We start from the raw sequence: 115,343 nt of genomic DNA, 5'->3' as shown, positions 1-115,343 counted from the left end.
GCAATGGACGGCACCATCGAGAAAGTCGCCGAGCTGTTCGCCGAGAAGCACCACACCCTGTTCCTCGGTCGTGGCGCGCAATTCCCTGTAGCAATGGAAGGCGCACTCAAGCTCAAAGAAATCTCCTACATCCACGCCGAAGCCTATCCGGCTGGTGAACTCAAACACGGCCCGCTGGCGCTGGTCGATGCAGACATGCCGGTCGTTACTGTCGCGCCGAACAACGAGCTGCTGGAAAAACTCAAATCCAACCTGCAGGAAGTACGCGCCCGCGGCGGCGAACTGATCGTGTTCGCGGATGAGCTGGCTGGGCTCAAGAACGGCGAAGGCACTCACGTCATCGCCATGCCGCACATCATCGACGCCCTGGCACCGATTCTGTACACCATTCCGTTGCAGCTGCTTTCGTATTATGTGGCTGTGTTGAAAGGGACGGATGTTGACCAGCCGAGGAACCTGGCGAAGTCGGTGACGGTGGAGTGAGTTATCCACAGGGGGGAAGTGGTGATCTTAAATAAATAAGTCAGTCTCGGAATAAATAAGTCAGTCTCGCTTGGAGCCTATAGGGGCTCCAAGCGACGTGACATCCCTTGCCGCTCTCGTGCTTTGACACTCCCTGGTGCGCCACCTTGCTGCTGACCATCCAACCGCAGGAGTCCTTACGTTCCTTTCTGGAAAGGCATTTCTTTGTCGATTCACGCTCACCTGAGTCGATTGAGTTCAAGAAGATCTCTAGGTACTACATGCGAGGAGAATCGATTGGGTTAATCGCGGATATACTTGGAAGGCCTGATACCTACGAGTTCAACCGGCTGCTCCACGATCACACAAGTTACTCGCAAGTGGCAGTATTTCCTGATGCCAGCCAGAGCAGCTATACCCGAGAAGAGTATAAGGGATCTTCTACAAGATTTGAAACTGAAAGCCAGCTGGCCGGAATTTGCATCGACTGTGCGAAAGAGGATATTAACTCACTTGGCTTCCCATACTGGAGACGAGATCACAGATACGTAAAAGTCTGCGCTAAACACAATACAGTCCTGCTTAGAAAATGCCCTGTATGCGGTCATGACTTTAATCGTCACAGCTCAGGATATGGCCATGAGCTTTTATGGAAAGGATGTAAAGGACGCTATTTCCATGAATATGAATCTGAGAAAAACCATGACGAAGAAAAGCTTATATTTGCGAGAATATTCGCGGAGATTGGACGGTCGGAAGTCGCCGTTAACCTTGAATGTGTGCTAGCGCATCTTGCAGATGAGGCCAAAATATTTTGGAGCTCTGGGAAGATTTCTGAAAAATATCTTACCTATATCTCTTGGAGGTTAGATGTCTCTAGAAGAATCTCAGATACGGACAGAAATTATCGTCCTGATATTATGTACAGCGACGACATAATAGACACAATAGCAATTGTGCACGGTAGCTTCGCAGGTCTGATAGATAGCTTGCTTAGGAAAGGTGTATTAGTCCGAAGCGTTAATGATCTAATGCGTGTCGAGTATACGGATCGTTCAAGATATTAATCATCCTTCTTATCATCAAAGAACTCGCTAAAACCACTCCCCAAGTCATCTATTGTCGGTTTCCCTAAAGGCTTGCGCTTGGGCTGCTTGAGGGGGGCAGCCTTCACGTCAGCATCCAGCTTCAAGCTTTTGTGCGTTTCGCGTTCCTCTGCTGTAAGCGCACCTTTAAAAGCAGTTTGAGCGACACGGTTATCGCGCTCTTTCCTTACGAACTGCACTATATTCGACCGAGTGGGTGATCCGAATGGGCAAAGAAGGTCGTCTCGCTTGGTCTTCTGTTTGATTGCGATGCGTTCCAGCTCCTCAACGTCAGTTCTGTAAGTATAATACGCACTTGAGGTGTAAGCTTTATGGATATCTCCTAACTCAATCCACGTGCGATTAGCCAGGCGAGCTTGAATATATGCTTGTATAATAAGGTGGATGGCTGCACGTTTAATGCCATAACTACCACGATAGATTTCATGTGAAAAATCTAAGCGATCGGCATGAATACGACCACCACTCGCTGCGATGCATTCATCTATGAAATCGGCCCAGATTTTTGAATCTGGCGCGTCCGGCCACATGATTCTTGGATGTGCTACCAACCGCTGTGTGTCTTCCTGATTACGCTTAAGCAGCTTATGCCCTAGGCTAAAGTTTGATACGAATACCATAGGCAAGCCGAGACCGGACATGGTTAGCAGTATGTCGGTTGTTAGGGCTACACCTTTTCCTGGCGTTAAATGCTGCATTTCCTCAAGCACCGCCAGTGAGATACCACGCTTGTTTGCTTGCTGCTGTGCCCTAAGTTGGAGGCTTGCTGCGTTCTCACGGGTCGACGCCTCAATGCCGAGAAAGTCGGTGAGGAGTTGCTTACCAGATGACTTGCCCTTAGCGCTGGCGTACCAGTGTGACTCTGCTGTCAGAGGGGTCATGCAGTGATCTATCTGGAACTCAGTCGGGCCGGGCATTACACGAAGAAGCGCTTCGATGGTCGCCGACTTACCTACACCGGCTAAACCAGTCAGGCAGATCGGGAATGTTTCAGTTGGACTTGGGTAATACATTCCTTTGACAAACGCTTGTTCCGATGTTGAACGCAGCGCCGAGTGTGCCGCTGCTTTACCTACCAACTCTGCAATTAGTTCAAGGCTGAATTGATTGGGTAGGAAAATCTGCCGTAGCGTCATTTCTAAAAAGTGCGCGGCTAACATAGGAGTCAGCTGATCAATGTCGCCGACTGGTACAGGACGAATCGTTACCTTCCTTCGAATGTACTCAATGTCAATCAGACCGTCGAATCTTGTTCGCATTATGTCGATCATGATTTATCACCTATCAGTCTTCTCTGATCATCCAAGTCCCGCTGCGCTTCAGCACTTTTTGCAGGTCGTCCCAGCTTTCTCACACCGGCATGCCAGGATTTTCCTGTCTCTTTTTCAAATTCTTCATAGTGGTGCTGATCGATGGCTACCTTTTCGCTTCGGCGTTTTGCTTGAGCTTGGAGCCGCGACTGGTTAATGAACTGGAGATCTTCCAGGGAGACATCCCCACTTCCTGCTCTCGTGCTTGCGGTGTAGACGAAACTTAGCTCGTAGAGCCTGCCTTCAACCTCGACCCATATATGACGTACGCACATAGTCATGCTGTAAGCTGTAACTTGAATCGTCCTACCGGGCCCTACGCGATCAAATATTCCAGTAGCTGTTAACTCTTTTGAGTTATATTTTCGCCCAAAAAAATGTACTCCGCTTTGCTTGATTACCGCAGTCATGGGCGTCAAGAACTCTCTAACTGCTTGGTCGAAAGACATTTTGATGCCATGGTTTCGACCTACAGCATCGTGATACTTCCAGACGTTCAGCGGGGTTGGTGAAAAACCTTCCAGCCACATATCTCCATCCATCCGATCGCTAGCATCAGAATTCTCATTGTCCTTAATTGCTCGACGGATTTCTCTACGAGCCATCTCAACAAGATTGAGGCCGCTATGAACGTATACCGCCGCATCGTTTAGTTGCTTGTCCCTTGGATGTGAGGATTCAACGGTAGCTTTTGATTGACCAGAGTGCGTAGGTGTAACCTCCAAACGGCCCAGCCAATCCTGGGCTTCAAACACATTCATGTGCGCTGCGGGGCCTCTGTCGAAGATCATCTGGCTGGATAGTCCTTTACAGGGCCATTCTTCCGGCTTTATAGAAATACCAAAGAGCTCGCAGTATTTGACTTTATCCACTGCCAAACAGAATAACGCCATCCGGTACGCTTCCATGCTTTCTCTGCCTCTCGCGAAACCTACGGCTGCAATTGCTCCTGACAGTCCGCACGCAACTCGTACCACGCAAAATGAATCCAGCGGTGCTCCTTCGATGATTCCCGATATTTTTTCGCTTGGATAATAACCGTCAAATTCCAGCCGCTGGTTTAGGTTGCCGATCATCTCCGCAAAAGTTCCGACGTCGCCAGATTTTGCACGGGCAGCACTTGGTCCTTGCATTTCTTTTGCAAGTGGAGCTGGCTCTGTTTGTTTTTTGACCCAGTACCAGAACTGAGTAAAGCTTGGAAACGGCTCACCTGTGGGATGGTAGAACTCTTTTCCCGTTGAGCCTTCACGAACACGGCAACCAAATGTTTTTCTCAGTGAAGCTCCATAGATCTCGTCTCTGGTTTTGTCCACCCGTTTATGTTTTAGGAAGCCATCCAGAATCTTCACTTTCATGTCAGGTGTTACAGGGTGACCATGATTCTTACCGTAAGCTGAAGGACGACCCATCTTTTTATGGTTGTTCTCACTCCTGCTCGACTTTCCGCACCGGTCAAAGCGGGGCAACAACGCCCATTTCGTCTGCCCGAACACCAGATATGTGAAGAACAACAGTCTTGTCCGTGCAGGATGCTGCCTTGGCTTCGCAGCTCTGGCGTGAGCATTGATGATTGCCTCAGGGTCCTCCGAGGACAGTATTTCCGCCCTTTTGGGGATCAGTTCCGCAATACTCATGAGGCGCTGATCCACCATTTCTTCGTACGACAGTTTCGCGCTAAAACGCCGGCTTTCACGCCATTTGGTTTCGATCCCTGCCGCAGCCGTCAGCCAGGGCGGATGATCGTGGCTACCTTTCTCCACGATCTCACCGTCTACTAGTGCCGCTTCGAAGCGCACGCGGGTCATCGTAAGCAGCTTGGCGGAGGACCCTTTTTCGTCAAACTCAACCATGCGGACACGGTTGCAGTCCCCGTCGCTGATGAGAAAGTAGTAGTCATGTCCTTTGACAAGCTCACCGCAGCCCTCTGGCGCAGTGAGCCGAGATCCCGCCATCATAGGGCGGCTTCCGAGAAAAAACCGCGATAGTGGTCAATGACCTCGCACTGTGCCTGTCCAAGTGGCTGATCAATTTGTATATATTGAAACAGGTCTACAGGCAGCGCCCGATTCCAAATATCTTGATATATCCGTGCAATAAATTGATCTCGATGACCCCACTTATTGGCATACGCAATCGCAGCAGGCGCTAACGGGCGACCGGTATAAAAATCTTCTTTCAATTCAGCGCTAAAGTCGTCTAGCAAACGAGTTTCGAGGCTCAGAGGGCGATCATGTAAGCCAAACATTTGATCGAGGTTGGCTGCGACAATGGGATCTATATCTTCGAGAGAGAGATTAACTGTTCTAATGCCCGCACTCGAATAATATGTTTCTTCTAGGCGGAGCCGTAAATCAGCAAGTTCTCTGTCTTTCCTCCGCGCTTCCAAGGATTTCAATTTGGAGCGCCTTTTTTCCATGAAATCGTATTTGGACAGCTTGATGTTCCAGTTGAGAGCGTAGGGTACTGAATCAGGCCCGCTAAGGTAGAGGAGCAGGTCCCCAAGGTAGGGATAGGCGGACCATTGCCGTTCCCCATTGGATGACTCGACCACCACCTTGGCATGGTTTATCCCAATTTCCTGGGCTGCGGCGAGCGTGCCAACCAGTGGGCTGAGGTTCAAGCCGGTGGCGAGCGGGTGGCCGTGCAATGGATGCACATGTGGCAGCGGTTGAAGCATTTTCTGTTCATGGATTTCAAAGACAGCTGGATTGAACAACGCCAGTTGCGTGAAGACCCGTTCAGGAATGGAGAGCAGGTGAAGTGTGCGGCCTAGCTTGCGGCTGTTCAGACGGCAGATTCTTGAGGTCTTAGGGGCTTCACCCGGCACGGCAAAAATGGCGGGCACATAATCATCACCCCAACGGAAATTTCCCTGGCGTTCCTTGATTCGCTTCAGCGTTCTTTCGGAAATCATTGCTGTCCATACCCATCCACTTGGTCTTCCAGAGGTGGACATGCTGAGTACATGCATACGGTTGGCGCATGCATACGACCAGGTGCGGTTGCGACACCCGGATTTACGTTTCTAGGGACGAGAGGAGTCGGCAGGGCTTGACGCCCCGCGCATGCGGATAGACAATGGCCGTGTCAGGGCTCGAATCTTGACACGGGGGTCTGGGGTAAAACTCAGACCCTTGTCTATTCTGGCTCCCCAAAAAAGCTAACCAGAATCCTTCATATGTCCTACCTCATTATCTTTAGATTTGGACTATTCTAACTTATACCCAACATTTGCTTTAGATTCGTAGCAAAGTTTGGAAAATAAGCATACCCCGATATTTATGGTTTTTTAGATCGTTTTGCAGTTACGCCTAGTGCGATTGCCACGCATGGTAACGCCACGAATGCGATCTTGACAACCACTAAAGTTTTCCTTTGAGCGCACACAAGATTCCGGTCCTTCTCATAGATTCTTGAAGTTCCGAGATTTTCTCCCGATAGCGTGAAAAGATGGCTTCACCTGCGGCTTATTGGATAACATGAAAGTTATCCACATCGGCTGGGTATTGCTGAATATCTGACTTTCCTCTTATTCCCAAAAAAACTATCCACAATTGCCTTCGGGCTACAATGAGTTATCCACAGCGCCAAATTCCTCCCCACGTCTCAAGCTCTACAGAGAGGTGACCATGGATGCGTCCTGTTCGGGTGCTTGCCCCGCTTGGCTACCAGGAGAGACCTTTTTCAGTCTTTGCAGTCGCCTTCACTTAATGTCCGGGCACCAACGGCCAGCCTCGACTGCGGAGGAGCTATTCAACCTGCCGGAGCGGAGCATCAAGCATGACTTCCCGTGTGGCCTGGATGCCTTCGAGCGGAACACCGCTGGCCGCTGGGGAGCAGCTATCCCCATCATCGAGTACCACACAATTTTCCCTTACTTCTCTCCTTTTCAGTCAGCCAGTGCGGTCACGGAGGCGCTTGCTCAGATCAGAAGCTCATCACTCGGGCCATTGAAGTATCGGCTGGGCCTCGTTTGTGGAGGTTTCGGGGCGGATCACCCCCTGCGAGCGTGTAGGTCTTGCATGGATCGGGATATGGCTTCGAACGGCGTCTCGTATTGGCACCTGTGTCATCAATACCCTGGCGTGGTGGTTTGCCCTGAGCACGGCGAAGTGCTGTACGAGTGCATCCAAAACCGTCGTTGGTGTGGACGCTTCACTTGGACAATGCCTTGTACCGGCACTTTGCGCGATTCGGATTATGGTGTGATCACCTCACTGGAACAGAAGCGCCTTGTCCAAGTGGCCTCCGCGTGCCGTGACTTGGGGTCTATAGGCCTCGCCAAGCACCTTGATCCGGTAGTGGTCGCTCAGCTCTACCGGAAGTCGCTACCGGCAGAAAATGCGGCACAGAGCTTATTGGCGCATATCGGTGCGTTGCGAAGGTTTCGTCCGTATGGAGAGCTACCATCCACGGAGTCCGCTACGACCAGCTTCATCAGGCAAATGGTGCGATCGCCACGCCGGCACATTCATCCCCTCAAACACCTCATGATGATTACCTGGCTATTCGGCGAGGTTTCGTCCTTTGTTGAATGCCACGATGTTGCTTGCGCCCAGCAGAATGCGTTCTCGGCACAGCCGGCGTTATCTCCAATGCCTGAAGTGTCGGTATCACCGGCCAGCAGGAAGGGCCACCCTAGACCGAAGCGACTTAAGCCTGAAATCAGAGCAGGTTTGTTAAGCCGACTGGCTGCGGGAACGGCAAAGGATGAGATTTGCCGGCAGTTCCAAGTCACCATCTCCACGGTAAACAAGCTGCTCCGAGCAGAGCCAGACGTCCAAGCTTCCTGGGCAACTCGACGGATGACTCTCGATCAGGCTGATCATCGCTTACGATGGGCTGAGCTTCAGGCGCGGTTTCCATCGCATTCTCTCACTGAGCTTCGCCGCGAATGCCATGTAGTGGTCTAATGGTTCCGGACACTCATTTAGGCGAGAATATCGCCAGATAGAGGTGTCTGATGACCAAACAACGCCGTACCTTTTCCGTTGAATTCAAACGCGAGGCCGCAGGCCTCGTGCTCGATCAAGGCTATAGCCATATCGAAGCCTCCCGCTCGCTTGGGGTGGTCGAATCTGCGCTGCGTCGCTGGGTCAACCAGCTTCAACAAGAGCGCAACGGTGTCACTCCACAGAGCAAAGCCCTCACGCCCGAGCAGCAAAAAATCCAGGAGCTCGAAGCCCGGATCGCCCGTCTTGAGCGGGAGAAATCCATTTTAAAAAAGGCCACCGCGCTCTTGATGTCGGAAGAGCACGAGCGCATGCGCTGATTGATCAGCTCAGTGTCCATGAGCCAATCGAATTGCTGTGCGAAGTGTTCGAGGTACCTCGCTCGTGCTACTACAACCATTGCCTGCGGCGTCGGTCTCCAGACGCCGAGCGGGTTCGTTTACTTAGCCGAGTCAATGAGCTGTTCGGGCAAAGTCGAGGCGCTGCCGGCAGCCGCAGTATCGTGTCGATGATGCAGGCGGATGGCGAGCAAATCGGTCGGTTCAAGGTGCGTAGCTTGATGCGGGAGCTGGGATTAATCAGCAAGCAACCAGGCTCGCATGCTTATAAAAAAGCAACAGTGGAGCGGCCTGACATTCCGAACATTTTGAATCGGGAGTTCGATGTACCCGCGCCCAATCAGGTCTGGTGTGGCGACATCACCTACATCTGGGCGCAAGGAAAATGGCATTACCTGGCGGTGGTTATGGATCTTTACGCGCGTCGGGTGGTGGGCTGGGCGTTTTCGAACAAACCGGATACGGACTTGGTGATCAAGGCGCTGGACATGGCTTATGAGCAACGCGGCAAGCCTCAGGGCCTGCTGTTTCATTCCGACCAGGGCGTCCAATACGGGAGCCGACAGTTTCGCCAGCGGCTTTGGCGATACCGCATACGCCAGAGCATGAGCCGCCGGGGTAATTGCTACGACAACTCGCCGATGGAGCGTGTGTTCCGCAGCTTGAAAACTGAGTGGATACCGACCGTGGGCTACATGACGGTCCAAGAGGCTCAGCGGGATATCAGTCATTACCTGATGCATCGTTACAACTGGATTCGGCCACACCAGTTCAATGATGGAATGGCGCCCGCTCAGTACGAGAAAAACCTTAACGTCGTGTCCGGGATCAGTTGACCACTACAACTACTACCGAGCCGAGCATGCCGAAGATCGGCACCAGCAGAGACAGTGGCGCCACGGTGGAGACCGGATAGGTTTTGAGCAGCGAGTTCCAGATCCAGTAAGCGAACAGCGTGTTGGGATAGACCTGAAACAGGATCGACAACGCGGCAGTCGTATTCACCTGACTGACAAACGCGGTGTAGCCGGCGCTGCCGTTCACCGCGTAATCGAGGGCGAACAGCGGAATCGGTGCAAACGCGCTGGACCAGACCAGAAAGCCGAAGACATCCTTGGTGCTGGCCTTCTTGTTGATGATGTTGGCAACGCTCCAGGACGCCGCGCCCACCAGCACCAGCAACACGCCGGTGAGGCTCACCGAACCGTCACTGATCTTGATGATGCACAACAGCCCCGCGAGGGCGATCAACATGCCCAGCACCTGAAAGCGGGTCAGCGCTTCCTTGAACACCCAACCGCCGAGCAGGATGGTGAAGAACGCGCTGAACTGCAGCACCAAGGACGCGATGCCCGCCGACAGCCCTGCCTTGATACCCAGGTTGACCACGCCCCACAGACCAATGCCGAACACCAGGCCATAGCCGATGATTTAGCGCCACGGCACGTCGGGTTTACGGATGAAGAAAATCGCCGGTAATGCACAGAGACTGAAGCGTATACCCGCCAGGATGAGCGGATCGACGGTGGCCAGTCCCAGTTTGATCACCGAGAAATTCACACCCCAGATTGCCGTTATCAATACAGCCAACACTACGTGCAGTGGTTTCATGGATTATTTGCCTTGGTGAAGGAGGTCGTCCGCGACGCGGCAGCCCAGCGGGATGATGTTCTTGCCACCGGCTTCCCGCTGTTTCACACCATCCGTTAACTGACGATCGCGAGAAGTTTATTAAGGGTTGAACGTTATGTGGACGTCAGTTCCAGGTAGGTCCAGTACAGCAGGGCAACTGCGCTGATGGCGGCACCCAAACTACAAACGGCGACCCAGCCAAAGTGTGCGTATGTATAAGTCGCAGCGATGGCACCCAGACCACTGCCTACCGAGTAGAAACACATGTAGGCACCCACCAGTCGGCTTTGCGCATCGGGGCGTGCGGCAAAGATCAGACTCTGATTGGTGACATGGACGGCTTGCACGGCGAAATCCAGTAACACCACACCCACCACCATGGCGAGTAATGAGTGTTCAACGAACGCCGTCGGCAGCCAGGACAAGGTCAACAGTGCCAGCGCGATGCCCGTGGTGCGATTGCCGAGCCCTTGGTCGGCGAGCCGTCCGGCCCGTGCCGCTGCCAGCGCACCGGCCACACCGGCGAGTCCGAACAAACCAATCTGGGTGTGTGACAGCGACAACGGGGGGCGCTGAGCGGCAGTACCATCGACGTCCACAACACACTGAATGCGGCGAAGATCAGCAGGGCGAAGGTGCCCCGGACACGCAATGTGCGTTCGGTCAGGTACAACTGGAACACCGATCGCAGCAGTTGCCAGTAGCCGCCTTTCGCCGGTGGCGTGGTGGAGGCAGGCATGGCGCGCATCAGCACCAGTGCCATGCCGATCATCAGGGCGGCCGAGACAAAATAAACGCCGCGCCAGCCGGCCAGATCAGCCACTGCACCGGAGACGAAGCGGGCCAGCAGAATTCCCAGCACCACGCCACTGGTCACGGTGCCGACGGCTTCGCCACGTTGCTCGGGACTCGCCAGCGAAGCGGCGTAGGCAACCACCACCTGCACCACGACTGCCATCAGGCCAACGAGCACCATCGAGCCGAGCAACATGCCCCAATCCTGCGACAGACCCACTGCGCAAAGGGCCAGAGCTGACAGCAGCATTTGTGTAAGGATAAGTTTCTTGCGATTGAGCAAATCACCCAGCGGAACGATGAACAACAATCCGACGGCATAACCTGCTTGTGTCGCGGTCACTACGACACCAATCGTGCCCGGCGAAACCGACAGGCTGGCAGCCATCGATTCCAGCAAAGGCTGGGCGAAGTAGACGTTTGCGACCGCCATGGCGCAGGTAATTGCAAAAAGAAAAGTTTGATAGCGACTAAGCTTGGGGGTGTCCCGGGGTTGGGGAGCTTGCGTGTACCCACCGCTGGATTTTTCGGCTTCGATTTCCATCTTTACCGGGGCACGAGACTTGAACGGCATCGCTCCATCCTTGGAATATGTGGTTGCAAAAGAAAACCTTGTGTGAACTTTTAACAAACGAGGTTGTTAAATGCAACCACATGTGTAAAACATTTTCGTCTGACGTTAGAACTTTTTACATTTCCTGCTACCTTGCCTCCAGGAGCCCCATGGCCAAACAGCAATTATTGGCGCAGAGCGAATGCCCTGTCGCACGCACGCTTGAAGCAATCGGAGATCGCTGGGTTTTAATGATCATCCGCGACGCGTTCGACGACGTTCGCCGCTTCAGTGAATTTCAGAAACGTCTTGGTCTCGCCAAGAACATCCTCACGGTCAAGCTCAAAATGCTCGTGGAGTTGGGCGTATTCGACATTCAGCCGGCCTCCGACGGCAGTGCCTACAAAGAATATGTGCTGACTGATATGGGCCGCGCGGTGTTCCCCATCGTCGTCAGCATGCGCCAGTGGGGGGAGCGCTACTTGTTCAACGCAGGGGAGAGCTACTCGGTGCTGCTCGACAATGAATTGTCGGAGCCAGTAGAAACCATCGCCGTACGTTCCAAGGCGGGCAAGGTGCTGACTCCGGCCGATTGTCATCGTCGGGTCGTCAAGCGCTGGGGTTGACGCGAGTCGATAGCAACCGATCGCTGATCAAGTTGCTCTGTGATGATGTTGGCGGTTACAAAGCCAGCTTCGAACTGACGTTACCGAAACCGCAAGCCCTTCATAACGATTCCCTGACCACAAGCGGGCAATCTACCGGCTGGGCGCCCGAGACTTCGAGGCCATCGATCAAGTACCGGGCGGCATTGCGACCGATCTCGTAATACGGCAGTTGCACGGTGGTCAGCGCAGGGATGAACAGTTCGGAGATGCCGATCATATTGTCATAGCCCAGCACGGCGACATCACCGGGGATTTTCAGGCCACGGCCCAGCAGCAGTTGGTAGGCACAAAAGGCTATGCGGTCATTGCCGCAGATCAGAATATCGAACTGCGGACGGCCATCAATCATGTGCCGTTCGAGGATGGCTGCGGTTTCCCCATAGGCATCATCCTCAGAGAGGTCGTACTGCAAGAGTTCGCCTGTAGCCAGGCCGAATGCATGGCAGGCCCGCTGCATACCCGCTTGGCGAATTTTCCAGGCCAGGCTCTTTTTTGGCAGATTGATAAACAACGGACGTCGGTAGCCCTGGCTGAACGCATGTTGCAAGGCGCGGTACTGCCCTGTTTCGTCGTCCGGCACATAACTGACGAGGCTGCTGTCATCGGCTACGCAGTTGGCGAGCACCAGCGGTTTGCTTTTCAAGCGCTGGGGAATAGCCACTTCGCGCAACCCCATGGCGCTGAAGATCAACCCGTCAGGTCGGTGGGACAGCATCAGGTCCACGTTCTGGTCGGTGGGCGGGTTGCTTAGCAGGTTGAGGATAAATACGTTCCAGCCTGCCTGCTGTGCGGTCTGCTCGATGGACAGCAGCAGCTCTACCGCAAACGGCGTTGTCGCGGTGTCCAGCGCAAACACTCCGATGGTTCGTGTCTGCAAGTTGTCGCCGCGAATCCTGCGCGCTGACAGGCTGGGTACGAATTGAAGCTCGTCAATCGCGCTACGGACTCGCTGATACGTCTCGGGGCTCAGTTTTTCCGGATTATTGAGCGCCCGGGATACCGTCATCAGGGACACACCGGCCAATCGTGCAACGTCTTTAACTGAGGTCATGCAAGGCGGGGCCTGTCAGGTTGACTGATAATTATCATGCTACAGAGGCCTGATTTTTTTCGCGACTTCAATGATTTACCTGTAAGCATCCCGAAGAGAGTTCCCAGGCGTTGGCAATGCACACCCGGCCTCCGGTTCCGTTGGCAATAAGCTTGACCCCCAGGCTGTCGGTCTGTGGATAAAGGCGACTACTGAAGCTGAAGCTGCCGTTTTGGTCAAACACCTCAATGGACGAGCGATCCAGGAAGACTCGCAGCTCAAGCCGGTCCTGTTGTGGGTTTATTGCTACGCTGCGTTGACCGCTGACGTGGGTGCCCGATTGATCGCGGTCCAGTATCAAACGTTTTAGCGACGCATCGTAGTAAAGCAGAGTTTGCTCCTTGCCATCTGAACTGCAACGCAACGCCACTCCCAGGTGACCTTCGGTGCAGTCGAGCAGGTCCAGGTGCACGTGGATTTCGAGCAGATCGCCGTGTACGTCAGTCAGCCACTGAGTGCCCGCTTCGCTCCACCAGGGAGTGCCTGGCAATGACGCATTGCGCAGCGCTGTCAGTTCGCGTGCGGGGTGCCCGCAAAGGCGATCGTCGCGCAATTCGAGTTCGCGTGGCAGGCCGAGCATTCCGCGCCAGTGATGGGTTGCTGTGGGGGTCGGGCTTTCCCACATATCGAGCCACGCCCACACCAGACGTCTGCCATCGGCAGCCACGAGGGTCTGCGCAGCATAAAAGTCATGGCCGTTATCCAGTTCGATAAAAGGCCCGCCGTTGAACTGCCATTGGCTGTCGATTTGGCCCACTCGGTAGCCGGTATGAAACTTGTTCAGTCGCTCGTAGCCGTGGGCTGGCATGCCTTGGGGGGAGTAAAGCAGTACATCGCGTCCATCTAGGCGAAACAGGTCAGGGCATTCCCACATATAACCATCGCCTTCGTTGCCGCTGGATACATAGCTCACGAATTCCCACGCGTGCAGGTCCACAGACCGATACAACGGCAGCAACGGCCTGTCGCCCAGACGCGCACCGGCAATCAGGTACCAGTGGTCATCCTGCTGCCAGACCTTCGGATCACGGAAATGAATGATCGTGTCTTGCGGCGGGCTGTCGATGACGGCACCGTGTTTGACGAAGTTGATGCCGTCGAGACTGGTGGCCAGGCACTGCACCTGACGGATCAAAAGCTCGTCGCCTACCTCACCCAGCCAGGTGTGCCCGGTGTAGATCAGTGCCAGGGTGTCGCCACACACCACTGCGCTGCCGGAAAAACAACCGTCCCGGTCGAAGTCATCACCGGGTGCCAGGGCAATGGGCAGGTGCTGCCAATGGACCAGATCAGCACTCTTGGCGTGGCCCCAGTACATTGGTCCCCATTTCGCGTCGAAGGGGTGGTGCTGATAAAACACATGGTATTCGCCGCGAAAGTACACCACCCCGTTAGGGTCGTTCATCCAGCCCGCAGGCGGGGCCAGGTGATAACCGGGTCGATAGTCGTGGATCACCTGCGCCAGGCTATCCTTCAACGCATGGTGCGCGCGCTCCAGTGTGTTGGACATTGGATCGTTCATGGCATTCACAGAAAAACTCATAGGGAACCCGCTTGTACGAAGTGCGGCGTGGTGTCGTGTGTCAGGTGTTGGTCGGCGTCAGAGTGGCGTTTCAAGGCCAGGCCATCGGCGTCGAACACGTGCAGATTTTCGGTATCGAACTGCAGCGCGACCCGGTCGTCCACCTGCCATCCGGCTTTTGCCTCGCAACGGCAGATCAAGGGTTCGTTCTCGTCTGTAGCCAGATGCACATAGACCTCGCTACCCAGGTATTCGACACTGGTCACGGTGACGCCAGTGCCACTGTTCGCTGCACTTAGAGATATGTGTTCTGGACGGACACCCAGGGTCAATTGCGCGTCGTCGGCCAGGTTCGAGCTGTCGAAGGGCAGGGATGTCATGCCCAGTGCCGGGATATCGATCAGGCTGTTGCGGCTTGGTGCGTGCAAGCGGACTGGCAGAAAATTCATTCTTGGCGAGCCCAGAAAACCGGCGACGAAGAGGCTGGCAGGGCGCTCGTAGAGTTCGCGTGGTGAGCCGACCTGTTCGACCTGACCGCCGTTGAGCACGACAATCTTGTCAGCCAGGGTCATGGCCTCTACCTGATCGTGAGTGACGTAGATCATGGTCGAGCCCAGCCGTTTGTGGAGCCGGGCGATTTCGTTGCGCATCTGCACCCGCAACGAGGCATCGAGGTTGGAGAGTGGTTCATCGAACAACAAAATGTCCGGTTCCCGCGCCATGGCCCTGCCCATTGCAACACGCTGGCGCTGCCCACCGGACAGCTCCCTGGGCTTGCGTTGCAGCAGTTTTTCCAGTTGCAGGATCTGTGCGGTTTTCAGCACGCGTTCGCGCAGGCTGCCTTTTTCAGTCTTGGCCAGCTTGAGACCGAAACCGATGTTGTCGTAGACGCTCATGTGCGGGTACAGAGCGTAAGACTGAAAGACCATGCCGACGCCACGCTCGCGCGGTTCCAGGTCATTGACCCGGCGTTCGTCGATCAGCAGGTCGCCACCACAGATCGAATCCAGCCCGGCGATCAAGCGCAGCAGCGTCGACTTTCCGCAGCCCGAAGGGCCAACGAACACAACGAACTCACCCGCAGCGATTTCCAGGCTAACATCGCGCAGAATGCGCGTGCCGCCCAATTGCTTGTTGATGTTGGCTAGCTTCAATTTCATCACGATGCTGTTCCTTGTCAGTTGTGTGCATCAACCTTTCAACGCGCCGGCAGTGAGGCCGGAAACGATGCGGCGCTGGAAGATCAGCACCAGAATCACCAGTGGGACGGTCACCAGCACCGACGCCGCCATCAAGAGGCCCCAGGGCAATTCGTGGGAGCTGCCACCCGAAATCAGGGCGATGGCGACCGGGACCGTTCGTTGCGCGTCTGTCAGGGTGAAGGTCAGGGCAAACAGGAACTCGTTCCACGCGGCAATAAAAGCCAGCAGGCCGGTCGTGACCAATGCGGGCCACAGCAGCGGCAACAACACGCGGGTCAGCGTGACCCAGGGCGATGCGCCATCCATGATTGCCGCTTCTTCCAGCTCATGCGGCAGTTGCCCCATGAACGTGGTCAGCACCCAGACGGTGAAGGGCAGGGTAAAAATCGTGTAGCTCAGGATCAGTGCCCATGAGGTGTTATAGAGACCCAGCGCACGGATGACTTCAAACAGCCCCGAGAGCACCGCGACCTGAGGAAACATCGAGACGCCGAGCACCATCATCAGCACCGTGCCGCGGCCTCGGAACTTGACCCTGCCCAGGGCGTAGGACGCCGTCAGGCCCAGGAACAGCGCCAGCGCTACCACACTCAGCGCAACCACCAGCGAGTTGGCGATGGCCTGCAGGAATGACGCCTGACTGAGGACCGCTGCGTAATTGGAGAAGTCGGCTTCGGTGATCCAGTAGCTCACTTCAAACAAGGCACTGGACGGCTTCAGCGATGTCACGATGGCGTAGTAGAAAGGGAATATGGCGTAGAGCAGCAAGATCCCGATCAGGCACCAGAAACCCACACGTAGCAGGGCTTTCTTCAGTTGGCGCAGGTTCATGAACGCACCTCCAGTTGGCGACGGCCGAGGTACAGATAAAGCATGGCAATCACTGCCACGACCAGAAACAGCAGGGTGGAGGCGGCGCTGCCGTAGCCGACGTCCTGGAACTCCACCAGGTGTTGGCGGGCATAGACCGACATGCTCATGGTGCTCGAAGAGTTGGAGGTCAGGACGTAGATGACGTCGAAGACCCGCAACGAATCGAGGATGCGAAAGATCGCGGCGACCAACAAGGCGGGCATCAGCAACGGCAAGGTGACTCGCCAGAACACCCGCACCGGATGAATGCCGTCGACCCTGGCGGCTTCGTAGCAATCGCTTGGCAGCATCTGCAGTGCCGCGAGCATAAGCAGGGTGACAAAGGGCACGGTCTTCCAGACGTCGACGATGATCACTGCCCACATCGACAGGTCCGCATCTGCCGTCCAGGCCAGCGGCGCGTCGATCAGGCACAGGCTCAGCATCATATGGTTGATGATGCCGAACTGGTCATTGAGCATCCATGACCAGATCTTCGCCGAGACGATAGTCGGAATCGCCCAAGGGATCAGAATCAACGCACGGACCAGCGCGCGGCCAGTGAATTTGACGTTCAACAGCAACGCCACCAACAGGCCCAGGACCATTTCCAGCCCTACCGACACCAAGGTGAAATGCAAGGTGTTGCGCACTGCGTTCCACCATTGCGGATCGACCAGAACGCCTGACCAGAGGGTGCCGTCGTAGAGCAGATAATTGCTCAGGCCAATGAATGAGCCGCCTTCAGTGTCCGACAGGTCGGCGTCGGTAAGGCTGAACCAGAATGTGCGAAGTAACGGCCAGGCCGCCACCAGCGTCAGGCACACCAGCATCGGCGTCAGAAACAGCCAGGCGGCACGTAACCTGCGACGCTGTACGGGCGTTTCCCGGGTAATCAGGACGTCGTCACCGGGAAAGTCGATAGAAGAGGACGGCATGTTGATCTCCTTACGTGTGGCTTACCAGTTCCGACGTTTGATGCGCGTCAGGTCGCGTTCCAGGTCGAGCAGTGCCTGATCGACCGGCAAATCGCCCGCCAGCACGCTGTGCACCCGATCAAAGAACGCGTTGGAGACGCGCGGATAGCCGCTGGCGGTGATGGCGGCAGGGCGCATAACTCCATTGCTGAGGATGCCGTGCAACTGGGTGTAGTAAGGCATCGCCGCGAGCAACTCGGGGTCGGTATAAAGTGACTCGATAACCGGGTTGTAAGCGCCTGCCAAGGCACGCTGTTTTTGCTGCTGGGCGTTGGTCAGGTAGGCAACCAGTTCTGCCGCCAGTTTGGGGTTGCGGCTGTAGCGCGAAACCGCCAGGCCCCAGCCTCCGAGCGTTGAAGCGTGGGTGCCGTTCGCGCCGCCACGGGGCAGGGGCGCGACGCCGACCTTGTCTTTTATCGCGCTGTCCTTGCTTTGCACCAAGGCCCAGACGTAAGGCCAGTTGCGCATGAACAGCGCATTTCCCGACTGGAATACGCCACGGCCTTCTTCCTCGGTGTAGTTAAGTACGCCGGGCGGGGAGATCTCGCCGATCCAGCTTTTTGCCAGGGTCAGCGCGACTCGTGAGGCCTGGCTGTTGACCACGATGTCTCCGCGCGGGTTGACCAGTCCGCCGTCCGGCTGGCTGCTGATCCATTCCAGGGCGTTGCACGTCAGGCCTTCATAGGCGCGCCCCTGGAACACGTAGCCCCACATAGTGGCATTCCCCGCATCGCGTTCGGCTTTTTGCACTTTTTTGGCGGTAGCGGTCATGTCCTCCCAGGTCTGGGGGACCGGCTGCTGGTACTTGTCGAGCAGATCCTTGCGGTAATACAGCAGCCCCGAGTCGGTAAACCAGGGCATCGACACCAGCCGGCCGTCGACGGTGGCGTTGTCCACCTGTTCCTGGAAATAGCCTTGTGTCGCATTTGCCGGAAGCAGTTCGCGCAGATCCGTCAGGTGTTTGGCGAGCATCCCCGGCCACACCATGTCGATTTGAATGATGTCGATGTCGGTGGACTTGGCGCTGAGGATCTGCTGGTAGAACGACAGGCGTTCGGTTGCCGAGTTAGGCGTGGAAACCACTTGAACGTTGTTGCCGGTCTGTTTTGACCAGCTATCGACTGCCTCCTTGCACAGTTGCAATTCAGCGCCGACGGCCCCGCACGAGATCGTCAGATCGGCTGCGTTCGACAGCGCAGAAAACCCGGCAGACAGGGTGAGCAGCGCGGCGGGAAGAAGAGATTTCAGCTGTTTCATAGAGGCCTCTTTATTTTTGTTTTTATAAAAGTTAACGTTAACATCATCAATGTAACAGCGTATTTTCGATGTGGCACCCTTTTTTCTCCGATTTGCACAATTTTGTGTTGAAGAAAAAAGGCTCGGCCAACGTCACGAAAACAATAAAAACAAAACAGGAAGTCCACATGCAGAACGCATCAAGATGGCTACTCGCAGGGGTACTCGGCACCTCGGCAACCGTCTCTCAGGCCGCGACTCTGGAAGAGCGGATGGCCGCATTCGAAGCCCGTGCCAGCGCTGCGGAAAAACGTGCAGCCGCAGCCGAACAGCAAACTCAGGCACTTGCCAGGGAACTGCAGCAAATCAAACTCGCCAACCCCGCTTTGCAGCCTGCCGCCCCGGCTGTGGCGTCCAGTCCAGCACCCGCCCTGGATGATCGCGTGGCAAAACTCGAAGCTCGCCAGCAAAGTATGGACAAGCCAGGCAGTGCCGGGCACCTCACCGACGGGTTCAGCTTCAAGGGTTATGCTCGCTCTGGTCTATTGATCAACGACGGTTTGGGCGGCGGTCGCGGCGGCCCTTATACGACCCCGGCCGGTTCAGTCGGTGGAGCGGTCGGGCGGCTGGGTAACGAAGACGACACCTACATGCGCTTCGATCTGTCGAAAGAAATCTACGCGCAGAACGGCACGCGTTCCAAATTCACGGTCTCCATCGCCGATGGCGTTGAAAGCTATAACGACTGGACGGCCACCGAAAGCAGCCTGAACGTGCGTCAGGTATTTACCGAACTCGACCATATCGCCGCCTTCAAGGGGAATTCGGTGTTCGAGAACGCCACACTGTGGGCCGGCAAGCGATTCGACAGGGATAATTTCGATATCCACTGGCTGGACTCGGACGTGGTCTTCCTGGCCGGTACCGGTGGCGGTATCTACGATGTGCAGATGACCAAGGACTGGCGCTCGAACTATTCCTTGATTGGACGTAACTACGGAGATTTCAGTGAGGGCGGCGTCGATGCCGATGTGGAAAGCTACATCCTGACCTCCAACCAATTCTTCGACAATGGTCAGTGGCAATGGATGTTCAACGCCATTGGCGCAAAGAAAAACGACGTCGGTACGCGCACCAATCAAGCGGGTTTTGCCCCCGCAGATTCAGGCCTGCACACCATGTTGGCCAATCACCAGAAAGACTTTTTCGGCAGGGAAGGCTTCTTCAAGACGGCGTTGCTCTATGGGCAGGGCCTGGGGGCTCAGGTCAAGGACATTGGCGCGGATGGCGAACTGATCGACGACGCCCGCGCTGTGCGTCTGGCGATGTATGGCGAGACGCCTATTGCGCCGGGGTGGCGCATCGGTCCCAGCTTGCTGGCCGAGCAGAGCAAAGACCGCTACGTCAAAGGCGACGATTACCGCTGGCTCACGCTGAACATGCGCCTGGCCAACGAGATCAACAGTAACTTCGAGATGGCCTACGAGCTGAGTTGGCAAACCATGGATCTTGACCCCAAAGGCTACCTGCAACGCAATGCAGTCGACGGCAACTTCTGGAAATTCACGGTTGCGCCGACCTTCAAGCCGGACATGGGTGACCTGCTAACGCGTCCCGAATTGCGAGTGTTCGCAAGCCTGATGAACTGGTCTTCGGATCTGGACCGATACAGCACGAGCGGCAACTTCGGCAAAACCGACTTCAACTCCGGTGGTGTCTGGCAGTTCGGCATTCAGATGGAAACCTGGTTTTAGTGAGGTATTTCAGAAGTGCCAGTGAACAGTCAGGCTCAGTGCGATGCTGCGTGAGTGTCATGAGAAATTACCCGTCTACCTATCGAGTGGTTCCTTCAACCGCGCTTCATCATGAAAATAAAAAACAGCCCTCCCAACAATGCCGTCGCAATACCTATAGGCAGATCCTCTGGCGCGATAAGCGTGCGGGAGACGACATCCACCCAGATCATCAATAAAGCACCCAGAAGCGTGGCGACGGGCAACAGTCGTCGATGTTCCGAGCCCACCAGACGTCTGGCGATGTGCGGCACCATCAGGCCGACGAAACCTATGGAGCCGCACAGCGCAACCAGCACGCCGGTCATCAGTGAGGCGATCAGGAAAACCAGCAGGCGCACATTGCGTACTTGCAGACCAAGGCTTGTGGCGGTCTGATCGCCGCCCATCAATGCGTTCAGGGAACGACCCAGCCCTTGCAAAAGAACCCAGCCAGACAGAACCGTGATCAGTGGCACAACGAGCAGCTCCCAGCGCGCCAGCCCCAGCCCGCCGAGCATCCAGAACAGCACTGAGGAGCTGGCGCGGTGATCGCCCAGAAACAACGACAGGTTAGCGATCGCCATCATTACAAAGGACACGGCCACGCCGCCGAGCAGCAGGCGTTGGCTGTCCAGGCGGCCTTTGTGGCTGGCCAGCCACAGCACCAGGCACAGGCTGACCAGCGAGCCGACAAACGCAGCCAGTGGCAATGTCAGCGTGCCAAGCACTTCTCCTACATGCATGACCACGATAACCGCGCCGAGTGTCGCGCCCGAGGTCGCGCCCAGCAGGTGAGGGTCGGCCAGCGGGTTGCGCGTCGCTGCTTGCAGGACGCTGCCGATCAGAGCCAGTCCCGCTCCTGCCAGTACGCCCAGTAATACACGGGGCGTGCGTATCAGCCAGACGATGGTTTCCTGTCCCGCGGTCCAGAGGGGTGGGTTTTCGCTCGCGCCGAACAGCTTGAACATCAGGATATCCATCACCCGGTTCAACGGCACAGGGGCCGCGCCGAAGGTGATGCACACCAGGCATGAGAGCAGCAGCACGAGCGTCAGAGTGATCAGCAAACCCGTGTACCGGCGAGGACGCTCGGTCAGCGACTGCGCCAGGGTCATCGCGTCACGTCATGAAATGCCGCTGCAAGCGTCTCGATGGCCGCGACGTTGTCGATGCCTGGCGTCACCGCCACGTAGGGCAGCACGACATAGCGCCGGTTGCGGATCGCGTCGATGGATTGCAGCGCCGGGTTGCTTTCAAGGAAGTGCTGTTTCTGCGCGGCGCTGACTTCGCCGTAGTCGACGATCACGATAACCTCGGGGTTGCTTTGCACAACCGACTCCCAGTTGACGTGAGTCCAGCTGGCCGCGACGTCGCCCATGACATTCTGCCCGCCTGCGGCGCTGATCAGTGCCTGGGGTATTGCCAGCCGCCCGGCGGTCATGGGCCGGTCTTCACCGCTGTCATACAGGAAAACCCTGGGCGACGATTTGCCTGCCACGCTTGCCTGAACCTCGCTCACGCTGCGGCGCATTTGCGCAACCAGCGCCTCTGCGCGGGCCTGCACGTCGAATATCCGGCCCAGGTTCAGCAAGTCGTTGTAGACATCCGCAAGTGTGGCTTCAGCGCGCGGCATTATCTGCGCGCAGGACTCGGTCAGTTCATAGGCCTGAATACCCAATGGGGCCAGGCTCTGCGGCGTGACGTCGCCACCCACCCGCATGCCATAGTTCCAGCCGGCAAAATAGAAGTCGGCGTTGGCATTGAGCAGTGTTTCCAGAGAGGGGTATTTGCTGGCCAGCTCGGGCAGGTTGCCAAGGTCGCGCAGCAGGGCCTGATCAGGTTTGTTCCAGCCGGTGATGCCGCTGTAGCCGACCATGTGTGATTGCAAGCCCAAGGCAACCATCATTTTGGTGAGGTTTACATCGTTGCTGACTGCACGCTGCGGCGCAGCCGTGAAGGTCACCGAGCGGTCGCAGCTTTGCACGGTGACGGGGTAGGCGCTGGGTTGCGCTTGCACCATCGGGCTGCACAACAAGGTAATCAAAGCCAGGCGGGTGAGCAGGGTGTTCATTTCAGGGTATCCAGGTAATGCGCGGGTAATCACGCAGAGGGTGGCTGTCGACCAGCGCCTTGGCGCCGAATACGTGGAGCAGCATTTCCGGGGTCAGCACCTCCTGGGGCGTGCCTTGCGCAATGAGCCTGCCGTGATGAATGACACACAGGCGATCACAGAATGCCGCCGCCAGGTTCAGGTCATGGATACTGGCCAGCGTCGCCACGCCGAGCTGCTTGACCAGCCCCAGCAGTTCCAGTTGATGGCGCGGGTCCAGGTGATTGGTCGGCTCGTCCAGCACCATCAACCGAGGTTCTTGCACCAGTGCCCGCGCCAGCAGGCAACGCTGTTTCTCGCCGCCGGACAATGTGTCGAACCGATGCTGTTCATAGCCCGCCAGCCCTACGGCGTTCAAAGCGCTCTGCACAATCGCGCGGTCGTGGGCGCTGTCCGCAGCGAAGAAGCCCTGATGAGGCGCGCGGCCCATGCTCGTCACGTCCAGTAGCGTCAGGCCGAATGCATCGGGGAATTCCTGAGCGACCACTGCAACGTGCCGGGCGCACCAGCGCGGGCTGCGGGACCAGATATCGTGAGCGCTGATCGCAACCTTGCCACTGTGCGGACGACTGTAGCGGAATGCGCAGCGCAGCAGGCTGGTCTTGCCGCTACCATTGGGACCGATCAGGCCGACAAACTCGCCGGCAGCGATCTGCAGGTCGATATCTTTCAGGGCGAAGTGTTCGTGCGCGCAGACCGACGCCTGTTCCGGCGCCCACGCGATACGCTCTAGCGCAAGCATCAGAAACTCAGGCCCGCAGTCACGTACAGCGAGCGGGGTTCACCCAGAATCCATTGCTCGCCTTCGTTGTACTGACTCGCTGCGTATTGCCGATCAAACAGATTGCGCGCCTGCAAGCCGAGCGTGGTATTGCGCAGTGCTTTCCATGACAGGCTGGCGTCCGCCACGGTGTAGGCGGGCAGTTCGCGGGTGTTGGCGATATCGGCGTATCGGCTGTCGACGTAGCGCAGCCCGGCGCCGATCTGTACAGCGCTGCCGAGCTGTTTGTCGAGCCACAGGTTGGCCGTGCGCATTGGCACATCGACGGGTGTATTGCCGTCACGCGAGACGGCCACGCCCGATACGCTCTGATCAAATTGGTCATAGCGCGCACGAACGAAGGCCGCGTTGGCGGTCAGGGCCCAGTCCTGCGGCAGTTGCAGCTTCATGCTGGCCTCAAGCCCGTCGGAAGACTGCTGGCCTACCTGTTGGGTGAGGTCAGGATTGCCGGCATCGGTAGTGAGCAGCTTTTTCTTGACGATATGGTAAGCCGCCAGCGTCCACTCCAGGCGCTGGTCCCATAGGGCCTGTTTGAAACCCACCTCCGATTGCCTGGCGGTGGCGAGGTCGAATTGTTGCTGCGTGGGGTTGAGCGAGACAAGGCTGCCAACGCCATCGGTGCTGGTCGAGTATTGAGCGTAGACAGAACTTTCAGGCGTCAGCGCGTAAACCAGTCCGATTTTCCAGTTGTTGCCGATCAGGTCCTTTTCTGTGCGGCTGTCATCACGCAGGGCGTTGCGTTCGATATCCACGTAGTCACGGCGCACGCCTGTGATCACCGAGAGTTGGTCGCTCAGTTGCGTGCGGTTTTCCCCGAAGACCGACAGTTGTCGGGTCGTGCTTTTGAACAGCTCCGAATAGGGCGACGCACTCTGAAAATTGCCCGGTGCCGGATGTTCGATATCAATGGGGTCTCCCGCGGGATTCACATCGTTGTAGGGCGAATTGTTGGTCAGCTTGAAACGGATACGGTTGACGTCCATTCCCAGCACACTCTGGCTATCCAGCCCGCCCAGGCTGTGTTTGAAGGTGAACGTCTGCCGATCTCCCACCTGCTCCTGATTGTGCTTGATGCTGAAATAGCCGCTGCGCGACAGCTGCTGAGTAGCAGCGTCCCAGTTGTAGTTTTCGGCGTTCTGCCAGCGTCGGTGCGAGGTCAGGTAGTAAAGCTCGTTGGATGAGGTGAGCCGGTCGGAGATCTGCCAGTCGGTGGTCAGCCGCGTCCATTGGTCGTCGTAATGTTGCTTGTCGTTCTCGATGTTGTAGTTCTTGTCTCGCAAGCCTTCGTGATAACGGCCATTGATCATCGGCACGCCGAAGTAGTTCATCGGGCGCTGATTGCCGCCGTCATGGGCGAGGGTGAACGTCAGGTCTTCGCTGGCCTGCCAGCGCAGGGCACCACTGAAGAACGTGCTTTGCGAGTCGCCGTCATCGATCCAGCCGTTGCTGCGCAGCTGATTGAGGTTCAAACGGTAACTCAATTGATCGGTTAACGAGCCGCCGCTGTCCAGCGCGGTCTGCTGGCTATCGTACGAACCGTAGCCAAGGCGCAGGTGGTTTTCGATATCGCCTTCAAAAGGTTTCTTGGGAATGACATTGATCACTGCCCCGGTAGCGCCTTCGCCATAGAGCACGGAGGCCGGGCCGCGGAGCACTTCAATGCGGTCGATTGCCCAGGTATCGACCGGCATGGTGACGGTGCCCATGGCGCTGTACATGCGGCTGCCGTCATACAATTGCATCACCGAGCCCTGACCTGTGAAACCACGCGCGGACAACGCCGTGCCTCCGTCGCCGGGTGTACCGATCGCCGTGATACCGGGGCTGCGGGCCACGGCCTGCTGCACATTTTCGTCACCGCGACTGCGCACCTCGTCCCCATTCAGCGAGCTGGTGCTGGCCGGGGTCTGCAAGGCCGTCAATGACAGGCGAGAACCGGCATGGGTAACTGAATCTAGATGCTCTCCATCTTGCGACTGGGCCGTAGCCTTAATCGTGGATGGGGCAAGCTCGACCTGTTCGGAAGCGTTTGCGTAACCTGCGCTGCTGGCCAGCAGGCAGAGGGTTGTGACTACACGGCGGGACTGGAAAAGAGGGCTGATCATGGATTGAAGGGTCGCTTTGGATGACTGCGCTTGATGATTTGTTAGTGTTATAACATAACATTTTGGCAGCGATATACACGTCTGTTTTTCTCCAAGGATGTGAGAAGACCTACGCTTATCACTGGTTAATCAAGAAAAACGAGCATAGTCGCTCGAAGTCAGGATTTTCTTTGCTGAGTAAGAAAAACCTGGACGCGTAGACTGACAAAGGATTTTCCCATGCATCTGGCTGGATATGCCCGGCATCAGGAATCGCTAAAGCTCGCGGGCTTCCGTCTGCATCGACCGGCAAGGGTTCAGCCTGTCACGAGGATTGAGCAAACCGGCGAAACCCTGGCCGTGCCTCCAGGCGTTGCGCCCGATCCGGAGGATCTGCTGGGTCATTTACTGTCTCCAAAAACCGCCGCGAGCATTACGTATATTCAGTGCAGGAAGAGGTGTTTGATTACATCGAAAAAATCACGAACGCCATGCTCGCTGAGCAGCATGCGGCAAAGAAATATGCTGGGATTACTGATCAATAACGACTCAATAAATCGCCCAGCACCCTGGCGTCAGCAACTCGACGAGATTTTCATCGGGGTCGCGGAAGTAAATGCTTGATCCGCCCTGGGGCCATTCAGTCCGGCCTTCGATGGCCACTTTGGCCTGAGCAAGGCGATCAGACCATGGTTGCATCTGGTCGGCGTTGATAGCGAAGCACACATGAATTCGCCCTTGCGCATCATGAGGCGGTATTTCTCCGCCGCTCAGATACTGCGTCTGCAGTGAAGCTCCGCATTTGAACAGCAGCAAGGTACTTACACCGCCCACATTGAATGCCACCAATGTCGGGCTTTCAAACATGACCTCCAGTTCAAGGGTGTCGGAATAAAAGTCCCTGGCCTTGGCGAGGTTCTCTACATAGAGCGCCGTTTCGATAATTTTGTTGAGTCGTAGCATGTGGTGTCATCCCTTCCGTTTTGCGACAAGTCTTCCCTGATCAACGGCTTCTCGTTGATCAAGGGCGTGTGGCAAGTTTTACCGGGAGGCCGACGGGCTGACCAATGCTCGGTTCTTATGTGCGTTATAAGCCTGAACTATTATATTAAAGGACACCGAAGTGGGCCTGCGGGGCATTTCTATGCCCGCCTTGTCACCACCAGCTCCACCGCTGCAATGCGGTCCACGTCTTCGTAACCCTCTTCAAGCAACTCTTCGCCAAACACATCCGGGTCCAGTTCGCGATAGGTCCATGCCAGCGCCGCATGATCGATATCGTCGCGTACGGCCTCGAAGAACGGGTCGTGCTCGCCCACCATGGCCACGCCGGTATAGAGCACCAACGAGCCGCCCGGGGTAAGGCGATCCAGTGATTCACGCAGGATGCGCACTGACAGGTCCGCGCCCAATGCGTCACCACCGTGGCGGTAGGCGCGGCGTTTGGCGTCTTTCATATACGGCGGGTTGGCAACGATGAGGTCGAAGTTGCCCGTCAGACCCGAGAGGATGTCGCTGTGGCAGCATTGCATGTTTTCCAGTCCGGCCACCCTGGCGTTGATCTGAGCGAAATGCAGGGCCTTGGGGTTGATGTCGACGGCGTAGACCTGCGCCTGCGGGCGCGCAACTGCGATCAGCAGGGCACCAGCGCCGGTGCCACAGCCGATGTCGACAGCACGGCTGATCGAGTGTGAAGTGCCTTGCAGATGACGATTGATGGAGTGCGCAAAGCGATAGGTATCCGGACCGAAAAACACCGAGTCTTCATCGCCGGTAGGAAACGCGGAATGCACCAGCAACAAGTCATTCAGGCTTGAAAATCTCACCCGGCTCTTCAAGCCGTCTTCGCTGCGTTGAAGAATACCGGCTTCCAAAAGCCCTTGAGCCTCTGCAACCGGAAGCATGGATTCCGGTATCGTACGGCTCCAGCCGAAGACATCCCGCAGTGACGCGGCAATGCGGTTTTCCGAGCGTTGATTGACGTATTGATGAGTCAACGGCGTGGGCGTGATGAAACGATAGCCACTGGTTTTGAGGCGCTGGGCGAGCGCAATCAGCGCGGCGCTGTCGGGCAGTGATTGAGTCATGGGTGGGCTCCTGTCACTCGCTCGGCCATGCTGCTGACAAACAGGCGAGTGGCATGCAGCCCGGCGGCTGTCGCGTGCCTTGCCGGGGACATGCTTTCGATCAACGTGGACATCTTCTCGGACGCTGCTGCCGACTCGAGTTTCATGTGCAGCTCGCGCACATCCGGGTCAGCATCCGCCGATGCAGGCACGGCAAGAACCGGCGATGGCTGAGCACCGCCTTGCAGATTGCGGAAACGGGATCGAAATGCTTCCGGCAGCCGCTTGCCGACAGGCTGCTGAGCGCTGCCATCCGACAGCCAGTCGCCAGCGATCCAGTCGTGCACCAATTGCTTTTCGTAGCCATTGAACACGCCGAACATCGGTGCACCGACCCCTTCAAACAGTTTCCAGAAGCGGCTATTGAGAGGGTCTTCGTGACGCTTGATCCAGCCCCTGTTTTGCAGCACGGCAAGAAACTCCGGGATCTGGTCGGGCTCGGCAAGCCACTCGTTGACCGTCTTGCCGTCCAGACGGCAATAGTCAGAATGCATGTGCTGACCAAAGGTCCGCTTGCGCTCCAGCATGGCGATCACTTCCTGCTCCAGATCGAACGACTGGATGACCTGGGTAGAGCCCATGCCCAACTCGTTCAGCCTGTAGCCATTGGCGACACGGCGATAAAATTCGTCGCGTTCCTGGCCCACAGGCAACAGCTCAAGAACGCTCTGCGCAGCCTTGCGTGCGTGGCCGGTGCTGGCGTTATCGATCGTCACATGCAGCGTGAAGTAATAAGGGTCGATGCCCAGCTCATTCAGTTCGAACGATGTGATGAGCAAATGCAGCGGCAGCTGTTCATAGCCCAGGTTGTAACCAATCACCTCGGGAAGGTACTGCTCGCTCAGTTGCCCCAATGACAGCTGAATGGCGCCTTGCAGATAGGCGTCATCTGCCAGTGGGGCGCTGGTGTCGCAGTCCAGGTCGGCCAGCAACTTGCGATAAAGGGAGACATGATTCTGCGCCTGTTCGCCGTCGCCCAGTTCTTCCAGGTAAGTACGAATCAGACCGTGAAAACGGTAGTCTGCCCAATGCGGCAGCAAGCCATACAGCCATGCACCGTCAACCAGCTTGGTCGGCGCGACCTGCTGAATGAAATACATCGCGTGAGCCTTGGTCTTGAAGAATCGCCTGGGCTGCCCGGCGCGACGTTGTTCAAGGTAGAGCGCATAGTGATCCGCTACGGCACCTACGTTCTGCTCCATCCAGTGTTCCAGCGCTTCAGGCTGAGCCGGAAGGTCGCAGTTTTCCCGCTCGGCCTGGGCCAGGCAGTGATTCAGAAACATGACCGCATCGTGTTGATATTCTGGAGCACGTTCACTCATCCATGATTGATAGACGGTTTTTGAACAGGCTTCTTCAACGACGGTTTTGACGACGGCATTGCCAGTCATCACTTGAAGAGACGTCATGAAAATCGTACCTCGGCAGTTGAAAATCACGATTGACGCGGTCACGCGAGACTTTCTGTTTTCTATGCAGCGTAGATAAGTGAGTATCGTGATACGGGGAAATTCAGCGTATTTTGCCGAGGGCCGATAGGTGGCAGATGTGGTTATTCCATGAGCACGAATGCCTCGCGGAAAAAATGTATTCTCGTTCTGTGTGCACATCAGGAACAGGCGATCATGGACAACTCACATGGCGTACAGAACCTTGTCTGGCAAACCAGCCAAGTGTCCTCGACAGACCGTGAGCAGCATTTGAAGCAAACGCCGAAAACAGTCTGGCTGACCGGATTCAGCGGCTCCGGAAAGTCCACCATAGCGTTTGCACTGGAGCGAGCGTTGATGGACCTTGGCAGGCTTGCGTATACCCTGGATGGCGACAACATACGTCAGGGTTTGTGCCGGGATCTGGGGTTTGCTGCGGCAGATCGTTCGGAGAACATCAGGCGCATCGCTGAAGTCGCCCGGTTGATGAATGACGCAGGCCTGATCGTTATCTCGTCGTTCATTTCGCCCTATGAGGCCGACCGGGAAGCCGCTCGCTCGATCATTGGCCACGAACGCTTCATCGAAGTGTTTATCAGCACACCGCTTGAAACCTGCATTCAGCGTGACCCTAAAGGGCTTTATCGCCGGGCGTTGGCAGGCGAGTTGAAAGACTTTACCGGCATCAGCGCCCCTTACGAACCGCCTGCTGGCGCCGCCCTTTGTCTCGATACCAGTCAATTATCAATGGATGACTGTCTTGAGCGAGTCTTACGACTGCTCAGTCTGAATACATAAGCTGGCTGGCTCACCTGCTGGGTTCAGGATCATCGACATCGGCCTTTTGCTGCAAGCGGTCGGACAGGCTGAACACAGGTTTTGGGCGTGGGTCAAAACGTCTATATCGTCGATAACGATGACGTATTCAGCCCAAACAAGGATGATCGAAAATGAACAATTATTTTCGCATGAGCGCCATTGCCATCGTGCTTTCGCTAGGCTCTCAAGTGGCTACCGCTGCGCAGGACGCTGATGACTTTGTAAAAGATGCTTCTGCAGCAGGGATCGCAGAAGTTCTGGTTGGCAAGCTTGTACAGGATGAGAAGGGTGTGTCTGCCGACGTGAAGAAGTTTGCTCAGCAAATGGTCACAGACCACACGGCTGCTAACGATAAGCTGGCAGCGATTGCCAAAAGCAAGAACCTTGAACTGTCCGAGGACCCCATACTGATGGACAAAGCCGAGGCCGCCATTCTGGAAATGCACAAGAAGTCGTTTGATCAAGCGTATGCCAATAATCAGGTCATTGCGCATGAGCAGGCGACCAAACTGTACAAGGAAGAGGCCGAGAACGGTGATGACCCCGAGCTCAAGGCGTTTGCCAAAGCCACGTTGCCAACACTTGAGCAGCATCTTGAACATGCGAAAAAACTTTCTGCTGCGCATGGCGACGACGCTGCCAAAAAGTGATGTAACAGTAAAAACGTGATGGGATATTGCGCATGATGACATCTTCCTGGCGAGAGGTAATGTCATGCGGCTATTGAGACGTCACTGAATGATATGACTTTCGGCGCTACAAACATCTGAGCGTTCGTGAATGAACAAATCTTCTATGGTCATACGAGTCATGGTTATACCCTTTTCAGTAACCGAGTGACTTATCCACAGGCAAGGCTGGTGTCCAGCCTGCCCGGGGACTCGCCTTATAGAACGTGTGCCATTGATGACCGAATGTGATCAGCGTTCTGGCAGGTTGTTATCAAGCAAGGTTCCAACCCCAAAGACCTTCATAGCCATCACCACCTGAAGACCCCGACGTGCGAGCAGCGCCTGAGCCTCGAAAGCACGAAGCCCTTTTACAAACACCGCGTCGGTCAACGCAGTATCCAACTCGCCCTGAGACGGGAAAGGTTTGCGGGAGCGAAGTTTTTTCATGATTCCGTTCTCCTGAACAAGACAGGCTTAAACCCGTTTCAAACATTTTTGCCCTGTACAAAACCAGAACCCAGATCCGCACCGGTAATAGGGTTGGCAGTCGGATCGGACTGGGTCCGCTCCTTCATCATTTCCAGCACTTCTGCATCCTTGGCATCCAGTGTGACGGAAGCAGTGCCATCACCGCCATCGACAGCCGGTTGTGGCGATTCCACATACTCCCAGACACCGCCCTGGTTCCACGGACCGCGTACATTGGGTTCACCGGACATGTTGAAGTACTTGTTGGTGAATTCCGGCATGCCTGGCAGCTTGCCCTGCGGGAAGTTGGGCTGGATGGCGTGCAGGGCTTTTTCGAAAGACAACTGATGAGCGATTTCACGTGTCATCAGAAAGCCCAGTGCCTCTTTCACGCCCGGGTCATCTGTCACGTTCATCAAACGCTCGTAAACAATCTTCGCTCTGGATTCCGCAGCGATGTTGGAGCGGAAGTCAGCCGTTGGCTCGCCAATGGTATCGATGTAGGCCGCCGTAAAAGGCACACCGGCAGAGTTGGTCAACGGCGCACCGGCCCCGTACAGCAGGCTGGTGATATGGGAGTCGTTGCCATTGCCGTTGATGGAGCGGTAAAGCTCGCCTTCTTCTTCGATGCCTTCAGCCAATTGACCTTTGGCGCCTTTGTTGAGCATGACAATAATCGAGCCGACTATTTCCAGGTGGCTCAACTCTTCGGTGGCGATGTCCATCAGCAGGTCTTTACGGCCTGGATCCTCCTCGCTCAACCCTTGAGTGAAATAACGTCCGGCTGCTGCCAGCTCGCCTTGGGCACCGCCGAACTGTTCCAGCAGAAGATTGGCCAGTCCAGGGTTTGGTCTAGCTACCCGCACGGTATATTGAAGCCGCTTGTTATGAATAAACATGTCGTATCCTCAGGCGTGATCTTTGGGAAGCGTCAACCCACCTGGATGGGTTTTATTCAACGCACTCACTGGATATGAGAAAGCGGGGATGTAGACGTTGCGTATAACTTTAGTGAACGGGATGAACGGCCTGAAAATCCGGGTTCAATAGAATTTTCTTATTCGCTGAATGTTTGAAAAACAACACACTCTTAGTTCAGAGGCCCCGCAGGCAATGCTCAGAGCGTAAGCCGTCTGTGTTGGCGAAAAATTCAAAAAAGACGGGTTATAAACAAAGTCTATTAGTTGTCATAGCCTTGCGGCCATCCCTACCGGCATGAGTGAGGATGGCTATATGATATCGCTTACATTATGGCATTAATATTTTGAATTTTTCGAAAACCCTGCGATCTGTTTTGCGAGTCGACAAAGCAGGAGCACCACAATGGCTGATGAAAAACACTACCGTATCGATTACCTGCTGCATGGCAGTTACAAGACGTTCTATATAAGAGCGGTTGTCATGGACAATAAAGAAGCCTGGCACTGGGCGTCGGTGGATGCAGGATTCGGTGCGATCCCCAAGTACCGTTCCGACCCGGTACCAAAGCTGAGCAAGCCTCAAGCTGAAAAGCTCGGGTTGTCGAACGTGGAGTGGACGAGGGCTTGAAAGGTCCTCGTTCAAAACGCTATGAAGCTCACCGTCGTGCGTCACGATGCCGCACGACGGTGTACGCGCTGAAAAATCTGTGGTCGGCAGATCTGCCGGATGGACACCCGTTTCCCGCCATACGGAGCTGAATTCACCTCATTTGGATCAGCGTTCATCGCAAGCTCCGCACCTCACACTCCGCTTCCGCTCCCCGCCGCAAATCCCCGCAACCTCACGTTCTACGTGGCCCTGCCGATAGCCCGGTATCAGATTATGGCCTCATTGAACTTCCCCGATAGGGCACAGCTCTGAAGTGATGTCACTATGCCTCTATCTGAATGGATGATTCCCTTCGAGGTGGTACCACTGACCTTGCACCTGCCGTGATGCAAAGAAATAAAGGAGCTTTTTCAGCCGGATCGGGCACCCTAATTAAAATAGAGACCACTATGAACATCCTTTCGCCTGGTATTTACCTTACCAATCGCCTGCGCTTCCCTGCCAAGTTTGCCGTTTTAGCCATCATCATCGTCATCCCGCTGATCGTTCTTGGTCTTCGGGTTTTCAACAGTCTGAATGCGAGCATCGACACCGTTGCCCAGGAACGTATCGGTCGTGAATACCTGCATGTCATGACACCCGTTCTGCGACTCTCCATGCTGCAGCGTGCAGCAACCAACCGTTTGCTCGCCGGTGATGCCTCCGCTGCCCAGGATCTGGCCAGCAACCGCACTCAGCTTGAAACAGCATTTAATAACCTCGCTGACATGGATGCCCGTCAAGGACGTCTGCTGGAGACCGAGAGTCGCGTGCAGCGTCTTCGCGAAGGTGCGCGCTCCCTGATGGAAAGTCTCAAGCCTGGTCTTTCGCAAGATGAGGTGTTTGCACAGTGGAATGAGCAGCTGGCCCAGACACTCAACTTTATCTATTACGTCTCGGCTACCTCGGGCATGGTACTGGACGAAGATTATGCCTCGCTGTTTCTGATCGACCTGAGCACCATTCGCATGCCCAGAGAAATCAACGTGGCCGGTCAGATCCGGGGTATCACCGCCGGTTTGAGTACTGGTCAGGGGCTAAGCGTACCGATGCGCGGCTCGCTTGAAAGCCTGTTGAAGATCGAACTGCAATTTCGCGCGGAGCTGGAGCAAAGCATTCGACTGCTCAAGCGTCGTGCTCCAGAGCTTGCTGCCCGCATTGGCGACCCTATCGCTTCGGCCACCTCGACGATGGACGGCTTTCGCAATGACCTGCAAGCGTACGTCAAAGGTACGGAATTCTCGGTGCCGCAGGGGCAGGCGCTGAGCGCGCGCGGTAACGCTGTGGTCGCCGGGCTTTATAAGGCCCAGGACGAAATCCAGAGTGCGCTTCAAGGTGAACTGGATACGCGTTACGACGCGCTCTTGCTGCAACGCGAAGTCGTGATTGCCATGTGCGTAATCATGGGCTTGCTGTTGCTCTATGCGTTCTTCAGCATCTACCGTGCCCTGCGCCTGACCATTGATGGTCTGCTGGGCGTCACCCGTCGCCTGGCCGACGGTGATCTGAGCGCCCGTGTACAGGTGAGCAGCAAGGACGAAGTGGCTGACATCGCCAACGGTCTGAACCTGATGGCCGAAGCATTCGCCAGCTCCATTTCGCACATGGACCGCACGTCATACGAACTGTCTGACGTAGCTGCCCGACTGGGCACCTCCATCGGTCTGGCCAAGCAGTCGATGAACGCGCAACAGGCTGAAACCGAGCAAGTGGCGACGGCCATCAACGAGATGACCACAAGCGTGGCCGACGTAGCGCAGAACACCGAAGGTGCTGCGCTGGCTGCTGATGAAGCGAACACTGCCTCGCGTAACGGGCTGCGCATCATGCATCAGGCCCACTCGACCATTCAGGCTCTGGCTGAAGAAGTGGAAGTCAGCGCCCAGAAAGTCCATGCGCTGGCCCTGCACAGTCAGTCGATTGGTGGCGTTATTCAGGTCATCAGTACGATTGCCGATCAGACCAACTTGCTGGCCCTGAATGCTGCCATCGAAGCGGCCCGGGCTGGCGAGCAAGGCCGTGGGTTTGCTGTGGTGGCTGATGAAGTCCGCACACTGGCTTCGCGAACTCAGGCGTCGACCGAAGAAATCCGCAACATCATCCAGCAACTGCAAAGTGCCACCGATGTTGCCGTGCAGCAGATGCAGGCCGGCCAGCAAAAGGCTCAAGCGTGCATCAGTGCCGCCAGCGATGCTTCTGGCAGCCTGTCGAGCATCAGCCAGGGCGTCGAGCGTATCGTCGAGATGAACACTCAGATCGCCAGCGCCGCGGTGCAGCAGCATGCGGTTTCCGAAGACATCAACCGTAATGTCATGGAGATCCGCAACAGCTCCGGGACCTTGATGCTGGGTATCGACAACAATGCGGTCACTGCCGAAGAACTGGCGCGAGTTGCCACCGACATGCGCAATGTCGTGGCGCGTTTCAAGCTGACTGCCTGACCGGATCGGGGGCTTGCAGCCCCCCGATTCTCCTCTCGAATCGGCGTTCGAACGCTGATTGCCTTTTTTTGATCAAGTTTTGCTCTTCTGCAGCCGATAGCTCTGGCGCGCGGGTTTGCTGTCCATAAAAAAAAATCTTCAGCTCTTTCGTCGCGCACAAAAAGCATTTTCAGGAGATTTTATGAACAGCAGCTTTGCGAATATCAGCGTCAACATGAAGTTGGCATTGGGCTTTGGGACGGTTCTTTTTTTCACTGCCATTCTCGCCCTGGTCGGCTGGACCAGCCTCGATAAACTCATCAATCGCACCGACAGAATCGGCGACATCACTGAGTTGAGTGACAACTTGACCAATCTGCGGGTCGCGCGCCTGCAATATATGCTGACTGACGGCGATGAAACCGCCGCACAAAACATGCAGAGCAAGCTGGATGTCTTCAAGGCGCAGCAGCAATCACTGCTCATCAGCTTCAACAACCCGCTCAACCTCAAGCCTCTGCGCGAACTGGCCGATGTCACCCGTGACTATGAAGCCTCGTTGAACAGCATGCGCGCTGCGTTTCAGGCTGGCGCCAAAGTGCGTAACGAGATGACCGCCAATGCCATGGTTGCCATGCGGGCTGTCGACTCGTTGAACGATGCCGTCACGCAGATCGATCCGGCGGACCCGGCGCGTTTTGATCAGGCCCAACTGGCGACTGCGGCCAGGCAAGACCTGATTCTGGTTCGCTATGAAGTACGTGGTTATACCAGCAACCCCAATGACAAGACCGAGACAGCAGCTTTTCAGCAACTGGATACGGCGATCAGTCATCTGGACAGGCTCAAAACCACTTTTGGCGCTGCCAACCGCGAACAGATTGCCCAGTTTGAAAGCGCTCTTCGTAGCTACCGCAGCTCGGTCGAGGCTTTCAAGGCCACCACTCAGACTGCTGCGAGCGTGCGTAAGGACCTGACTTCCCAAGGGGCTGCCATCGTCAAACTGGGCGAAGAGCTGTATGGCATTCAGATGCAGATGGGCAAGGATGACACTGCTCAGGCGCGTAATCTGCAGATCGGTTGCGTGCTGTTGGTCATGTTGCTTGGCATTCTTGCGGCCATCGTCATTACCCGGCAGATCACCCGGCCGCTGCGCGACACGCTGGCGATTGTCGAGCGCATCGCTGCTGGCGACCTGACTCATACCGAAGCCGTCACCCGACGTGACGAACTGGGCGTGTTGCAGCAGGGCATCCAGCGCATGGGCACCACCCTGCGCGAGCTGATTTCCGGTATTCGTGACGGCGTCACGCAGATTGCCAGCGCTGCCGAAGAGCTGTCGGCGGTTACCGAGCAGACCAGCGCCGGGGTCAACAGCCAGAAGGTCGAGACCGATCAGGTGGCGACCGCGATGCATGAAATGTCGGCCACCGTGCACGAAGTGGCACGCAATGCCGAGCAGGCGTCCGTTGCTGCCTCCGATGCCGACAAGCAGGCCCGTGAGGGTGACAAGGTCGTCGGCGAAGCCATCCAGCAGATCGAGCGACTGGCCGCCGAGGTGGTTCGCTCATCCGATGCAATGAACGTGCTGGAGCAGGAAAGCGACAAGATCGGCAAGGTTATGGATGTAATCAAGGCGGTTGCCGAGCAGACCAACCTGTTGGCACTCAACGCAGCCATTGAGGCCGCGCGTGCCGGGGAAGCCGGTCGCGGTTTTGCCGTGGTGGCCGACGAGGTCCGCGGCCTGGCGCAACGGACCCAGCAGTCCACCGAGGAGATCGAGGGCCTGGTGGCTGCATTGCAGAATGGCACGCGTCAGGTGTCGGGCATCATGCTTGGCAGCCGCACACTGACTGACAGCAGTGTCGAGTTGACGCGCAGGGCCGGTACGTCACTGGAAAGCATCACCCGGACCGTGTCGAATATTCAGGCGATGAACCAGCAGATCGCAGCCGCCGCCGAGCAACAAAGCTCGGTGGCCGACGAGATCAGCCGCAGCATCGTCAACGTTCGCGACGTATCGGAGCAGACCGCCGAAGCCAGCGAAGAAACCGCAGCCTCCAGCGTCGAACTGGCGCGTCTGGGAGGCCAGTTGCAAACGATGGTCAGCCACTTCCGCGTCTGAATCAGCGCACTGTTGTGCCCGTGCGGCGCGGGGCGCGTGAGGTGTTCTTTCGGACACCTCTCGTTCCCTGCGCTCCAGCTAAGAAGTCATAAAGAGGACGCAGAGCGTCCAGAACGGCATGCGACACAGAGCGTCGCACGATAGCTTGCGTTCTCACAGACACCTATCGTTCCTCACGCTCCAGCGTAGGAATGCCTTGGGTGACGCTCTGCGTCACAAATCTGCGCCGCGCCGACTGTTCACGATCGGGCGCAGAACATTCAGAACGGCATACCCGTTAGTCCTGCAAATATACGTTGGTATATATAACTCATACTCACAGATAAACATGACCTACTTTTGCAGGTTTTAACAGTTGTTCAAAACTCGATAAGCTTTACTCACTGTCCGGCAACTATTAACTCACGGCCTTTTTCTGTTATCGCCGACCGCCTGTTTGTTTATCACGCTGGCGGGTACGCGCCTGCACAGCCGATTCGAGGTGAACAATGCATTCGATATTTGAATTCGGTAAAAGCCTGCGCACGCCCCGTTTTGTAAAACCCGGTGCGCGCACTCCTTATTGGGCCGATGGTATTTGCCTGGTCGTTATTGCCGTGTTTATTGCGTTGGTGCTGTATGGCGTGGGCCAGATGATGCAGCCACTTGCCGCGCTGAACTCAAGCCCGATGAGCCTCGACCCTGCGCGCCTGCCCGAATATGCATTGCGCACCACGCTGCGCATGTTCATCGCGCTGGCGGCTTCGCTGGTTTTCACGTTTGTCGTGGCCACGCTGGCGGCCAAAAGCCGTAAGGCCGAGCAGGTGATTATCCCGGCGCTGGATATTCTTCAGTCGGTTCCGGTACTGGGGTTTCTGACGTTCACAGTGACCTTCTTCATGGGCCTGTTCCCCGGTCGGCAAATGGGTGTCGAATGCGCAGCGATTTTTGCCATTTTCACCAGCCAGGCATGGAATCTCGCATTCAGTTTCTATCAGTCACTGCGTACCGTGCCGAGCGACCTGAATGAAGTCACCCGGCAGTTCGGACTGTCTCCACTGCTGCGTTTTACCCGCCTGGAGCTGCCGTTCGCCGTACCGGGGCTGGTGTGGAACATGATGATGTCGTTGTCCGGCGGCTGGTTTTTTGTGGTCGCTTGCGAAGCCATTTCGGTCGGTGACACCACGGTCAATTTGCCCGGCATCGGCTCGTGGCTGGCGCTGGCCATCGAGCAGAAAAACCTTGCTGCGATTGCCTGGGCGGTGGGCGCAATGGCGCTGGTGATCCTGGCCTATGACCAATTGTTGTTCAGGCCGATCGTGGCATGGGCGGACAAGTTTCGCTTCGAGCAAACCGCGTCGTCAAAGCGTCCGCGCTCCTGGATGTACAGCCTGCTGGGTCGCTCGCGGGTGGCACCGATGCTGGGCTCGATCCTCGCTGCGCCATGCAAATGCCTGATGCTGATCGACTGGCGCGTGGTATCCCGGCTGTGGAACGTAAAGCTCACGCCTGGCGTTGCCCGGTTGCTCGACTATCTATGGCTGGCCCTGGTGATGGCTGCTTGCCTGACCGGCAGTGTTTACCTGTTCAGGTTCATCGAGACATCGCTGGGCATGAGCGACCTGGTCACCGCGTTGGGATTGGGGCTGGCAACAATGGTGCGGGTGATTGTCCTGATCGTCATCGCCAGCCTGATCTGGGTGCCTGTTGGTGTATGGATCGGCTTGCGTCCGGTCTGGGCTGAACGCTTGCAGCCGATAGCGCAGTTCATGGCGGCTTTTCCAGCCAACGTACTGTTCCCTTTTGCAGTGATTGCGATTGTCGGCCTGCACCTGAACCCGGACATCTGGCTTTCGCCGCTGATGGTGCTCGGCACCCAGTGGTACATCCTGTTCAACGTGATCGCAGGGGCCAGCGCCTTGCCGACTGACCTGCGCGAAGCGGCCACGATATTCAACATGCGCGGCTGGCAGTGGTGGCGGCGTGTGGCCTTGCCGGGGGTGTTCCCCTACTACGTCACCGGGGCGCTGACCGCATCGGGTGGGTCGTGGAACGCCAGTATCGTCGCTGAAGCGGTGTCCTGGGGTGATCAGCATCTGGAAGCGGCAGGGCTGGGTTCTTACATCGCCAACGCGACTCAGGCGGGAGACTTTCCGCGCGTTGCGTTGGGCATTGTTGTCATGTCGATCTTCGTCATCGCGTTCAACCGGTTGCTGTGGCGTCCGCTGTACGGGTTTGCCGAGCGGCGTCTGAGTCTTGTGTGATTTTGATTGAGGAGGGCGCCATCATGATGGCTGTCGAAACGCGTTGCCTGGTAGATGTTCAGAAAGTCCGACATGTGTACGGCAAAGGCAGCAAAGAGCGCCTGGTGCTGGATGACGTGACACTGACGCTCAATGAGAACGAAATTGTGGGCTTGCTGGGTCGCTCCGGCTCGGGCAAGTCCACCCTGCTGCGCTCCATCGCGGGGTTGGTGGTGCCCACCGAAGGCGAAGTGAATTTTCCTCGCCGCGTGCGGGGGCGGGCGATGTCGGTAGGCATGGTTTTTCAGAGCTTTGCCCTGTTCCCGTGGCTGACGGTGCTGGAAAACGTCGAAGTCGGGCTTGAGGCGCAACGTGTGCCACCCGCCGTGCGTCGCAAGCGCGCGTTGGCGGCCATCGACCTGATCGGTCTGGACGGCTTTGAGAGTGCTTACCCCAAAGAGCTTTCAGGCGGCATGCGCCAGCGCGTGGGCATGGCACGTGCGCTGGTCATCGACCCTGATGTACTGCTGATGGACGAGCCGTTTTCCGCGCTCGATGTGCTGACGGCCGAAACCCTGCGCACCGACTTGCTGGATATGTGGAGCGAAGGGCGCATGCCCATCAAGTCAATCCTGATGGTGACGCACAACATTGCCGAAGCCGTGCTGATGTGCGATCGCATTCTGCTGTTCTCCTCCAATCCGGGTCGGGTGATCAGCGAGATCAAGGTCGATCTGCCTCAGCCGCGCAACCGTCAGGACCCGATCTTCCGGGCGCTGGTGGAGGAAATCTACGTGCTGATGACCCAGGACAACGATGCAGGCGAAATACGTCAGGGCGTGTTTCCAGGCACCGGGCTGGGCATGGTCTTGCCGCAGGTATCCACCAATGCGCTGGCAGGGCTGATCGAAGCCATTCATGCGCCGCCCTACAGCCTCAAAGCGGACCTGCCGGAACTGGCCAGCGCGCTGCACTACAACGCCGATGAGCTGTTTCCGATTGCCGAGGTCCTGCAACTGTTGCGTTTTGCAGAGCTCAAGGGCGGTGATATTCGCTTGCTACCTGCCGCAAATCGCTATGCGCTGGCGGATGTGGACGAACGCAAGCAACTGTTTGCCCAGCATCTGCTGAGCTTCGTGCCGCTGGTCGCGCACATTCGGCGGGTGCTGGATGATCGCCCCACGCACACGGCACCGGCGCGGCGTTTTCGCGATCAACTGGAAGACTTCATGTCGGAAAGCGATGCCATGCAGACCCTGAATGTCGTTACGCAATGGGGGCGTTACGCCGAGCTGTTCGCTTATGATGAGCTGGCCGATCAGTTCAGTCTGGATAACCCGTCCTGAGGTTTGTACGACATACTCGGCAGGCCTTTTGAAGAGCGAGATGGTGCAGATGCACGAGCCAGAATCCTGTAGCAGAGCCGCGATGGTCGTCAGGTGGGTCGCTTTGCTGGCGCTGGCGCTGGTCATCGCGATTGCCGATACCCTGACCGATCTGGAGATCGCCGTGGGGGTGTTCCAGATCGCGGTGGTGTTGCTGGCGGTCAGGCTTTTGCCGGTCAGGGGCGTTATTGTCATGGCGGCGGTGTGCATGCTGCTGACGGTGGTCAGTTACGAAATGACCACCTCCAGAGGCAGCGAGGCGTCCGGGCTGATCAACTGCGTCATCAGCCTGGCCGCCATCGCCATGACCACCTGGCTGGCGCTGCGTATGGCGCGGGCCATCCGCACGGTTCATGAAGCGCGCTCGCAGCTGGCGCACATCGCACGGGTCAATCAGTTGGGTGAGCTTGCTGCGTCCATTGCCCATGAGGTGAATCAGCCGCTGTCGGCGATTGTCATCAGCGGTAACGCCTGTCAGCGCTGGCTGGCCACCGAGCCGGTCAATCTGGAAAAGGCCCGTCAGGCAGTCGAGCGCATGATCGGTGATGCCAATCGCGCCGGAGATATCATTGTGCGCGTGCGCGCCCTGGCGAAGCGCTCGTCGACGCACAAAGAGTGGATCAGTGTAGCGGACACGGTGGCCGAGATTGTCGCGCTGGCGCACAGCGAGATAGACGGGCAGGGCGTCACACTGTCGGTTGACGTGCCGGAGGGAATGCCACCGCTGCTGGCTGACCGGGTGCAGATCCAGCAAGTTCTGCTGAACCTGATGCTCAACGGCATGGACGCGATGAGGAAAGTCGAACCGGAACAGGCGCAACTGGACGTGCGGGCCGAGTGGCACGGAGGCGGGGAAATCGAGTTCACTGTCAGCGACAGCGGTGTAGGGATTCAGCCGGAAACAGCCGACCGGCTTTTCGACGCTTTCTACACTACCAAAGAGGAAGGCATGGGGATTGGACTAGCGATCAGTCGGTCTATCATCGAAGCCCATGGCGGGCGAATCTGGGTGACGCCCAACCCCTCAATCGGGGCCACGTTTCATTTCACGCTGCCCACTGGAAAAATGGAAACCTGATGAACACAGCCGCCACTGCACCGCAGGCCGAAGAGCCGGTCATCTTTGTCATCGATGACGACCTCTCGGTGCGTTCTTCGCTGGAAGACCTGCTGGCGTCAGTCGGCTTGCGCAGCATGTTGTTCGGCTCGACCCGCGAGTTCATGGACACCCCTCGTCCTGATGCGCCGGGCTGCCTGATTCTGGACATTCGCATGCCCGGCATGAGTGGCCTGGATTTTCAGGAGCACATGGCCAGGTCGGGGATTTTTCTGCCGGTCATTTTCATCACCGGGCATGGCGATATTCCCATGTCCGTGCGGGCGATGAAGGCCGGTGCGGTGGAGTTTCTGACCAAACCCTTCCGTGACCAGGACTTGCTGGATGCGCTCCAGCAAGGGCTTGAGCGAGACCGCAGCCGTCGCCGCAACTCCGCCGTGGAAGCCGAGTTGCAGCGCCGTCACGCCAGCCTGAATCATGGCGAACAGCAGGTGATGGAACTGGTCGTCAGTGGCTTGCTCAACAAACAGATCGCAGCCCGCCTGAACGTGAGTGAAATCACCGTCAAGGTCCGGCGTGGCTCGGTCATGCGCAAGATGGAAGCCGACTCGCTGGCTGACCTGGTCAAGTTTGCCGAGCGGCTCAAAGAGCTCCGTTGATTAACCCACGCCTGCACACCTGTCGTTCCTTGCGCTCCAGCGTGTGACCGCCTTGCGTGAGGCTCCGCGTCACAACTCTGCGCCGCGCTGCGTGCTCGACTCATTCACCAGTTGTGGCAATACGTAGTTGCGCACCACGTACAACGAACCCTCTGCGCTCAAGTGTCCCGAGTCGATCTGCAGCAACGAGCGGCTGTTTTCCAGGCGTACCCGGCAGGCATCGGCGATGCACAGCTTGTCGATCAGCGACACAAACTGGATGCCTGCCGATAAAGCCAGCGCGCGGGTTGCCTGATCCACCCGCATGACGCTTTGATCCAGCGCCGGATCGCGGATGTACGACTCGCTCAGCCCCCAATGACGGTTGACGATGACACTGGGCAGCGATGGGCTCCACGACGGCATCGGACCGATCAGCACGATATGTTTCACGCCAAAGCCCTTGAGGCGGGCCGCAATCCGCTTCCAGTCGGTCTTGTCGTGGCCATCCTTCTGCGCGATGACCACGATGTCCGGATGCAGCCTGTCGATGCTCTGCAGGGCAGTCCTGTTGGAGTAGTCGCAGGCCTTGCTGGTCGCTGACGCGCGTCCCTCGTGGTCATTCAGGTCGGGAACGCAACTGGCCGAGGCCACCTGATAGAAGGGGGTCGTGCGTGTCAGCAAAGTACGCAGCCCGAGTGACAACGCCTGGGCGTGAGAATCGCCCCACAAGAACACTCCGCCCGGCCCCTGTTTGCGCGTGCAGGTCTCGTCGATGGCCGACTGGCCACGCTGGGTCAGGGCGGAAAAGGCGTCACATTTCAGCCAGTAGGACTCGTACAGGTTGTGCTGTCGATCAACGTATTCCTGGATGAAATGCGCCTTGTCCGAAACACTGATCGGGCGAAGTGGCGATACCGCGCCTCGCGTCGCACCCACCAGCGCCCCCGCCACGAAGACCAGAACGACCAGTGGGGCGGGCATGGCAAATTTCCGGCGCTGGTCAGGTTGATGTGGGCTGGCGGGCCGCTCGATCAACCGCCATGAGATCAGCCCCAGTGTCAGAGCCACGCCGATGCCCAATAGCACCGTGCGGGTGTCGCCCAGCAAACCGGTGTAGTTCATCCACACCACCACCGGCCAGTGCCACAGGTACAACGAGTACGATAGTTTGCCTGCCCATTGAAACAGCGGGTTGCAGGTCAGCAGCGAATCATTGCGGGCCGCCGCGATCACCGCGAAAGTCCCCAGCACCGGCATCAGCACCAGATACCTTGGCCACATATCCTGCACGGACAGCAGACAGAAACCGGCAACGATCAGCGCCAGTCCGACCTGTTCCAGAACTCGCTGCTGTAGGGGCCTGAGTTGCAGCGGGAACAGGCAGGCCACGCCACCCGCGAGCAACTCCCAGGCACGGGTCGGCAGCAGGTAAAACGCAGCTTCCGGCCATCGGGACGAGGCAAACACACACACCACAAAGCCCGCCAGACTTGCGCCCAGCACCCACCAGCGCAGATTGTGCAGCGCGACAAAGCGACTGAGGAGCAACAGTGCAATCGGGTACAGCAGGTAAAACTGCCACTCCACCGACAGCGACCAGGTGTGCAGCAGCCATTTCTCATGAGCACTGGCGGTGAAATAACCGGCCTCGCGCCAGTAGACAACGTTGGAAACGAATCCCAGGCTGCTGGCCACATGAGTGCCCAACGCGCTGTAGTCCAGCGGCAGCAACGAGAACCAGCCCAGCAGCAGCAAGGCAAGACACAGCACCGCGAGGGCTGGGACGATGCGTCTGGCCCGTGACGTGTAGAACGTTGCCAGCCTGAATTTGCCGCTCCTCAAGCCGCGCAGGATGATCCCGGTAATCAGATACCCCGAGATCACGAAAAACACGTCCACCCCGGCGAACCCGCCAGGCAGCCAGGCGGGTTGAAAGTGAAAGAGCAGCACCGCGGCCACCGCGATGGCGCGCAGCCCATTGATGTCTTTTCTGAAGTCCATTTGAGAAAGCCATCCGGTGGATGATCGTGAGGGAGAGTGGCACTGTGCAGCGGCCGGTAAATGATCTGGCGGTCCGTCAGTGGGCAGTGGAGGGCAGCCTGAGCGCATGGCTTGCAGCGGATTGTCTGCTGGCAATCACATTACCAATGGCCACGCCTATAAACAGATTGGCGACGGCGACCTCGAACATGTCGGTGGTCCAGCTGATCAGGCACCAGCAGAAGCTGATCGCCAGCAGCATGTGGCCGATGCGGGTCTGATCATCGATCAGTCGGAACAACAGCGGAATCTGTAGCGCATACAGCAGCAGGCCGAGCACGCCCAGCATCGCCCACAGATACAGCGCCGAGCTGTCCATGCCGAGAAATACGCCAGGACCTTCGACCGGAAACAGCCCCATTGTGCTGCCGACCATGCCGAAGCCCGCGCCGCTGATCATCCAGCCTTCGCGGCTCATGGCATTTATCAGGTTGGGCCAGGTATTGATCATCCGGTCATACAGCGAGGCCAGAGAGCCGCCGCTACTCACCGCATAAGCATCGGGGCTCACAATCAGCCCTAGAGTCGGTAGCAGCAGCCCGATGCCTACCACCACGATGCAAAGCGTCCGGCAGGTCCAGCTCATTCGCCGCAGCAACAGCAGAATAAGGGTCAGGGCAAATGCCGCGGCTGGCGCTTTGCTGGTGGTCAGCACGATGGCGTAAAGCGCCACGGCACTGAGCAGGATCATCATCAGGCGTGAGCGCAGGAACATGATCAGGTACAGCGTGTAGAAGGCGATCATGATCGACAGTACGTTGGACACTCTGGCGAAACCGGCAATGCGGTCTACCTCGTCCGCGCTCCATGTGGTGTTGGCGCTCAGTTCGGTTTCACCGACGCTGTAGCTGTAGCCCTTCCAGGGCACCGAGGTGTACTTGTCCAGAGCCATACCCAGCAGTGAGGCCAGCAGGCAAAAGCCGATGGCGCGGTACAACAGCGTGCGGCGGTAGAGCAGGTGCTTGCTGCACACCAAGCCGAACACCAGCGGGCTCAGGGCGAACAGACTGAACGCCAGGTTGTGGACGCTGGCGCGATGCAGCATGGCCAGCAGCCCGGAAATCAGCCACACCACCATGAACGCCCAGAAAAACCGTCCCGCTTTGAAGGTGCACAGCTCAAGCACAAACAACAGGATGCAGGCAGCTTTGGGCATGTAGAGCAGGGGGCTGATGCCTGCCTGATCGAAGTAGAAGCGCAAGGCTCCGGAGAAGGTCTCGACCAGAATCAGGCTGATGGCGACCCACACCACCACCGTGGATTTATCAAAGGACATCACCGACGACCTGGTGTCGGCGCTGTTCGCAGTAGTCAACGCCATGCTGGCTGCCTTCTGGATATGCGTCAGGGGAATTGCGCGGACAAAGCTACCGCCCGACGATCACGGGCATGTGTCGACACAGGAAGGCTCTGGGAGATGAAAGGTCTGGAGCGAACGCTCGCAACGGCGTGACAACACGTATATCAGTCGCAGTTCGGGCAACTGTCAATTAATTAGTCAGGATTAAGGGCTATGCGCTGCACTTTGTGCCAGGGATTGGACGCGGAGCGTCCAGAACGGCGTGCTCACGCTGGAGCATGGGCACGATAGTGTTTTGGCGGGCACTTAGTTGAGCTCATCGTTCCTCACGCTCCAGCGTGGGAAAGCAATGCGTTACGCTCCGCGTCACAATTCTGCGCCGCACTGCACATTCAGGATCGGACGCGGAGCGTCCAGAAAGGCATGCGACGCAGAGCGTCGCACGATAGTTGAGGTCATTGTTGCGCGCTAAAGCGTCGGAACGCAGTGCGCATCAAGGGTACTTGCGTCTGTCCGGTGCTGGCGGGAAGTACTGGTACATCCACGTTTCGCTCAGCGTACGGTCGCCAGTGCGGATGAACATGCGCATTTCAACCGGCTCGACCGAGTCGCTGTCCGGTACCCAGTCGAAGGTGACGCGGTAGCCCTTGATGTCCGGCAGCACGAGGATGTTGAAGTCCTGCACCTTGCCATGCGTGACCGTGACGATGGGCTCGATCCCGGTGCCTTCCGGCAAGCGATCCAGACCGCCGCCGTTGAAATCCACAGCAAAGCGGCGCGCCCAGGTTTTCGGGTAATGCTCGCCCGGTGCCCAGCCTTCGAGGAAGCCGCCCATGCCTGAACGAGTGGCGTGGACCTGCGCCAGCGGCGTGCTCACAGGTGGCAGCGGGCTCCAGAACAGCTTGTAGCCATAGTTCATCGAATCCCCGGCCTTGACCGGCGTCTTCGGTGTCCAGAACACCACGATGTTGTCCATCGTTTCGCCCGTGGTCGGCAGCTCCAGCAGGCTGACCTCGCCTTCGCCCCACGCGGTAATCGGCTCGACCCACAGGCTAGGACGGCGGCTGTACCAGACTACAGTGTCCTGATAGCTGGAAAACTCGTGATCGCTCTGCACCAGCCCGAAACCTTTCGGGTCGGTGTCGGCGAACGCGCTGAATTGCGGTTTGGCCGGGTTGTTCAGCGGACGGCAGATCCACTCACCATTACCGCGCCACATCGACAGGCGATCCGAATCGTGAATTTGCGGGTGGATGGTGTCGCACATGCGGCGCTCGTGAGTGCCGCAACTGAACATGCTGGTCATCGGCGAAATGCCCAGTTGCTGGATATCGGTACGGGCATTGATGTGCGCGTCGATTTCCATGACTACCTGGCCAGCCTGACAGTCGATGTCGAAGCGGTAGGCACCGGTTGCACTGGGTGAGTCGAGCAGTGCGTAAACCACAAAGCGTGTGGCGTTTTTATCTGGCGTTTCAAACCAGAACTTGGTGAAGTCGGGGAATTCTTCCTGACGCTTGGCGTAACTGTCGATGGCCAGGCCGCGGGCCGACAAACCGTATTGCTTGTTGCTGTCCACGGCCCGGAAATAGCTGGCACCGAGGAACGAAACAACGTCGTTGATGGCGATTTCCGGTGCCTTGAACAACTTGAAGCCTGCAAAGCCCAGATCGCCCTTGACCAAATTCTTGTCGATGCCGCTGCTTTCGTAATTGAACAGGTCATGGCGGAAATGCACTTCGCGCGCCTGCTTGTTCTGCGGGTTGACGCTGTACATGCGCACCGGCGTCTTGAAACCCATGCCGACGTGGAAGAAATGCACGTCGAGCTGACCGTGGACGTCTTTCCACAGTGAGTGGTTCGGGTCGTAGCGAATGGCATTGAATTGCAGCGGCGTCATATCTGCCAGGACGGGTGGCAGCACTTGCTTGTTGCTCACATAGCCTTTGCCTGCGAGCTTCTTGGCATGGGCTTGCAGCTCTGCAAAATCGAAGTGTTCGATCTCGCCATCGGCTGCGGCGGCCAGTGCTCGCGCAGCATAAAGCCCTGAGGCCGACACGCTGCCGTAAGCGGCCAACGCCATGGACGCTTTCAGGAGATTTCTGCGATTCATAAGGGTGAAGCCTCTGAGTAATTCTGTGCGTCCTGCACAAAAAATGGCGCGCCAACGACTCCTTGCCGAACGCAAACTACCCACAACAGATAACAAAGACGAGATCCCGTTCGGAAATCAGTCAAAAAAAATCGCCGATTGTGCTCAATGGAAGCGGCATCCAGATGGCAGGAATGGGCGTTTTTCAGGCCTGTTGTGGTGGGTTGAATGCGCTAGGCACCGCTTGGCGCAAGGCTTGCGAGCGAGGTGGGTGCGCAGCGCCGGTCAGGGCGATAAGGTGCGTTGGCGCAGAGCGCCCGAATATGCGCGCAATATTCAGCAACCATTTTGCCGGGTCGCAAACTGAGCAAATGTCAGCCTGCCGCAGGCAGAGCGTCCAGTACCGCATGCTGGTGTGGAGCATCTGCACGATATCCAGCCCAATCATTTGCCGCTATATCGTATTCGTTCAGGCAATAGTCCTGACGAAAGTTTCACTCTGCGTGTTATATCGTAACGCTATGATGCAGCTGCATTAATGGATGCCGATACACGGCTCTCCACAGGGCAATAATCAGCGGGTGCCGGGGTAGTGATGCGGGTTGATTTGGGTGAGCACGATGGCCTCGAAGGCCTGCCGCGTTTTCAAATGGCGGTGCAGCAGGTTCGGCGTCTCGGACGACTGATGTATGTGAGCGGTGGGGTGGGCGCGTTCGGGCTGCTGCTGGCGCTGTCCATCGATCTGTTTTCCCCTGGTTCATTGTGGATGGCCGTGCTGGGCAATGCGTCGGCGGCGCTGATACTGCTCGCTGCGGGCCTGCAGTCGGCCAGGCACGTCGCGATGTGGCGTGCCCGCGCGTTGGCTGCACCTGTTGCCGCAGACTCTCCCGCAACGGCGCAAGCGCTCGATGAAACCGGCTGGTATGAGCGCCTGCTTACCCGGCTGAGCGATTCGGGCGAGTCACTGGTTCGGCACATCGGCAGCTCGACCCTGTGGCTTGCCGGGTGGGCAGTGCTGGCGTTGATCGTCATCCGCGCCTTCTGGAACCTGACGTTGTCTGGCTCCGACCTTTCCACTTCAGGCAATCTGGCGGGCAGTATCCTGTTGCTGTTGGCGTTCGGGCTATTGGTCATCGAGCGGCAACTGAGCAGCGAGCCCGAAGGCCAGTCGCCAGAGGCCGGGGCGCTGGCGCAGTTAGTGCGCATGACGCTTATCGTTCTGTTGGTCGGCGCGTTGTGCCTGTTCTTCTCCAGCGCTGATCGCATCTGGCCTGCACGGCTGGCTGTGTTGATCGGCCTGTTGCCATTGGGTGTGGCGCTTGAATTTCTGTTGCGGGCTGTGTTGTCGGTGTTCAGCCCGCGCACTCTGCGTCTCGAGCCGCGCCTGCTGGCCGCCAGTTTTATCGCTGACCTGCTGCGCTGGCCGCCGCGCCCGTTGCTCGCCTTGCAGCATGAGCTGCACAACCGCTTCGGCATTGATCTGCGCCAGATCTGGGCCTTTACCTACATGCGCCGCGCCTTTTTGCCGGTGCTGGCGGTGGTTGTGGCGCTGGGCTGGGCGCTGAGCGGCGTGCATGAAATTCCGATGCAGGGGCGAGGCATTTATGAGCGGTTCGGCAAACCGGTCGAGGTCTTCGGACCGGGTCTGCATGTCGGTTTGCCTTGGCCGTTCGGCCGGGTTCTGGCGGTTGAAAACGGCGTGGTTCATGAGCTGGCGACCAGTGTTTCTGCGGCCGACGCGGCCGAGCAGACGCTGGACCCGGCCGAAGGGCCGCCGCCGGGCAGCGCTAACCGACTGTGGGATGCCAGCCATATCAACGAAAAATCCCAGGTCATTGCCAGCAGTGCCGGCGACAAGCAGAGCTTTCAGATCGTCAATATGGATGTGCGGTTCGTCTACCGCATCGGCCTGACAGATGCCGCGGCGATGGCCTCGACCTATAACAGCGCCGATATTCCTTCTCTGATCCGCAGCACGGCCAGCCGCGTGCTGGTGCATGACTTTGCCTCGCGCACGCTGGACGAGCTGCTCGGCGAACAGCGCAGCGGGCTGGCCGATGACATCGGCAAAGCCGTGCAGGCTGACTTGCAGCGTCTGGACAGCGGCGTTGAACTGCTCGCCACGGTGGTCGAAGCCATCCACCCGCCAGCAGGTGCCGCCAATGCCTATCATGCCGTGCAGGCTGCGCAGATCGGCGCACAGGCGCTGATCTCCCGCGAACGCGGTGCGGCCAGTGACAAGGCCAACCAGGCGCAACTCAATGCCAGCGTTGCCCGCGATCAGGCCAGTGCCGCAGCCCGCGAAGTTCTGGCCACAGCGCAAGGCGCGGACCTGCGCTTCAGTGCCGAGCGCCAGGCCTACGCCAAGGCAGGGCAGGCATTTTTGCTGGAACAATACCTGGCGCAACTGACCGAAGGCCTGGGCAATGCCAAGCTGCTGATACTCGACCACCGTCTGGGCGGCGACAACGCGCCGACCATCGACCTGCGTACCTTCACCCCACCGGCAGACCCAACGGCGCCGCGTAAAGCCGTTCAGTAAGGAGTCGTCCCTTGAGTCTGTTTCATCATCATCACGATCACGCCGACCACGATAGCCATGACAGTCACGGTCATGGCGGCCACGGCCATCATCACCATCATCATGGCGCGACCGGTCCGGCAGCGTTCCCTTGGCGACGGGCAAGCCTGGCGGCGGTGCTGATCGCCTTCGCGATTGCGGCGGCGAGCCTGGTGCAGGTGCGCTCGGGTGAAGCGACCGTCGTCACCCGCTTCGGCAATCCTTCCCGCGTTCTGCTCGACCCGGGCCTTAACTGGCGCTGGCCCGCACCGTTCGAAGCGACCATTCCGGTGGATCTGCGTCTGCGTACCACATCCAGCGGTTTGCAGGATGTCGGCACCCGCGACGGCTTGCGCATCATCGTTCAGGCCTATGTGGCGTGGCAGGTACAGGGCGATGCCGATAACGTGCAGCGCTTCATGCGCGCGGTACAAAACCAGCCCGACGAAGCAGCGCGGCAGATCCGCACCTTTGTCGGCTCGGCGCTGGAAACCACCGCGAGCAGTTTCGACCTGTCCAGTCTGGTGAACACCGACGCCAACAAGGTGAATATCACCGCGTTCGAAAATCAGTTGCGTCAGCAGATCGATCAGCAACTGCTGGCGACCTATGGCGTTCGTGTTCTGCAGGTAGGCGTAGAACGACTGACCTTGCCGTCGGTGACGCTCAACGCCACCGTGGATCGCATGCGCGCCGAGCGCGAGACCATCGCCACCGAGCGGACCGCCGTGGGCAAGCGTGAAGCGGCGCAGATTCGTTCGGCAGCCGAGCGCGACGCGCGCATTGTCGAGGCCGATGCCACGGTCAAGGCGGCCGATATCGAAGCGCAGTCCCGGGTTGAAGCCGCGCAGATCTATGGCCGCGCCTATGCGGGTTCGCCGCAGCTCTACAACCTGCTGCGCTCGCTGGACACACTGGGCACCATCGTGACGCCGGGCACTCGCCTGATACTGCGCACCGACGCCGCGCCATTCCGCGTGCTGGTCGATGGCCCGCCATCGCTGGACGGCAAGAGCGGAACGCAGCCATGAGCCAACCGGTCGACGAGCCCGTAACGCAACGACCGCCTGCCAACAGCCCATGGTTGCAGGCGAGCCGACTGGCGTTCATCGGACTGTATGGCGTGACCCTGCTGGCTGCGCTTGCCTGGGCGACGTCCAACGTGCGCCAGATCGATCCGCAGAACCGTGCCGTGGTCATGCGCTTCGGCGCGCTCGATCGGGTGCAGAACGCAGGATTGCTGACCGACTGGCCGCAGCCGTTCGAGCAGGTAGTGCTGCTGCCCTCGGCTGATCGGGTGATCGAGCGACGGGTGGAAACCTTGCTGCGCTCGCCAGCGGCACTCAAAGCCGATGAAATCGCGACCCTGTCGGCGCCGATGAGCGATGCTCTGGCTGGTTCCGGTTTTCTGCTGACCGGTGATGCCGGTGTGGTGCAGCTGGACGTCACCGTGTTCTACAAAGTGACTGACCCCAACGCCTTCGTATTGCAGGGCGATCATGTATTGCCCGCACTGGACCGGCTGGTCAATCGCAGCGCCGTGGCGCTGACTGCAGCGCGAGACCTGGACACCATTCTGGTTGCCCGCCCCGAGCTGATCGGCGCTGACAGCCAGGCAGCAGAGCGCCGTGAGCGGCTGCGCGGCGACCTGGTGCGCGGTATCAATCAACGCCTGACTGAACTCAACGCGACAGGGATGGGCATTGGCGTCGAAGTCGCTCGGGTGGATGTGCAGTCGAGCCTGCCGACGTCGGCGGTCAATGCTTTCAATGCCGTGCTGACGGCCAGTCAGCAGGCCGACCAGGCCGTGGCCAACGCACGCACGGATGCAGAAAAACTGACCCAGACCGCTAATCAACACGCTGACCGGACCCTGCAAGTGGCGCATGCACAGGCTTCCGAGCGCCTGGCCAAGGCACAGGCAGCCACCGCGACCGTCGTCAGCCTGACGCGGTCTGCCGAGAACCGCAGCGATCCCGGCCTCATGCAGCGCCTTTACCGTGAACGTGTGCCGGGCATTCTGCATCAGGCAGGTTCGGTCACCACCGTCGATCCCAAAGACGATTCCCGCCTGATCATTCAGGGAGCACCGCAATGAGTGGCGAAGCCGTTCACACCCATCACGCCATCAAACCGCAAGCGGATGGCAGTCTGCTGAGCAACGCGGAGCAGCGTAGCGCAGCCCGGCAATTGACCCTCGCGATGCTGGCGCTGGGCCTGTTGGCATTGGGTCTGGTCTGGCGTTTTTTCGCTCCGGAACAGGCAGGTGTCAGCCAATTGCTGTTGGGCGCTGCCTCGCTGCTGGTGGCGATACCTGTGATCAGCGCCGGTTGGCACAGCCTGCGGCATCCAAGCCTGCATGGCATCACCGATCAGTTGATCGCGCTGGCGATGCTCGGTGCCTGGGCCACTGGCGATCTGATGACCGCCGCCTTGCTGCCGATCATCATGATCTTCGGCCATGTGCTGGAAGAACGCAGCGTGATCGGCTCGCAGGAGGCCATTGAAGCGCTGGGTCGTCTGACCCGTAGCCAGGCACGCTTACTGGGGCCTGATGGCAATATTCGCGAGGTCGACAACGCAACGCTCAAGGCTGGCGATCAGGTTGAAGTGCGTGCAGGTGACCGGGTCCCGGCGGATGGTCGGGTTCTTTCCGGGCAGGCCAGTCTGGACACTTCATCGATTACCGGCGAGTCGGTGCCGCTGGAAGCCAGTATCGGCATCGAAGTGTTTGGTGGGGCGATCAACCTGGACGGGCTGCTGCGTATCGAAGTGACCCGCATCGGCGATGAGTCCACGCTGGGCAAGGTCATCGCGCTGATGCAGAGCGCTGAGCGTTCCAAGCCGCCGATCACACGCCTGCTGGAACGCTACGCAGGCAGCTACATGGTGCTGGTTTTGCTGATCGCGGCGCTGACCTGGTTTATTACTCAGGATGCTCAGGCGATGCTGGCGGTGCTGGTGGCTGCCTGTCCCTGCGCACTGGTGCTTTCGGCTCCGGCCACGGCCATCGCCGGTATCGCAGTCGCCGCGCGGCACGGCATTTTGATCCGCAGTTCGGCGTTTCTCGAAGAACTGGCTGACCTGAACTCACTGGTTGTGGATAAAACCGGCACCCTGACCTATGGCCGACTGCGCTTGCAGTCGGTGCAGGCTGAAGGGGCGCAGCATCCGCAATTGCTCGAACTGGCGGCCAGCCTGGGGTCGGCCAGCAGTCACCCGGTCAGCCGTGCATTGGCCGGGCTTGTGGATAACACTCGGCTGCTGCCGTTGCTGGACACCCGTGAGCGGCAGGGACTGGGTGTGGTGGCGTCCACCGGGCAGGGTGAGGCAGCGCTGGGCCGTCCGGAATTGTTCGAGCAGCTGGGCATTGTCACCCCCGGCGTACCTGCACATGACGGCCCGCTGGCCGGGTTGTCGCTGGATGGTGTTTTTCTGGCCTGGCTGCTGCTGGCCGACAGCGTCAAGCCTGAAGCGCAGGCTGCGCTGTTTGAATTACGTGAGCTGGGCATGGGACGGCAGTTGCTGTTGACCGGTGACCGACAAAGCGTGGCCGACAACCTGGCACACGATATTGGCATAGCAGACGTTCAGGCGCAGGCATTGCCGGAGGACAAACTGAACCGTGTCATGGGCGAGATCGCCAGTGGCTTCCGGCCGATGGTGGTCGGCGACGGGGTCAACGATTCGCTGGCTCTCAAGGCAGGCGTGGTCGGCGTCGCGATGGGGGCGGGCGGGGCGGACATTGCCCTGGCTTCCGCCGATATCGTGCTGATCGGCAACGATCTGCGTCGTCTGGGCACCTGTGTGCGGCTCAGCCGTCAGTGCCGTCAGACCTTGCAGGTCAACGTGATCATCGGTCTGGGCTGGACGCTGGCCATCGTTGCGCTGGCCGCCTTTGGTCTGCTCGGCGCTGCCGGCGCGATGGTCGCAGCTATCCTGCACAATCTGAGCACCTTGTTGGTGTTGGGCAATGCTGGACGTCTGCTGCGCTTTCAGGAGCCATTGCTGAAGCTCTAGGCATTTGGTGAACGACAAGGCTCAAGCCAGCGGCGCTGATCAGCGCTATAAAACGGCTTGAGCTTTGACGAATTCTGTTACAAATTAAGAGCTGTCTTTCAGTGCGTGATCCAAATTCAGGCTGTCTTTCGGCTCGAATCAGTGGGCACAGGGCTGTTCCCCGAAGTTGATTCATTGCAGTTTTGCCGTCGCCAATAGCCTTTGCGGGCCCTCTTGCGGGGCCCTTGCTGGATTACTCTTTTTGAGTTTCTGGATAAGGGGGTGATTTTGAATGCTTACACAACTTCCAACGACCTTGCAGAACCTTCATCTGCCGTTACGGCTCAAGCTCTGGGACGGCCATCAGATGGACCTGGGGCCTGCGCCCAGCGTCACGATAGTGGTCAAGGACCCGCAACTGGTTTCCGATTTCAACCACCCCAGCCTGGGCTTGCTCGGCAGTGCCTTCGTAGAGGGGCGGCTGGAGCTGGAAGGTTCGATCAGCGAAGTTGTCCGGGTTTGCGATGAACTGACTCATGCCCTTGTGGATGATGATGACAGCACCGACAACCCGATCCGCGTCCAGCATGACAAGGACACTGACGCCGCGTCGATTGCCTACCATTACGACGTATCCAACGACTTCTACCAGCTCTGGCTCGACAAAGAGATGGTCTACTCCTGCGCGTACTTCAAGACCGGTGACGAATCGCTCGAGCAGGCGCAGCAGGATAAATTCCACCACCTGTGCCGCAAGTTACGGCTCAAGCCAGGTGAGTATCTGCTGGACGTGGGGTGCGGCTGGGGCGGACTGGCGCGGTTTGCCGCTCGCGAATATGGCGCGAAGGTTTTCGGCATCACGCTCAGCGAGCAACAACTGACGCTGGCCCGTCAACGAGTGCAGGCCGAGGGCTTGCAGGACAAGGTCGACCTGCAACTGCTCGACTACCGCGACCTGCCGCAGGATGCGCGCTTCGACAAGGTGGTCAGCGTCGGTATGTTCGAGCACGTAGGGCACGCTAACTTGCCGTTGTATGCGCAATGCCTGTTCGGTGCGGTGAAGGAGGGCGGCCTGGTCATGAATCACGGGATCACCGCGCGGCATACGGATGGGCGTCCTGTCGGGCGCGGTGCCGGGGAGTTCATCGACCGCTATGTATTCCCCAACGGCGAGCTGCCGCACGTGGCCATGATCAGCGCCCATATCAGTGAAGCCGGGCTGGAAATAGTCGACGTGGAAAGCCTGCGCCCGCACTACGCCAGAACGCTGGAACACTGGAGCGCGCGGCTTGAATCAAGGCTCGGCGAAGCCGCCCGTATCGTGCCCGAACATACCCTGCGCATCTGGCGTCTGTACCTGGCGGGCTGCGCCTATGGATTCGCCAAGGGCTGGATCAACCTGCACCAGATACTCGCCGTGAAGCCCTTTGCCGATGGCAAGACCGGGTTGCCGCTGACGCGGGAGGATATTTATGGATGAGCTTTAGTTACGAATATCGAGGCCGGGATACTCTGAGAGTCTTAAGTGTCTTAAGTGTCTTGAGCACGCAAGGCGGCGTTCGTGCTCGGCAGGCCGATTAGCAGAGGGTTACGATGCGCTCGAATATGTCTTTCATGGGGCCATAGTTCACGTTGACGCCATCAATATTGGCCCTTACCCATTCCTCCTGACTGACGGTTGCCCAATCGAGCTCATAGCCTGCAGACAAGGCAAGGTGCTCAAAGAGAATGCGCTGAACCCTGCCGTTGCCTTCGCGGAAGGGGTGAATCATATTGAGTTCACAGTAATACTCTGCCAAGCCTCCGCAAAAAGCGTCTTTGTCCAATGCGCCCAGCCAGTTTTTCTTCTGAAGACTGGCAAAAATTTTAGCCGCCTCCACCTCAATTCGTGCGCAGGTACAAAAGCGAGTTCCACCTTTTGAAATATCGACACTTCTGATGTTTCCGGCCCACTCATAGAGGTCGGAAAAGAGTAGGTGATGCAGCTGTTTTAAATTGTCGAGACTGTAAGGAGGTGCGACGTACTGGACGCGATTAACGGTAACGGCAGTGATGTCTCGCTCTGCTGCTTCAAGGTCATCCATGTCTTGAATGTTCAGCTTGTTTTTCAGTACCGATGAGCCGGGATAGCAATAGTGGTCATGAGAAGCATCGTATCTGTCCATTGATCATCTTCTGTGCTTGGCCAGTATCATCTCCAAAGACGTTTTCTCGTCGGTGAAGGGTATGTGGATTCCTTCCAGTTTCGAACTGCTAATGAAATTTCTGTGTTTCTTCTCTTCAAAGCGCTTACGCGGGTCAACAACCGTACGACCGAGAACATACAGTGAGCATGTTTGTATCAGCCGGTCGAGCTCTGCTTGATTGTGTGCCGTTATTTGAAAACCCAGGCTTTTTGAGAGTTTGCGTTTGGCTTCTCTGAAGGTGTTTTCATGGGCGGCCATGTGGACGGAGGTCTTACTCGCCAAGAGCGCGGTTTTCAGAACACTCAGTTTCGAAAATAACGCTACCCAGCCATTGACCCCGAGCTTCAACATCAGCTGAGTTTCGATGCACCTCTTCACTTCAATAAATGTTCCGAGCTTTTGCAGGTCGTCTATTCGATCAGCCTGTAACACCTGCTGCAGCGACGCCTTCATTTTGAGCCTCGTAAAATCCATTGATGCGCGTGGTTAGCAAAATTCTAGTGAAAATTCATTGGTTATCCAATGCTTGAGGTGCAACAAGTAGTACACCTGAATCTTCAAAGAATCGGTGAAATCAGCCGCGCCACGCGCATACCCAGTTGATGCAGGCGCCGCGTTTCGTGGCTTTCCTGCACGGATATTTCGCGGGCGAGGTTGAAGTCGGCAGTGAGCATGGATTCCACCTGGCTGGAGAAGTCGCTGTCGACCGTCAGTAGCATCAGTTCGAAGTTGAGGCGGAACGAGCGGTTGTCGAGGTTTGCGCTGCCTATGGCAGTGATGTCGTTGTCGACCAGCACGACCTTCTGGTGCAGGAAGCCTGGTTCGTAACGGAATACCCGCACGCCGGCACGCACGGCATCGAAGGCGTACAGGCTGGAGGCGGCATAGACCACATAATGATCAGGCCGTGAGGGCAGCAGCAGGCGCACATCCACCCCGCGCAGTACCGCCAGGGTCAGCGCAGCGGTCACGGCTTCGTCAGGTATGAAGTAAGGGCTGGTGATCCATACGCGCTCTTCGGCAGCGTGGATGGCTTCGACGAAGAACAGCGAGCAGGTTTCCTGCGCATCGGCCGGGCCACTGGTCAGCAGCTGGCAGAGCACACCATCCTCGGGAAACTCATCGGGCAGGCTCAATGGTGGCAGCTCGCGGGTGGCCCAGAACCAGTCTTCGGCGAACGACTCCTGCAGGCAGGCGACCACCGGGCCGATGACTTCTACATGGGTGTCGCGCCAGGGAGCCAGCGGCGGCTTCAGCCCCATGTATTCATCACCGACGTTATGCCCGCCCATGTAGCCTTTCAGGCCATCGACGACGACGATCTTGCGGTGGTTGCGGAAGTTGATCTGAAAGCGATTCAACCAGCCGCCACGTGTGGCAAAGGCTTTTATCTGCACGCCACCGTCACGCAATTTGTCGATGTAGGCCCCCGGCAGTGCGTGGCTGCCGATCCGGTCATAAAGGACAAAGATGCCTACGCCCTCGGCGGCTTTTTCCAGCAGCAGTGTTTGCAGCTGGCGACCGAGGTTGTCGTCATGAATGATGAAGAACTGAATCAGGATTGTCTTTTTCGCCTCACGGATGGCTTTGAAGATCGCTCCGAAGGTTTCCTCACCATTAATCAATAACCTGACTTTGTTGTTGGCCAGTGCAGGCATGTTTCCCAACTTGGGCATGGCGCGTAACGCTGCATAGGCATCCGAGCGACGTGCTGCCACAGCTTCCTCGATCCACGGCCGCCAGTTGAGGCTGCCAATCGCAATGCGCATTTCCTGGTTGGCCTGGCGACGCGCCTTGATGTACGCGTCGAACGAGCTTCTGCCGAACACCAGATAAGGCAGCAGGGTGAAATACGGAATGAACAGCAGCGGCATCGCCCAGGCAATCGCACCTTGAGAGGTACGCACCGTCAGCAGCGCGTGAATGGCGGCGCCTGTGCCCAGCAAATGAATGAAGCCGAGGACATAACCGAAAAAGTACGGGTCGTGATAATCCATGTGGAACAATGCTCCTCGTCTTTGCTGCCTAACAGACCACAGCTGAACGGGAATGTCGCTATTTTATTACCCATGCAACTGGGCGACGTCTGTGCCGTCTAAGGCTTATCTTCCGGCTGGATGATTCCGGCCCCGTTTACATCTGCAATCGTCCATCAGGAATCTTGAAATGAACAAACGCATATTGGCCTGGATGTTTTGCCTGGCTACCCCCCTGGCTCAAGCGCAGATGCTGCAACCTGGCTTGTGGGAACTGACTTCTAGCAATATGAAGGTGGACGGACAGCAATTGCCGGACATGCAATTGATGCTGGGGCAATTGCAGAATCTGCCGCCTGAGCAGCGCGCCATGATGGAACAGATGATGAAGAAGCAGGGCGTGTCGCTCGGCGGCAAGGGCGTGAGAGCCTGCCTGACACAGGCTCAGGTACAGTCTGACAACATTCCGCTGACTGATCCGGCTTCCGGATGTACGCAAAAAATTACCGCGCGAAATGGCAAGACCTGGAATTTTCAGTTTAGCTGCCCGAAAGCTCAGGGCACCGGGCAGGCGCAGTTCCTTAGTGATCGTGAGTTCACCACAAAAGTGGTAGGTACTTTTAACGCCACTGGTCAGCAACAGAATGGCAGCATGGACACTCGCGCTGTATGGCTGGGACCACAGTGCGGCAATGTCGTCCCGCGTACCTGATCAAATTCAGAGGGTTATGTTCCACGTGGAACACTCTGTCTGAAGGCGGTGATTTTTTGTCACGTTGGCGAGGTGCCAGATGACGGAATCTTCATGAAGGGCTTCATGTTTCGTCCGTAACTGCATGTTATATTGTTACTAATGATGTGGATGAACCCTTCGTGAGCCGGGATGCTCAATTTGCTCTTTGAGACGTTCCATGCACCGACGCCAAGTGTTGCTCAACATGCTGCTGGCCAGCGCGGCTCTGACGTTGCCGTTGGGTGCCTATGCCACACAGATTCGTAACGCCCGCCTGTGGCGTACCAACGACAAGCTGCGCCTGGTCCTCGACCTTAGCGGCCCGGTGCAGTACAAAACTTTCACGCTTACCGCCCCCGACCGTCTGATCATCGATGTCAGCGGTTCGCGGCTGACCGGCGACTTCAGCCAGCTGGCGCTGGACCGTACCGTTATCAAATCCATTCGCTCCGGGCACTACGGCCAGGGTGACGACACGCGCATCGTGCTGGACCTGACCGCGCCAGTGCAGCTCAATAGTTTTCTGCTCGGCCCGGAAGGTGGGCAGGGGCACCGGTTGGTGCTGGACATGAGTTCCACGGCCCATGCGCCCGTGCAGATGGCTGAGCTGCCGCCACCGGTGCCCGTCCCGATCCAGACCAACAAGGCGCACACCGGACGCGACATCATGGTGGTGGTCGATGCCGGTCATGGCGGCAAGGACCCGGGCGCTGTAGGTTCTCGGGGTGAACGCGAAAAAGATGTGGTGCTTTCCATCGCGCAGTTGCTGGCCAAACGCCTGAAGCGCGAGAAGGGTTTCGACGTGCGTCTGGTGCGCAACGATGACTTCTTCGTACCGCTGCGCAAGCGCGTCGAGTTCGCGCACAAGTCCAACGCCGACATGTTCATCTCCGTACATGCCGACGCAGCGCCTCGTCTGACGGCCTCTGGTGCTTCGGTGTTTGCCCTTTCCGAAGGCGGTGCAACCTCGGCAACGGCGCGTTTCATGGCTCAGCGAGAAAACGGTGCCGATTTGTTGGGTGCCTCGTCGCTGCTCAACCTCAAGGACAAGGATCCGATGCTCGCCGGGGTGATTCTCGACATGTCGATGAACGCTACCATTGCAGCCAGCCTGCAACTGGGCCACACCGTTCTCGGCAGTCTGGAAGGCATTACCACGTTGCATCAGAAGCGTGTCGAGCAGGCCGGGTTCGCCGTGCTCAAGTCACCGGACGTACCGTCGATTCTGGTCGAAACCGGGTTTATCTCCAACAGTCGAGACAGTCAGCGTCTGGTCACAGCGCGCCATCAGCAGGCCGTTGCAGACGGCTTGTTCAATGGCCTGCAGCGCTATTTCCAGCGCAACCCGCCAGTGGATTCGCACATGGCCTGGCTGCAAGCGCAGAAGCAGGAACAGCAGGTCTGAGCAGGTCAACGGCAGCCGTTCAGCCGACTGCAGGTGATCTTGCTACGCGTACCGCTCGAGCTGGACACCCGCGTGATTGTTGTCCAGCCCACGCGCTGGACAGTGCCTACCCAGGCTTCGCCATTGGAAGCCAGCCCGGTAAAAAACGTCAGCTGACCATAGCGACTGTTGGTCTGCGTCCAGCGGCGCTTATCGAGTACCTCGTAACCCTTCAACCAGGTCGTCGATCCGGCGGTGGTCACGCTGTAGCTATTGCCTTGGGCATCGCTGCACGCCAGCACCGTCGCGCTACGCGTACAGGTGGCGAGGTCGGCAGAAGGCCTGGGTGGTGCTGCCATCAAGTGCGCGCTGATCAACATCGCCACCAAACCTGTTGAAACCCGTCTCATGAAGATCCCTTCACCAACGCCGTAGCTATTATGTGTTGTTATACTATAATATCTCGGTGTGATTAGAGCCGGCTGCCTGAGGGATTCGTTGCAGCCGACATGAACAAGGTTCAAGCCTTGCAGCTGCCTGGAGAATCCTGATGGCAAATCTTCTACCCGTTACCGTTCTGTCCGGTTTTCTAGGGGCCGGTAAAAGCACTTTACTCAATTATGTGCTGCGTAATCGTGAAAACCTGCGGGTTGCCGTAATAGTCAACGATATGAGTGAGATCAATATCGACGGCAGCGAAGTTCAGCGCGATGTCAGCCTGAACCGTGCGGAAGAAAAGTTGATCGAGATGAGCAATGGCTGCATCTGCTGCACCTTGCGCGAGGACTTGCTCGAAGAGGTCAGTCGTCTTGCTCAGGACGGTCGTTTTGACTATTTATTGATCGAATCCACTGGAATCTCCGAACCACTGCCAGTGGCCGAGACCTTCACTTTTCGTGACGAAGCTGGCAAAAGCCTGATGGATCTGGCGCGTCTGGACACCATGGTCACCGTCGTCGATGGCGTGAATTTTCTGCTCGACTACGAAGCGGCGGACGGCTTGTCCACACGCGGTGAAAGCCTGGGTGAAGACGATGACCGCTCGATTACCGACCTGCTGATCGAGCAGATCGAATTTGCCGACGTCATCCTGCTCAGCAAGATCGACCTGATCAGCTCCAGTGAGCGTGAAGAGCTGATGGCGATCCTGAAGCGCCTCAACCCCGAAGCCGAGATTGTGCCGATGGTGATGGGCCAGGTGCCGTTGGCGACGATTCTCAACACCGGGCGTTTTGACTTCCAGCGCGCGTCTCAGGCCCCGGGCTGGCTCAAGGAAATGCGCGGCGAACACACGCCGGAAACCGAAGAGTACGGCATAGCATCAACTGCCTATCGTGCCCGGCGCCCGTTCCATCCGGAGCGTTTTTTCAATTTCATCAATCGCCCATGGACCAATGGCAAACTGCTGCGCTCCAAAGGCTTCTTCTGGCTGGCCAGCAAATACAAGGATGCAGGTAGCTGGTCGCAGGCGGGCGGCTTGATGCGCCACGGTTTTGCCGGACGCTGGTGGCGCTTCGTGAACCGTGAAAGCTGGCCAGAGGACAGAGAAAGCGTCAAATCCATTCTGGAGAACTGGTCGACTGAAACCGGTGACTGCCGTCAGGAACTGGTGTTCATTGGCCAGAACATCGATTTTGCACGGCTGACCGCCGAGCTGGATAACTGCCTGCTCACTGATGCGGAAATGGAGGCGGGTGTCGAGCGCTGGCGAACGCTGGCCGACCCTTTTGGCGACTGGTACGAAGAAGAGGTGGCTGCCTGATGCTGGCCTATCGTTTGAATGACAAGAACGCCGTTCGTCAGGCACACGGCGGCACGCCTGAGGTATTGAGCGAGATCCTCCAGGATGACGTCAACCTTGCGGTCTGGCAGCGTCAGTTGCCTGCGCACATCGAAGATTTCGGTGCCTTGTTGCTGTCGATGGGCGAGCCCCTTGCCGAGTCCATGCCCCTGCAAGTAAGGGGGGGTGAAGTCGAGCCTGACCTGACCACGCTGGCTCGGGGATATTCCGATTTGCAGGGATATCAGGGTTTCATTGCCGACGTTTCCTGGCTGGTCAGCGCTTATGCCTGTCTGCTGGGTGCCGAGTGCGTTGGCCTGCGCCTGCGGGTGCTCGATAAAGCCATGTGCCCGCGTTTCCATGTCGATCATGTGCCGGTGCGCCTCATCACCACTTATGGCGGGGTGGGCAGCCAGTGGCTGCATGAAGACGTCATGGACCGCAAACAACTCGGTCGCCTCGATGCCGAGCCCACCAATGCCGCCGACATCCAGCAGATCAACAGCGGGGAAGTGGCGTTGCTCAAGGGTGAACGCTGGCACGGTAACGAGGGGTTCGGTTTGATCCATCGCTCGCCGCAACTGCTGCGTAACGAGCGCAGGTTGATTCTGACGCTGGACTGGCTGGACTGAAGCTTTATTCAGGCGTTACCCATTGCCCCTTGCTCTGGCCTTCACAGAAGGGCTTGAGGTACAGCGCGTCACGGGCGACCCCGTAATAGTGAATGTGCTCGCGATACGGCAGATTGGCGACCTGCGCATTGCGACAGACACCGAAGGCACCTGCCGGGCACTGTTGCGAGTAGGTCGTTTCGGTCTTCTGCCCGGCCAGTTGTGGCTTGCAGAAGCTGTCGTGGAACAGGTCTGCCGGGATATTGATATTTTCCTGGCAGACTTTCACATCCAGCCTTTCGGCCTGGCTGTGGACCAGACACGCCTCGGCCCACGCCGTACCCGAACTCACTGTCAGCAGTATCAGTGCCAGGCGGACGGGCAGCCACATCACTTGCATCATTACCCTTCCTTGCTCTTCAATGACCCACGCATTCGTCAAAAGTGATCCCATGCTGCAAAACATACCGACGCATGTCATCGGTGGCCCGCTGGGCGCCGGCAAGACCAGCCTGATCAAACGCCTGCTGGCGCAGAAACCCGCCCATGAACGCTGGGCCGTGTTAATCAATGAGTTCGGACAGATCGGTCTGGATGCCGCCCTGCTGACCACGGATGCCGATGGTATCGCACTTGGCGAAGTGGCTGGCGGCTGCCTGTGTTGCGTCAATGGCGTGCCGTTCCAGATCGGTCTGGGGCGGTTGTTGCGCAAGGCCCGGCCTGATCGTCTGCTGATCGAGCCTTCGGGGTTGGGTCATCCTGCGCAACTCATGGCGCAATTGCGCGAGGCGCCCTGGCGCGGCGTCCTGAATGTTCAGCCCGGCGTGGTGGTGCTGGACGCGCAAGCAATGCTCGCCGGACAACCGTTGCCGAGCACTCAGCAGGAAGCACTGGCGGATGCAGGGCTTGTGGCCATGAACAAGTCCGAGCAACTGGATGAAGTCTCTCGCTTGGCATTGGCCGAGCAGTTGCTGCCGCACGCCTTGATCTGGACCCGATACGGGGAGCTGCACCCGAGCCAGATACCAGGGTTCAACAGCGCTGCCGTTGTGGATAAACAGGCTGTGGATAAGTTGATGCTGCCCAACAGCGTTGGCCAGTTGCCTGCGCTATGGGTCGACCCGAAGGTACCGATCTGCCTGATTCAGGCCAGTGCTGAAAGCTGGAGCATCGGCTGGCGCTGGCATCCCTCGCAGCGCTTCGACCTGCAGCGCATTCTGTACTGGCTGGAAAGCATTGAGTGGCGGCGCGCGAAGATGGTTATCCACAGCGAAGGCGGCTGGTATTCCGGCAACGTGGTCGACGGTGCTCCGCTGGCCTGGCAAATCAGCGAATGGCGTCAGGATTCACGCCTGGAATTGATCTTCTCTACACCGCAGGATGTGGATAAGTTGCAGGCGCAGATGGTGGAGTGTCTGGCGTGATGCGCCGCTTGCTCGCGAAGGCGACCCTTCAAACGCCCTCTTTTCGGGGGCTTTGACGCCCTCTTCGCGAGCAAGCTCGCTCCCACAACTATTTGCATTTAACCAGCCGCTATTGCTTCCATTTCTGATGCGATTGACGCCACTCGCTCATTTGAATAATTTCAGCGCTGGGTGGTGGCGTCTTGATTTCAAACGGGTAGGGTGCCAGTTCGATTTGCGCAGTGTGCGCGCCGAACATGGTGATCGTGCCAGGGTGACGCTGCTCGCCGGTCACCGTGAACTCGAAGCCATACACGCGGGCCAAGCGCTTGCGACCCTGAGCGTCGAGGGCAAAGGTCAGGCGGCGCAGGGCAACGGCGTCGTCCAGCAGTTGCAGCTCAAGGCGTGCACAATGCTGCTTGACGCGCGCCAGCGCTTTCTCTCGCAGACCATGGGCGTGCCACCACCATGCCGCAGCACTTGCGAACAGCATCAGCACGAAGATGTTTCCCAGGGTCAGCATGACGGAGTGCTCCAGCGTAGGAGTCACCAGCTTAACTGCCCTGAGTGATTTACAGCCATACTGCGCAACTTATATTTCTCATTATTGCATTTGCATCGTGTTCAGGATTCCGCCCCCAATGAAACGTACGCCTCACTTGCTCGCTATCCAGTCCCATGTGGTATTCGGCCACGCCGGCAACAGCGCAGCGGTGTTCCCGATGCAGCGTATCGGGGTCAATGTCTGGCCGCTCAATACGGTTCAGTTTTCCAACCACACACAATACAAGCAGTGGACAGGCGAAGTGCTGGCCCCGCAGCAGATTCCCGCGCTGATCGAGGGGATAGCCGCCATCGGCGAACTGGGCAACTGTGATGCCGTGCTGTCCGGGTATCTGGGCAGTGCGGCGCAGGGCAGGGCGATTCTGACCGGCGTGGCGCGCATCAAGGCTGCCAATCCGAAGGCGCTGTACCTGTGCGACCCGGTGATGGGCCATCCTGAAAAAGGCTGCATCGTTGCGCCTGAAGTCAGCGACTTCCTGCTGGAAGAGGCTGCGGCCATGGCTGATTTCATGTGCCCCAATCAACTGGAGCTGGACAGCTTCTCTGGCCGCAAGCCCGAATCGCTGGCCGACTGCCTGGCGATGGCGCGGGCCTTGCTGGCGCGGGGTCCCAAAGCGGTTGTCGTCAAACACCTTGATTACCCCGGCAAGGCTGCCGACGGCTTTGAAATGCTGTTGGTGACCGCCGAGGCAAGCTGGCACCTGCGTCGCCCGCTATTGGCATTTCCACGTCAGCCGGTCGGTGTGGGGGATCTGACGTCCGGGTTGTTCCTGTCACGCATTTTACTGGGCGACGATCTGGTCGCAGCGTTCGAATTCACCGCAGCGGCAGTCCACGAAGTGTTGCTGGAAACGCAGGCTTGCGGCAGTTACGAGCTGGAACTGGTGCGCGCTCAGGATCGCATCGCGCGCCCACGGGTGAAGTTCGACGCTGTGCGTCTGTAACCTTCAGAGGTAACCGAGGGCTCAGCATCCATGTCTGAGCCTGTCTCTTACAAGGCTTCTTCCTTGATGTCCTGGTAACGCTTTTCCAGTTCCTGACGAATCTGGCGGCGTTGTTGCGCCTGAATGAAACGACGCTTGCCTTCCGGGGTTTCCGGTTCCAAAGGCGGTACGCTGGCGGGTTTGCGATTGTCGTCCACGGCAACCATGGTGAAAAAGCAGCTGTTGGAATGGCGTACCGAGCGCTCGCGGATGTTTTCGGTGACCACCTTGATGCCCACCTCCATGGACGTGTTGCCGGTGTAATTGACCGACGCAAGGAAGGTCACCAGTTCGCCGACATGCACCGGCTCGCGAAAAATCACCTGATCCACCGACAGCGTTACCACATAGCGTCCGGCGTAGCGGCTGGCACACGCGTAGGCCACTTCGTCCAGGTACTTGAGCAACGTACCGCCGTGTACATTGCCAGAGAAGTTGGCCATGTCCGGGGTCATCAATACAGTCATCGACAGCTGGGCGTTTCCGGGTTCCATAGCGTACTCACACGGTCAAGGTGTTCAAGGGGCGCCTATGCTGGCGCTCAATGGGGCTTGCGACAGTTATCGGGACGCTGGCCAGCAGGCGGCCGTCACGCGTCATAACTATCTGTTTCCATATATTGCACCGGCTTTATGTCGAAGGGGGCGGTGTTAACCTGCAAAAACCCGTGGATCGGGAATTTTCCTACGCTTTCATCCGATTTTGATGGCGCAATTACCCGCCGACGCCGTTGCAAGAACAGCGCCAGCGGTTTTGGGAGTCATCACCCACAAGGAGCCGTACTCCCATGCATGCCATCAATTTCATTCAGGATCTGGCAGTAATCATGCTGGTGGCCGGCGTGGTGACCATCCTTTTTCACCGTCTCAGGCAGCCAGTGGTGCTCGGTTATATCGTGGCGGGCTTCATTATCGGTCCGCATACACCACCGGTCAGCCTGATTCACGATGAGGACACCATCAAGATTCTGGCCGAGCTGGGAGTGATTTTCCTGATGTTCTGCCTGGGGCTGGAATTCAGCCTGCGCAAGTTGTTCAAGGTCGGCGCGACGGCGTTCATCGCGGCGTTCCTGGAAATTGCCCTGATGATCTGGATCGGCTACGAGATCGGCCAGTTCTTTGGCTGGAAAACCATGGACTCGCTGTTTCTCGGCGCGATTCTGGCGATCTCTTCCACCACCATCATCGTCAAGGCGCTCAACGACCTGAAGATGAAGAACCAGCATTTTGCCCAGTTGATCTTCGGTGTGCTGATCGTCGAAGACATTCTCGGCATCGGCATTATTGCGCTGTTGTCCGGCATCGCAGTCAGCGGCTCCGTCAGTTCGGGGGAAGTGTTTTCCACGGTCGGCAAATTGTCGCTGTTCATGATCGTAGCGCTGGTGATCGGGATTCTGCTGGTGCCCCGTTTGCTGTCTTATGTCGCCAGGTTCGAAAGCAATGAAATGCTGTTGATTACCGTGCTGGGCCTGTGTTTCGGCTTCTGCCTGCTGGTGGTCAAGCTGGAATACAGCATGGTGCTGGGCGCGTTCCTGATCGGCGCTATCATGGCCGAGTCGCGTGAGCTGCTGAAAATCGAGCGATTGATAGAACCGGTTCGCGACATGTTCAGCGCAATCTTTTTTGTCGCCATCGGTTTGATGATCGACCCGAAAATCCTGCTGGAATATGCCTGGCCGATTGCAGTCATCACTGTCGCTGTGGTGCTGGGCAAGATGCTGTCCTGCGGTCTGGGTGCCTTTATCGCAGGCAACGATGGCCGTACCTCGCTGCGCGTGGGCATGGGACTGTCACAGATTGGCGAGTTTTCCTTCATCATCGCGGCGCTGGGCATGACCCTGCAGGTCACCAGCGACTTTCTCTACCCGGTGGCAGTGGCGGTATCAGCCATTACTACTTTGCTGACGCCCTATCTGATTCGCGGTGCTGATCCGCTGTCACTCAAGCTGGCGTCGATAATGCCCCGGCGGGTGGCGCGGGTGTTCGGCATGTACGGTGAATGGCTGCGCAGCATTCAGCCGCAAGGGCAAAGTGCAGTGCTTGCCGGGATGATCCGGAGGATTCTGCTACAGGTCGGGGTCAATCTGGCGCTGGTAATGGCGATTTTCTTCAGCGGTGGCTACTTTGCCGAGCGTCTTGGCGGATACATGGACGAATGGGTGGCCGATGTCAGTCACCAGAAAGCCTGGATCTGCGGCGCGGCGTTGCTGCTGTCGCTGCCGTTTCTGATTGCGGCGTATCGCAAGCTCAAGGCGCTGTCGATGCTGCTGGCGGAGATGGGCGTCAAACCCGAGATGGCGGGCCGACATACCGTGCGGGTGCGCAAGGTCGTGGCGGAAGTGATTCCGCTGTTGTCGCTGGTGGTGATTTTCGTGATGCTGGCAGCATTGTCGGCAAGCATTCTGCCTGCCAACGAATTGCTGCTGGTCATCGCCCTGATTGCCGCTCTGGTTGCGGCGCTGCTCTGGCGCTGGCTGATCCGCGTGCATACGCGGATGCAGATCGCGCTGCTGGAGACGCTGGGCAATAATCAGGAATCGTCCGGGCATTGAGCCCGGCGATTACCTTACAGTCTTTACCGAACGGGGTGTCTCAGCTTTCCAGCCAGACATCCCGAGCCCAGTGCCAGACTGACTCCCAGCTTTCCTCGGTGACCAGTTCCTCTTCGGCGGACCACAGCACGACCGTGCCGTCTTCCTCGACGCAGTAGTAGTCGTCGCCGTCCTGGCAGATCGGAATCAGCTCGCGCGGCACGCCCAGATCCCAGGCCGTGGCGGCCACGTCCGGCAAATAGGTGTGCGACTGCGGATCGGTCACGGTGACGGGCTCAAGGCTGCCGTACACCACATCGCTGACCGTCAGGAGAAACTCTTTGAAGACGAACGGAATATTGATGAACAGTTGTTCTTCAATTTCGACCAGTTGGTCTTCGTCTGGCAGCTCAAGCGGAACCGGGACCGGTTCGTTTGCTTCACGCAGTTGTTCGATGACTTCTTCCACGACACAGATCCTCTCACTTGATGGCGCGGGTTATACAGTAGCGTAAAGCCTTTCTCAAAATAACTATCCGAACGGATAAGCAAAAACCCCGGACATGTCCGGGGTTCTGAACGCGAGAAAGGAATCTGGTTCAACCGTTCTGGCGAATTCCTGCTACCAGCCACGGCTGGTTATCACCCTGTGGGCGCTCCATATTCCAGCTTTCGCTGAACACTTCGCCCTGGTCGAAGCGCGACGACTTGGACACGCCCGAGAAGGTCAGGGTAGCGATGGTCTTGTCGGCGCGATCATCCACACCGTCCAGTTGAACCTGGAGGTTGTCGATGTATGTCGACTGAAAGCCATCGCCCAGGTCCGCACGTTCCTTTTTCAGGAACTGCAGCATTTGCGGGGTAACGAACTCGGCGATCTTGTCCATTTCGTTGGCGTCCCAGTGCTGCTGCAGCGACTGGAAGTGGCCACGAGCGGCTTCCAGAAAGCGCTCTTCGTTGAACCAGGCCGGGGCGTTGATCACTGGCGCAGCGGAGGCCGGTGAGGAACTGCCGAAGATCGGGTTCTGCGCAGGCTGGCTGCTTTCACGCTGGTACGGTGCACCGGCAGCGGCCATTTTCGGCTGTTGCTGCTGACGACGACGCGCAATGAAGCGGAAAATCAGGAAGGCGATGAGACCCATGATCAGGATGTCGAACAGTTGCAGGCCGTTGAAGCCGTCACCCATGAACATCGACGCGAGCAGGCCACCGGCAGCGATACCGGCCAATGGGCCCAGCCAGCGCGACGCACCGCTTGCCGCAGGCGCAGGACGGCCAGCAGCGTTAGGCGCTGCCGCAGGCGTGGAGGGTGCGGCCTGACGTGTCTGATGCGTAGGCGCCGAGCCCATGCTTTTGCCGCCACCGAAACGCGCGGCGTTCACATCCAGACTCATGGTGAGCCCGATGCACAGCGCCATCGCGATGCTTAAAAAACGTTGCATAAGGGTATTCCCGTTTTGTGATTGCACGCGCGCCATGTTGCACAGCAGATGACTACATGACCAGCGCGTTAGTGTTTCGGACTTTTACATAAATAGCGTAGGACTTTTCAGCGCGCTTCGTAAGACTTGTGATTAGCCCCACGCACCGAGGTTATACACAGGTCTTGGAACGCCCGGAATAAATGGCCTCTGTGCTTCTGCCCGAAGGGCGTGGGAGCGAACTTGTTCGCGAAAAGGTCTTTATAATCGCCGAAAATGCATCGACTGAAACAGCGCCTTCGCGAGCAAGCTCGCTCCCGCGTCCTGCGGCCAGAATCAAAAGCGGACTATGTATGACGCCGAGCGCGGGAACAAGAACTGGCACCGCGCCCAACCCCTGAACGCTACAACGGCACCAGCTTCGCATAGCCCATCATCAGCCACTTGCTGCCTTCGGCGAAGTTGACCTGCACCCGTGCCTGAGCGCCAGCGCCCTCGAAGTTGAGGATCACGCCTTCGCCGAACACCGCATGCTGTACGCGCTGGCCCATGGTGAACTCGGTTTCCGGAATGCCGGTGCCGTTGAACAGGCTGCTGCTGTTGAACTTCGGAGTGCCACCGAACGGACGACTCACGCTGTTGGACAGGCGCACTTCCTGGATCAGCGCCGGCGGAATCTCGCGTACGAAACGCGAGACCTTGTTGTAGGTTTCGCTGCCGTACAGACGACGCGTTTCGGCGTAGGTCATCACCAGCTGTTTCATGGCGCGGGTGATGCCGACATAAGCCAGACGTCGCTCTTCTTCCAGGCGCCCCGGCTCTTCCAGACTCATCTTGTGCGGGAACAGCCCTTCCTCCATGCCCACCAGGAACACATGCGGAAACTCCAGGCCCTTGGCGCTGTGCAGGGTCATCAGCTGAATGCTGTCTTCATGCTCCTGCGCCTGGGTGTCGCCTGCTTCCAGCGAGGCATGCCCCAAAAACGCTGCAAGTGGCGTCAGGTCTTCTTCGCTTTCGTGATTCTCGAAAGCACGGGCCGCGCTGACCAGTTCCTCAAGGTTTTCTACCCGCGCCTGGCCTTTCTCGCCTTTTTCCTGCTCGTGATAGGTGATCAGCCCGGACTGCTCGATAACCGTCTGGGTCATCAGGTGCAGCGGCATCTCCATGACCTTCGCCGACAGGTTCTCGATCAGCTCGATGAACCCGCCCAGGGCCGTGGCGGCGCGGCCGGTCAGGCCTTTGTTGGCGACCAGCAGGCGCATGGCTTCCCACATGGAGACGTCGGCATGACGCGCATGTTCGCGAATCGCTTCGACGGTCTTTTCGCCGATGCCGCGAGCCGGAACATTGATCACCCGCTCCAGCGCTGCATCGTTGCCACGACCTTCCAGCAAGCGCATATACGCCATCGCGTTCTTGATTTCGGCGCGTTCGAAGAAGCGCTGCCCGCCGTAAATGCGGTATGGAATACGCTCACGCAGCAGGGCTTCTTCGAGCACCCGCGACTGGGCGTTGGAACGGTACAGAATGGCGATGTCGTTGCGCGAGATGCCGGTTTTCAGCGCGCTTTCGATGGTCTCAACCACATAGCGCGCCTCATCGTGTTCGTTGAAGGCGGCATACAGGTTGATCAGCTCGCCATCGCCGACGTCAGTCCACAACTCCTTGCCCAGGCGGCCGCTGTTATTGACGATCAAGCCGTTGGCAGCCTTGAGGATGCTCGCTGTGGAGCGGTAATTCTGCTCCAGGCGGATGACTTCGGTGTCCGGGAAGTCAGAGGAATACTGGTGAATGTTCTCGATCTTCGCGCCACGCCAGCCGTAAATGGACTGATCGTCATCGCCGACCACCATCAGGCTGTCGCCACCCTGAGCGAGCAGGCGTAGCCACGCGTATTGCACGGCGTTGGTGTCCTGGAATTCATCCACCAATACATGGCGGAAACGACGCTGATAATGCGCGAGCAAACCCGGATTATCGCGCCACAGGTCGAGTGCGCGCAGCAGCAGTTCGGAGAAGTCGATGACGCCGGCCCGCTGACAGGCGACCTCGTAGGCTTCGTAGACACTTTTCATGGTGGTCAGGAACAGATCGCCGCTGGCCTGAATATGTTTCGGGCGCAGGCCTTCATCTTTCTGGCCGTTGATGAACCACTGTGCCTGACGTGCAGGCCAGCGTTGCTCATCCAGGCCCAGCTCGCGCATCACGCGTTTTACCAAGCGCTGCTGGTCATCGCTGTCGAGAATCTGGAAGGTCTGCACCAGCCCGGCTTCCTGCCAGTGCGCTCGCAGCAGGCGGTGGGCCAGACCGTGGAAGGTACCCACCCACATGCCAGCAGGGCTTATGCCCATCAGCTGCTCGATGCGGTGGCGCATTTCGGCGGCAGCCTTGTTGGTGAACGTCACCGACAGAACCGAATGCGGGGAGGCTTGCTCAACCTGCATCAGCCATGCGATGCGATGCACCAGCACACGGGTTTTGCCGGAGCCAGCACCAGCCAGGACCAACTGACGACCCAATGAGGCGGCTACGGCCTGACGTTGGGCATCGTTGAGGGAATTCAGAAGAAGAGAGAGATCATCGCGCATCCGCGCATTCTAGGGTGCTGCGTCATGCCGGGCAAACCATGCTTTGCGTCAGGCAATAAAAATGACCGGGTGCTGACGACCGGTCGTCGAGCGTTGCAGGGTCGAGCGCGGTCAGTCGACCTTGAAGATTGGCCATTCGCAGGCCAGGCGCAGGATTCCGCTTAATGTAGGATTATTCCCACAATTTTTTTCGATTCATCCATTCAGGGCCCGTGTAACAGGTTTCAGCGTCGTTTAACTGGGCGGTTTGCAGGTCATGTAGTATAACTACAAGAAAGCTACAACCCAGCCCATCTTCCTTTTGCCGAGTCTGCCCCTTGAATCTGCTGCAACACATCGCCCAGTCACGTAATTTGCTGCGCAAATCGGAGCTCAAGGTTGCCGATCATGTGCTGCTTGACCCTGCGGCTGTGATGCACAGTTCCATGGCGGATCTGGCGCACAGCGTCGGCATCAGTGAGCCGACCATCGTGCGCTTCTGCCGCGCCATTGGGTGCACCGGGTTTCAGGACCTCAAGCTCAAGCTGGCGCAGAGTCTGGCGGCGGGTGCGAGTTTCGGCCAGTTCGCGATTCACGAAGACGATTCGGTCGCCGACTACAGCCTGAAGATTTTCGACACTACCCTGCACACGCTGATGGAAGTGCGCGAAAACCTCGACCCCCATGCTTTACAGATGGCAGTCACGGCCATGGCCGGGGCCAATCGGGTCGAATTTTATGGGTTTGGCGCTTCCGGTGCAGTGGCTGCCGATGCGCAGCACAAGTTCTTTCGTTTGCTGTTGACCGCGGCAGCGTATTCCGACCCGCACATGCAGGCGATGTCGGCGGTCACGCTCAAGCCGACAGACGTCGCGGTATGCATTTCGCAGTCGGGGCGCTCCAAGGACTTGCTGATCACCGCCAATATGGTCCGCGAGAGCGGCGCGACGCTGATTACCTTGTGCCCAAGCCAGACGCCGCTGGCCGAGCTGTCATCGGTCAATCTGGCCATCGATGTACATGAAGACACCGAAATCTACACGCCGCTGACGTCCCGTATCGCGCACCTGGTGGTGATCGATGTGCTGGCGATGGGCGTGGCAATGGCCCGCGGCCCGAGCCTGGTCAATCACCTCAAGAGCGTCAAGCGCAGCCTGCGCGGCTTGCGTCTGTCGCCGAAGTCGATAAAGACTCACGAAGACTGATCGCTCAACCGAGCGGAATTCATCGATCTGTCATCTGCATGCCGCCTGATTGTCACTGTCGCGCTCCATTCTGGTGCTCCCACAAAACGTATTGGGAGACAGGATATGGCTCGGCATTACGATGATTTACCTACCAGCACCGTGAAAACCCGCCGCCAGCAGGAAGACCAGCGCCGCATGGAGTTTCGTCGGGCTATTGAGAGCTACAGTGAAGCGCGTCAGCTTAATCAGGAGCTGTGTGACTACATGGATGGTATCGACAACGCTGTATGGCAGACTATCAAGTTGCCCGCGGTCGACCGTCGAAACGCTCGACAAGCTGGTTGATCTGCGCACGTTCGGTGCGGATGAACGCAAGAAAGGCATGTGCCACAGGTGAAAGGCGTTTGTCTCGGGCCTGAGCCACGCACCAGCTTCGATACAGCGGCAGCTCCGCCACGGGTAGCTCCACGAGAGCACCGGTGGCGAGTTCCTGGCAGACCGCATGCCGTGTCAGTATCGCCAGGCCCAGTCCGGCGACCACGCATTCACGTTGCGCCTCGCTGGAAGACACCTCCAGCGTCTGCGTGAAATGCACGCGTTTCTCTTTGAAGTACTCCTCGCAGGCCCGGCGTGTACCTGATCCCGTTTCCCGGGTCAGCAACGGCCAGGGCTCCAGGTCTTTCAAGTTCAGCGTCGCAAGGCTGCTCAGCGGGTGGTCAGGCGGTGCTACGGCGACAATCGGGTTGCTGAGAAAAGGTAGAAACTCCAGGCCCATATCCAGCGGAACCGCTGACATCACTACAAGATCATCGCGGTTGTCCGATAATCGCCTGATGATCTGTGCACGATTGACAACCATCAGGCTCAGGCTGACTTCCGGGTGCTGGCGTTTGAATGCAGCGAAAAGGTGGGGGATGAAATACTTGCAGCTGGATTCAATCGCCAGCTTCAACTGGCCTTGCAGCGAGCCCTGCATGTCCGAAAGCTGCATGTCGAGACTTTCCAGGCGTCCGAAAATATCCCGGCTGGCCAGTTGCAGTGCCTGCGCCGCCTCAGTCAGGTAGAGCTTTTTGCTGACGTATTCGAACAGCGGCTGGCCGATCAGCTCTTCAAGCTGGCGAATCTGCAGGCTGACGGCAGGCTGCGTCAGAGACATCTCTTCGGCTGCACGGCTGTATGAGCGCAGATCACATACTTCATTGAAAATACGCAGCTGACGCAATGTCATACGCATCAATGACTTACGCATTTATAAAAGCTTCCTGGGACGACAAGAAGCTTCAACTATAAGCTTTTACTTATGCATGTCCCAACTTTTACTCATTTTTGTTAATCCTTGATTCGGCATAGGGTGTCCCTGCGGCATTCAGTCACATGCCCTGTTACAAAAACGGGTCGAGGAAAACGCCAGTGATAACAAAAATTCTGATAGCCAACCGCGGGGAGATTGCCGTCCGGATCGTGCGTGCCTGCGCCGAAATGGGTATTCGCTCGGTCGCGATCTTTTCCGACGCGGACCGGCATGCCCTGCATGTCAAACGTGCTGACGAAGCCTATAGCATTGGTGCCGAACCGTTGGCCGGTTACCTGAACCCGCGCAAGCTGGTGAATCTGGCGGTAGAGACTGGCTGCGATGCGCTGCATCCCGGTTATGGCTTTCTGTCGGAGAACGCCGAGCTGGCCGACATCTGTGCTGAACGTGGCATTAAGTTTATCGGTCCGTCCGCAGAAGTGATTCGTCGCATGGGCGACAAGACCGAAGCGCGGCGCAGCATGATCAAGGCCGGTGTGCCGGTTACGCCCGGCACCGAAGGCAACGTCGCGGACATCGACGAGGCGCTGGTCGAAGGCGAGCGTATTGGTTACCCGGTAATGCTCAAGGCCACCTCCGGGGGCGGCGGGCGCGGCATACGCCGTTGCAACAGCCGCGAAGAACTCGAGCAGGCCTTCCCCCGGGTGATTTCCGAAGCAACCAAGGCCTTTGGCTCGGCGGAAGTGTTTCTCGAGAAGTGCATCGTCAATCCCAAGCACATCGAAGCGCAGATTCTCGGTGACAGCTTCGGCAATGTGGTGCACCTGTTCGAGCGCGACTGCTCGATTCAGCGCCGTAACCAGAAGCTCATCGAAATCGCCCCCAGCCCGCAACTGACTCCCGAGCAGCGTGCTTATATCGGTGATCTGTCGGTGCGTGCGGCCAAGGCTGTCGGTTACGAGAACGCAGGGACCGTGGAGTTTTTGCTCGCCGAGGGCGAGGTGTACTTCATGGAAATGAATACCCGGGTTCAGGTCGAGCACACCATCACCGAAGAAATCACCGGCATCGATATTGTTCGCGAGCAGATCCGTATTGCGTCCGGCCTGCCGCTGTCGATCAAGCAGGAAGATATCATTCACCGCGGTTTTGCCCTGCAATTCCGGATCAACGCCGAAGACCCGAAGAACAATTTCCTGCCCAGTTTCGGCAAGATCACCCGCTATTACGCGCCCGGAGGACCAGGCGTGCGCACCGATACGGCGATTTACACCGGCTACACCATTCCGCCGTTTTACGACTCGATGTGCCTGAAGCTGATCGTCTGGGCGCTGACCTGGGAGGAGGCGATGGACCGTGGCCTGCGTGCGCTGGATGACATGCGCCTGCAAGGAGTGAAGACCACGGCTGCCTATTACCAGGAAATTCTGCGTAACCCGGAATTTCGCAGCGGTGAATTCAACACCAGCTTTGTCGAGAGCCACCCCGAGCTGACCAATTATTCGATCAAGCGCAAACCCGAAGAGCTGGCTCTGGCCATCGCCGCCGCCATTGCCGCACACGCCGGTCTGTAAGGAATAGTGAAATGTCCAAGAAGATTTTCGTAACCGACACCATCCTGCGTGACGCTCACCAATCATTGCTGGCGACCCGCATGCGTACCGAGGACATGCTGCCGATCTGCGACAAGCTCGACAAGGTCGGTTACTGGTCGCTGGAAGTCTGGGGCGGCGCGACCTTCGATGCCTGCGTGCGTTTTCTCAAGGAGGATCCGTGGGAGCGCCTGCGTCAACTGCGCGCGGCCTTGCCCCATACCCGTTTGCAAATGCTCCTGCGCGGCCAGAACCTGCTGGGCTATCGGCATTACAGCGATGACGTGGTCAAGGCGTTCGTTGCCAAGGCGGCGGTGAATGGTATCGATGTGTTCCGTATTTTCGATGCCATGAACGATGTGCGTAACCTTCGCGTTGCGATCGAAGCGGTAAAAGCTGCGGGCAAGCATGCGCAAGGCACCATCGCTTACACCACCAGCCCGGTGCACACCATCGAAGCGTTCGTCGCACAGGCCCGGCAGATGGAAGCGATGGGCTGCGATTCGGTGGCGATCAAGGACATGGCCGGTCTGCTGACTCCCTATGCCACGGGTGAACTGGTCAAGGCGCTGAAAGCCGAACAGTCGCTGCCGGTGTTCATTCACTCCCACGACACCGCAGGCCTGGCTGCCATGTGCCAGCTCAAGGCCATTGAAAGCGGCGCGGATCATATTGATACGGCGATCTCCAGCTTTGCCTGGGGCACCAGTCATCCGGGCACAGAGTCGATGGTTGCGGCGCTCAAGGGCAGCGAGTTCGACACCGGGCTGGACCTGGAGCTGTTGCAGGAAATTGGTCTGTATTTCTACGCGGTGCGTAAGAAGTATCACCAGTTCGAAAGCGAATTCACGGCGGTCGATACCCGTGTGCAGGTCAATCAGGTGCCTGGCGGGATGATTTCCAACCTGGCCAATCAGCTCAAGGAGCAGGGCGCGCTCAATCGCATGGGCGAAGTGCTGGCTGAAATTCCGCGCGTGCGCAAAGACCTCGGTTATCCACCGCTGGTAACGCCGACCTCACAGATCGTCGGTACTCAGGCGTTCTTCAATGTGCTGGCTGGCGAGCGCTACAAGACCATCACCAATGAAGTGAAGCTTTATCTACAGGGCGGTTATGGCAAGGCGCCGGGGCCGGTGGATGAAAAGCTGCGTCGTCAGGCCATTGGCAATGAAGAACTGATAGATGTTCGCCCGGCCGATCTGCTCAGGCCGGAGATGACCAAGTTGCGTGCCGATATCGGCGCATTGGCCAAATCCGAAGAGGACGTGCTGACGTTTGCCATGTTCCCGGACATCGGCCGCAAGTTTCTTGAAGAGCGTGCAGCTGGAACGCTGACGCCGGAAGTACTGCTGCCGATTCCCGAAGCCGGAAGCGTGGCCAGAGCGGGCGGCGAGGGCGTGCCGACCGAGTTCGTGATTGATGTGCACGGCGAAACCTATCGGGTCGACATCACCGGCGTGGGCGTCAAGGCCGAGGGCAAGCGCCACTTCTACCTGTCCATCGATGGCATGCCGGAAGAAGTGGTGTTCGAACCGCTCAACGAATTTGTCGGCGGCGGTGCCAGCAAACGCAAGCAGGCTCATGCACCGGGCCACGTCAGCACCACCATGCCGGGCAATATCGTCGATGTGCTGGTCAAGGAAGGCGATATGGTCAAAGCAGGGCAGGCGGTATTGATCACCGAAGCCATGAAGATGGAAACCGAGGTCCAGGCGTCGGTCGCGGGCAAGGTTGTGGCGATTCACGTTGCCAAGGGCGACCGCGTCAATCCGGGTGAGGTTCTGGTCGAGATCGAAGACTGACCGGGCACATACAGATAATTCAACGATTTACCTCAGGGAAGCACTCGTGGCTTCCCTTTTTTTATTCTGTGCAGGCGGGCCCGGTTGTCACCGCTATCGTTGCGCACGCTCCAGCGTGGGAATGCCGTTCTCGACGCTCTGCGTCCTCAGGATCAGCGAAACGCCTCAAGCCCTTTGATCTGCTGCCCGTCCGCGAAGTTATCCACAGCCAGCCAGCATTCAAAGGCCTTCTGCAATTCAGGCCATTCGCTGTCGAGTATCGAGTACCACGCTGTGTCTCTGCTCTGGCCCTTGACTACCATGTGCTGGCGGAAGGTGCCTTCGTAGCTGAAGCCGAAACGTTGGGCTGCGCGTTTGGAACGGGCGTTGTTGGCGTTGCACTTCCATTCCAGGCGGCGATAGCCCAGCGTGAATGCTTCCCTGGCCAGCAGGTAAATGGCTTCGGTGCCTTTGGGGGTTCGTTGCATGGCCGCGCTGAAAGTGACATGACCTATTTCGATACGCCCGTGGGCGGCGACGATCGACATCAGGCTGATGACACCTTCGGCTTTACCGGTCTGCTGATCGACGACCGTATAAAACCATGGGTCGGACGCTGCCTGATGCCCGGACAGCCATGCATCAAAGGCACTGCGCTCGATAAAAGGCCCGTAAGGCAGGTAATCCCACAGTTTCGGGTCGGCATTCGGGCCCTGAAGCGCAGCCCACAAGTCATCGGCGTGACGTGTGGCGTCGAGTTTTTCCAGGCGAATGAAACGGCCTGTCAGTGTGTTGGTTGTGGGCAATGCAGCAGCTTGCCAGTCCAGCAGAGTGTCGGACATCAATCACTTCCTGTTTCAGAGCGCTTTGCGAAATTGTATAAGGCCAGGCCGTTCGGCAATCCTTTCGTACAACTGAATGGCCGTGGCGTTGGTTTCGTGGGTCAGCCAATGCACCTTGTCGCAACCGTCTGCCTTGGCCGTGGCGTAAACAAACTCGATCAGCTGCCTGCCAATGCCTGTTCCGCGTTGTTCCGGCGCGACAATCAGGTCCTGCAGGTAACAGGCATTGTTGATGCTCCAGTTGGAGCGATGGTAGATGAAGTTCACCATGCCCACCGCTTCGCCATCCAGCCAGGCCAGCGCCGAGTGGGTCGGCTCGTGCGAATCCACAAGGCGTTGCCAGGTGACGTCGCTGACACTTTCGGCCAGCTCGGTATTGTAGAAGCGCAGATAGGCCTGCCATAGTGGCAGCCAGGCTTTATGGTCGTTGACAGTAACGACGCGAATCCGGACATCGGTCATGACGTTCTCCCTGCGCTCATCAAGCGAGCGATTTGCTGGTCGTTTGCATTCTCGCTTGCTGCGAGGCCGTCGCGTACCCCGGCCATGTCCGAAGCGCTGCGGTTCTGACTGAGTTTGCGTTTGCCTTGCAGCCGCTGCACGGGAATTGCAAACCCTGCAATCGCCCCCAGCATTTTTGCAATGTAGTCCGCAGGTGCATCCTCGATTGACCAGGGTTGCGGGCGGCTGGATTCATGGCGATGGGTCAGGTCAGCCAGCAATTGGTGCAGTTGCGCTGCATCGGTAAAAACCGTGGCCTGCCCATAGGCATGCACGGCCAGATAATTCCAGGTAGGTACAACCTTGCCGTGTTCTGCCTTGCCCGGGTAGAAAGACGGGCTCACATAGGCATCGCCGCCGGGAAAAATCACCAGCGCCTCGACACCTGAGTTCAACTGCTGCCACTGTGGGTTGGCTCTGGCCAGATGCCCGTAAAGCGTGCCGTGCGGACCTTCATCGCGGCGCAACAGCAGCGGCAAGTGAGTCGCGTGCAATCCCTCTTCACCCTGTGTGACAAGAATAGCCAGGCGAGTTTGATCCATCTGCTCGTGCAGGCTGAGCGTGTCGTTTTCCTTGAAGGCAGCAGGTATGTACATGGTCATGTTCCTTGGCTGATGAAGCGATCGTAGGCAAGGTATTGGTCTGATGTAAGATCCATTTTTTATAAGTTTCATGGGACCAATTCATGCCCATCGCCCCTGTCGCGTTTCCACCCACGCTTACCGGCATCGAGCTGGACCCGAATCACGGCTTGAGCAAGCAGCTCTACGAGATTTTGCGCCAGCAAGTGCTTGATGGACGCTTGAGTGGCGGCATGCGTCTGCCCGCCAGTCGCGATTTGGCGCATTCACTGGGCATCTCCCGTAACAGCGTCATACGGGCCTATGACCAGCTGTATGCCGAGGGTTTTATTGAAGGGCGCGTTGGCGACGGTACGTATGTTGCGCAGCTGTCTGAACGAAGCGCGGCGCCTCGACGGCCAAGCCGTAAAAAACTATCCACCAACTTACCCACAGGTGTATCCACAGGGTTACACACAGGTTTGTCCACAATTGCGGCGGAAATGCCGTCGAATTGTTCCGGTGAAGTTATCCACAACCCGACACGCGTGCTGCTCGAAAAGCATCATTTGCACGAGCCGCCGACGGGTAGGCCGCGGGCTTTTCGGGTAGGCGTTCCAGCCTTCGATCTTTTTCCGTTTGCCTTGTGGGGCAAGCTGTATGCGGCCTTTTGGCGCAAGCCGGACCTTGCTCAGCTGGGTTACGGCACCGCTGCGGGAGATTCGCGGCTGCGTGAGTTGATTGCCGTTTATCTTCGTTCATCGCGTGGGCTGCACTGCACGGCTGAGCAAATTGTGATCACCAGCGGCGCGCAACATGCAATCAGCCTTTGTGCACAGTTGCTTTTGACGCCGGGCGATAGCGTTGCTGTGGAAAATCCAAGCTATCGCGCGGCGGGTCATGCGTTTGCAATGGCAGGTGCGCGATTGCACGGCGTGCCTGTGGATAACGAGGGCATGCGTTGCGCCGAGCTTGAGCAGGCCGATTGCAGATTGGCGTATGTGACCCCTTCGCATCAGTACCCGACTGGCGTAGTCATGAGCCTGGCACGGCGCTTGGAGTTGCTGGCCTGGGCCGAGAGGCACCAGAGCTGGATTGTCGAGGACGATTACGATGGGGAGTATCGGTACAGCGGTTCGCCATTGGCCCCGTTGGCTGCGTTGGAGCAGAGTGGTCGAGTGCTCTATGTCGGCACATTCGGAAAAGTCGCCTTTCCGGCGCTGCGCCTGGGGTATCTGGTTCTGCCTGAGCAACTTGTCCGCCCGTTCAGCCAGCGCAAGGCGGTAGACATGCGCCATACCGAGATTGGCGTGCAGGCGGTCATGGCGCAATTCATTGCGTCGGGGCATTTCCAAAGACACATCCGTCGTATGCGTCGCGCGGCGCTGAGTCGTCGCAATGCGCTGCTGGATAACTGGCCTGCCGACATAGCAGGGTGCGCTGCAATGCCCAGGGTGGTTGCAGGGCTGCATGTGATGGTCAAGGTAGACAGTGTCGCGCGTGAGCAGGCACTGATTGCCAAGGCTGGTAGCGTTGGCGTCGAGATGAATGCCTTGAGTGATTACTGGCTGCCCGACTCCAGTGAGCCTGTGGATAACCGCGCCGGGCTGGTTTTGGGTTTCGCCGCCGTGCCCGAGGTCGAGATTGCCGATGCATTGAACAGGCTGCGCAAGGCCTGGTCCGAGTAGTCCCGCTGGCAGGCGTATAATCTGCACTTTCTGTTACTTGTCCTGAGATACCCATGAACAACTCTCTTACTGCAACACCCGGACGCAAGTTCGGCGCGCCGCTGGCTGCGCTGTTCCTGCTGCTGATGGGCGCCCAGTTTCTGCTGCTCAGTGTCGGCACCCGCCAGGTAATGCTGTGGATCGTCGGTGCAGCGCTGGGCGTGACGCTGTATCACGCGGCATTCGGCTTCACCTCGGCGTGGCGGGTGTTTATCCGTGAGCGGCGCGGTGCGGGTTTGCGGGCGCAAATGGTCATGCTGGCGGTGGCTGTGGTGCTGTTTTTCCCTGCGCTGGGTGCTGGCACGCTGTTCGGTCAGCCCGTTACCGGACTGGTTGCGCCGGTCGGAATTTCGGTCGTCGTGGGGGCGTTCATCTTCGGTATCGGCATGCAACTGGGCGGTGGCTGTGCGTCCGGTACGTTGTTCACCGCAGGTGGCGGCAATGCACGCATGCTGGTGACGCTGCTGTTTTTCATCCTCGGTTCGTTGATTGCGACCCATCACGTCGACTGGTGGTTTGCCCTGCCTTCGTTCCCGGCAGTTTCGTTGGTCAAGACCTTCGGCGTATTGCCTGCGCTGATCGTGAATCTCGCTCTGTTCGCCTTGATCGCTTTCATAACCGTGAAGCTCGAAAAGCGGCGTCATGGACAGCTTGAAACGCCGGTTACCACTGACCATCGTGGGTTGAGCCGGGTGCTGCGCGAGCCATGGGTTCTGGTCTGGGGCGCTGTCGCGCTGGCGCTGCTCAATTACGCAACACTGGCGCTGGCGGGTCGTCCGTGGGGCATCACCTCGGCGTTTGCGCTATGGGGCGCGAAGGTAGCCAGTGGTCTGGGTGTGGACGTCGGCAGCTGGGTGTTCTGGCAGAGCGCGGCGAATGCCAAGGCGTTGGCGGCTCCGGTGTGGGAAGACGTCACCAGTGTGATGGACATCGGCATCATGCTCGGTGCCTTGCTGGCGGCAGGGCTGGCCGGCCGTTTTGCGCCGAGCCTGGACATTCCCACGCGCTCGCTGGTTGCTGCGGTCATCGGCGGGTTGCTGCTGGGTTATGGCTCTCGACTGGCCTACGGCTGCAACATCGGCGCGTACTTCAGTGGTATTGCCTCGGGTAGCCTGCACGGCTGGCTATGGCTGGTTGCAGCCTACGCCGGTAACGTGATCGGCGTGCGTTTGAGGCCGATTTTCTTTGCTGGCGAACGCCCGCAAGTGGCGCTGACTGGCTGCTGAGGAAGTCTGTAACCCCAAGATAAAGCGGGTCGTTTGCGAACCATCTGCCGGTTTGGCATTCAAAGGCCATGCGGCAGATGTCAGCCTGCGATTCGCTTATTTTTCGATGGGGTAGTTCTTTTGCAGCAAACGATCATTTCGAAAATCCGTTTTCTCGGCAAGACCATCGGTTACGTGGGTTGGTCGCTTTTCTGGTTGTTGATTTGGGATGTGATCGTCACGGTCGACTTCATGCTGTATCTGGAGCGCAAGATCACGTTGCCTTCCATGCCGTTGACCCTACTGGGCTCGGCACTTGTGGTCCTCACCAGCTTTCGTAATTCCAGCGCCTACAATCGCTGGTGGGAAGCACGAACGTTGTGGGGCGCGCTGGTCAATAGTTCGCGCAGCTTCGCTCGGCAGGTGTTGACGCTGGTCGAGGATGACGACGGGATCAACCCGGTCAAGGCCACGCTGTTGCGTCGCCATGTTGCCTACGTGAAATGCCTGTCCGCGCACCTGAAGGGCGCCAAATGTGGTGATGAGGTTCAGATGCTGATTCCTCGCGAGGAATTCGAACGTCGTCACGACACCAACAACTTTCCCAACGACCTGCTCAATACGTCGGCTGCGCTGTTGGCCAAGGAGTATCAGGCGGGGCGACTGGACAGCATTCGTCTGGCGCGTCTTGAGTCGACCATGGTGGACATCTCCAATTGCCAGGGCGGTATGGAGCGTATTGCCAACACACCATTGCCTTATCCGTACGTCGCTTTTCCGCGTCTGTTCATCACGCTGTTCTGCCTGATCGTACCGATTGGCCTGGTGGAGACCCTGGGCTGGTTCACGCCGCTGGCATCAACCGTGGTGGGTTTCATGCTGTTGGCCATCGAAAAGATCGGCACCGACCTGCAGAGTCCGTTCCGTGCCAGCGAACATGAGATTCAGATGACGGCTTTGTGCGAAAACATCGAGCGTAATCTGGATTCGATGCTCAGGGGCGCGCAGGAAGAAAGCAAGGCTTCGTAAAGAGGGTGAGGCGTTGCGCGTGTGCAGAACGCCTCGGATAACGCAGAGATTGCGGTGGCTTAACGCAGCTCGCCACACAGGTCCAGTTCGACCAGCCGCCTGACTTCCTCGGTCGTCAGGCTTGCCCCCAGCAGTGCATGCAGTTTGCCAAGCGCTGCCTCACGGGTCATGCCGCCACCGGAGAGCACGCCAGCACCGCGCAGACGGCTCCCCGCTTCGTAGACATCCAGCTCGACACCGCCTTCGTGGCACTGGGTAATCGCCACCACGCAGATACCAAGCGCTCGTGCATTTTCCAGGCTGGCCAGAAACTGCGGATCATCACTTGGCCCGGTGCCGCTGCCGAAGCACTCAAGCACCAGACCCCGAATACCGCTGTTGATCAGACCGTCCAGCTGAGCTGCGCCGACGCCGGGAAACAGCGGCAACACGGCGACCTCTGCAAGCGTCTTCGCCTGCCGGTAGTTCAGTGCATCGGGCAGCGAAACCACCGCATGACCGCCACGCGAGCGTTGCAGCGGTGCGAACGGTTGACGACCGAAGCTGCGAATTTTCGCGCAGCGCACAGGCGTCATCAGTTGCCCGTGGAAATACAGCTGAACGCCTGACACCAGACCCGAACCCAGCGCCAGCAGGGCACCGTTGACGTTTTCCCATGCATCGCTGTCCTGCACGCCGGCAGGCAGCATAGAGCCGGTGAACAGCACCGGTGCGCTGAACCCCAGCAACTGGAAGCTCATCGCCGCCGCGCTGTATGCCAGGGTGTCGGTGCCATGCAGCACCAGAACAGCATCGCAGCCATCGACCTCCACCGCCTCGATCACCGCCTCACGCAGGCGCAGCCAGTAGGATGGGGTCATGTTGGCGCTGTCGATCAGCGGCGACATCTCGCGAAAGCGCCACTGCGGCACCCGCAGTTCCGGGTGCTCGGCCAGTTGCCCGGCCATCCGCGCCTCGAAACCCGAGGCAGGTGCCAGGCCGTTGGCGCTGGCCTGCATGCCGATGGTGCCGCCGGTGTAAAGAACCATGACGCTCTGAGCGGGTTTATGTGCATGATCAGTCATGGTTGTTCTCCGGCGTAAGGTCGCGTTGGTTATCGTGCTTCGGGCACAGGCTTGGCGGCCGCTTCGGCGTCCTGTGTCGACTGACGGGTCGGATTGGCTGGCCATGCGTTGCGATCCAGGTCCAGATCAGGGAACTGGCTGGAATCGAACACCGGCGTCTTGATGCCAGCCCGACGCTGCGAATCGTAGTCGTTCAGAATGCGCTTGACGACTTTGAACAGCATGGCGAGCGCGATCAGGTTGACGAACGCCAGCATTGTCATGGTGATGTCGGCGAACGCCAGTACATCTTTCAGGTCGACGACGGCACCCCACATGATCAGTACCAGCACCGCGATACGGTAGATGATGATGGTCTGGATCTTTTCGCCAAACAGGAACCGCAGGCTGTTTTCACCCAGGTAGTAGTTGTAGAGAATCGAGGTGAAGACGAACAGTGCCAGCGCCACGCTGATGAAGATTCTGCCCCAGTCACCAACCACTGCGGCCAGCGAGTTCTGCGCCAGAACGATGCCGTTGCCGTCGTAACCGATGTCGTAGATACCGGACAGCAGGATCAGCAAGGCGGTGCAGGTGCAGATTACGAAGGTGTCGAGGAACACGCTGAACGCCTGAACCACGCCTTGTGCAACCGGGTGCTCTACATGCGCCACGGCAGCCACGTTGGGCGCACTGCCCAGACCGGCTTCGTTGGCGAACACGCCACGCTTGACGCCCATCACGATAGCGCTGCCGATCAGGCCGCCGAATACCGGGTCAAGACCGAAGGCGCTTCTGACGATGGTCATCAGCATGCCGGGAACGTGGTCGATCTGCAGAACGATGACGTAGATGGTGACCGCGATGTAGATCAGGGTCTTGACTGGAACCAGCAGGTCGGAAATTGCCGCGATACGCTTGATGCCGCCGACGAAGGCCAGACCCAGCAGCACGACCAGACAGATGCCGGTGGTTCGGGTGTCGATGTTGAACGCGCTTTTCAGCGAGTCGGTCACGGCGTGGGATTGCAGGCCGTTGAAGGCAAAACCGAAGGTCACCAGCAACAGTACGGCCATGACCATGCCCAGCCAGCGCTTGCCCAGACCGTGCTGGATGTAAAACGCCGGACCGCCGCGGAACTGTCCTTCGGAATCCTTGCGTTTATAGAGCTGGGCGAGCGAACACTCGATGAAACTGCTGGACATGCCGACCAGTGCGGTGACCCACATCCAGAATAAGGCGCCCGGACCGCCCAGCGTTACGGCAATGCCGACGCCTGCGATGTCGCCTGCTCCCACGCGGCCCGCAAGGCTGAGCATCAGGGCCTGGAACGAACTCAACTGACCCGCGCTGCTGCGCAGACTGTCGCGAAAAACCGAGAACATGTGGAAAAAGTGTCGAAACTGAACGAAACGCGAGCGGATCGTGAAGTAACTACCCAAGCCAACGATAAGTACGATCAGTACCTTACCGGAGAGAAAGTCGTTAATCATTTCCAGCATTTTTGTTATCCCTCGCTACTTTTGAGGGGGCGCACTATACCGGTGCAAAGTTTTTACGTCTGTAGTCGCTTTCTTGGACGTCTGATTCTTCATTCGCGACGATGAATGAATACTTCCACGGATTACTCCGCCAAAGTGGGGTGCCGAAGGCTCTGGGTCCAGTGTCGGAGCTCTTTGCTGCAGGCAAAAAAAAGGGTCTGGAGAATCACTCCCAGACCCTCAAAAAATTGAGGGGTGTCTAGGCCCTCAATCTGGTGAGCTTGGTGCGCAGGTCATTTCCTGTCAGGCTTTCAAGGGGGCCAGACGCGGAGCGATCATGTTTTCCGGGCGCAGGATGTCGTCGAGCATGGCATCGTCGAGCAGACCTTCCTCACGCACCAGTTCCAGCACGCCGCGGCCGGTTTCCAGCGCGATGCGGGCGATACGGGTGGAGTTTTCGTAACCGATGTAGGGGTTCAGTGCGGTCACCAGGCCGATCGAATGCTCGACCAGCTCGCGGCAGCGCTGTTCGTTGGCCGTGATGCCCACAATGCAGTGCTCGCGCAGCATGTCCATGGCGCGCTGCAACAGGCGGATAGAGTCGAAGATCTTGTAAGCGATCAGTGGCTCCATCACGTTGAGCTGCAATTGTCCGCCTTCAGCGGCCATGGTCAGCGACAGGTCGTTGCCGATGATTTCGAAAGCAACCTGATTGACCGCTTCCGGGATTACCGGGTTGACCTTGCCGGGCATGATCGAGCTGCCTGGCTGGCGTGCCGGCAGGTTGATTTCGTTGATCCCGGTGCGCGGGCCGCTGGACAGCAGGCGCAGGTCGTTGCAGATTTTCGACAGCTTGACCGCAGTACGCTTGAGCATGCCCGAGAACAGTACAAACGCGCCCATGTCGGAGGTCGCTTCGATCAGATCGGCTGCCGGCACCAGCGGCTGGCCGCTGATCAGCGCCAGGCGGTCGACGGCAAGCTTTTGGTAGCCAGGGTCGGCGTTGATGCCGGTGCCGATGGCCGTACCGCCCAGGTTCACTTCGGTCAACAGCTCGGGTGCCAGGCTGCGCAGGCGGTTGAGGTCTTCTGTCAGGGTGGTGGCAAAGGCGCGGAACTCCTGACCCAGGGTCATTGGCACGGCGTCCTGCAACTGAGTACGACCCATTTTCAGCACATGGTTGAATTCTTCGCCCTTGGCGGCGAACGACTGGATCAGGCTGGAGAGGCTGGCGAGCAGGGCGTCATGGCCCAGCAGCAGACCCAGGCGGATCGCGGTCGGGTAGGCGTCGTTGGTCGACTGCGCCATGTTTACATCGTTGTTGGGGTGCAGGTGCTTGTATTCGCCTTTCTCGAAGCCCATGGTTTCCAGGGCGATGTTGGCGATGACTTCGTTGGCGTTCATGTTGGTGGACGTGCCAGCGCCACCTTGAATCATGTCGACCACGAACTGATCGTGGAAGTCGCCACGGATCAGACGGGCGCAGGCCTCGCTGATGGCCGCATGCTTTTTATCGTTGAGGTGTCCGAGCTGGTGGTTTGCATCAGCTGCCGCCTGTTTGACCATGGCCAGGGCCACAACCAGTTTAGGGTAGTGCGAAAGCGGCACGCCTGAGAGGTGAAAGTTGTTCACCGCTCGCAGGGCCTGGATGCCGTAATACGCGTTGGCAGGTACTTCGAGAACACCAAGCAGGTCTTTTTCGATGCGCGATGATGCAGGCGAGGACATGATAAAAGAAGTCTCAAAAAGGCACGGACAATGCCGGAACGCCGCGAATATTGGGCTTCCCACCCTGTCTTGACCAATGCTGTTAAACGCTGGCCTATGCAATAACGGCATAATCAGGGTGTGACCCGGATTCCGTTAAGTGCGTAAAGGGGGCAAAATGTCGCACCCGGACGCTGCTTCGGAGGCCTTGCCAGAGCCGTCTGGCCATGTATCCGCAGCGCGTTGCCGGTCGTCCCACTGCGGTCGCTTCAAGCCGGGTGGGTGCAGGGCATGCGCAGTCGCCTGTCGAAGCAGTCATCCATTGTCCGGGAGGACCTGATGAATCTGGAAAGCAAATGGCTGGAGGATTTCAGCGCCCTGGCGGCCACCCGCAGCTTTTCTCAGGCCGCCGAGCGTCGTTTCGTGACTCAGCCAGCGTTCAGTCGGCGTATCCGCAGTCTTGAGTCGGCCTTGGGGCTGACCCTGGTCAATCGCTCGCGCACGCCCATCGAGCTGACGGCTGCCGGGCAGCTGTTTCTGGTCACCGCGCGTACCGTGGTCGAGCAACTGGGCGAAGTCGTGCGCCATCTGCATCATCTGGAAGGTGGGCAGGGTGAGGTGATGCAGGTTGCTGCGGCACACTCGCTGGCGTTGGGGTTCTTTCCGCGCTGGATTGCCCAGCTACGTAACGAAGGGCTGAACATTGCCACCCGGCTGGTGGCCACCAACGTTGGCGATGCCGTACACGCGTTGCGTGAAGGTGGTTGCGATCTGATGCTGGCGTTCTATGATCCTGACGCCGCGCTGCAAATGGACGCTGAAATCTTCCCCTCGCTGCATCTGGGCCATACCGAGATGTTGCCGGTCTGTGCGGCAGATGCCGATGGGCAGCCGTTATTCGATATGGAAGGCGAGGGCAGTGTGCCGTTGCTTGCCTACAGCGCCGGGGCCTTTCTCGGGCGCTCGGTGAATCTGCTGCTGCGTCAGCGCAACCTGCGGTTCACGACGGTTTACGAGACGGCGATGGCCGATAGCCTGAAAAGCATGGCACTGGAAGGGCTGGGCATCGCCTGGGTTCCGCAACTGAGTGTGCGCGCCGAACTGGCGCGCGGTGAACTGGTGGTGTGTGGCGGGCCGCAGTGGCATGTGCCGCTGGAGATTCGCCTTTACCGTTGCGCTCTGGTACGCAAGGCCAATGTGCGCCTGCTGTGGCGCAAGCTTGAGAGTGCAGCGTCGCCGGGCGAAGCATAAAAACGGCCTGTTGTGATGCATGACAACAGGCCGTTTGCTCAGCGAACAGATATGTTATCGACGTATTTGCGAATCAATTCCTTGTTGGCATCGCTGAAGTAATAGCAGGGGATGATTGAGGTGGTGGAATATCCCCACATAGTCGTCTGGCATGGAAAACCGCTAGCCGCCTCATGCGTAGCGCCAAACAGGTGGCCGATCTCATGCGGCAGCGTGTTGTAATCTTTCAGGGACGCCATCGCGACGTGATGGCTTGTTGCTGCAACGCCGTGTAACGTCCCGTGGATTTTATTGGAAGTCACCAGCACGTATTTATGGCGCTCGGACGGGCGTGGCAGGTTTTTAGCGTCTGCATAAGCGGTGCTCGTCTGAAATAGCCTGTATAACGACTGTTCATCCTCCTCCCCACGATAGGCGAAGTCTGTAAGGCCCGGTTCGTCGTTGATGAATGTGACCGTTGTCCTGCGCCCCGTGATTTCCTGCAACTGAGCGAGAAAGGGATTCAAGTAGTTGTCACCCAGTTCAGCGCGTTCATATTTTGTCAGTTGATCGTGCATGATCACGAACAGTCCCAGATTGGGGCCGGCGGCGCTGGCAAATGGCAGGTAAAAAAAGACGGCAAGTGACAGCCAGACTGTCAGTTTGTTTTTCATTGGTACGTTCTCATCCTTGAGAGTCAGGTTAGATTGCGACTTCAATGTCGCGCTTCCAGTTAAACAAATACTGTCCGGGCCTGACAGTCCTGCTATGTCGTTTAGTGTCGTAGGGCAAGGCCTTTCATGTTGTAAGGCGCGCTGGTTAACGTGTTGGAATTTCAGTGTGTCCGGCTCTAGGGCACGGCTTGCGTCGATCTCTGGCGGTGCTGCTGACAGAAGGTGATCGCAGGTGCTTTAAACTCACCACTTTGCGGTATACTGCGCGGCCTTTGGCCGGCTAAATCGGTCACTATTCGTACAACAAGCCACGCCGGTTCCCCCGCGTGGCTTGTTGTTTTCAGACGCGCCTGCGGGCGCCCGATGAGAGGCACGACGATGAGCGCACTGGTTGGCGTGATCATGGGCTCCAAGTCCGATTGGTCCACCCTTAGCCACACTGCCGACATGCTGGAAAAGCTCGGCATCCCTTATGAAGTCAAGGTGGTTTCAGCTCACCGCACGCCGGACCTGCTGTTCCAGTACGCCGACGAAGCAGAGGGCCGTGGCATTGAAGTGATCATCGCCGGTGCTGGCGGTGCCGCTCACTTGCCTGGCATGTGTGCCGCCAAGACCTACCTGCCTGTGCTGGGCGTTCCGGTACAGTCGTCGATGCTGTCGGGTGTCGACTCCCTGCTGTCGATCGTGCAGATGCCTGCGGGTATTCCGGTAGCGACCCTGGCCATCGGCAAAGCGGGGGCGATCAACGCTGCGCTGCTTTCGGCCAGTATCCTGGGCGCCAAACACCCTCAATTCCACGCAGCGCTGAAGAAATTCCGCGCTGAGCAGACAGACAGCGTCCTGGACAATCCAGACCCACGCCACGCCTGAGGTTTTTCCATGAAGATCGGTGTAATCGGTGGCGGCCAGCTCGGCCGCATGTTGGCATTGGCAGGTACGCCGCTGGGCATGAACTTCGCCTTTCTCGATCCCGCGCCGGATGCCTGTGCTGCTGCACTTGGCGAGCATCTGCGTGCCGATTACGGTGATCTGGACCATCTGCGTCAGTTGGCTGATGAAGTCGATCTGGTGACTTTCGAGTTCGAAAGCGTTCCGGCCGAGACCGTGGCGTTTCTGTCGCAGTTCGTACCGGTCTATCCGAGCGCCGAGGCGTTGCGCATTGCGCGTGACCGTTGGTTTGAAAAAAGCATGTTCAAGGATCTGGGCATTCCGACGCCCGCATTCGCCGATATTCAGTCGCAGGCCGATCTGGATGCTGCGGTGGCCAGCATTGGCCTGCCGGCCGTGCTCAAGACTCGTACGCTGGGTTATGACGGCAAGGGCCAGAAGGTCCTGCGCTCGGCAGCAGATGTGACCGGTACATTCGCCGAGCTGGGCAGCGTGCCTTGCCTGCTGGAAGGCTTCGTGCCGTTCACTGGCGAAGTGTCGCTGATCGCCGTTCGCGCACGTGATGGCGAGACCCGGTTCTACCCGCTGGTTCACAACACGCACGACAGCGGCATCCTGCGCCTGTCCATCGCCAGCACCGACCACCCTTTGCAGGCACTGGCCGAAGACTACGCCGGTCGTGTACTGAAGCAGCTGGATTACGTGGGCGTGCTGGCATTCGAGTTCTTTGAGGTCGACGGCGGCCTGAAAGCCAACGAGATTGCGCCGCGGGTACACAACTCCGGTCACTGGACGACCGAAGGCGCCGAGTGCAGCCAGTTCGAAAACCACCTGCGGGCGGTTGCCGGTCTGCCGCTGGGCTCCACAGCCAAGGTCGGCGAGAGCGCCATGCTCAATTTCATCGGTGAAGTGCCAGCAGTGGACAAGGTCATCGCCGTCGAAGATTGCCACCTGCACCACTACGGCAAGGCATTCAAGGCAGGCCGCAAAGTAGGGCACGCTACGGTCCGCAGCGTTGACCGCGCTACGCTGGATCGTCAGGTGAAGCTGGTTGAAGCGTTGATCAAGGGCTGATCAGGCCCGCGGCTATCGTGCCAATGCTCTGCGCTCGACGTAATACACAAATCCAACTGACTATCGTGCCAATGCTCCGCGTTGGCATGCATTGGGTGACGCTCCGCGTCACGAAATGCATTACCACGCGGAGCGTGGGAACGAGAATTAGCGGGGTGTCAGCCCTGTTTAGCCGTTCTGCGCTGTCGCCAGGCCCTGTCATTCATGAAGAATCCTCCACCTCGAAGCAAACTGTCCATTGCGCCGGAACCATTCCCTGCCGCTGTTCTCAGATAGCAGTAGGTCGGGGCTGCTCATTAGCCCAGGCATATTCACTTAATACAGAGGGGAATGGCATGGGTATCATTGGAACCATCTTTATCGGCCTGATCGTTGGTCTGCTGGCTCGCTTCCTGAAGCCGGGCGACGACAGCATGGGCTGGATCATGACCATCGTACTGGGTATCGCCGGCTCGCTCGCAGCCACTTATGGTGGTCAGGCGCTGGGTATCTATCAAGCGGGCGAGGGTGCAGGTTTCCTCGGCGCGCTGGTAGGTGCAATCATCCTACTGGTTATCTACGGCATGATCAAAAAGAAATAACGTTTAATGTTCAGCCCTCTGTTCTGCGCAGTACAGAGGGCTAGAATGCGCGGCAACTCTTCCTTCTTTGCCGAGCTTTATCATGCGCCGCTTCTTGTTGATGACTCTTCTGCTGCTGTCCGGGCTTGCACACGCCCAGTTGCCGGAAACCGACTGGCTTGAGTTGATGCCCAAGTCCGATCAAAAAGCTCTCGAAGCCATGCCCGAGATTGACCACAACTCTCCGGAAGCGATGGGCACGTTCGACAGCAAGGGTGGCTTGAAGCAGAGCAAGGGTTTGCCAGCGGTCATGTATTCGACCAAGACCGTCCCGGCAATGAACGGCAAGACCATTCGTCTTGGCGGTTACCCTGTACCCCTCGAAACCGATGCCAAGGGCCACAGCACGCTGTTCTTCATCGTGCCCTATCCAGGCGCCTGCATTCACGTTCCGCCACCGCCGCCCAACCAATTGGTGCTGGTGCGTTACCCCAAAGGCCTGAAACTGGATGATATCTACACACCACTGTGGGTAGAAGGCACCCTGAAAATCGAGAAGGTCAGTAACGATCTGGCTGATGCGGCGTATGCGATGGATGCGTCAAAGGTCCGCGTTGTGGTTGAGTCGGACCTTTGATGGGCTTGATCAATAACTGATCAGAGCGCCTCGCTCCAGATACTCACACCCAGAACATGCATCTGGTCGGGGGCCAGCGTCACCACATCGTCCAGCACGTTGGCCGTTTCGACGCAGACCATGCGCTGCCAGCCATCTGCTGCCATGTCGGTGAATTTGCCGGTTTTCTCGATCCACGGGTTCCACAGGATGGCTGATTTCGAGCCGGTACTGCGGATATGGATGCGGCGCTGCCATTGGGGGTCAACGATGCTGAGTACCCCCGGCGTATCCTTGTAGATACGGTCGGTTTCGCCAGTGAACGTCAGGTCGCCGGCCTGTTCACGTTCTTCCCAGTTTGCCAGGGTTTCGATGTAGCGCAGGCCGTCGAGCCCTTCGACGCTGACCTGACGAACATCGCTGACGGCGAAATAGGTATGCAGCGCCTGGCTGATAACGACAGATTCTGTGCCGCAGTTGTAGCTGACCAGACTGACGTTCAGGGCATGGTCCAGACGGATGCTGAGTTTCAGGGCGACGTTGTGCGGCCAGCCTGGCAGGTGGCCTTCGGCTTCCGGAAGGACGAACTCCACCAGCAGTGCATCGCCATCTGCTCCGATCCCCAGCAACTGCCAATCCAGCGCTCGCACTTCACCATGCGCCTTGGCAGGTTCGCTGCTGTCGCGCATTGCCTGCACGCTTTGCGGGTTGCGTTCCAGGTTACCGAACCACGGCCAGCAGATGGGCATGCCCGCGCGAATGGGTTTGCCTTGCTTGAAAACCGCCTCTTCATTCAGCCACACCAGAGGCTGCTGTCCTGCCACTTGATAGCTGAGGATATGCGCGCCCTGCTGCGCAACCACCAGCTCTGCTTCGCCGTGGCGAATACGCCAGCAGTTCAGTTCGTCGTACTGGACAGATTCAACGTTGGGTTCAACCGGGGATGTTGGCATGCAAAGTTCTCACTCAATGACCGTGACGAAAATAGACCGCTTCACGCAAGGTGAGTTTAACCGGGCAGCCATCCTTGGGTTGAGCAACCAGTTACCGTCGTGCGGGAACCGAGCGTGTCCGCCCGCTGGAATCTATGGCCACGAACACGAATGCGGCCTCAGTGACCTTGCGCCATTCGCTGGTGAGCGGGTCATCGCTCCACACTTCGACCATCATCTTGATCGAGGTGCGTCCGACTTCCAGGGTGCGGGTGTAAAAGGAAAGCTGCTCGCCAACTGCGACCGGGACCAGAAACGCCATGCGATCAATCGCCACGGTCGCTACACGGCCGCCGGCCACTTTACTGGCCATGGCTGTACCCGCCAGGTCCATCTGGGAGACCAGCCAGCCGCCGAAGATGTCGCCAAAGCCATTGGTTTCGCGGGGAAGGGCGGTAATTTGCAGTGCAAGGTCGCCTTGCGGAGTTGGATCTTCTTGTTCGAGCTCGATCATGCCTAGGGTGCCTCTGACCCATGACTCTCATTATTGTATGCCGCGGTTAACAGGCGCCATTCAAAACCATGCGCATGAACATTGTGTGTCCAGTGCTGGTGTGGCCCATAGAGAAACTCTGCGAAACCCGCTGATTCAGACGTTTTCGCACAACTTCCCAGTGCTGCTGACGACTTGCGAGTATATCGGGCGTTGCGTCATAGAACGACCGTCTGGTTTCCATTTTGTAATGATGCAGTTCTTGACATGTGTTTTTGAGAGCAATTTGCTATCTTGCTGGACCTCTACAGGTGACAAGACTGCCTGTACACGCAATTTTGGTGCCTATCTGCGCCTTTGCCCTCGACAATCGCTTCTGCACGGCACCCCGCAGCAGCCAGCGTTGCTGTCGCTTGCCCCTTTTTAAAGAACAAGTAAAGAGAAGCCTTGTCATGTCATCTGTTCCTTCAAGTTCCACGCAGCCTGCGCGGCCTTTGACCCGCAGCGATTACAAAACCCTTTCGCTGTCTGCTTTGGGTGGCGCGCTGGAGTTCTACGACTTCATCATTTTCGTGTTTTTCGCGGCGGTGGTCGGCAAGCTGTTTTTCCCGGTGGACATGCCCGACTGGCTGCGCATGATGCAGACGTTCGGCATTTTCGCCGCCGGTTATCTGGCGAGGCCCCTGGGCGGCATTATCATGGCGCACTTCGGCGATCTGCTGGGGCGCAAGAAAATGTTCACGCTGAGCATTTTCATGATGGCGGTGCCGACCCTGATCATGGGTCTGCTACCGACCTACGCACAGATCGGCATGTGGGCGCCGATTCTGCTGCTGTTGATGCGCGTCATTCAAGGTGCCGCCATCGGCGGTGAAGTGCCTGGCGCTTGGGTCTTCGTGTCCGAGCATGTGCCTGCACGGCGTGTCGGGTATGCCTGCGGCACCCTGACCGCGGGCCTGACAGCGGGCATCTTGCTGGGCTCGCTGGTCGCCACGGCGATCAACAGTATTTATACCCCGGTCGAAGTGTCGGATTACGCCTGGCGGATCCCTTTCCTGCTGGGCGGCGTGTTTGGCCTGATGTCGGTTTATCTGCGCCGTCTGTTGCACGAAACGCCGGTGTTCGCCGAACTGCAACTGCGCAAGGCGCTGGCTGAAGAAGTGCCGCTCAAGGCGGTGCTGCGTGATCATCGTGGCGCCGTTGCGCTGTCGATGCTGATGACCTGGTTGCTCTCGGCCGGCATCATCGTCGTTATCCTGATGACTCCGACCATTCTGCAAACCATCTATGGCTTTCCGGCCGCTACCGCTCTGAAAGCCAACAGCCTGGCAATTGTCTTCCTGAGCGTGGGTTGCATCGCAGCGGGCGCCCTGGCGGATCGTTTCGGCGCAGGCTGGGTGTTTCTGCTGGGCAGCGCAGGGTTGCTGGTCAGTTCCTGGACGTTCTATCACATCCTCGGCAGCCATCCGGAAGTGCTGTTCCCGCTGTATGCCGTGACAGGGCTGTTCGTTGGCACTATCGGCGCGGTTCCTTATGTCATGGTCAAGGCTTTCCCGCCCGTGGTGCGTTTCTCCGGGCTGTCGTTCTCCTACAACCTGGCATACGCCATTTTCGGGGGGCTGACGCCGATGGTGGTGACGTTCATGCTCAAGAGCAGCCCGATGGGCTCGGCCTGGTATGTCGCGATTCTCTGCGGCCTGGGTATGGCAATCGGCGTGTTTTTGCTCACCAGAAAGCGTTGATCAGCACCCACTGGTAAAACGCTCAAGGTATCCGCTACAGCGAAAGGCTATCTCCCTGCGAGGGGCGATGGCCTTTTCATCTTATTGTCATAATCAATTCATAGAGTAGTCACAAGACTGGCCCAAAAGGCTTGTGGACACCTACATACCCTGCCAGGAGCGCAAGGATGACACTCAAGCGTTTGATGGCTGCACTGATATGGGTTGCCGCCAGCGCGACGGCAGCCAATACGCTGGCTGCCGTCGACCCTGCCATCAAGGCCTATACCAGGACCTCCGGTGTGTCGGGCAATCTCTCCAGTGTCGGCTCCGATACTCTGGCAAATCTGATGACCCTGTGGGCCGAGGCCTACAAGAAAGAATACCCGAGCGTGAACATCCAGATTCAAGCGGCCGGCTCCTCCACGGCGCCACCCGCGCTGACCGAGGGCACGGCCAATCTGGGCCCGATGAGCCGCAGGATGAAAGACGGCGAGCTGTCGGCTTTCGAGCAGAAGCATGGCTACAAACCGACCGCTATTCCGGTCGCTGTGGACGCATTGGCCGTATTCGTGCACAAGGACAATCCGATCAAGGGCCTGACCCTGCAGCAGGTGGACGCAATCTTTTCTGCGACCCGGCTGTGTGGTGCCAGGGCGGATGCGAAAACCTGGGGCGATGTTGGCGTGATCGGCGATCTGGCAGGGAAACCGATCCAGTTGTTCGGTCGTAACTCAGTGTCGGGTACCTACGGTTATTTCAAGGAAGAAGCGCTGTGCAAAGGCGACTTCAAGGCCAACGTCAACGAGCAGCCCGGCTCTGCTTCGGTGGTCAGCGCGATCAGCAATTCGCTTAACGGCATCGGTTATTCGGGCATCGGTTACAAGACATCCAACGTCAGAACTGTGCCGCTGGCGAAGAAGGAAGGGGGCGAGTTTGTCGAAGACAGCGAAGCCAATACCCTTAACGGCAGTTATCCACTGTCGCGCTTCCTTTATGTGTACGTGAACAAGGCGCCGAACCAGCCCTTGGCGCCGCTGGAGGCCGAGTTTGTAAAACTGGTGCTGTCGAGACAGGGCCAGGAAGTGGTGATGAAGGACGGTTATATCCCGCTGCCGGCCCGTGTCGTCGAGAAGACGCTGGCCGATCTTGGCCTGCAGGGCGCGGGCGGCGTGTCGGTAAAGTAGTCACGTACGCGTTGGAGCGGGGCTCAATGGACTGGCCTACATACAAATTGAACAGTCCGCCGCCGGTTTCGCAGGCAGCGGGCTTTCTTGCGTCACCTTGCTGTAATGTTTCTGTCATACAAGGCGTCTACGGTGTGTGCGCATGAATGAGCTGTTCAAATCGACGATGGACCAAAGCTCGCCTCCAGCGCGTATTGATTTCAATACGCCTGCGATGGTGAGAAAGCGTCGTGTCCGTGCGTTCAAGGATCGCCTCACTCACTGGTACGTCGCTATTGGTGGCCTTGCCGTTCTGGCGGCTATCACACTGATCTTCTTCTATCTGGCCTATGTCGTCGCGCCGCTCTTCAAAGGCGCAAGCCTCACCTCCGAACCCGTGCTGAATACCGCCTGGATGCAGGGTGCGGGTGCGCCGTTGATGATCGCAATCGAAGAGCAGAACCAGATCGGGATGCGCATTTCCGACAAGGGTGAAGTCATCTTTTTCAACGTCAAGGATGGCGCAGAGCTGCATAAGGTTGTCTTGCCACTGCCCGCTGGCGTGTCTGTCGCTTCCATCGGCAAGGATCAGCCCGGCGCGCCATTGATAGCCCTGGGACTGTCCAATGGCCAGGTGCTGGTGTTCAGGCACTCGTACCTGACGACCTACCCGAACAATCAGAAAACCATCACCCCGAGCGTGGCCTGGCCCTACGGCGAAGCGCCTTTGGTGCTGGATGAGGCCGGTCGTGCAGTCGAGCATGTGACCGTCAGTGCCGATGGCGACAGCCTGAAGCTGGCAGGGTCTACCGGTACTCAGTTGCACGTTATTTCGCTCGAGCAGAAAGAAAACATGATGACCGGCGAGATGACGCGTGAGCAGACGCGCATCGAGCTACCGCAGATGTCGGCCGCCGTTAAAGCGATTTACATCGACCCGCGCCAGCAATGGTTGTATGTCATCAATGGTCGCGCTCAGGCGGATGTGTTCAGCCTGCGCGACCGAACCCTCAATGGCCGCTATAAATTGCTGGAAGACGGTAACGCCGAGATCACGGCGAGTGCCCAACTGGTCGGCGGTATTTCGCTGATCATTGGCAACTCAAAGGGCAGCATGTCCCAGTGGTTCATGGCCCGGGACACTGACGGCGAGCAGCGTCTGATGCGCATCCGCGACTTTAAAATGGGCAGCGCACCTATCGAGCAGATCAAGGCCGAACAGCGGCGCAAGGGCTTCATTGCTCTGGACGCCTCGGGAAGGCTTGGCGTGTTCCACAGCACCGCGCACCGAACCTTGCTGATCGACAAGGTAACTGACGGTCCCGGCATTCTGGCGTTATCGCCGCGCGCCAACCGGGTTCTGATCGAAAGCGCTGGCAAGCTGTTGCCGCTGGCGCTGGACAACCCGCACCCGGAAGTCTCCTGGAGCTCGCTATGGGGCAAGGTCTGGTATGAGAATTACGACGAGCCCAAGTACGTTTGGCAATCCACGGCGTCCAACTCCGACTTCGAGCCGAAGCTGAGCCTGGCACCGTTGACCTACGGCACCCTGAAAGCGGCGTTCTACGCCATGCTGCTGGCCGCGCCGCTGGCCGTGGCTGCCGCGATCTACACCGCCTACTTCATGGCGCCGGGCATGCGCCGCAAGGTCAAGCCGGTGATTGAATTGATGGAAGCGATGCCGACGGTGATTCTCGGTTTCTTTGCCGGATTGTTTCTGGCGCCGTACCTGGAAGGTCATTTGCCGGGCATCTTCAGTTTGCTGCTACTCACGCCGATCGGCATTTTGCTGGCGGGCTTTTTCTGGACCCGTCTGCCTGACTCGCTTCGCCTGCGCGTGCCCGATGGCTGGGAAGGCGCGATCCTGATTCCCGTTGTGCTATTGGTGGGCTGGTTTTCACTGAGCATGAGTCCGCACCTGGAGAGCTGGTTCTTCGGCGGCGACATGAGCACATGGATCCGCGACCAACTGGGCATCACCTACGATCAGCGCAACGCGTTGGTGGTCGGCATTGCAATGGGTTTCGCGGTGATCCCCAACATCTATTCAATTGCCGAAGACGCCGTGTTCAGCGTGCCGCGCAGCCTGACACTGGGCTCTCTGGCGCTGGGCGCGACGCCGTGGCAGACCCTGACGCGTGTAGTCATCCTGACCGCCAGCCCCGGTATTTTTTCGGCCTTGATGATCGGCATGGGCCGGGCGGTGGGGGAAACCATGATTGTGCTGATGGCGACCGGCAACACGCCGATCATGGACATGAATCTGTTTGAAGGCATGCGCACGCTGGCGGCCAATGTCGCGGTGGAGATGCCGGAGTCGGAAGTGGGCGGCAGCCATTATCGGGTGCTGTTTCTGGCGGCCTTGGTGCTGTTGATGTTCACCTTCGTGATGAACACCCTCGCAGAGTTGATTCGTCAGCGACTGCGCAAGCAATACTCGGCGTTGTAAGGAAGGTAGGCGTTGGTGAAGCGGAACTCCCTCAAGAGCTGGTTCAGAAGCGGCGCCCCTGGCGTCTGGATGAGTGCGGGTGCCGTATCCATCGCTGTCATCATGACCATCGGCCTGCTGGCAGTGATCGCCGTGCGGGGTCTTGGGCACTTCTGGCCCGCTGATCTGGTGGTCGCACGTTATGCGGTGCCCAGTCAGGAATCGAGTGTGCTGGTCGGTGAGCGGGTCGAGCAGGAACAGGTTCCTCGTGCGCGTTTGAAAAGCGCGGGTCTGCCGGTGCCTGACCAAGGGCCGGAGTTCATGACCCGTGAGCTGTTCAAGGTTGGCAACCGTGACCTCAACCCCAGCGATTTCACCTGGGTTGTGGGCGACTGGTTGACCGACCAGAGCCGTCCTGCCGAACTGATGACACTGGAGCGCCGGGAGTGGGGCAATTTCTACGGCTATCTGGTCAACGTCAAGGAAGATGGCCGGATAGTGGCGCAAGGCGAAGCTGCCTGGCCGATCCTGCAAGAGCGCATCAAACGCGTCGAAAAGCTGGCTGACGAACTCTACATTCTGGAAAAGAAAGACATCGGGGCCATCAATCACGGTATTGAGCGCCTGCGTCTGCAGGCCCGCAAGCTGGAACTCAATGGCCGGCTCGATGCCGCTGCGCAAGCTGACATGGCTGCAGAACGTGCCGAGCTGGACGCGCGTTACAAGGTCATCGAGGGGCGTCTGGACGGTCTGCATGAGGCTTTCGATCGCGACAGCCTGACGGCACGCGATGGCAATGGCAAAGAAATCGAACTCAGCCTGGGCAAAGTGGTGCGTGCTTACCAGCCCAACGCGATGGGCACCGTTACCAAGCTGGGTTTCTACTTCCAGAAACTGTGGGAATTTCTCAGTGACGACCCTCGCGAAGCCAACACCGAAGGGGGTATTTTCCCGGCTATCTTCGGCACGGTGATGATGACCCTGATCATGGCAGTGATCGTGACGCCGTTCGGTGTGCTGGCAGCGGTTTACCTGCGCGAGTACGCGCGTCAGGGGCCGGTTACCCGGCTGATCCGCATTGCGGTGAACAACCTGGCCGGTGTGCCGGCGATTGTGTACGGCGTGTTCGGCCTCGGGTTTTTCGTTTATGTGCTCGGCGGCTCGGTAGACCGGCTGTTCTTTCCTGAAGCGCTGCCAGCCCCGACGTTTGGTACGCCAGGCCTGTTATGGGCCTCGCTGACCCTGGCGCTGCTGGCCGTGCCGGTGGTGATCGTGGCCACCGAAGAAGGGTTGGCGCGTATTCCGCTGACCCTGCGCGAAGGCTCGCTGGCGCTGGGCGCGACCAAGGCCGAGACGCTGTGGAAGATTGTATTGCCAATGGCCAGCCCGGCAATGATGACCGGCCTGATTCTGGCGGTGGCGCGTGCCGCCGGGGAAGTTGCGCCATTGATGCTGGTGGGCGTGGTCAAACTGGCCCCGTCGCTGCCGCTGGATGGCAACTATCCTTATCTGCATCTCGATCAGAAGATCATGCACCTGGGTTTCCACATTTACGACGTCGGCTTCCAGAGCCCGAACGTCGAGGCGGCACGCCCGCTGGTCTACGCCACCGCGCTGTTGCTGGTGCTGGTCATCGCCTTGCTCAATCTCTCGGCTGTGAGTATCCGTAACCATTTGCGGGAAAAATATAAGGCGCTCGACAATTGATCCCGAATTCGCCCTTTGGCAAACGCAGCCGTTCGATGAAGCGAATCGTTCGCACAGGAGCAATCCATGCAGCATGAAAGCCCGACTCACGGCATGAACATGTCGGCCCTGAGGCGTCACAAGCAACGCTTGGATCTGGCCGATGAGAGCGTGGCCATCGAAGTGCCGGGCCTGAATCTGTTCTATGGCGACAAGCAGGCGCTGTTCGATATTGCCCTGAATATCCCGAAGCAGAAGGTGACCTCGTTCATCGGTCCGTCCGGGTGTGGCAAATCGACGTTGTTGCGCTGCTTCAACCGCATGAACGACCTGGTCGATGGTTGCCGGGTCGAGGGCGCGATCAACCTGTACGGGCACAACATCTACACCAAGGGCGAGGAAGTCGCCGAGTTGCGTCGCCGCGTCGGCATGGTGTTTCAGAAGCCCAATCCGTTCCCCAAGACGATTTATGAAAACGTGGTCTACGGGCTGCGTATTCAGGGGATCAACAAGAAGCGCGTACTCGATGAAGCCGTCGAGTGGGCGCTGAAAGCCTCTGCGCTCTGGGATGAGGTCAAGGATCGACTGCATGAGTCGGCGTTGGGTTTGTCCGGAGGGCAGCAACAGCGTCTGGTCATTGCCCGAACGATCGCCGTGGAGCCGGAAGTTTTGCTGCTCGACGAACCCTGCTCGGCACTTGACCCGATTTCGACCCTTAAAGTCGAAGAACTGATCTACGAACTGAAATCGAAATACACCATTGTGATCGTTACGCACAACATGCAGCAGGCGGCTCGGGTGTCGGATTACACCGCGTTTATGTACATGGGCAAACTTGTCGAGTTCGGTGATACAGACACCTTGTTCACCAACCCGGCAAAAAAACAGACAGAAGACTACATCACCGGTCGTTACGGCTAGGACGTGCTTCGTCAGACCTGAACCACCGCTGCGTTTTCGCTATTAACCGGACGTTCCAAGGACACCCAGCATGATCCACAAAGACAGCCATACGCATCACATTTCCCAACAGTTCAACGCTGAACTCGAAGACGTTCGCAGCCATTTGCTCGAAATGGGTGGTCTGGTCGAGAAGCAGGTGAACGATTCTGTCACGGCACTGATCGAGGCCGACTCCGGTCTTGCCCAGCGCGTTCGCGAGGTCGACGACCGGATCAATCAGATGGAGCGCAGCATTGACGAAGAATGCCTGCGCATCCTGGCTCGTCGCCAGCCAGCGGCGTCCGATCTGCGCCTGATCATCAGCATTTCCAAGTCGGTGATCGACCTGGAGCGCATCGGTGATGAAGCCACCAAGATCGCCCGCCGTGCCATCAAACTCTGCGAAGAGGGCGAGGCGCCACGCGGTTATGTCGAGGTCCGTCATATCGGTGATCAGGTGCGCAACATGGTTCGCGATGCCCTGGACTCGTTCGCGCGTTTCGACGCCGAGCTGGCCCTGTCGGTGGCGCAGTACGACAAGACCATCGATCGTGAGTACAAAACCGCCCTGCGCGAGCTGGCGACCTACATGATGGAAGATCCACGCTCGATCTCCCGCGTGCTGGACGTCATCTGGGTGCTGCGCTCTCTGGAGCGCATCGGCGACCATGCTCGCAACATTTCCGAGCTGGTGATTTATCTGGTGCGGGGCACCGACGTGCGGCACATGGGGCTCAAGCGCATGAAGGAAGAAGTGCAGGGTATCTCGAGCGAAACCGCTAATGTTCCGGGCGACGCTGACGATAAGTAAGATTGCCTGCGAGAAAAACGCCCAGCATGCGCTGGGCGTTTTTCGTTGTGCAGACGAGTATTCCCGTCGCCTGCGGATTAAATGTCGCGGCGCAGTCAATCAATATGGCAGTTGGCTATCGGTCAACGCTATGCTTGCCGAAACAAAGGGCGTGTTGGCATACCGCAGTTCGCCTTCAGGTGAACACGCCCGCAGGAGCGTCGATGAGTAAGGTCAGTGTATTGGTGGTGGATGACGCGACTTTCATTCGCGACTTGGTCAAGAAAGGGCTGCGCAATTATTTTCCCGGGATTCATACCGAGGACGCAGTCAATGGTCGCAAGGCTCAGGCTTTGCTGGGCAAAGAGTCGTTCGATCTGATTCTGTGCGACTGGGAAATGCCCGAGATGTCCGGCCTGGAGCTGTTGACATGGTGTCGTGAGCAAGACAATTACCTGAGAACCGTGCCGTTCATCATGGTGACCAGCCGTGGCGACAAGGAAAACGTCGTGCAGGCTATTCAGGCCGGCGTGACCGATTTTGTCGGCAAACCGTTCACCAACGAGCAGTTGCTGACCAAGGTCAAGAAGGCGCTGGCAAAGGTCGGCAAGCTTGATGCGGTCATGTCCACAGCCCCGGCACGCATGAACTCGCCGCTCAATGACTCGCTCAGTGCATTGACCGGCGGCAAGGCCGAAGTGGTTCGCGCCACGCCAGCTGCCGCGCCTGCCGGTATCGCCAAAGCGCCGCCTGTAGCAGCCAAATCGCCGGAGCCTGCCGGTCGTGGACAGGGTCAGTTGCGCCTGCCCAACGGCATTCAGTCGTGCGTGATCAAGGCTTTGACGCTGAAAGACGCCACACTGGTGATACGCGTCAGCGAAAACCTGCCGCAGGTGCTCGACAGTGCGGTACTGGACCTTGAGCAAGGCGAGAGCAACGAGGTCGCACGCCTGAATGGCTACCTGCACTCCGTTGCCGCGTTCGAGCAGAAGCCTGACAGTGAATGGCTGCAAGTGACTTTCCGCTTTGTCGATCAGGATGCGCAGAAGCTCGACTACCTGTCGCGCCTGATCGCACGTGGCACGGCTCAGAAGCACTTCATCCCCGGAGCCTGATACACGCCTCCTGCTGACTGGCATGCCGACGTTCGCGTTGGCATGCCCCAAATACCTACTGCACAGCTACCTAATAACTTCACCCCGCTGCAATCACCCCCTCGCTGATCATGCTGTGTCCGTGGCTTGTCTGGCGCGTTATTCATGTCCGATTGATACCGACGAGTCCTCTTCTGTCTGCAAGGCTGCTAGGCTTGGCACCCAGTGCCCTTGAACCCGAACGCCTCTGATGCTTGCACGCCTGCTTATCCTGTTTGCCCTGACGTTGACTGTGCAGTCGGCCGGGGCAGTCACGATCTATAAATTCACTGATGCCGATGGCGTGGTGTCGTTCTCGGATCGGCCAACACCTGGCGCATCGGTCATGGTGTTTCGGGACCGGATGGTCGAGCGTATCGACGGCCAGGTGCATTTGAGTGTCAGACGTGAAAAGGGCGTGCACAGCCTGTACGTGCGCAACGATCTGTACGCCCCGGTCGAGGTCGAACTCAAGCTTTCCAGTGTGACCAACGTGCTGGGCGTCTCTGGCTCGTCAGCAACGCTACGCCGCACGATCCCTGCGCGCAGTAATGAACGTGTGGTGGTGCTGAGCCCCAAAGTGGGGAGCAAGCCGATGAACTACGCCTCGGTGCTGACTTCAACCCTGGGCGATCCCAAAGGTTCGGTGCAGGCCTATAAATACCCATTACCGTGGATTGGCGGACCGTTTCGCCTGACTCAGGGGCCGAATGGCAAATACAGTCATTACGGTGCCAAGGGCCGCTATGCAATGGACATTGCCATGCCCGAAGGCACGCCGATCATCGCCGCACGCGGCGGGACGGTGATAAAGATCGAAAACAGCCAGTCAGGGAGGGGTTCGAATGCGTCAGGCAACTTCGTACGGATTCTGCACGAAGACGGCACGATGGGCGTCTATCTGCATCTGATGCGCGGTTCGGTGAGTGTCAGGGAAGGTCAGCGGGTCAGCGTCGGAACCGCGCTGGCGCGGTCGGGTAATACCGGAAACAGCACCGGCCCGCATCTGCACTTTGTCGTGCAACGCAATTCGGGCCATGAACTGGTATCGATCCCTTACGAATTCGCCAGACCAGTGCAGAGCCTGCCCAACTTCGCCGTCGGCGGGAATTGACTGCTGTGGGAGCGGCTCGGGCGACGCTTTGACTATCTTGCCGACGCTCCGCGTCGGTATGCCGTTCAGGGCGCTCCGCGTCCGCTTTGAGTATGCGGCGTGGCGCAGATCTGTGACGCGGAGCGTCACCCAAGGCATTCCCACGCTGGAGCGTGAGGAACGATAGGCGTTCGGGAGAGCACCTATCGTGCCCATGCTCCGCGTGGGTATGCAGTTCTGGTCGCTCTGCGTCCGCTTTTGAGTATGCGGCGTGGCGCAGATTTGTGACGCGGAGCGTTACCCAAGGCATTCCCACGCTGGAGCGTGAGGAACGATAGGTATTCGGGAGAGCACCTATCGTGCCCATGCTCCGCGTGGGTATGCAGTTCTGGACGCTCTGCGTCCGCTTTTGAGTATGCGGCGTGGCGCAGATTTGTGACGCGGAGCGTCACCCAAGGCATTCCCACGCTGGAGCGTGAGGAACGATAGGCGTTCGGGAGAGCACCTATCGTGCCCATGCTCCGCGTGGGTATGCAGTTCTGGACGCTCTGCGTCCGCTTTTGAGTATGCGGCGTGGCGCAGATTTGTGACGCGGAGCGTCACCCACGGCATTCCCACGCTGGAGCGTGAGGAACGATAGGCATTCGGGAGAGCACCTATCGTGCCCATGCTCCGCGTGGGTATGCAGTTCTGGACGCTCTGCGTCCGCTTTTGAGTATGCGGCGTGGCGCAGATTTGTGACGCGGAGCGTCACCCAAGGCATTCCCACGCTGGAGCGTGAGGAACGATAGGCGTTCGGTAGAACACCTTGCGTCCGCTCTTGAACGGGTAGACCTGATAGGGTCAGTCCAGCTTCAGCACCTTGGCGAGTACGATTTTCGGGCCTTTCATCTTCTTGATGATGATGCGCAGGCCTTCGACTTCCATTTGCTCTTCTTCTTCCGGCACGCGCTTGAGTGTGTCGTAGATCAGACCGGCCAGTGTCTCGGCTTCGATGTGGTCCAGATCGATGCCCAGCAGACGCTCGATCTTGAACAACGGCGTATCGCCCCGTACCAGCAGTTTGCCCGGCTGGTACGCGAGAATGCCGCGCTCCACCTTGCGATGTTCGTCCTGAATGTCGCCCACCAACACTTCAAGCACGTCCTCCATGGTCAGGTAGCCGACGATCTTGCCGTCGGCTTCCTCGACCACGGCAAAGTGCGCGCCGCCCTTGCGGAACTGCTCCAGCAGCTGCGAAAGCGGCATGTGTCGCGAAACACGCTCCAGCGGGCGGGTGAGTTCAGCCAGGTTGAACGACTCCGGGATGTGGTCCAGCGCCGCCAGTTCCAGCAGCAGGTCCTTGATGTGCAGCAGGCCGACAAACTCGCCACGTTCAGCGTCATACAGCGGATAACGGCTGAATTTGTGGCGGCGGAACAAGGCGAGGATTTCCTTGAGCGGCGCATTGAAGTCCAGCGACACCATGTCTTCGCGGGAGTTGGCCCAGTCGACCACTTCCAGCTCGCCCATTTCGACAGCAGACGCCAGCACGCGCATGCCCTGATCGCTGGGGTCCTGGCCACGGCTGGAGTGCAGAATCAGCTTCAGCTCATCGCGGCTGTAGCTGTGTTCGTGATGCGGACCGGGTTCACCCTGGCCTGCAATGCGCAAAATGGCGTTGGCGCTGGCGTTGAGCAGGTAGATCGCCGGGTACATCAACCAATAGAAGAAGTACAACGGGGCCGCTGTCCACAGCGACAGCAGTTCCGGTTTGCGGATCGCCCAGGATTTGGGGGCCAGCTCGCCGATGACAATGTGCAGGTAGGAAATGATGAAGAACGCAGTGAAAAACGACACGCCCTTGATCAGCTCCGGAGTATCGACGCCCAGCGCTGCGAGCAACGGCTCCAGCAGATGCGCGAACGCCGGTTCACCGACCCAGCCCAGGCCCAGGGAGGCGAGGGTGATACCCAGCTGGCAGGCTGAAAGGTAGGCATCCAGCTGGCCGTGTACCTTGCGCAGAATGTGCCCGCGCCAGCCGTTCTTGTCGGCAATGGCTTCAACCTTGGTCGAGCGCAGTTTGACCATGGCGAATTCTGCCGCAACGAAAAAGCCGTTGAGCAGGACCAGGAACAAAGCAAAAAGAATCATGCCGAAATCGGCGAAGAGTGAAGACAGGTTGAAACTAGGGGAAGGGTCCATGATGGGGTTTTGCAGGGTCCGTATTAACAGAAGAGGGTAATGTCACGCCAGAGAAGACGCTATGAGCCCGGCAATGTAGCGGCTCAAGGCGCGATTGCCTAGTAGTCTGAATCGTCGTGCACGGGTTTGGACAGTTGGCCGCTGGCAAAGTGACAGGTAAAAACACTGCCCTTGCCGGGAACACTGTTGATTTCAAGGTTGCCGCGATGGCGCAGCAGCACATGTTTGACGATGGCCAGCCCCAGCCCTGTACCGCCGGTATTCGACGCGCGGCTGGTATCGACCCGGTAGAAACGTTCAGTCAGGCGCGGCAGGTGTTTGGTCTCGATGCCGATCCCCGAATCCTGCACGCTCAGGTGCGCGCCCCGCTCGTCGGCCCACCAGCGGATACGGATGACGCCTTCTGCCGGGGTGTACTTGACGGCATTGAAGATCAGGTTGGAAAACGCGCTGCGCAGCTCGCTTTCGCTGCCCTTGAGGCGCATATCGCTTTCCAGGCTCAGGTGGATCTGCTGGTTCTTGCTGCCCGACAACGCGTTGGCATCGGCGGTGATGGTTTTGAGCAAGGTACTGACCATTACCGGATGATTGTCCGATGGGTAATCGGTAGCCTCGAGCTTGGCCAGCAGCAGCAAGTCGTTGAGCAGCGTCTGCATGCGCCCGCCTTGCTGATGCATCTGTTGCAGCGCCCGCACCCAGCGCGGATTGACCTCGTCCACGTTATCGAGCAGGGTTTCCAGATAACCGAATATCACCGTCAGTGGCGTGCGCAACTCATGAGACACGTTGGCGACGAAGTCTTTGCGCATCTGCTCCAGCTGATGGATGCGCGTCACATCGCGCACCAGCATCAGGTGCTCATTGTTGCCGTAACGGGTAATCAACAACTGAATGCGCAAGCGATCATTGGTCGGTGAGGGAATCTCCAGCGGCTCGCTGTAGTCGCCCAGCGCAAAGTACTCTTTGAAGCGCGGATGCCGGACCAGATTGGTCACGGGCTGACCACTGTCCTGCGGCGTCTTTAAACCCAGCAGGGTTTCAGCGGCACGGTTCCACCATTCCAGGTTGCCGTCGCTGTCGAGCATGATTACGGCATCGCGCAGGGCGGCGGTGGATTCCTGTACCCGGTCGATGACCGCCTGGAGGCGGCCGCGGACACGCTGATCACGGCGTTGCAGGTGGTAGATGCTGTCGAACACTTCGCCCCACAGACCATAACCGTCCGGAGGAGGCTCATCAGCCTTGTGACTGCTCAGCCAGTCATGCAGGCGCAGCAGTTGTTTGAGGGTCCAGGCCAGATACAGGCCCAGTCCGGTGGCCAGGCTCCAGCCATACTGTCCACTGATCAGGCCGACCAACAGGCAGGCGGTGACCAGCAACAACATGTGGCGTATCAAGGTGCCGTGCCAATTTTGATTCAATTAAGGGTAAATCCTTGTCTGGTCACTGCCCTGCGTCGACGCAACGCCTGTCAGCTCTTTGTCGAGAAGCGATAGCCAGTGCCGCGTACGGTTTGTACCAGATTTTCATACGCATCGCCTAAGGCCTTGCGCAGGCGGCGGATGTGCACATCAACCGTACGCTCTTCGACGTAGACGTTGCCGCCCCAGACCTGATCCAGCAACTGGCCACGGGTGTAGGCGCGCTCCTGGTGGGTCATGAAAAATTGCAGCAGACGGTATTCGGTGGGGCCCATTTCAGCCGGTTTGCCGTCGATGGTGACGCGGTGGCTGATCGGGTCGAGCAGCAGACCCCCGACTTCGATAGGTGCTTCGCCATCAGTCGGGCCGGCACGACGCAGCACGGCCTTGAGACGTGCCACCAGCTCGCGGGGCGAGAAGGGCTTGGTGATGTAATCGTCAGCGCCGACTTCCAGGCCCTGGATCTTGTTGTCCTCTTCACCCTTGGCAGTGAGCATGATGATCGGGATGTCCCCGGTCAGTTCATCACGTTTAAGGCGACGGGCCAGTTCGATGCCGGATGTGCCAGGCAGCATCCAGTCGAGCAGAATCAGGTCAGGTTTGCGGTCGACGATAATCGCATGGGCCTGCTGAGAGTTTTCGGCTTCAATACAGTCGTATCCAGCCATTTCCAACGCAACGGCGATCATTTCACGAATAGGCGCTTCGTCGTCAACGATCAGGATGCTCCTGCCAGCCATGCTCGAACCTCTTGTCATTTAACTGTCTTGGGGCGCATTAGATAACGGAATTATTGCAGTCGTGTGACAGGTGTGGTTGAGGCTAGCACGCCGACAGGTTTCGGGAGGTCGGCGGGCCTCGCGATCCTGCGTTTATTTCAGTCGGAAAGAGGCTGGCGGTGGCTGTTTTCAGCGCACCGCATAGTCGGCGACGATACCCAAAAATATCGCCAGCCCGGCCCAGTGGTTGTGCAAAAAAGCCTTGAAGCAGGCGTCCCGCTCGCGCTGACGGGTGCTCCAGAATTCCCAGGCAAAGCATCCTGCTGCTGCCAGCAGGCCTATGTAGAAGCACGCACCCAATTCAAAACGCGCGCCGGCCAGCATCATGCAACCCAGCGCCAGACCTTGCAGGGTCAGGATGATCACCCGGTCGGCATCGCCGAACAGTACGGCAGTGGATTTCACGCCGATTTTCAGGTCATCGTCACGATCGACCATTGCGTAATAGGTGTCGTAGCCCACGGTCCATAGCAGGTTGGCGATGTACAGCAGCCAGGCCGCAGCTGGCAGGTCGCCGGTTTCTGCGGTAAATGCCATCGGCATGCCCCACGAAAACGCAGCACCCAGCACCACTTGCGGGTAATAGGTGTAGCGCTTCATGAATGGATAGCAGGCAGCCAGCGCCAGACCGCCGAACGACAGCCAGATGGTTGTCGCATTGGTAAACAGCACCAGCACAAAGCTCAGGCCGACCAGCACCGCAAACAGCGCCAGCGCTTCCCGTGAGCTGACTTTGCCACTGACCAGAGGACGCTGCTCGGTGCGTTTGACGTGGCCATCCACCTTGCGGTCGGCGAAGTCATTGATCACGCAGCCTGCCGCGCGCATCAGAAATACGCCCACCACGAAGATGAACACTGTCTTCAGCGACGGCGAGCCCTTGCCCGCAATCCAGACTGCCCACAGGGTTGGCCACAGCAGCAGGTAAATGCCTATGGGCTTGTCGATACGTGTCAGCTGGATAAAGTCCCAGGCGCGGGGGCTAAGGCGATTGAGGGATTTGAGAAGGGACAGGTACATCAGACAGGGTCCTTGTCATGGATCGTATTGCACAGAGCGGGCAGGAACACTTCGGCGACCAGCACGCTCAACGCACCACGACTGAATCGCGAGCGGCGTGCCCATAGTCCGCGAGCTGCAACAGCGTCAGGCAGCCAGGCTTCAGGGTAATGACACACTTCAAGGGTGCCGCGCGCGAACGCAGGGTCGCTGAACAGCAACTCACCCAGCGAGCGCGTGCCCAGCTCATCCATATTCAGGCCACCGTCCTGCAAAGCGCTGCGGGCGGCTACACTACGAGCGAATACCCAGTTGTTGTCATTACCGCGCAAGTACACTTCGCGCACCCAGCCTTCGCTGGCAAGTGGCAGGCCCAGCGCCAGACACTCATCACGGCGCAAAGCCTGCCAGCCTTCGAATTGCGGAAATACGCTGAAACCACCGTCAGACAAACGGTCCAGCCGGCGTGTGAGGGAGTCCTGATTGAACAACCAGTCGAGCATTAATGGTTCGGGCACATCGATCAATTGCTCGCGCTTGAGCCAGATCGGGCTAATGAATGCGGGGGATTGCTGGGTCACGGTAAGCCAGTTCCGGCAGCCAACGAGGCCGCGAGCTTAGCATGATTGCAGGCCCCGACCGACCGCCGGTAGTACGTCAGGTTATAGAATCAGACTTGCATCCGGGCCTGCCGATCAGTACAACGCCCGTTCAGACGGCAATCGACCGTCACACGCTATTTAGCCTGATAAACGAGAGAACCGAACATGAAGAAGTGGCAATGCATCGTCTGTGGCCTGATCTATAACGAAGCCGACGGCTGGCCGGATGACGGGATTGCGCCTGGTTCGCTCTGGCAGGATGTGCCGGAAGACTGGCTGTGCCCGGATTGCGGTGTGGGCAAAATGGACTTTGAGATGATCGAAATCGGCTGATAGCAGCCAGCAGAAAAATAATGAATAGGGAAGAACAATGAGCGCACCTGTGGTCATCATCGGCACCGGCCTTGCGGGTTACAACCTCGCCCGAGAGTTTCGCAAACTGGACGCAGACACGCCGCTGCTATTGATCACGGCCGATAATGGTCGGTCCTATTCCAAACCGATGCTTTCCACCGGCTTTGGCAAAAACAAGGAAGCCGACGGGTTGAGCATGGCCGAGCCCGGTGCAATGGCCGATCAGCTCAAGGCTGAAATTCGCACGCATACGCGGATCAGCGGGATCGACCCGGGTCACAAGCGTCTGTGGATCGGTGAAGAAGCGGTTCACTACCGCGATCTGGTGCTGGCCTGGGGGGCTGAAACCATCCGCGTACCGGTGGAAGGTGATGCAGGCGATGCGATTTTCCCGATCAACGACCTTCAGGACTACGCCCGTTTTCGAGCGGCTGCGGCGGGAAAGCGTCGGGTTCTGATTCTGGGGGCCGGGCTTATTGGTTGCGAGTTTGCCAACGATCTGATTCTGGGCGGTTATGAAGTGGATCTGGTCGCGCCGTGCGAGCAGGTCATGCCAACCCTGTTGCCACCTGCCGCTGCGGCTGCGGTAAAGACCGGCCTTGAAAGCCTGGGTGCACGTTTCCACCTGGGCCCGGTGCTGACCTGCCTGAATCGCAGTGGTGACGGCCTGCAAGCACATTTGTCGGACGGGCAGGTGATTGACTGCGACCTGGTGGTTTCGGCCATTGGTCTGCGCCCACGCATCGATCTGGCCGCTGCCGCGGGCTTGCAGACGGGGCGCGGTATTCTGGTGGATCGCCAGTTGCAGACCTCCCACGCCAATATCCATGCGCTGGGCGACTGCGCTGAAGTCGATGGCCTCAATCTGCTCTACGTCATGCCGTTGATGAGCTGCGCTCGGGCGTTGGCCCAGACGCTGGCCGGAACACCAACTGCCGTAAAATATGGCCCCATGCCGATCACAGTAAAGACGCCAGCCTGCCCGCTGGTGGTTTCGCCGCCACCGCGTGGCACCGACGGCCGCTGGAGTGTCGAAGGGCAGGGGGCTGATATCAAGGCGCTGTGTCATGACGCGGACGGTAATCTGCTGGGCTATGCGCTGACCGGTGCGGCAGTTATGGAAAAACTCGCACTGAACAAGGTTTTGCCTGCGTTATTGGCATAATTTCGCGTCATTTTGTCGGATAGACCACGTATTTTTGCCAATAAACCCCGCCTGCGCACTGGCGCGGGCTGGTTCGGCATGCCATCCTCGGTCTTGTCTGCCGCTACATAGAGCCGTCGCGGCGCCTTGTTGCCGTTTTTTACAAAACGGCGCGGGACATAAAAACAAAAAACCGTAAAAGAGGCTTCATATGCGTAAACCAGAAGTTGCAGCCGCCATTGCTGAAAAGGCGGATCTCACCAAAGAACAATCCAATCGTGTTCTCAATGCCATCCTTGAAGAGATTACTGGCGCACTGCACCGTAAGGACAGTGTCACGCTGGTAGGCTTCGGTACTTTTCTGCAACGCCATCGCGGTGCCCGGACTGGCAAGAACCCACAGACCGGGGAGCCGGTTAAAATCAAGGCAAGCAACACAGTGGCCTTCAAACCGGGGAAAGCCCTGAAAGACAGCGTCAACCCTTGACACCCTGTTGTGCGCCTCGGCGGGAGGCGGGCAACTCACAGGCGGGCACACCACTCAGACTGGTTGCCCGCTTTTTGTTTGTGTCGTTTGTGCCGCCGATCACTCGTCGAAGCTCTTCGTGAGAATTGTCCTACTCAATTTCGTATGAATGCCTTCTCAAACCCCGGCTTTGCCTGACTTTTTCTTATTGCTGATTCCCTTAGAGTCCCGCCCCTGCTGCACCCCTTCAATTACTCTTGGGAAATCTCGAATGAAAAAGCTATGGAAGTTTGCTGCGGTTGCAACTCTGATCGCCGCTACCAGCGGCTGCGTGAGCTACAACGTCAGCCAGCCAAGCGCACCGCTGGAAGGCACGGTCAAAACCGACCTCAAGGCGGACGTCAAGGTAGGCGGTACCATCAGCGGCGAGTCCTCCACCAATGTGTTGTTCAATTTCCTGAGTTTCGGCGGCGATAACCAGTTCGCCGATGGCGTGACATACGGCGGTGCAAGCGGCGGTGGCGGTCTGGGTCTGGCGCTGCCTGATCCGGTATCGACCACCAAGGCTGCTGCGGCTTACAAGGCGGTCAAATCTTCCGGTGCCGATCTGATCGTGGCACCGCGTTATGAAGTCAGCATCAAGGACTACTTCATCTTCAAGAAGCTTGATGTGAAGGTCACCGGCAGCAAAGGCAACATCAACAGTATTCGTTAATGCTGTCGTGATGCTGCTTCCCACGCGAAGCAGCATCCTTGCGTTCAACAAGTGTTTTGTACCGATCTCCCTCGAAATTCATCTTGTCCTACAGGTTTTGGGCCAATAAACCGCTACACTGCCACGCCGATCCTGATCACCGGATCCAGTGCGTACAGAGGTCTAGCATGAAGTTTCGTTTTCTATTGTGGATGCTGGGCCTGCTAATGGCCCGCGCCAGTCGTAACAACCCCGCGTTCCAGCAGCAGTTGGCTGGCAAGGACCTGACATTTCAGTTACAGACCGCAGATGGCAAAATCGCGCGTCACTTCGTGGTGCACGATCAGCGCATTCGCAGTGCCAGCGGTGTGGTTGCAGAGCCAGCCTTTGCCATCTCGTTTCGCGATGCAGCCTTTGGCTTTGACACCCTCCAGGCGAAGAACAAGCAGCTGGCGTTCATGAAGGGCATTCAGGACAAGGATATTCAGATCAAGGGCAACCCGGCCCTGGTGATCTGGTTCCAGGGCCTGGTCAAATACCTCAAGCCGAAAAAGAAAGCTGCCTGATCACGGCAGTTGCAGCCCGCCTGCCGCCTTATGCAGCGCCCGAAGGTGCTCGGACACCTGTTTGAGGTTGGCTTCGTTGGCTGCAATTTCCTTGGCGCGTTCGGGCTCCAGCAGGGCGCGCACTTCCTTGTCGAGATCGCCGGTCAGGCGCTTGAGTTGTTTCTGGCGTTGACTGCTTTCTGCTTCAAGCCGCTGCCATTCCCCCGCCTGTGGCAAACCGTACCCGCCGCTGCCGAGCAGCTCGGCTGGCCGGCTGAGAAAGCCACTGCTGGCGAGGATCTCCTGTAGCGTTTT

100 protein-coding genes and 4 pseudogenes (2 of these 104 only partly in view) are annotated in these 115,343 nt (G+C 58.1%); 54 read left to right on the top strand and 50 right to left on the bottom strand.

What is annotated here, in order from left to right:
- A protein-coding gene (gene glmS, locus LJU29_RS27255) for a glutamine--fructose-6-phosphate transaminase (isomerizing) (RefSeq protein ID WP_005756480.1) crosses the window boundary here: on the top strand, positions 1–483 show its final stretch. The gene continues 1,353 nt to the left of window position 1, outside the view; only the last 483 of its 1,836 coding nucleotides appear in the window; the start codon falls outside the window, past its left edge; its stop codon occupies positions 481–483.
- Positions 484–629: 146 nt separating this feature from the next.
- Complete coding sequence (locus LJU29_RS27250; RefSeq protein WP_257111459.1) at positions 630–1,529, top strand: TniQ family protein; 900 nt, start codon at positions 630–632, stop codon at positions 1,527–1,529.
- Here the strand turns inward: LJU29_RS27250 and LJU29_RS27245 are convergent.
- Genes LJU29_RS27245 through LJU29_RS27235 form a run of 3 tightly spaced genes read right to left on the bottom strand, consistent with a single transcriptional unit; the run spans position 1,526 to position 5,792 of the window.
- The gene (locus LJU29_RS27245; RefSeq protein WP_257111458.1) at positions 1,526–2,839 is read right to left on the bottom strand and encodes a P-loop NTPase family protein; all 1,314 of its coding nucleotides are present in this window, start codon (positions 2,837–2,839) and stop codon (positions 1,526–1,528) included. The genes LJU29_RS27250 and LJU29_RS27245 overlap by 4 nt on opposite strands.
- Entirely contained in the window at positions 2,836–4,833 is a 1,998-nt protein-coding gene (locus LJU29_RS27240) for a TnsB C-terminal domain-containing protein (protein ID WP_257111457.1), read from the bottom strand. Before LJU29_RS27240 ends, LJU29_RS27245 begins: the two co-directional genes overlap by 4 nt.
- Positions 4,830–5,792 (bottom strand): PDDEXK family nuclease, encoded by a 963-nt coding sequence (locus tag LJU29_RS27235; protein ID WP_257111456.1) that lies wholly within the window; start codon positions 5,790–5,792, stop codon positions 4,830–4,832. The genes LJU29_RS27240 and LJU29_RS27235 overlap by 4 nt, the downstream gene beginning before the upstream one ends.
- Before the next feature lie 715 nt (positions 5,793–6,507).
- Here LJU29_RS27235 and LJU29_RS29840 point away from each other — a divergent pair.
- Both LJU29_RS29840 and LJU29_RS27230 read left to right on the top strand, forming a co-directional pair.
- On the top strand, positions 6,508–7,791 hold the full coding sequence (locus LJU29_RS29840; RefSeq protein ID WP_371321896.1) for a TnsD family Tn7-like transposition protein: 1,284 nt from the start codon (positions 6,508–6,510) through the stop codon (positions 7,789–7,791).
- Between the two features lie 50 nt (positions 7,792–7,841).
- A protein-coding gene (locus LJU29_RS27230) for an IS3 family transposase (protein ID WP_122320854.1) occupies positions 7,842–9,004 on the top strand; the annotation gives its coding sequence in 2 pieces (ribosomal slippage) (positions 7,842–8,097 and positions 8,097–9,004; 1,164 coding nt in all).
- A 7-nt stretch (positions 9,005–9,011) separates the two neighbouring features.
- Here the strand turns inward: LJU29_RS27230 and LJU29_RS27225 are convergent.
- Positions 9,012–9,779, bottom strand: a pseudogene (locus tag LJU29_RS27225) (EamA family transporter); the annotation flags it as partial.
- A gap of 134 nt (positions 9,780–9,913) precedes the next feature.
- A pseudogene (locus tag LJU29_RS27220) lies at positions 9,914–11,169 on the bottom strand (MFS transporter).
- Between the two features lie 149 nt (positions 11,170–11,318).
- Here LJU29_RS27220 and LJU29_RS27215 point away from each other — a divergent pair.
- Positions 11,319–11,774: a winged helix-turn-helix transcriptional regulator gene (locus LJU29_RS27215; protein WP_005756893.1), complete on the top strand. Its 456-nt coding sequence runs from the start codon at positions 11,319–11,321 to the stop codon at positions 11,772–11,774.
- A gap of 100 nt (positions 11,775–11,874) precedes the next feature.
- Here the strand turns inward: LJU29_RS27215 and LJU29_RS27210 are convergent, their stop codons facing one another.
- From LJU29_RS27210 to LJU29_RS27185, 6 genes are all read right to left on the bottom strand, one after another.
- Positions 11,875–12,867, bottom strand: a complete 993-nt coding sequence (locus LJU29_RS27210) for a LacI family DNA-binding transcriptional regulator (protein ID WP_257111455.1) — start codon at positions 12,865–12,867, stop codon at positions 11,875–11,877.
- Between the two features lie 67 nt (positions 12,868–12,934).
- The gene (locus LJU29_RS27205) at positions 12,935–14,449 is read right to left on the bottom strand and encodes a glycoside hydrolase family 32 protein (protein WP_054995663.1); all 1,515 of its coding nucleotides are present in this window, start codon (positions 14,447–14,449) and stop codon (positions 12,935–12,937) included.
- Entirely contained in the window at positions 14,446–15,591 is a 1,146-nt protein-coding gene (locus LJU29_RS27200) for an ABC transporter ATP-binding protein (RefSeq protein ID WP_275575959.1), read from the bottom strand. Before LJU29_RS27200 ends, LJU29_RS27205 begins: the two co-directional genes overlap by 4 nt.
- A 27-nt stretch (positions 15,592–15,618) precedes the next feature.
- Positions 15,619–16,461, bottom strand: a complete 843-nt coding sequence (locus LJU29_RS27195) for a carbohydrate ABC transporter permease (RefSeq protein ID WP_005744932.1) — start codon at positions 16,459–16,461, stop codon at positions 15,619–15,621.
- On the bottom strand, positions 16,458–17,420 hold the full coding sequence (locus LJU29_RS27190) for a carbohydrate ABC transporter permease (protein WP_057422301.1): 963 nt from the start codon (positions 17,418–17,420) through the stop codon (positions 16,458–16,460). The genes LJU29_RS27195 and LJU29_RS27190 overlap by 4 nt, the downstream gene beginning before the upstream one ends.
- A gap of 21 nt (positions 17,421–17,441) precedes the next feature.
- Positions 17,442–18,716, bottom strand: coding sequence for an ABC transporter substrate-binding protein (locus LJU29_RS27185; RefSeq protein ID WP_257111454.1), 1,275 nt, complete (start codon positions 18,714–18,716; stop codon positions 17,442–17,444).
- Between the two features lie 167 nt (positions 18,717–18,883).
- Between LJU29_RS27185 and LJU29_RS27180 the strand changes: the two genes are divergently transcribed.
- Positions 18,884–20,449, top strand: coding sequence for a carbohydrate porin (locus LJU29_RS27180; protein ID WP_057454393.1), 1,566 nt, complete (start codon positions 18,884–18,886; stop codon positions 20,447–20,449).
- A 95-nt stretch (positions 20,450–20,544) separates the two neighbouring features.
- On the opposite strand, the gene LJU29_RS27175 is transcribed toward LJU29_RS27180, so the two are convergent.
- The 8 genes from LJU29_RS27175 to LJU29_RS27140 form a co-directional block, all read right to left on the bottom strand.
- On the bottom strand, positions 20,545–21,585 hold the full coding sequence (locus LJU29_RS27175; RefSeq protein WP_057454394.1) for a FecCD family ABC transporter permease: 1,041 nt from the start codon (positions 21,583–21,585) through the stop codon (positions 20,545–20,547).
- Complete coding sequence (locus LJU29_RS27170) at positions 21,582–22,541, bottom strand: ABC transporter substrate-binding protein (protein WP_054995669.1); 960 nt, start codon at positions 22,539–22,541, stop codon at positions 21,582–21,584. Before LJU29_RS27170 ends, LJU29_RS27175 begins: the two co-directional genes overlap by 4 nt.
- Before the next feature lies 1 nt (position 22,542).
- Complete coding sequence (locus LJU29_RS27165) at positions 22,543–23,322, bottom strand: ABC transporter ATP-binding protein (protein ID WP_005756911.1); 780 nt, start codon at positions 23,320–23,322, stop codon at positions 22,543–22,545.
- The gene (locus LJU29_RS27160; RefSeq protein ID WP_257111453.1) at positions 23,322–25,466 is read right to left on the bottom strand and encodes a TonB-dependent receptor; all 2,145 of its coding nucleotides are present in this window, start codon (positions 25,464–25,466) and stop codon (positions 23,322–23,324) included. The genes LJU29_RS27165 and LJU29_RS27160 overlap by 1 nt, the downstream gene beginning before the upstream one ends.
- A 255-nt stretch (positions 25,467–25,721) precedes the next feature.
- Complete coding sequence (locus LJU29_RS27155) at positions 25,722–25,850, bottom strand: hypothetical protein (protein WP_005756914.1); 129 nt, start codon at positions 25,848–25,850, stop codon at positions 25,722–25,724.
- A 144-nt stretch (positions 25,851–25,994) separates the two neighbouring features.
- Positions 25,995–26,408, bottom strand: coding sequence for a VOC family protein (locus LJU29_RS27150; protein ID WP_005756918.1), 414 nt, complete (start codon positions 26,406–26,408; stop codon positions 25,995–25,997).
- A gap of 179 nt (positions 26,409–26,587) precedes the next feature.
- Positions 26,588–27,532 carry a methyltransferase gene (locus LJU29_RS27145; protein WP_057454398.1) on the bottom strand — a complete coding sequence of 315 codons (945 nt, stop codon included), beginning with the start codon at positions 27,530–27,532 and terminating at the stop codon, positions 26,588–26,590.
- Positions 27,529–28,980, bottom strand: coding sequence for an iron-containing redox enzyme family protein (locus LJU29_RS27140; RefSeq protein ID WP_122322548.1), 1,452 nt, complete (start codon positions 28,978–28,980; stop codon positions 27,529–27,531). Before LJU29_RS27140 ends, LJU29_RS27145 begins: the two co-directional genes overlap by 4 nt.
- Before the next feature lie 216 nt (positions 28,981–29,196).
- On the opposite strand from LJU29_RS27140, the gene cysC reads away from it, so the two are divergent.
- Both cysC and LJU29_RS27130 read left to right on the top strand, forming a co-directional pair.
- The gene (gene cysC / locus LJU29_RS27135) at positions 29,197–29,799 is read left to right on the top strand and encodes an adenylyl-sulfate kinase (protein WP_004666622.1); all 603 of its coding nucleotides are present in this window, start codon (positions 29,197–29,199) and stop codon (positions 29,797–29,799) included.
- 152 nt (positions 29,800–29,951) lie between these two features.
- Positions 29,952–30,470: a DUF4142 domain-containing protein gene (locus LJU29_RS27130; RefSeq protein WP_005756927.1), complete on the top strand. Its 519-nt coding sequence runs from the start codon at positions 29,952–29,954 to the stop codon at positions 30,468–30,470.
- Between the two features lie 270 nt (positions 30,471–30,740).
- On the opposite strand, the gene LJU29_RS27125 is transcribed toward LJU29_RS27130, so the two are convergent.
- Both LJU29_RS27125 and LJU29_RS27120 read right to left on the bottom strand, forming a co-directional pair.
- Entirely contained in the window at positions 30,741–30,938 is a 198-nt protein-coding gene (locus LJU29_RS27125) for a hypothetical protein (RefSeq protein WP_005756931.1), read from the bottom strand.
- A gap of 38 nt (positions 30,939–30,976) precedes the next feature.
- Positions 30,977–31,858: a manganese catalase family protein gene (locus tag LJU29_RS27120; protein ID WP_002555970.1), complete on the bottom strand. Its 882-nt coding sequence runs from the start codon at positions 31,856–31,858 to the stop codon at positions 30,977–30,979.
- A gap of 424 nt (positions 31,859–32,282) precedes the next feature.
- Here LJU29_RS27120 and LJU29_RS27115 point away from each other — a divergent pair, with 424 nt between their 5' ends.
- The 9 genes and pseudogenes from LJU29_RS27115 (at position 32,283) to LJU29_RS27085 (ending at position 42,396) form a co-directional block, all read left to right on the top strand.
- Positions 32,283–32,507 carry a DUF6555 family protein gene (locus LJU29_RS27115; RefSeq protein ID WP_002555969.1) on the top strand — a complete coding sequence of 75 codons (225 nt, stop codon included), beginning with the start codon at positions 32,283–32,285 and terminating at the stop codon, positions 32,505–32,507.
- A gap of 320 nt (positions 32,508–32,827) precedes the next feature.
- Positions 32,828–34,099: pseudogene (locus tag LJU29_RS29835) on the top strand (HAMP domain-containing protein); the annotation flags it as partial.
- Positions 34,100–34,969 carry a methyl-accepting chemotaxis protein gene (locus LJU29_RS29830; RefSeq protein WP_371321924.1) on the top strand — a complete coding sequence of 290 codons (870 nt, stop codon included), beginning with the start codon at positions 34,100–34,102 and terminating at the stop codon, positions 34,967–34,969.
- Between the two features lie 181 nt (positions 34,970–35,150).
- Positions 35,151–36,170, top strand: a pseudogene (locus LJU29_RS29825) (methyl-accepting chemotaxis protein); the annotation flags it as partial.
- Positions 36,171–36,209: 39 nt separating this feature from the next.
- Entirely contained in the window at positions 36,210–37,073 is an 864-nt protein-coding gene (locus LJU29_RS29820; RefSeq protein ID WP_369812074.1) for a methyl-accepting chemotaxis protein, read from the top strand.
- Positions 37,074–37,561: 488 nt separating this feature from the next.
- Complete coding sequence (locus LJU29_RS27100) at positions 37,562–39,316, top strand: ABC transporter permease (protein ID WP_057423373.1); 1,755 nt, start codon at positions 37,562–37,564, stop codon at positions 39,314–39,316.
- Positions 39,317–39,336: 20 nt separating this feature from the next.
- On the top strand, positions 39,337–40,641 hold the full coding sequence (locus LJU29_RS27095; RefSeq protein ID WP_257112893.1) for an ABC transporter ATP-binding protein: 1,305 nt from the start codon (positions 39,337–39,339) through the stop codon (positions 40,639–40,641).
- A 49-nt stretch (positions 40,642–40,690) separates the two neighbouring features.
- Complete coding sequence (locus LJU29_RS27090; RefSeq protein WP_054077437.1) at positions 40,691–41,758, top strand: sensor histidine kinase; 1,068 nt, start codon at positions 40,691–40,693, stop codon at positions 41,756–41,758.
- On the top strand, positions 41,758–42,396 hold the full coding sequence (locus LJU29_RS27085) for a response regulator transcription factor (protein ID WP_004660659.1): 639 nt from the start codon (positions 41,758–41,760) through the stop codon (positions 42,394–42,396). Before LJU29_RS27090 ends, LJU29_RS27085 begins: the two co-directional genes overlap by 1 nt.
- Before the next feature lie 69 nt (positions 42,397–42,465).
- Here the strand turns inward: LJU29_RS27085 and LJU29_RS27080 are convergent, their stop codons facing one another.
- The 3 genes from LJU29_RS27080 to LJU29_RS27070 all read right to left on the bottom strand — a co-directional run bounded on the left by LJU29_RS27080 (position 42,466) and on the right by LJU29_RS27070 (position 47,831).
- The gene (locus LJU29_RS27080; RefSeq protein ID WP_257111451.1) at positions 42,466–44,379 is read right to left on the bottom strand and encodes an acyltransferase family protein; all 1,914 of its coding nucleotides are present in this window, start codon (positions 44,377–44,379) and stop codon (positions 42,466–42,468) included.
- 76 nt (positions 44,380–44,455) lie between these two features.
- Positions 44,456–45,739, bottom strand: a complete 1,284-nt coding sequence (locus tag LJU29_RS27075) for a hypothetical protein (protein WP_257111450.1) — start codon at positions 45,737–45,739, stop codon at positions 44,456–44,458.
- Between the two features lie 472 nt (positions 45,740–46,211).
- Positions 46,212–47,831 carry a glucan biosynthesis protein D gene (locus tag LJU29_RS27070; RefSeq protein ID WP_005756950.1) on the bottom strand — a complete coding sequence of 540 codons (1,620 nt, stop codon included), beginning with the start codon at positions 47,829–47,831 and terminating at the stop codon, positions 46,212–46,214.
- A 574-nt stretch (positions 47,832–48,405) separates the two neighbouring features.
- On the opposite strand from LJU29_RS27070, the gene hflK (LJU29_RS27065) reads away from it, so the two are divergent.
- The 5 genes from hflK (LJU29_RS27065) to cfaB all read left to right on the top strand — a co-directional run bounded on the left by hflK (LJU29_RS27065) (position 48,406) and on the right by cfaB (position 55,849).
- Positions 48,406–50,352 (top strand): protease modulator HflK, encoded by a 1,947-nt coding sequence (gene hflK, locus LJU29_RS27065; protein ID WP_122322550.1) that lies wholly within the window; start codon positions 48,406–48,408, stop codon positions 50,350–50,352.
- Between the two features lie 11 nt (positions 50,353–50,363).
- Positions 50,364–51,401, top strand: coding sequence for a protease modulator HflC (gene hflC / locus LJU29_RS27060; RefSeq protein WP_057402112.1), 1,038 nt, complete (start codon positions 50,364–50,366; stop codon positions 51,399–51,401).
- The gene (gene hflK / locus LJU29_RS27055) at positions 51,398–52,468 is read left to right on the top strand and encodes a protease modulator HflK (protein ID WP_257111449.1); all 1,071 of its coding nucleotides are present in this window, start codon (positions 51,398–51,400) and stop codon (positions 52,466–52,468) included. Before hflC ends, hflK (LJU29_RS27055) begins: the two co-directional genes overlap by 4 nt.
- Positions 52,465–54,390 (top strand): cation-translocating P-type ATPase, encoded by a 1,926-nt coding sequence (locus LJU29_RS27050; RefSeq protein WP_257111448.1) that lies wholly within the window; start codon positions 52,465–52,467, stop codon positions 54,388–54,390. Before hflK (LJU29_RS27055) ends, LJU29_RS27050 begins: the two co-directional genes overlap by 4 nt.
- Before the next feature lie 271 nt (positions 54,391–54,661).
- Positions 54,662–55,849 carry a C17 cyclopropane fatty acid synthase CfaB gene (cfaB, locus tag LJU29_RS27045; RefSeq protein WP_004659139.1) on the top strand — a complete coding sequence of 396 codons (1,188 nt, stop codon included), beginning with the start codon at positions 54,662–54,664 and terminating at the stop codon, positions 55,847–55,849.
- A gap of 97 nt (positions 55,850–55,946) precedes the next feature.
- On the opposite strand, the gene LJU29_RS27040 is transcribed toward cfaB, so the two are convergent.
- The 3 genes from LJU29_RS27040 to cls form a co-directional block, all read right to left on the bottom strand.
- On the bottom strand, positions 55,947–56,534 hold the full coding sequence (locus LJU29_RS27040; RefSeq protein ID WP_005744902.1) for a putative adenosine monophosphate-protein transferase Fic: 588 nt from the start codon (positions 56,532–56,534) through the stop codon (positions 55,947–55,949).
- A gap of 3 nt (positions 56,535–56,537) precedes the next feature.
- Positions 56,538–57,008, bottom strand: coding sequence for a YhfG family protein (locus LJU29_RS27035; protein WP_257111447.1), 471 nt, complete (start codon positions 57,006–57,008; stop codon positions 56,538–56,540).
- A 104-nt stretch (positions 57,009–57,112) separates the two neighbouring features.
- On the bottom strand, positions 57,113–58,552 hold the full coding sequence (cls, locus tag LJU29_RS27030) for a cardiolipin synthase (protein ID WP_005744900.1): 1,440 nt from the start codon (positions 58,550–58,552) through the stop codon (positions 57,113–57,115).
- 169 nt (positions 58,553–58,721) lie between these two features.
- Here cls and LJU29_RS27025 point away from each other — a divergent pair, with 169 nt between their 5' ends.
- Together LJU29_RS27025 and LJU29_RS27020 are read left to right on the top strand one after the other, a co-directional pair.
- A complete protein-coding gene (locus LJU29_RS27025; protein ID WP_054995540.1) occupies positions 58,722–59,243 on the top strand; it encodes a DUF3617 domain-containing protein in 522 nt (173 codons plus the stop codon).
- Positions 59,244–59,442: 199 nt separating this feature from the next.
- Entirely contained in the window at positions 59,443–60,669 is a 1,227-nt protein-coding gene (locus LJU29_RS27020; RefSeq protein ID WP_057423542.1) for an N-acetylmuramoyl-L-alanine amidase, read from the top strand.
- Between the two features lie 5 nt (positions 60,670–60,674).
- Here the strand turns inward: LJU29_RS27020 and LJU29_RS27015 are convergent, their stop codons facing one another.
- Positions 60,675–61,058 carry a hypothetical protein gene (locus tag LJU29_RS27015; protein ID WP_016982157.1) on the bottom strand — a complete coding sequence of 128 codons (384 nt, stop codon included), beginning with the start codon at positions 61,056–61,058 and terminating at the stop codon, positions 60,675–60,677.
- Between the two features lie 140 nt (positions 61,059–61,198).
- On the opposite strand from LJU29_RS27015, the gene zigA reads away from it, so the two are divergent.
- A complete protein-coding gene (gene zigA, locus LJU29_RS27010) occupies positions 61,199–62,410 on the top strand; it encodes a zinc metallochaperone GTPase ZigA (RefSeq protein WP_004659130.1) in 1,212 nt (403 codons plus the stop codon).
- Positions 62,410–63,060 carry a DUF1826 domain-containing protein gene (locus LJU29_RS27005; RefSeq protein ID WP_002555926.1) on the top strand — a complete coding sequence of 217 codons (651 nt, stop codon included), beginning with the start codon at positions 62,410–62,412 and terminating at the stop codon, positions 63,058–63,060. The genes zigA and LJU29_RS27005 overlap by 1 nt, the downstream gene beginning before the upstream one ends.
- 4 nt (positions 63,061–63,064) lie before the next feature.
- Here the strand turns inward: LJU29_RS27005 and LJU29_RS27000 are convergent, their stop codons facing one another.
- Positions 63,065–63,439, bottom strand: coding sequence for a hypothetical protein (locus LJU29_RS27000; RefSeq protein WP_054995542.1), 375 nt, complete (start codon positions 63,437–63,439; stop codon positions 63,065–63,067).
- A gap of 52 nt (positions 63,440–63,491) precedes the next feature.
- Here LJU29_RS27000 and LJU29_RS26995 point away from each other — a divergent pair, with 52 nt between their 5' ends.
- Positions 63,492–64,463 carry a CobW family GTP-binding protein gene (locus LJU29_RS26995; RefSeq protein WP_257111446.1) on the top strand — a complete coding sequence of 324 codons (972 nt, stop codon included), beginning with the start codon at positions 63,492–63,494 and terminating at the stop codon, positions 64,461–64,463.
- Positions 64,464–64,572: 109 nt separating this feature from the next.
- On the opposite strand, the gene LJU29_RS26990 is transcribed toward LJU29_RS26995, so the two are convergent.
- Positions 64,573–64,965: a DUF3301 domain-containing protein gene (locus LJU29_RS26990; protein WP_004659125.1), complete on the bottom strand. Its 393-nt coding sequence runs from the start codon at positions 64,963–64,965 to the stop codon at positions 64,573–64,575.
- 118 nt (positions 64,966–65,083) lie between these two features.
- On the opposite strand from LJU29_RS26990, the gene pdxY reads away from it, so the two are divergent.
- On the top strand, positions 65,084–65,950 hold the full coding sequence (gene pdxY / locus LJU29_RS26985; protein WP_005756976.1) for a pyridoxal kinase PdxY: 867 nt from the start codon (positions 65,084–65,086) through the stop codon (positions 65,948–65,950).
- 47 nt (positions 65,951–65,997) lie between these two features.
- Here the strand turns inward: pdxY and LJU29_RS26980 are convergent, their stop codons facing one another.
- Positions 65,998–66,483, bottom strand: a complete 486-nt coding sequence (locus LJU29_RS26980; protein WP_002555921.1) for an acyl-CoA thioesterase — start codon at positions 66,481–66,483, stop codon at positions 65,998–66,000.
- Between the two features lie 293 nt (positions 66,484–66,776).
- Between LJU29_RS26980 and LJU29_RS26975 the strand changes: the two genes are divergently transcribed.
- Entirely contained in the window at positions 66,777–68,540 is a 1,764-nt protein-coding gene (locus LJU29_RS26975) for a cation:proton antiporter (protein WP_011169911.1), read from the top strand.
- A gap of 40 nt (positions 68,541–68,580) precedes the next feature.
- On the opposite strand, the gene LJU29_RS26970 is transcribed toward LJU29_RS26975, so the two are convergent.
- From LJU29_RS26970 to uvrD, 3 genes are all read right to left on the bottom strand, one after another.
- The gene (locus LJU29_RS26970) at positions 68,581–68,988 is read right to left on the bottom strand and encodes an SMI1/KNR4 family protein (RefSeq protein ID WP_004659120.1); all 408 of its coding nucleotides are present in this window, start codon (positions 68,986–68,988) and stop codon (positions 68,581–68,583) included.
- Positions 68,989–69,118: 130 nt separating this feature from the next.
- Complete coding sequence (locus LJU29_RS26965; RefSeq protein ID WP_002555918.1) at positions 69,119–69,961, bottom strand: Tim44 domain-containing protein; 843 nt, start codon at positions 69,959–69,961, stop codon at positions 69,119–69,121.
- Between the two features lie 383 nt (positions 69,962–70,344).
- On the bottom strand, positions 70,345–72,528 hold the full coding sequence (gene uvrD / locus LJU29_RS26960) for a DNA helicase II (protein ID WP_005734962.1): 2,184 nt from the start codon (positions 72,526–72,528) through the stop codon (positions 70,345–70,347).
- A 317-nt stretch (positions 72,529–72,845) separates the two neighbouring features.
- Here uvrD and hexR point away from each other — a divergent pair, with 317 nt between their 5' ends.
- Together hexR and LJU29_RS26950 are read left to right on the top strand one after the other, a co-directional pair.
- A complete protein-coding gene (hexR, locus tag LJU29_RS26955) occupies positions 72,846–73,712 on the top strand; it encodes a transcriptional regulator HexR (protein WP_257111445.1) in 867 nt (288 codons plus the stop codon).
- A 141-nt stretch (positions 73,713–73,853) separates the two neighbouring features.
- Entirely contained in the window at positions 73,854–74,039 is a 186-nt protein-coding gene (locus LJU29_RS26950) for a PA3496 family putative envelope integrity protein (RefSeq protein WP_004659112.1), read from the top strand.
- Here the strand turns inward: LJU29_RS26950 and LJU29_RS26945 are convergent.
- A complete protein-coding gene (locus LJU29_RS26945; protein ID WP_057454251.1) occupies positions 73,993–74,943 on the bottom strand; it encodes a LysR family transcriptional regulator in 951 nt (316 codons plus the stop codon). The two genes, LJU29_RS26950 and LJU29_RS26945, sit on opposite strands and share 47 nt — an antisense overlap.
- Before the next feature lie 161 nt (positions 74,944–75,104).
- Between LJU29_RS26945 and LJU29_RS26940 the strand changes: the two genes are divergently transcribed.
- Together LJU29_RS26940 and oadA are read left to right on the top strand one after the other, a co-directional pair.
- Entirely contained in the window at positions 75,105–76,520 is a 1,416-nt protein-coding gene (locus LJU29_RS26940; RefSeq protein WP_002555912.1) for an acetyl-CoA carboxylase biotin carboxylase subunit, read from the top strand.
- An 11-nt stretch (positions 76,521–76,531) separates the two neighbouring features.
- On the top strand, positions 76,532–78,340 hold the full coding sequence (gene oadA, locus LJU29_RS26935) for a sodium-extruding oxaloacetate decarboxylase subunit alpha (protein WP_257111444.1): 1,809 nt from the start codon (positions 76,532–76,534) through the stop codon (positions 78,338–78,340).
- 152 nt (positions 78,341–78,492) lie between these two features.
- Here oadA and LJU29_RS26930 read toward each other — a convergent pair whose 3' ends face one another.
- Genes LJU29_RS26930 through LJU29_RS26920 form a run of 3 tightly spaced genes read right to left on the bottom strand, consistent with a single transcriptional unit; the run spans position 78,493 to position 80,258 of the window.
- Entirely contained in the window at positions 78,493–79,161 is a 669-nt protein-coding gene (locus LJU29_RS26930) for a GNAT family N-acetyltransferase (protein WP_005756991.1), read from the bottom strand.
- Positions 79,162–79,176: 15 nt separating this feature from the next.
- Positions 79,177–79,623: a GNAT family N-acetyltransferase gene (locus LJU29_RS26925; RefSeq protein WP_005756992.1), complete on the bottom strand. Its 447-nt coding sequence runs from the start codon at positions 79,621–79,623 to the stop codon at positions 79,177–79,179.
- A complete protein-coding gene (locus tag LJU29_RS26920; RefSeq protein WP_054996374.1) occupies positions 79,620–80,258 on the bottom strand; it encodes an FMN-binding negative transcriptional regulator in 639 nt (212 codons plus the stop codon). The genes LJU29_RS26925 and LJU29_RS26920 overlap by 4 nt, the downstream gene beginning before the upstream one ends.
- Before the next feature lie 89 nt (positions 80,259–80,347).
- On the opposite strand from LJU29_RS26920, the gene pdxR reads away from it, so the two are divergent.
- The 3 genes from pdxR (at position 80,348) to LJU29_RS26905 (ending at position 84,183) form a co-directional block, all read left to right on the top strand.
- Complete coding sequence (gene pdxR / locus LJU29_RS26915) at positions 80,348–81,910, top strand: MocR-like pyridoxine biosynthesis transcription factor PdxR (protein WP_257111443.1); 1,563 nt, start codon at positions 80,348–80,350, stop codon at positions 81,908–81,910.
- Positions 81,911–81,963: 53 nt separating this feature from the next.
- On the top strand, positions 81,964–83,175 hold the full coding sequence (locus LJU29_RS26910; RefSeq protein ID WP_257111442.1) for a YeeE/YedE family protein: 1,212 nt from the start codon (positions 81,964–81,966) through the stop codon (positions 83,173–83,175).
- A 120-nt stretch (positions 83,176–83,295) separates the two neighbouring features.
- Positions 83,296–84,183 (top strand): bestrophin family protein, encoded by an 888-nt coding sequence (locus LJU29_RS26905; protein ID WP_004659096.1) that lies wholly within the window; start codon positions 83,296–83,298, stop codon positions 84,181–84,183.
- Between the two features lie 59 nt (positions 84,184–84,242).
- Here LJU29_RS26905 and LJU29_RS26900 read toward each other — a convergent pair whose 3' ends face one another.
- From LJU29_RS26900 to aspA, 3 genes are all read right to left on the bottom strand, one after another.
- A complete protein-coding gene (locus tag LJU29_RS26900) occupies positions 84,243–85,247 on the bottom strand; it encodes an asparaginase (RefSeq protein ID WP_004659093.1) in 1,005 nt (334 codons plus the stop codon).
- Between the two features lie 29 nt (positions 85,248–85,276).
- Positions 85,277–86,728 (bottom strand): alanine/glycine:cation symporter family protein, encoded by a 1,452-nt coding sequence (locus tag LJU29_RS26895; protein WP_257111441.1) that lies wholly within the window; start codon positions 86,726–86,728, stop codon positions 85,277–85,279.
- A 282-nt stretch (positions 86,729–87,010) separates the two neighbouring features.
- Complete coding sequence (aspA, locus tag LJU29_RS26890; RefSeq protein ID WP_257111440.1) at positions 87,011–88,435, bottom strand: aspartate ammonia-lyase; 1,425 nt, start codon at positions 88,433–88,435, stop codon at positions 87,011–87,013.
- A 318-nt stretch (positions 88,436–88,753) separates the two neighbouring features.
- Here aspA and LJU29_RS26885 point away from each other — a divergent pair, with 318 nt between their 5' ends.
- Positions 88,754–89,665, top strand: coding sequence for a LysR substrate-binding domain-containing protein (locus LJU29_RS26885; RefSeq protein WP_002555901.1), 912 nt, complete (start codon positions 88,754–88,756; stop codon positions 89,663–89,665).
- Between the two features lie 38 nt (positions 89,666–89,703).
- On the opposite strand, the gene LJU29_RS26880 is transcribed toward LJU29_RS26885, so the two are convergent.
- Entirely contained in the window at positions 89,704–90,318 is a 615-nt protein-coding gene (locus LJU29_RS26880) for a reprolysin-like metallopeptidase (protein WP_005734972.1), read from the bottom strand.
- 378 nt (positions 90,319–90,696) lie between these two features.
- Between LJU29_RS26880 and purE the strand changes: the two genes are divergently transcribed.
- From purE to LJU29_RS26860, 4 genes are all read left to right on the top strand, one after another.
- Complete coding sequence (gene purE / locus LJU29_RS26875; protein ID WP_057454338.1) at positions 90,697–91,188, top strand: 5-(carboxyamino)imidazole ribonucleotide mutase; 492 nt, start codon at positions 90,697–90,699, stop codon at positions 91,186–91,188.
- Positions 91,189–91,197: 9 nt separating this feature from the next.
- Positions 91,198–92,280 (top strand): 5-(carboxyamino)imidazole ribonucleotide synthase, encoded by a 1,083-nt coding sequence (locus LJU29_RS26870; RefSeq protein ID WP_054995301.1) that lies wholly within the window; start codon positions 91,198–91,200, stop codon positions 92,278–92,280.
- A gap of 335 nt (positions 92,281–92,615) precedes the next feature.
- On the top strand, positions 92,616–92,861 hold the full coding sequence (locus LJU29_RS26865; RefSeq protein ID WP_002555896.1) for a GlsB/YeaQ/YmgE family stress response membrane protein: 246 nt from the start codon (positions 92,616–92,618) through the stop codon (positions 92,859–92,861).
- Between the two features lie 82 nt (positions 92,862–92,943).
- Positions 92,944–93,477, top strand: coding sequence for a DUF3299 domain-containing protein (locus tag LJU29_RS26860; protein WP_002555895.1), 534 nt, complete (start codon positions 92,944–92,946; stop codon positions 93,475–93,477).
- A gap of 20 nt (positions 93,478–93,497) precedes the next feature.
- Here LJU29_RS26860 and LJU29_RS26855 read toward each other — a convergent pair whose 3' ends face one another.
- Both LJU29_RS26855 and LJU29_RS26850 read right to left on the bottom strand, forming a co-directional pair.
- Complete coding sequence (locus LJU29_RS26855; RefSeq protein WP_257111439.1) at positions 93,498–94,409, bottom strand: D-hexose-6-phosphate mutarotase; 912 nt, start codon at positions 94,407–94,409, stop codon at positions 93,498–93,500.
- A 91-nt stretch (positions 94,410–94,500) separates the two neighbouring features.
- A complete protein-coding gene (locus LJU29_RS26850) occupies positions 94,501–94,902 on the bottom strand; it encodes an acyl-CoA thioesterase (RefSeq protein WP_002555893.1) in 402 nt (133 codons plus the stop codon).
- Between the two features lie 431 nt (positions 94,903–95,333).
- On the opposite strand from LJU29_RS26850, the gene LJU29_RS26845 reads away from it, so the two are divergent.
- The 8 genes from LJU29_RS26845 (at position 95,334) to LJU29_RS26810 (ending at position 105,861) form a co-directional block, all read left to right on the top strand.
- Positions 95,334–96,623 (top strand): MFS transporter, encoded by a 1,290-nt coding sequence (locus tag LJU29_RS26845; protein WP_257111438.1) that lies wholly within the window; start codon positions 95,334–95,336, stop codon positions 96,621–96,623.
- 167 nt (positions 96,624–96,790) lie between these two features.
- Positions 96,791–97,789, top strand: coding sequence for a phosphate ABC transporter substrate-binding protein PstS (locus LJU29_RS26840; RefSeq protein WP_122358717.1), 999 nt, complete (start codon positions 96,791–96,793; stop codon positions 97,787–97,789).
- Positions 97,790–97,931: 142 nt separating this feature from the next.
- The gene (locus LJU29_RS26835; RefSeq protein ID WP_183137957.1) at positions 97,932–100,217 is read left to right on the top strand and encodes an ABC transporter permease subunit; all 2,286 of its coding nucleotides are present in this window, start codon (positions 97,932–97,934) and stop codon (positions 100,215–100,217) included.
- 69 nt (positions 100,218–100,286) lie between these two features.
- On the top strand, positions 100,287–101,903 hold the full coding sequence (gene pstA / locus LJU29_RS26830) for a phosphate ABC transporter permease PstA (RefSeq protein WP_257112890.1): 1,617 nt from the start codon (positions 100,287–100,289) through the stop codon (positions 101,901–101,903).
- Positions 101,904–101,969: 66 nt separating this feature from the next.
- Complete coding sequence (gene pstB, locus LJU29_RS26825) at positions 101,970–102,803, top strand: phosphate ABC transporter ATP-binding protein PstB (RefSeq protein ID WP_057402029.1); 834 nt, start codon at positions 101,970–101,972, stop codon at positions 102,801–102,803.
- 70 nt (positions 102,804–102,873) lie between these two features.
- The gene (gene phoU, locus LJU29_RS26820; RefSeq protein WP_002555887.1) at positions 102,874–103,635 is read left to right on the top strand and encodes a phosphate signaling complex protein PhoU; all 762 of its coding nucleotides are present in this window, start codon (positions 102,874–102,876) and stop codon (positions 103,633–103,635) included.
- Positions 103,636–103,838: 203 nt separating this feature from the next.
- A complete protein-coding gene (locus LJU29_RS26815; protein WP_002555886.1) occupies positions 103,839–104,729 on the top strand; it encodes a response regulator in 891 nt (296 codons plus the stop codon).
- 229 nt (positions 104,730–104,958) lie between these two features.
- A complete protein-coding gene (locus LJU29_RS26810) occupies positions 104,959–105,861 on the top strand; it encodes a peptidoglycan DD-metalloendopeptidase family protein (protein WP_054077386.1) in 903 nt (300 codons plus the stop codon).
- A gap of 822 nt (positions 105,862–106,683) precedes the next feature.
- Here LJU29_RS26810 and LJU29_RS26805 read toward each other — a convergent pair.
- From LJU29_RS26805 to LJU29_RS26785, 5 genes are all read right to left on the bottom strand, one after another.
- Positions 106,684–108,024 (bottom strand): hemolysin family protein, encoded by a 1,341-nt coding sequence (locus tag LJU29_RS26805; RefSeq protein WP_002555884.1) that lies wholly within the window; start codon positions 108,022–108,024, stop codon positions 106,684–106,686.
- 98 nt (positions 108,025–108,122) lie between these two features.
- On the bottom strand, positions 108,123–109,445 hold the full coding sequence (gene phoR, locus LJU29_RS26800) for a phosphate regulon sensor histidine kinase PhoR (protein ID WP_005744878.1): 1,323 nt from the start codon (positions 109,443–109,445) through the stop codon (positions 108,123–108,125).
- Positions 109,446–109,495: 50 nt separating this feature from the next.
- On the bottom strand, positions 109,496–110,185 hold the full coding sequence (gene phoB, locus LJU29_RS26795; RefSeq protein WP_002555882.1) for a phosphate regulon transcriptional regulator PhoB: 690 nt from the start codon (positions 110,183–110,185) through the stop codon (positions 109,496–109,498).
- A gap of 168 nt (positions 110,186–110,353) precedes the next feature.
- On the bottom strand, positions 110,354–111,244 hold the full coding sequence (gene ubiA, locus LJU29_RS26790; RefSeq protein ID WP_057454083.1) for a 4-hydroxybenzoate octaprenyltransferase: 891 nt from the start codon (positions 111,242–111,244) through the stop codon (positions 110,354–110,356).
- Entirely contained in the window at positions 111,244–111,804 is a 561-nt protein-coding gene (locus LJU29_RS26785) for a chorismate--pyruvate lyase family protein (protein WP_005757030.1), read from the bottom strand. The genes ubiA and LJU29_RS26785 overlap by 1 nt, the downstream gene beginning before the upstream one ends.
- A gap of 186 nt (positions 111,805–111,990) precedes the next feature.
- On the opposite strand from LJU29_RS26785, the gene LJU29_RS26780 reads away from it, so the two are divergent.
- The 5 genes from LJU29_RS26780 to LJU29_RS26760 all read left to right on the top strand — a co-directional run bounded on the left by LJU29_RS26780 (position 111,991) and on the right by LJU29_RS26760 (position 115,049).
- Positions 111,991–112,158 carry a rubredoxin gene (locus tag LJU29_RS26780; RefSeq protein ID WP_257111437.1) on the top strand — a complete coding sequence of 56 codons (168 nt, stop codon included), beginning with the start codon at positions 111,991–111,993 and terminating at the stop codon, positions 112,156–112,158.
- A gap of 37 nt (positions 112,159–112,195) precedes the next feature.
- A complete protein-coding gene (locus tag LJU29_RS26775) occupies positions 112,196–113,344 on the top strand; it encodes an NAD(P)/FAD-dependent oxidoreductase (protein ID WP_257111436.1) in 1,149 nt (382 codons plus the stop codon).
- A gap of 190 nt (positions 113,345–113,534) precedes the next feature.
- Entirely contained in the window at positions 113,535–113,810 is a 276-nt protein-coding gene (locus LJU29_RS26770; protein ID WP_002555877.1) for an HU family DNA-binding protein, read from the top strand.
- Positions 113,811–114,060: 250 nt separating this feature from the next.
- Complete coding sequence (locus tag LJU29_RS26765) at positions 114,061–114,504, top strand: hypothetical protein (RefSeq protein ID WP_054995687.1); 444 nt, start codon at positions 114,061–114,063, stop codon at positions 114,502–114,504.
- A 167-nt stretch (positions 114,505–114,671) separates the two neighbouring features.
- A complete protein-coding gene (locus LJU29_RS26760) occupies positions 114,672–115,049 on the top strand; it encodes an SCP2 sterol-binding domain-containing protein (protein ID WP_002555875.1) in 378 nt (125 codons plus the stop codon).
- Here the strand turns inward: LJU29_RS26760 and LJU29_RS26755 are convergent, their stop codons facing one another.
- Positions 115,050–115,343, bottom strand: partial view of a DUF7844 domain-containing protein gene (locus LJU29_RS26755; RefSeq protein WP_057423963.1) — the 3' end only. Its footprint extends 1,668 nt past the window's final position; 294 of the gene's 1,962 nt are visible here — the last part of the coding sequence; its start codon lies off the right edge, out of view; the stop codon is at positions 115,050–115,052.

The organism is Pseudomonas ficuserectae (assembly GCF_024584585.1).
Classification (GTDB): Bacteria; Pseudomonadota; Gammaproteobacteria; order Pseudomonadales; family Pseudomonadaceae; genus Aquipseudomonas; species Aquipseudomonas amygdali.
This window is presented reverse-complemented; position numbering and strand designations above follow the sequence as displayed.

What these genes read in the sequence shown, in the direction of transcription:
- LJU29_RS27050 (WP_257111448.1), top strand. Translation starts at nt 52,465, where the DNA reads ATGAGTGGCGAAGCCGTTCACACCCATCACGCCATCAAACCGCAAGCG.
- LJU29_RS27215 (WP_005756893.1), top strand. Translation starts at nt 11,319, where the DNA reads ATGGCCAAACAGCAATTATTGGCGCAGAGCGAATGCCCTGTCGCACGC.
- LJU29_RS27080 (WP_257111451.1), bottom strand. Translation starts at nt 44,379, where the DNA reads ATGGACTTCAGAAAAGACATCAATGGGCTGCGCGCCATCGCGGTGGCC.
- LJU29_RS27210 (WP_257111455.1), bottom strand. Translation starts at nt 12,867, where the DNA reads ATGACCTCAGTTAAAGACGTTGCACGATTGGCCGGTGTGTCCCTGATG.
- uvrD (WP_005734962.1), bottom strand. Translation starts at nt 72,528, where the DNA reads ATGCGCGATGATCTCTCTCTTCTTCTGAATTCCCTCAACGATGCCCAA.
- phoU (WP_002555887.1), top strand. Translation starts at nt 102,874, where the DNA reads ATGATCCACAAAGACAGCCATACGCATCACATTTCCCAACAGTTCAAC.
- LJU29_RS26840 (WP_122358717.1), top strand. Translation starts at nt 96,791, where the DNA reads ATGACACTCAAGCGTTTGATGGCTGCACTGATATGGGTTGCCGCCAGC.
- LJU29_RS27025 (WP_054995540.1), top strand. Translation starts at nt 58,722, where the DNA reads ATGAACAAACGCATATTGGCCTGGATGTTTTGCCTGGCTACCCCCCTG.
- LJU29_RS29840 (WP_371321896.1), top strand. Translation starts at nt 6,508, where the DNA reads ATGGATGCGTCCTGTTCGGGTGCTTGCCCCGCTTGGCTACCAGGAGAG.
- LJU29_RS27085 (WP_004660659.1), top strand. Translation starts at nt 41,758, where the DNA reads ATGAACACAGCCGCCACTGCACCGCAGGCCGAAGAGCCGGTCATCTTT.
- LJU29_RS27155 (WP_005756914.1), bottom strand. Translation starts at nt 25,850, where the DNA reads ATGACCCAGCAGATCCTCCGGATCGGGCGCAACGCCTGGAGGCACGGC.
- LJU29_RS27175 (WP_057454394.1), bottom strand. Translation starts at nt 21,585, where the DNA reads ATGACCCTGGCGCAGTCGCTGACCGAGCGTCCTCGCCGGTACACGGGT.
- LJU29_RS27205 (WP_054995663.1), bottom strand. Translation starts at nt 14,449, where the DNA reads ATGAGTTTTTCTGTGAATGCCATGAACGATCCAATGTCCAACACACTG.
- LJU29_RS27125 (WP_005756931.1), bottom strand. Translation starts at nt 30,938, where the DNA reads ATGAAAAAACTTCGCTCCCGCAAACCTTTCCCGTCTCAGGGCGAGTTG.
- LJU29_RS27070 (WP_005756950.1), bottom strand. Translation starts at nt 47,831, where the DNA reads ATGAATCGCAGAAATCTCCTGAAAGCGTCCATGGCGTTGGCCGCTTAC.
- LJU29_RS27020 (WP_057423542.1), top strand. Translation starts at nt 59,443, where the DNA reads ATGCACCGACGCCAAGTGTTGCTCAACATGCTGCTGGCCAGCGCGGCT.
- LJU29_RS26975 (WP_011169911.1), top strand. Translation starts at nt 66,777, where the DNA reads ATGCATGCCATCAATTTCATTCAGGATCTGGCAGTAATCATGCTGGTG.
- zigA (WP_004659130.1), top strand. Translation starts at nt 61,199, where the DNA reads ATGGCAAATCTTCTACCCGTTACCGTTCTGTCCGGTTTTCTAGGGGCC.
- LJU29_RS26895 (WP_257111441.1), bottom strand. Translation starts at nt 86,728, where the DNA reads ATGCTGGAAATGATTAACGACTTTCTCTCCGGTAAGGTACTGATCGTA.
- ubiA (WP_057454083.1), bottom strand. Translation starts at nt 111,244, where the DNA reads ATGTACCTGTCCCTTCTCAAATCCCTCAATCGCCTTAGCCCCCGCGCC.
- LJU29_RS27170 (WP_054995669.1), bottom strand. Translation starts at nt 22,541, where the DNA reads ATGAACACCCTGCTCACCCGCCTGGCTTTGATTACCTTGTTGTGCAGC.
- LJU29_RS27235 (WP_257111456.1), bottom strand. Translation starts at nt 5,792, where the DNA reads ATGATTTCCGAAAGAACGCTGAAGCGAATCAAGGAACGCCAGGGAAAT.
- LJU29_RS27015 (WP_016982157.1), bottom strand. Translation starts at nt 61,058, where the DNA reads ATGAGACGGGTTTCAACAGGTTTGGTGGCGATGTTGATCAGCGCGCAC.
- LJU29_RS26980 (WP_002555921.1), bottom strand. Translation starts at nt 66,483, where the DNA reads ATGGAACCCGGAAACGCCCAGCTGTCGATGACTGTATTGATGACCCCG.
- cls (WP_005744900.1), bottom strand. Translation starts at nt 58,552, where the DNA reads ATGGATTATCACGACCCGTACTTTTTCGGTTATGTCCTCGGCTTCATT.
- LJU29_RS27090 (WP_054077437.1), top strand. Translation starts at nt 40,691, where the DNA reads ATGCACGAGCCAGAATCCTGTAGCAGAGCCGCGATGGTCGTCAGGTGG.
- LJU29_RS27005 (WP_002555926.1), top strand. Translation starts at nt 62,410, where the DNA reads ATGCTGGCCTATCGTTTGAATGACAAGAACGCCGTTCGTCAGGCACAC.
- phoB (WP_002555882.1), bottom strand. Translation starts at nt 110,185, where the DNA reads ATGGCTGGCAGGAGCATCCTGATCGTTGACGACGAAGCGCCTATTCGT.
- LJU29_RS26860 (WP_002555895.1), top strand. Translation starts at nt 92,944, where the DNA reads ATGCGCCGCTTCTTGTTGATGACTCTTCTGCTGCTGTCCGGGCTTGCA.
- LJU29_RS26855 (WP_257111439.1), bottom strand. Translation starts at nt 94,409, where the DNA reads ATGCCAACATCCCCGGTTGAACCCAACGTTGAATCTGTCCAGTACGAC.
- hflK (WP_122322550.1), top strand. Translation starts at nt 48,406, where the DNA reads ATGCGGGTTGATTTGGGTGAGCACGATGGCCTCGAAGGCCTGCCGCGT.
- LJU29_RS26770 (WP_002555877.1), top strand. Translation starts at nt 113,535, where the DNA reads ATGCGTAAACCAGAAGTTGCAGCCGCCATTGCTGAAAAGGCGGATCTC.
- LJU29_RS26990 (WP_004659125.1), bottom strand. Translation starts at nt 64,965, where the DNA reads ATGCTGACCCTGGGAAACATCTTCGTGCTGATGCTGTTCGCAAGTGCT.
- LJU29_RS26765 (WP_054995687.1), top strand. Translation starts at nt 114,061, where the DNA reads ATGAAAAAGCTATGGAAGTTTGCTGCGGTTGCAACTCTGATCGCCGCT.
- LJU29_RS27035 (WP_257111447.1), bottom strand. Translation starts at nt 57,008, where the DNA reads ATGAAGGCGTCGCTGCAGCAGGTGTTACAGGCTGATCGAATAGACGAC.
- LJU29_RS27075 (WP_257111450.1), bottom strand. Translation starts at nt 45,739, where the DNA reads ATGGCGTTGACTACTGCGAACAGCGCCGACACCAGGTCGTCGGTGATG.
- pstA (WP_257112890.1), top strand. Translation starts at nt 100,287, where the DNA reads ATGAGTGCGGGTGCCGTATCCATCGCTGTCATCATGACCATCGGCCTG.
- LJU29_RS27195 (WP_005744932.1), bottom strand. Translation starts at nt 16,461, where the DNA reads ATGAACCTGCGCCAACTGAAGAAAGCCCTGCTACGTGTGGGTTTCTGG.
- LJU29_RS26880 (WP_005734972.1), bottom strand. Translation starts at nt 90,318, where the DNA reads ATGAAAAACAAACTGACAGTCTGGCTGTCACTTGCCGTCTTTTTTTAC.
- LJU29_RS26805 (WP_002555884.1), bottom strand. Translation starts at nt 108,024, where the DNA reads ATGGACCCTTCCCCTAGTTTCAACCTGTCTTCACTCTTCGCCGATTTC.
- LJU29_RS26930 (WP_005756991.1), bottom strand. Translation starts at nt 79,161, where the DNA reads ATGTCCGACACTCTGCTGGACTGGCAAGCTGCTGCATTGCCCACAACC.
- LJU29_RS27160 (WP_257111453.1), bottom strand. Translation starts at nt 25,466, where the DNA reads ATGATCAGCCCTCTTTTCCAGTCCCGCCGTGTAGTCACAACCCTCTGC.
- LJU29_RS26780 (WP_257111437.1), top strand. Translation starts at nt 111,991, where the DNA reads ATGAAGAAGTGGCAATGCATCGTCTGTGGCCTGATCTATAACGAAGCC.
- cfaB (WP_004659139.1), top strand. Translation starts at nt 54,662, where the DNA reads ATGCTTACACAACTTCCAACGACCTTGCAGAACCTTCATCTGCCGTTA.
- LJU29_RS27100 (WP_057423373.1), top strand. Translation starts at nt 37,562, where the DNA reads ATGCATTCGATATTTGAATTCGGTAAAAGCCTGCGCACGCCCCGTTTT.
- LJU29_RS26945 (WP_057454251.1), bottom strand. Translation starts at nt 74,943, where the DNA reads ATGCGTAAGTCATTGATGCGTATGACATTGCGTCAGCTGCGTATTTTC.
- LJU29_RS27190 (WP_057422301.1), bottom strand. Translation starts at nt 17,420, where the DNA reads ATGCCGTCCTCTTCTATCGACTTTCCCGGTGACGACGTCCTGATTACC.
- LJU29_RS26920 (WP_054996374.1), bottom strand. Translation starts at nt 80,258, where the DNA reads ATGTACATACCTGCTGCCTTCAAGGAAAACGACACGCTCAGCCTGCAC.
- LJU29_RS26815 (WP_002555886.1), top strand. Translation starts at nt 103,839, where the DNA reads ATGAGTAAGGTCAGTGTATTGGTGGTGGATGACGCGACTTTCATTCGC.
- LJU29_RS26910 (WP_257111442.1), top strand. Translation starts at nt 81,964, where the DNA reads ATGAACAACTCTCTTACTGCAACACCCGGACGCAAGTTCGGCGCGCCG.
- LJU29_RS26845 (WP_257111438.1), top strand. Translation starts at nt 95,334, where the DNA reads ATGTCATCTGTTCCTTCAAGTTCCACGCAGCCTGCGCGGCCTTTGACC.
- pstB (WP_057402029.1), top strand. Translation starts at nt 101,970, where the DNA reads ATGCAGCATGAAAGCCCGACTCACGGCATGAACATGTCGGCCCTGAGG.
- LJU29_RS26885 (WP_002555901.1), top strand. Translation starts at nt 88,754, where the DNA reads ATGAATCTGGAAAGCAAATGGCTGGAGGATTTCAGCGCCCTGGCGGCC.
- pdxY (WP_005756976.1), top strand. Translation starts at nt 65,084, where the DNA reads ATGAAACGTACGCCTCACTTGCTCGCTATCCAGTCCCATGTGGTATTC.
- LJU29_RS27000 (WP_054995542.1), bottom strand. Translation starts at nt 63,439, where the DNA reads ATGCAAGTGATGTGGCTGCCCGTCCGCCTGGCACTGATACTGCTGACA.
- LJU29_RS27115 (WP_002555969.1), top strand. Translation starts at nt 32,283, where the DNA reads ATGGCTGATGAAAAACACTACCGTATCGATTACCTGCTGCATGGCAGT.
- LJU29_RS27040 (WP_005744902.1), bottom strand. Translation starts at nt 56,534, where the DNA reads ATGGACAGATACGATGCTTCTCATGACCACTATTGCTATCCCGGCTCA.
- LJU29_RS26965 (WP_002555918.1), bottom strand. Translation starts at nt 69,961, where the DNA reads ATGCAACGTTTTTTAAGCATCGCGATGGCGCTGTGCATCGGGCTCACC.
- LJU29_RS27185 (WP_257111454.1), bottom strand. Translation starts at nt 18,716, where the DNA reads ATGAAACAGCTGAAATCTCTTCTTCCCGCCGCGCTGCTCACCCTGTCT.
- LJU29_RS26995 (WP_257111446.1), top strand. Translation starts at nt 63,492, where the DNA reads ATGCTGCAAAACATACCGACGCATGTCATCGGTGGCCCGCTGGGCGCC.
- LJU29_RS27150 (WP_005756918.1), bottom strand. Translation starts at nt 26,408, where the DNA reads ATGCTACGACTCAACAAAATTATCGAAACGGCGCTCTATGTAGAGAAC.
- LJU29_RS29830 (WP_371321924.1), top strand. Translation starts at nt 34,100, where the DNA reads ATGGCCGAAGCATTCGCCAGCTCCATTTCGCACATGGACCGCACGTCA.
- LJU29_RS26850 (WP_002555893.1), bottom strand. Translation starts at nt 94,902, where the DNA reads ATGATCGAGCTCGAACAAGAAGATCCAACTCCGCAAGGCGACCTTGCA.
- LJU29_RS26925 (WP_005756992.1), bottom strand. Translation starts at nt 79,623, where the DNA reads ATGACCGATGTCCGGATTCGCGTCGTTACTGTCAACGACCATAAAGCC.
- LJU29_RS27240 (WP_257111457.1), bottom strand. Translation starts at nt 4,833, where the DNA reads ATGATGGCGGGATCTCGGCTCACTGCGCCAGAGGGCTGCGGTGAGCTT.
- LJU29_RS26760 (WP_002555875.1), top strand. Translation starts at nt 114,672, where the DNA reads ATGAAGTTTCGTTTTCTATTGTGGATGCTGGGCCTGCTAATGGCCCGC.
- pdxR (WP_257111443.1), top strand. Translation starts at nt 80,348, where the DNA reads ATGCCCATCGCCCCTGTCGCGTTTCCACCCACGCTTACCGGCATCGAG.
- LJU29_RS26810 (WP_054077386.1), top strand. Translation starts at nt 104,959, where the DNA reads ATGCTTGCACGCCTGCTTATCCTGTTTGCCCTGACGTTGACTGTGCAG.
- LJU29_RS29820 (WP_369812074.1), top strand. Translation starts at nt 36,210, where the DNA reads ATGGGCACCACCCTGCGCGAGCTGATTTCCGGTATTCGTGACGGCGTC.
- LJU29_RS26775 (WP_257111436.1), top strand. Translation starts at nt 112,196, where the DNA reads ATGAGCGCACCTGTGGTCATCATCGGCACCGGCCTTGCGGGTTACAAC.
- LJU29_RS26900 (WP_004659093.1), bottom strand. Translation starts at nt 85,247, where the DNA reads ATGACTGATCATGCACATAAACCCGCTCAGAGCGTCATGGTTCTTTAC.
- LJU29_RS27245 (WP_257111458.1), bottom strand. Translation starts at nt 2,839, where the DNA reads ATGATCGACATAATGCGAACAAGATTCGACGGTCTGATTGACATTGAG.
- LJU29_RS26865 (WP_002555896.1), top strand. Translation starts at nt 92,616, where the DNA reads ATGGGTATCATTGGAACCATCTTTATCGGCCTGATCGTTGGTCTGCTG.
- LJU29_RS26870 (WP_054995301.1), top strand. Translation starts at nt 91,198, where the DNA reads ATGAAGATCGGTGTAATCGGTGGCGGCCAGCTCGGCCGCATGTTGGCA.
- LJU29_RS27130 (WP_005756927.1), top strand. Translation starts at nt 29,952, where the DNA reads ATGAACAATTATTTTCGCATGAGCGCCATTGCCATCGTGCTTTCGCTA.
- aspA (WP_257111440.1), bottom strand. Translation starts at nt 88,435, where the DNA reads ATGTCCTCGCCTGCATCATCGCGCATCGAAAAAGACCTGCTTGGTGTT.
- LJU29_RS27145 (WP_057454398.1), bottom strand. Translation starts at nt 27,532, where the DNA reads ATGACTCAATCACTGCCCGACAGCGCCGCGCTGATTGCGCTCGCCCAG.
- oadA (WP_257111444.1), top strand. Translation starts at nt 76,532, where the DNA reads ATGTCCAAGAAGATTTTCGTAACCGACACCATCCTGCGTGACGCTCAC.
- cysC (WP_004666622.1), top strand. Translation starts at nt 29,197, where the DNA reads ATGGACAACTCACATGGCGTACAGAACCTTGTCTGGCAAACCAGCCAA.
- LJU29_RS27180 (WP_057454393.1), top strand. Translation starts at nt 18,884, where the DNA reads ATGCAGAACGCATCAAGATGGCTACTCGCAGGGGTACTCGGCACCTCG.
- LJU29_RS26835 (WP_183137957.1), top strand. Translation starts at nt 97,932, where the DNA reads ATGAATGAGCTGTTCAAATCGACGATGGACCAAAGCTCGCCTCCAGCG.
- LJU29_RS27140 (WP_122322548.1), bottom strand. Translation starts at nt 28,980, where the DNA reads ATGACGTCTCTTCAAGTGATGACTGGCAATGCCGTCGTCAAAACCGTC.
- LJU29_RS27120 (WP_002555970.1), bottom strand. Translation starts at nt 31,858, where the DNA reads ATGTTTATTCATAACAAGCGGCTTCAATATACCGTGCGGGTAGCTAGA.
- purE (WP_057454338.1), top strand. Translation starts at nt 90,697, where the DNA reads ATGAGCGCACTGGTTGGCGTGATCATGGGCTCCAAGTCCGATTGGTCC.
- hflK (WP_257111449.1), top strand. Translation starts at nt 51,398, where the DNA reads ATGAGCCAACCGGTCGACGAGCCCGTAACGCAACGACCGCCTGCCAAC.
- LJU29_RS27165 (WP_005756911.1), bottom strand. Translation starts at nt 23,322, where the DNA reads ATGCTTGCGCTAGAGCGTATCGCGTGGGCGCCGGAACAGGCGTCGGTC.